112 protein-coding genes, 2 tRNA genes and 5 pseudogenes (2 of these 119 only partly in view) are annotated in these 115343 nt (G+C 65.9%); 59 read left to right on the top strand and 60 right to left on the bottom strand.

What is annotated here, in order from left to right; genetic code table 11:
- Positions 1-2731, bottom strand: the 5' portion of a protein-coding gene (locus G8760_RS15625) for a M14 family zinc carboxypeptidase (protein ID WP_166352715.1). Its footprint begins 182 nt before the window's first position; the window shows 2731 of its 2913 coding nt (coding positions 1-2731); its start codon is at positions 2729-2731; its stop codon lies beyond the left edge, outside the window.
- A 403-nt stretch (positions 2732-3134) separates the two neighbouring features.
- On the opposite strand from G8760_RS15625, the gene G8760_RS15620 reads away from it, so the two are divergent.
- The 5 genes from G8760_RS15620 to G8760_RS15600 all read left to right on the top strand — a co-directional run bounded on the left by G8760_RS15620 (position 3135) and on the right by G8760_RS15600 (position 9110).
- The gene (locus G8760_RS15620) at positions 3135-4955 is read left to right on the top strand and encodes an ABC transporter family substrate-binding protein (protein ID WP_207782394.1); all 1821 of its coding nucleotides are present in this window, start codon (positions 3135-3137) and stop codon (positions 4953-4955) included.
- Between the two features lie 116 nt (positions 4956-5071).
- Entirely contained in the window at positions 5072-6079 is a 1008-nt protein-coding gene (locus G8760_RS15615) for an ABC transporter permease (RefSeq protein WP_166352713.1), read from the top strand.
- Positions 6072-6995, top strand: a complete 924-nt coding sequence (locus tag G8760_RS15610) for an ABC transporter permease (RefSeq protein ID WP_166352711.1) — start codon at positions 6072-6074, stop codon at positions 6993-6995. The genes G8760_RS15615 and G8760_RS15610 overlap by 8 nt, the downstream gene beginning before the upstream one ends.
- 4 nt (positions 6996-6999) lie before the next feature.
- Positions 7000-8052, top strand: a complete 1053-nt coding sequence (locus tag G8760_RS15605) for an ABC transporter ATP-binding protein (protein WP_246222560.1) — start codon at positions 7000-7002, stop codon at positions 8050-8052.
- Entirely contained in the window at positions 8049-9110 is a 1062-nt protein-coding gene (locus G8760_RS15600) for an ABC transporter ATP-binding protein (protein ID WP_166352709.1), read from the top strand. Before G8760_RS15605 ends, G8760_RS15600 begins: the two co-directional genes overlap by 4 nt.
- 44 nt (positions 9111-9154) lie before the next feature.
- Here G8760_RS15600 and G8760_RS15595 read toward each other — a convergent pair whose 3' ends face one another.
- The 5 genes from G8760_RS15595 to G8760_RS15575 all read right to left on the bottom strand — a co-directional run bounded on the left by G8760_RS15595 (position 9155) and on the right by G8760_RS15575 (position 15878).
- Positions 9155-10114 carry a methyltransferase gene (locus G8760_RS15595; protein WP_166352707.1) on the bottom strand — a complete coding sequence of 320 codons (960 nt, stop codon included), beginning with the start codon at positions 10112-10114 and terminating at the stop codon, positions 9155-9157.
- 81 nt (positions 10115-10195) lie between these two features.
- A complete protein-coding gene (locus G8760_RS15590; protein ID WP_166352705.1) occupies positions 10196-12796 on the bottom strand; it encodes an ATP-binding protein in 2601 nt (866 codons plus the stop codon).
- Between the two features lie 10 nt (positions 12797-12806).
- Complete coding sequence (locus G8760_RS15585) at positions 12807-13094, bottom strand: hypothetical protein (RefSeq protein WP_166352703.1); 288 nt, start codon at positions 13092-13094, stop codon at positions 12807-12809.
- 118 nt (positions 13095-13212) lie between these two features.
- A complete protein-coding gene (locus G8760_RS15580) occupies positions 13213-14988 on the bottom strand; it encodes a thiamine pyrophosphate-requiring protein (RefSeq protein WP_166352701.1) in 1776 nt (591 codons plus the stop codon).
- 95 nt (positions 14989-15083) lie between these two features.
- Positions 15084-15878: an isocitrate lyase/PEP mutase family protein gene (locus tag G8760_RS15575; RefSeq protein ID WP_166352699.1), complete on the bottom strand. Its 795-nt coding sequence runs from the start codon at positions 15876-15878 to the stop codon at positions 15084-15086.
- 211 nt (positions 15879-16089) lie between these two features.
- On the opposite strand from G8760_RS15575, the gene G8760_RS15570 reads away from it, so the two are divergent.
- Together G8760_RS15570 and G8760_RS15565 are read left to right on the top strand one after the other, a co-directional pair.
- Positions 16090-16863: a VOC family protein gene (locus G8760_RS15570; RefSeq protein WP_166352697.1), complete on the top strand. Its 774-nt coding sequence runs from the start codon at positions 16090-16092 to the stop codon at positions 16861-16863.
- Positions 16864-17010: 147 nt separating this feature from the next.
- Positions 17011-17253: a hypothetical protein gene (locus G8760_RS15565; RefSeq protein WP_207782393.1), complete on the top strand. Its 243-nt coding sequence runs from the start codon at positions 17011-17013 to the stop codon at positions 17251-17253.
- A 16-nt stretch (positions 17254-17269) separates the two neighbouring features.
- Here the strand turns inward: G8760_RS15565 and G8760_RS15560 are convergent, their stop codons facing one another.
- Positions 17270-18130: an ABC transporter permease gene (locus G8760_RS15560; RefSeq protein WP_166352695.1), complete on the bottom strand. Its 861-nt coding sequence runs from the start codon at positions 18128-18130 to the stop codon at positions 17270-17272.
- Positions 18127-18852, bottom strand: coding sequence for an ABC transporter ATP-binding protein (locus G8760_RS15555; RefSeq protein ID WP_166352693.1), 726 nt, complete (start codon positions 18850-18852; stop codon positions 18127-18129). Before G8760_RS15555 ends, G8760_RS15560 begins: the two co-directional genes overlap by 4 nt.
- Before the next feature lie 131 nt (positions 18853-18983).
- On the opposite strand from G8760_RS15555, the gene G8760_RS15550 reads away from it, so the two are divergent.
- Positions 18984-20156 carry a sensor histidine kinase gene (locus G8760_RS15550; RefSeq protein WP_166352691.1) on the top strand — a complete coding sequence of 391 codons (1173 nt, stop codon included), beginning with the start codon at positions 18984-18986 and terminating at the stop codon, positions 20154-20156.
- Positions 20153-20809 (top strand): response regulator, encoded by a 657-nt coding sequence (locus G8760_RS15545; protein WP_166352689.1) that lies wholly within the window; start codon positions 20153-20155, stop codon positions 20807-20809. Before G8760_RS15550 ends, G8760_RS15545 begins: the two co-directional genes overlap by 4 nt.
- 173 nt (positions 20810-20982) lie before the next feature.
- On the opposite strand, the gene G8760_RS15540 is transcribed toward G8760_RS15545, so the two are convergent.
- Positions 20983-21843, bottom strand: coding sequence for an NmrA family NAD(P)-binding protein (locus G8760_RS15540; protein WP_166352687.1), 861 nt, complete (start codon positions 21841-21843; stop codon positions 20983-20985).
- Positions 21844-22095: 252 nt separating this feature from the next.
- Between G8760_RS15540 and G8760_RS15535 the strand changes: the two genes are divergently transcribed.
- Together G8760_RS15535 and G8760_RS15530 are read left to right on the top strand one after the other, a co-directional pair.
- A complete protein-coding gene (locus G8760_RS15535) occupies positions 22096-22683 on the top strand; it encodes a TetR/AcrR family transcriptional regulator (RefSeq protein WP_166352685.1) in 588 nt (195 codons plus the stop codon).
- A complete protein-coding gene (locus G8760_RS15530; protein ID WP_166352683.1) occupies positions 22680-24242 on the top strand; it encodes an MFS transporter in 1563 nt (520 codons plus the stop codon). The genes G8760_RS15535 and G8760_RS15530 overlap by 4 nt, the downstream gene beginning before the upstream one ends.
- Before the next feature lie 125 nt (positions 24243-24367).
- Here G8760_RS15530 and G8760_RS15525 read toward each other — a convergent pair.
- The 3 genes and pseudogenes from G8760_RS15525 to G8760_RS15515 all read right to left on the bottom strand — a co-directional run.
- A pseudogene (locus G8760_RS15525) lies at positions 24368-24844 on the bottom strand (class I tRNA ligase family protein); the annotation flags it as partial.
- Positions 24845-24893: 49 nt separating this feature from the next.
- Positions 24894-25331 (bottom strand): SAM-dependent methyltransferase, encoded by a 438-nt coding sequence (locus tag G8760_RS15520; protein WP_166352681.1) that lies wholly within the window; start codon positions 25329-25331, stop codon positions 24894-24896.
- 195 nt (positions 25332-25526) lie between these two features.
- A complete protein-coding gene (locus G8760_RS15515; RefSeq protein WP_166352679.1) occupies positions 25527-26987 on the bottom strand; it encodes an MFS transporter in 1461 nt (486 codons plus the stop codon).
- Between the two features lie 103 nt (positions 26988-27090).
- On the opposite strand from G8760_RS15515, the gene G8760_RS15510 reads away from it, so the two are divergent.
- Entirely contained in the window at positions 27091-27807 is a 717-nt protein-coding gene (locus G8760_RS15510; protein WP_166352677.1) for a TetR/AcrR family transcriptional regulator C-terminal domain-containing protein, read from the top strand.
- 65 nt (positions 27808-27872) lie between these two features.
- On the opposite strand, the gene G8760_RS15505 is transcribed toward G8760_RS15510, so the two are convergent.
- Positions 27873-28541, bottom strand: coding sequence for a DinB family protein (locus tag G8760_RS15505; protein ID WP_166352674.1), 669 nt, complete (start codon positions 28539-28541; stop codon positions 27873-27875).
- Between the two features lie 145 nt (positions 28542-28686).
- Between G8760_RS15505 and G8760_RS15500 the strand changes: the two genes are divergently transcribed.
- The 3 genes from G8760_RS15500 (at position 28687) to G8760_RS15490 (ending at position 30430) form a co-directional block, all read left to right on the top strand.
- Positions 28687-29130 carry a MarR family winged helix-turn-helix transcriptional regulator gene (locus tag G8760_RS15500; RefSeq protein ID WP_207782392.1) on the top strand — a complete coding sequence of 148 codons (444 nt, stop codon included), beginning with the start codon at positions 28687-28689 and terminating at the stop codon, positions 29128-29130.
- A gap of 331 nt (positions 29131-29461) precedes the next feature.
- Positions 29462-29785: a DMT family transporter gene (locus G8760_RS15495; protein ID WP_166352668.1), complete on the top strand. Its 324-nt coding sequence runs from the start codon at positions 29462-29464 to the stop codon at positions 29783-29785.
- 12 nt (positions 29786-29797) lie between these two features.
- Positions 29798-30430 carry a TetR/AcrR family transcriptional regulator gene (locus G8760_RS15490; protein WP_166352666.1) on the top strand — a complete coding sequence of 211 codons (633 nt, stop codon included), beginning with the start codon at positions 29798-29800 and terminating at the stop codon, positions 30428-30430.
- Positions 30431-30553: 123 nt separating this feature from the next.
- On the opposite strand, the pseudogene G8760_RS15485 reads toward G8760_RS15490, so the two are convergent.
- The 7 genes and pseudogenes from G8760_RS15485 to G8760_RS31130 all read right to left on the bottom strand — a co-directional run bounded on the left by G8760_RS15485 (position 30554) and on the right by G8760_RS31130 (position 36892).
- Positions 30554-31368: pseudogene (locus G8760_RS15485) on the bottom strand (ExeA family protein).
- A pseudogene (locus tag G8760_RS15480) lies at positions 31365-31805 on the bottom strand (Mu transposase C-terminal domain-containing protein); the annotation flags it as partial. The pseudogenes G8760_RS15485 and G8760_RS15480, both read right to left, overlap by 4 nt.
- Positions 31806-32272: 467 nt before the next feature.
- On the bottom strand, positions 32273-32602 hold the full coding sequence (locus G8760_RS15475) for a hypothetical protein (protein ID WP_166352662.1): 330 nt from the start codon (positions 32600-32602) through the stop codon (positions 32273-32275).
- A gap of 228 nt (positions 32603-32830) precedes the next feature.
- Complete coding sequence (locus tag G8760_RS15470; protein WP_166352659.1) at positions 32831-33715, bottom strand: LysR family transcriptional regulator; 885 nt, start codon at positions 33713-33715, stop codon at positions 32831-32833.
- 7 nt (positions 33716-33722) lie between these two features.
- On the bottom strand, positions 33723-34181 hold the full coding sequence (locus G8760_RS15465; protein ID WP_166352657.1) for a fibronectin type III-like domain-contianing protein: 459 nt from the start codon (positions 34179-34181) through the stop codon (positions 33723-33725).
- A 94-nt stretch (positions 34182-34275) separates the two neighbouring features.
- Entirely contained in the window at positions 34276-36291 is a 2016-nt protein-coding gene (locus tag G8760_RS15460; RefSeq protein ID WP_166352655.1) for a right-handed parallel beta-helix repeat-containing protein, read from the bottom strand.
- A 217-nt stretch (positions 36292-36508) separates the two neighbouring features.
- The gene (locus tag G8760_RS31130) at positions 36509-36892 is read right to left on the bottom strand and encodes an FAD-dependent oxidoreductase (RefSeq protein WP_166352653.1); all 384 of its coding nucleotides are present in this window, start codon (positions 36890-36892) and stop codon (positions 36509-36511) included.
- Between the two features lie 398 nt (positions 36893-37290).
- Between G8760_RS31130 and G8760_RS15450 the strand changes: the two genes are divergently transcribed.
- Entirely contained in the window at positions 37291-38022 is a 732-nt protein-coding gene (locus tag G8760_RS15450) for a FadR/GntR family transcriptional regulator (RefSeq protein WP_166352651.1), read from the top strand.
- 104 nt (positions 38023-38126) lie between these two features.
- Here the strand turns inward: G8760_RS15450 and G8760_RS15445 are convergent, their stop codons facing one another.
- Positions 38127-39212, bottom strand: coding sequence for an amidohydrolase family protein (locus G8760_RS15445; protein WP_166352649.1), 1086 nt, complete (start codon positions 39210-39212; stop codon positions 38127-38129).
- Positions 39213-39396: 184 nt separating this feature from the next.
- The gene (locus G8760_RS15440) at positions 39397-40224 is read right to left on the bottom strand and encodes an amidohydrolase family protein (RefSeq protein WP_166352647.1); all 828 of its coding nucleotides are present in this window, start codon (positions 40222-40224) and stop codon (positions 39397-39399) included.
- Positions 40225-40325: 101 nt separating this feature from the next.
- On the opposite strand from G8760_RS15440, the gene G8760_RS15435 reads away from it, so the two are divergent.
- Genes G8760_RS15435 through G8760_RS15420 form a run of 4 tightly spaced genes read left to right on the top strand, consistent with a single transcriptional unit; the run spans position 40326 to position 43952 of the window.
- A complete protein-coding gene (locus G8760_RS15435; protein WP_166352644.1) occupies positions 40326-41186 on the top strand; it encodes a creatininase family protein in 861 nt (286 codons plus the stop codon).
- Positions 41156-42139: a Gfo/Idh/MocA family protein gene (locus tag G8760_RS15430; protein ID WP_166352642.1), complete on the top strand. Its 984-nt coding sequence runs from the start codon at positions 41156-41158 to the stop codon at positions 42137-42139. The genes G8760_RS15435 and G8760_RS15430 overlap by 31 nt, the downstream gene beginning before the upstream one ends.
- A 19-nt stretch (positions 42140-42158) precedes the next feature.
- Positions 42159-43199, top strand: coding sequence for a pyridoxal-phosphate dependent enzyme (locus tag G8760_RS15425; RefSeq protein ID WP_166352640.1), 1041 nt, complete (start codon positions 42159-42161; stop codon positions 43197-43199).
- A 6-nt stretch (positions 43200-43205) separates the two neighbouring features.
- Positions 43206-43952, top strand: a complete 747-nt coding sequence (locus G8760_RS15420) for an NAD-dependent epimerase/dehydratase family protein (protein ID WP_166352638.1) — start codon at positions 43206-43208, stop codon at positions 43950-43952.
- A gap of 52 nt (positions 43953-44004) precedes the next feature.
- On the opposite strand, the gene G8760_RS15415 is transcribed toward G8760_RS15420, so the two are convergent.
- The 5 genes from G8760_RS15415 to G8760_RS15395 form a co-directional block, all read right to left on the bottom strand.
- Entirely contained in the window at positions 44005-44853 is an 849-nt protein-coding gene (locus G8760_RS15415; protein WP_343074412.1) for a carbon-nitrogen hydrolase family protein, read from the bottom strand.
- A 98-nt stretch (positions 44854-44951) separates the two neighbouring features.
- Positions 44952-46232, bottom strand: a complete 1281-nt coding sequence (locus tag G8760_RS15410) for a mandelate racemase/muconate lactonizing enzyme family protein (protein ID WP_207782391.1) — start codon at positions 46230-46232, stop codon at positions 44952-44954.
- Between the two features lie 200 nt (positions 46233-46432).
- Positions 46433-47338, bottom strand: a complete 906-nt coding sequence (gene kdgD, locus G8760_RS15405) for a 5-dehydro-4-deoxyglucarate dehydratase (RefSeq protein WP_166352782.1) — start codon at positions 47336-47338, stop codon at positions 46433-46435.
- A gap of 118 nt (positions 47339-47456) precedes the next feature.
- Complete coding sequence (locus G8760_RS15400) at positions 47457-47651, bottom strand: hypothetical protein (protein WP_166352633.1); 195 nt, start codon at positions 47649-47651, stop codon at positions 47457-47459.
- Between the two features lie 697 nt (positions 47652-48348).
- On the bottom strand, positions 48349-48996 hold the full coding sequence (locus G8760_RS15395; protein ID WP_166352631.1) for a TetR/AcrR family transcriptional regulator: 648 nt from the start codon (positions 48994-48996) through the stop codon (positions 48349-48351).
- A gap of 65 nt (positions 48997-49061) precedes the next feature.
- Here G8760_RS15395 and G8760_RS15390 point away from each other — a divergent pair, with 65 nt between their 5' ends.
- Entirely contained in the window at positions 49062-49688 is a 627-nt protein-coding gene (locus G8760_RS15390) for an FMN-dependent NADH-azoreductase (RefSeq protein WP_166352629.1), read from the top strand.
- Between the two features lie 63 nt (positions 49689-49751).
- Here G8760_RS15390 and G8760_RS15385 read toward each other — a convergent pair whose 3' ends face one another.
- Together G8760_RS15385 and G8760_RS15380 are read right to left on the bottom strand one after the other, a co-directional pair.
- Positions 49752-51074, bottom strand: a complete 1323-nt coding sequence (locus G8760_RS15385) for an ATP-grasp domain-containing protein (RefSeq protein ID WP_166352627.1) — start codon at positions 51072-51074, stop codon at positions 49752-49754.
- A 1-nt stretch (position 51075) separates the two neighbouring features.
- Positions 51076-51960, bottom strand: coding sequence for a nicotianamine synthase family protein (locus G8760_RS15380; protein WP_166352625.1), 885 nt, complete (start codon positions 51958-51960; stop codon positions 51076-51078).
- 274 nt (positions 51961-52234) lie between these two features.
- On the opposite strand from G8760_RS15380, the gene G8760_RS15375 reads away from it, so the two are divergent.
- The 6 genes from G8760_RS15375 to G8760_RS15350 are packed head-to-tail and all read left to right on the top strand — an operon-like array spanning position 52235 to position 60871.
- Entirely contained in the window at positions 52235-53677 is a 1443-nt protein-coding gene (locus tag G8760_RS15375; RefSeq protein WP_166352623.1) for a diaminobutyrate--2-oxoglutarate transaminase family protein, read from the top strand.
- Positions 53674-55128 (top strand): pyridoxal phosphate-dependent decarboxylase family protein, encoded by a 1455-nt coding sequence (locus tag G8760_RS15370; RefSeq protein ID WP_166352621.1) that lies wholly within the window; start codon positions 53674-53676, stop codon positions 55126-55128. Before G8760_RS15375 ends, G8760_RS15370 begins: the two co-directional genes overlap by 4 nt.
- Positions 55125-57008, top strand: a complete 1884-nt coding sequence (locus G8760_RS15365; protein ID WP_166352619.1) for an IucA/IucC family protein — start codon at positions 55125-55127, stop codon at positions 57006-57008. Before G8760_RS15370 ends, G8760_RS15365 begins: the two co-directional genes overlap by 4 nt.
- A complete protein-coding gene (locus G8760_RS15360; RefSeq protein WP_166352616.1) occupies positions 57005-57619 on the top strand; it encodes a GNAT family N-acetyltransferase in 615 nt (204 codons plus the stop codon). The genes G8760_RS15365 and G8760_RS15360 overlap by 4 nt, the downstream gene beginning before the upstream one ends.
- Positions 57619-58965 carry a lysine N(6)-hydroxylase/L-ornithine N(5)-oxygenase family protein gene (locus G8760_RS15355; protein WP_166352614.1) on the top strand — a complete coding sequence of 449 codons (1347 nt, stop codon included), beginning with the start codon at positions 57619-57621 and terminating at the stop codon, positions 58963-58965. Before G8760_RS15360 ends, G8760_RS15355 begins: the two co-directional genes overlap by 1 nt.
- A gap of 31 nt (positions 58966-58996) precedes the next feature.
- Positions 58997-60871 (top strand): IucA/IucC family protein, encoded by a 1875-nt coding sequence (locus G8760_RS15350; RefSeq protein WP_166352612.1) that lies wholly within the window; start codon positions 58997-58999, stop codon positions 60869-60871.
- 125 nt (positions 60872-60996) lie between these two features.
- Here the strand turns inward: G8760_RS15350 and G8760_RS15345 are convergent, their stop codons facing one another.
- On the bottom strand, positions 60997-61713 hold the full coding sequence (locus tag G8760_RS15345; protein WP_166352610.1) for a YcnI family copper-binding membrane protein: 717 nt from the start codon (positions 61711-61713) through the stop codon (positions 60997-60999).
- Between the two features lie 84 nt (positions 61714-61797).
- A complete protein-coding gene (locus G8760_RS15340; RefSeq protein WP_166352608.1) occupies positions 61798-62343 on the bottom strand; it encodes a hypothetical protein in 546 nt (181 codons plus the stop codon).
- Between the two features lie 47 nt (positions 62344-62390).
- On the opposite strand from G8760_RS15340, the gene G8760_RS15335 reads away from it, so the two are divergent.
- Positions 62391-63008, top strand: coding sequence for a cob(I)yrinic acid a,c-diamide adenosyltransferase (locus tag G8760_RS15335; RefSeq protein ID WP_166352606.1), 618 nt, complete (start codon positions 62391-62393; stop codon positions 63006-63008).
- Between the two features lie 69 nt (positions 63009-63077).
- Here the strand turns inward: G8760_RS15335 and G8760_RS15330 are convergent, their stop codons facing one another.
- Positions 63078-65282 carry a DUF6351 family protein gene (locus G8760_RS15330; RefSeq protein WP_166352604.1) on the bottom strand — a complete coding sequence of 735 codons (2205 nt, stop codon included), beginning with the start codon at positions 65280-65282 and terminating at the stop codon, positions 63078-63080.
- Between the two features lie 136 nt (positions 65283-65418).
- A complete protein-coding gene (locus tag G8760_RS15325; RefSeq protein ID WP_166352602.1) occupies positions 65419-66954 on the bottom strand; it encodes an SLC13 family permease in 1536 nt (511 codons plus the stop codon).
- A gap of 195 nt (positions 66955-67149) precedes the next feature.
- Between G8760_RS15325 and G8760_RS15320 the strand changes: the two genes are divergently transcribed.
- A complete protein-coding gene (locus tag G8760_RS15320) occupies positions 67150-68106 on the top strand; it encodes a TAXI family TRAP transporter solute-binding subunit (RefSeq protein WP_207782389.1) in 957 nt (318 codons plus the stop codon).
- Here G8760_RS15320 and G8760_RS15315 read toward each other — a convergent pair.
- Both G8760_RS15315 and G8760_RS15310 read right to left on the bottom strand, forming a co-directional pair.
- On the bottom strand, positions 68024-69514 hold the full coding sequence (locus tag G8760_RS15315; protein ID WP_166352600.1) for a HAMP domain-containing sensor histidine kinase: 1491 nt from the start codon (positions 69512-69514) through the stop codon (positions 68024-68026). The genes G8760_RS15320 and G8760_RS15315 overlap by 83 nt on opposite strands.
- Before the next feature lie 13 nt (positions 69515-69527).
- Positions 69528-70202, bottom strand: coding sequence for a response regulator transcription factor (locus G8760_RS15310; RefSeq protein WP_166352598.1), 675 nt, complete (start codon positions 70200-70202; stop codon positions 69528-69530).
- A 45-nt stretch (positions 70203-70247) separates the two neighbouring features.
- On the opposite strand from G8760_RS15310, the gene G8760_RS15305 reads away from it, so the two are divergent.
- Both G8760_RS15305 and G8760_RS15300 read left to right on the top strand, forming a co-directional pair.
- Positions 70248-70877, top strand: coding sequence for an MBL fold metallo-hydrolase (locus tag G8760_RS15305; RefSeq protein WP_166352596.1), 630 nt, complete (start codon positions 70248-70250; stop codon positions 70875-70877).
- Positions 70874-71503, top strand: coding sequence for a hypothetical protein (locus G8760_RS15300; protein ID WP_207782388.1), 630 nt, complete (start codon positions 70874-70876; stop codon positions 71501-71503). The genes G8760_RS15305 and G8760_RS15300 overlap by 4 nt, the downstream gene beginning before the upstream one ends.
- 228 nt (positions 71504-71731) lie before the next feature.
- On the opposite strand, the gene G8760_RS29885 is transcribed toward G8760_RS15300, so the two are convergent.
- The gene (locus G8760_RS29885; protein ID WP_207782387.1) at positions 71732-72082 is read right to left on the bottom strand and encodes a metallopeptidase family protein; all 351 of its coding nucleotides are present in this window, start codon (positions 72080-72082) and stop codon (positions 71732-71734) included.
- A gap of 115 nt (positions 72083-72197) precedes the next feature.
- Between G8760_RS29885 and G8760_RS15290 the strand changes: the two genes are divergently transcribed.
- The 7 genes from G8760_RS15290 (at position 72198) to G8760_RS15260 (ending at position 77297) form a co-directional block, all read left to right on the top strand.
- On the top strand, positions 72198-73748 hold the full coding sequence (locus G8760_RS15290) for a metallophosphoesterase family protein (protein ID WP_207782386.1): 1551 nt from the start codon (positions 72198-72200) through the stop codon (positions 73746-73748).
- Positions 73749-73818: 70 nt separating this feature from the next.
- A tRNA-Glu gene (locus tag G8760_RS15285) sits at positions 73819-73891 on the top strand.
- 54 nt (positions 73892-73945) lie between these two features.
- A tRNA-Asp gene (locus G8760_RS15280) sits at positions 73946-74023 on the top strand.
- A gap of 161 nt (positions 74024-74184) precedes the next feature.
- A complete protein-coding gene (locus tag G8760_RS15275; RefSeq protein ID WP_166352590.1) occupies positions 74185-75096 on the top strand; it encodes a DNA-processing protein DprA in 912 nt (303 codons plus the stop codon).
- Positions 75096-75470: a hypothetical protein gene (locus G8760_RS15270; protein WP_166352588.1), complete on the top strand. Its 375-nt coding sequence runs from the start codon at positions 75096-75098 to the stop codon at positions 75468-75470. Before G8760_RS15275 ends, G8760_RS15270 begins: the two co-directional genes overlap by 1 nt.
- Before the next feature lie 724 nt (positions 75471-76194).
- Positions 76195-76866, top strand: a complete 672-nt coding sequence (locus tag G8760_RS15265) for a helix-turn-helix domain-containing protein (RefSeq protein WP_166352586.1) — start codon at positions 76195-76197, stop codon at positions 76864-76866.
- A complete protein-coding gene (locus tag G8760_RS15260) occupies positions 76863-77297 on the top strand; it encodes a hypothetical protein (protein ID WP_166352584.1) in 435 nt (144 codons plus the stop codon). Before G8760_RS15265 ends, G8760_RS15260 begins: the two co-directional genes overlap by 4 nt.
- A gap of 217 nt (positions 77298-77514) precedes the next feature.
- On the opposite strand, the gene G8760_RS15255 is transcribed toward G8760_RS15260, so the two are convergent.
- Entirely contained in the window at positions 77515-78033 is a 519-nt protein-coding gene (locus tag G8760_RS15255; RefSeq protein ID WP_166352582.1) for an SRPBCC family protein, read from the bottom strand.
- On the bottom strand, positions 78030-78392 hold the full coding sequence (locus G8760_RS15250) for an ArsR/SmtB family transcription factor (RefSeq protein ID WP_166352580.1): 363 nt from the start codon (positions 78390-78392) through the stop codon (positions 78030-78032). Before G8760_RS15250 ends, G8760_RS15255 begins: the two co-directional genes overlap by 4 nt.
- Positions 78393-78503: 111 nt before the next feature.
- Here G8760_RS15250 and G8760_RS30870 point away from each other — a divergent pair.
- Positions 78504-79172 (top strand): annotated as a pseudogene (locus G8760_RS30870) (formylglycine-generating enzyme family protein).
- 142 nt (positions 79173-79314) lie between these two features.
- Here G8760_RS30870 and G8760_RS15240 read toward each other — a convergent pair.
- On the bottom strand, positions 79315-79782 hold the full coding sequence (locus G8760_RS15240; RefSeq protein ID WP_166352578.1) for a nuclear transport factor 2 family protein: 468 nt from the start codon (positions 79780-79782) through the stop codon (positions 79315-79317).
- A gap of 97 nt (positions 79783-79879) precedes the next feature.
- Here G8760_RS15240 and G8760_RS15235 point away from each other — a divergent pair, with 97 nt between their 5' ends.
- The 4 genes and pseudogenes from G8760_RS15235 (at position 79880) to G8760_RS15220 (ending at position 84725) form a co-directional block, all read left to right on the top strand.
- The gene (locus G8760_RS15235; protein WP_166352576.1) at positions 79880-83092 is read left to right on the top strand and encodes an ATP-binding protein; all 3213 of its coding nucleotides are present in this window, start codon (positions 79880-79882) and stop codon (positions 83090-83092) included.
- 57 nt (positions 83093-83149) lie between these two features.
- Positions 83150-83697, top strand: a pseudogene (locus G8760_RS30865) (phosphotransferase); the annotation flags it as partial.
- Between the two features lie 91 nt (positions 83698-83788).
- Positions 83789-84028 carry a hypothetical protein gene (locus G8760_RS30860; RefSeq protein WP_343074410.1) on the top strand — a complete coding sequence of 80 codons (240 nt, stop codon included), beginning with the start codon at positions 83789-83791 and terminating at the stop codon, positions 84026-84028.
- Positions 83997-84725, top strand: a complete 729-nt coding sequence (locus G8760_RS15220; RefSeq protein ID WP_166352574.1) for a DinB family protein — start codon at positions 83997-83999, stop codon at positions 84723-84725. Before G8760_RS30860 ends, G8760_RS15220 begins: the two co-directional genes overlap by 32 nt.
- Before the next feature lie 133 nt (positions 84726-84858).
- Here G8760_RS15220 and G8760_RS15215 read toward each other — a convergent pair whose 3' ends face one another.
- Positions 84859-85614: a class I SAM-dependent methyltransferase gene (locus tag G8760_RS15215; RefSeq protein WP_207782382.1), complete on the bottom strand. Its 756-nt coding sequence runs from the start codon at positions 85612-85614 to the stop codon at positions 84859-84861.
- A 440-nt stretch (positions 85615-86054) separates the two neighbouring features.
- Here G8760_RS15215 and G8760_RS15210 point away from each other — a divergent pair, with 440 nt between their 5' ends.
- The gene (locus G8760_RS15210) at positions 86055-86429 is read left to right on the top strand and encodes a DUF433 domain-containing protein (protein ID WP_166352572.1); all 375 of its coding nucleotides are present in this window, start codon (positions 86055-86057) and stop codon (positions 86427-86429) included.
- Between the two features lie 115 nt (positions 86430-86544).
- Here the strand turns inward: G8760_RS15210 and G8760_RS15205 are convergent, their stop codons facing one another.
- Both G8760_RS15205 and G8760_RS15200 read right to left on the bottom strand, forming a co-directional pair.
- Positions 86545-86859, bottom strand: a complete 315-nt coding sequence (locus tag G8760_RS15205; protein ID WP_166352570.1) for a hypothetical protein — start codon at positions 86857-86859, stop codon at positions 86545-86547.
- A 148-nt stretch (positions 86860-87007) separates the two neighbouring features.
- Positions 87008-87217 (bottom strand): hypothetical protein, encoded by a 210-nt coding sequence (locus tag G8760_RS15200; RefSeq protein WP_166352568.1) that lies wholly within the window; start codon positions 87215-87217, stop codon positions 87008-87010.
- Positions 87218-87843: 626 nt separating this feature from the next.
- On the opposite strand from G8760_RS15200, the gene G8760_RS15195 reads away from it, so the two are divergent.
- From G8760_RS15195 to G8760_RS15185, 3 genes are all read left to right on the top strand, one after another.
- On the top strand, positions 87844-88599 hold the full coding sequence (locus tag G8760_RS15195; protein ID WP_166352776.1) for a methyltransferase domain-containing protein: 756 nt from the start codon (positions 87844-87846) through the stop codon (positions 88597-88599).
- Between the two features lie 346 nt (positions 88600-88945).
- Positions 88946-89587: a DUF433 domain-containing protein gene (locus tag G8760_RS15190; RefSeq protein WP_166352566.1), complete on the top strand. Its 642-nt coding sequence runs from the start codon at positions 88946-88948 to the stop codon at positions 89585-89587.
- Entirely contained in the window at positions 89577-89957 is a 381-nt protein-coding gene (locus tag G8760_RS15185; RefSeq protein ID WP_166352564.1) for a PIN-like domain-containing protein, read from the top strand. The genes G8760_RS15190 and G8760_RS15185 overlap by 11 nt, the downstream gene beginning before the upstream one ends.
- Here the strand turns inward: G8760_RS15185 and G8760_RS30855 are convergent.
- The 8 genes from G8760_RS30855 to G8760_RS30280 all read right to left on the bottom strand — a co-directional run bounded on the left by G8760_RS30855 (position 89868) and on the right by G8760_RS30280 (position 95512).
- Complete coding sequence (locus tag G8760_RS30855; RefSeq protein WP_207782380.1) at positions 89868-90512, bottom strand: tyrosine-type recombinase/integrase; 645 nt, start codon at positions 90510-90512, stop codon at positions 89868-89870. The two genes, G8760_RS15185 and G8760_RS30855, sit on opposite strands and share 90 nt — an antisense overlap.
- A 40-nt stretch (positions 90513-90552) precedes the next feature.
- On the bottom strand, positions 90553-91575 hold the full coding sequence (locus tag G8760_RS15175) for an IS481 family transposase (RefSeq protein ID WP_166352562.1): 1023 nt from the start codon (positions 91573-91575) through the stop codon (positions 90553-90555).
- 23 nt (positions 91576-91598) lie between these two features.
- Entirely contained in the window at positions 91599-92480 is an 882-nt protein-coding gene (locus G8760_RS15170) for an alpha/beta fold hydrolase (protein WP_166352560.1), read from the bottom strand.
- Entirely contained in the window at positions 92480-93163 is a 684-nt protein-coding gene (locus tag G8760_RS15165) for a TetR/AcrR family transcriptional regulator (protein ID WP_281355154.1), read from the bottom strand. The genes G8760_RS15170 and G8760_RS15165 overlap by 1 nt, the downstream gene beginning before the upstream one ends.
- A 509-nt stretch (positions 93164-93672) precedes the next feature.
- Entirely contained in the window at positions 93673-93930 is a 258-nt protein-coding gene (locus G8760_RS31125) for a type II toxin-antitoxin system VapC family toxin (RefSeq protein ID WP_166352558.1), read from the bottom strand.
- Positions 93931-94072: 142 nt separating this feature from the next.
- Positions 94073-94237: a hypothetical protein gene (locus G8760_RS15155; protein ID WP_166352556.1), complete on the bottom strand. Its 165-nt coding sequence runs from the start codon at positions 94235-94237 to the stop codon at positions 94073-94075.
- A 25-nt stretch (positions 94238-94262) separates the two neighbouring features.
- Complete coding sequence (locus G8760_RS15150; RefSeq protein WP_246222570.1) at positions 94263-94919, bottom strand: tyrosine-type recombinase/integrase; 657 nt, start codon at positions 94917-94919, stop codon at positions 94263-94265.
- Positions 94814-95512, bottom strand: coding sequence for a hypothetical protein (locus G8760_RS30280; protein WP_246222575.1), 699 nt, complete (start codon positions 95510-95512; stop codon positions 94814-94816). Before G8760_RS30280 ends, G8760_RS15150 begins: the two co-directional genes overlap by 106 nt.
- 732 nt (positions 95513-96244) lie before the next feature.
- Between G8760_RS30280 and G8760_RS15145 the strand changes: the two genes are divergently transcribed.
- Genes G8760_RS15145 through G8760_RS15135 form a run of 3 tightly spaced genes read left to right on the top strand, consistent with a single transcriptional unit; the run spans position 96245 to position 97552 of the window.
- The gene (locus tag G8760_RS15145) at positions 96245-96499 is read left to right on the top strand and encodes a hypothetical protein (protein ID WP_166352552.1); all 255 of its coding nucleotides are present in this window, start codon (positions 96245-96247) and stop codon (positions 96497-96499) included.
- Positions 96500-96550: 51 nt separating this feature from the next.
- Positions 96551-97333 carry a hypothetical protein gene (locus G8760_RS15140; RefSeq protein ID WP_166352550.1) on the top strand — a complete coding sequence of 261 codons (783 nt, stop codon included), beginning with the start codon at positions 96551-96553 and terminating at the stop codon, positions 97331-97333.
- Positions 97334-97342: 9 nt separating this feature from the next.
- Complete coding sequence (locus G8760_RS15135) at positions 97343-97552, top strand: hypothetical protein (protein WP_207782378.1); 210 nt, start codon at positions 97343-97345, stop codon at positions 97550-97552.
- A gap of 273 nt (positions 97553-97825) precedes the next feature.
- On the opposite strand, the gene G8760_RS15130 is transcribed toward G8760_RS15135, so the two are convergent.
- Positions 97826-99238 carry an MFS transporter gene (locus G8760_RS15130; protein WP_166352548.1) on the bottom strand — a complete coding sequence of 471 codons (1413 nt, stop codon included), beginning with the start codon at positions 99236-99238 and terminating at the stop codon, positions 97826-97828.
- A 35-nt stretch (positions 99239-99273) separates the two neighbouring features.
- On the opposite strand from G8760_RS15130, the gene G8760_RS15125 reads away from it, so the two are divergent.
- Positions 99274-99864 (top strand): TetR/AcrR family transcriptional regulator, encoded by a 591-nt coding sequence (locus tag G8760_RS15125; RefSeq protein WP_166352546.1) that lies wholly within the window; start codon positions 99274-99276, stop codon positions 99862-99864.
- 184 nt (positions 99865-100048) lie between these two features.
- Positions 100049-100819, top strand: a complete 771-nt coding sequence (locus G8760_RS15120) for a thioesterase family protein (RefSeq protein WP_166352544.1) — start codon at positions 100049-100051, stop codon at positions 100817-100819.
- Positions 100820-100858: 39 nt separating this feature from the next.
- On the opposite strand, the gene G8760_RS15115 is transcribed toward G8760_RS15120, so the two are convergent.
- Positions 100859-103177 (bottom strand): SDR family NAD(P)-dependent oxidoreductase, encoded by a 2319-nt coding sequence (locus G8760_RS15115; RefSeq protein ID WP_166352542.1) that lies wholly within the window; start codon positions 103175-103177, stop codon positions 100859-100861.
- Positions 103178-103298: 121 nt separating this feature from the next.
- Between G8760_RS15115 and G8760_RS15110 the strand changes: the two genes are divergently transcribed.
- On the top strand, positions 103299-104273 hold the full coding sequence (locus G8760_RS15110) for an AraC family transcriptional regulator (protein WP_166352539.1): 975 nt from the start codon (positions 103299-103301) through the stop codon (positions 104271-104273).
- A 106-nt stretch (positions 104274-104379) separates the two neighbouring features.
- Here G8760_RS15110 and G8760_RS15105 read toward each other — a convergent pair whose 3' ends face one another.
- Positions 104380-105177 (bottom strand): AraC family transcriptional regulator, encoded by a 798-nt coding sequence (locus tag G8760_RS15105; protein ID WP_207782377.1) that lies wholly within the window; start codon positions 105175-105177, stop codon positions 104380-104382.
- A 120-nt stretch (positions 105178-105297) separates the two neighbouring features.
- Here G8760_RS15105 and G8760_RS15100 point away from each other — a divergent pair, with 120 nt between their 5' ends.
- Positions 105298-106161 (top strand): NAD(P)H-binding protein, encoded by an 864-nt coding sequence (locus G8760_RS15100; protein WP_207782376.1) that lies wholly within the window; start codon positions 105298-105300, stop codon positions 106159-106161.
- On the opposite strand, the gene G8760_RS15095 is transcribed toward G8760_RS15100, so the two are convergent.
- Complete coding sequence (locus tag G8760_RS15095; protein ID WP_166352536.1) at positions 106154-107092, bottom strand: class I SAM-dependent methyltransferase; 939 nt, start codon at positions 107090-107092, stop codon at positions 106154-106156. The two genes, G8760_RS15100 and G8760_RS15095, sit on opposite strands and share 8 nt — an antisense overlap.
- Positions 107093-107237: 145 nt before the next feature.
- Positions 107238-107561: a YciI family protein gene (locus G8760_RS15090; RefSeq protein ID WP_166352534.1), complete on the bottom strand. Its 324-nt coding sequence runs from the start codon at positions 107559-107561 to the stop codon at positions 107238-107240.
- A 234-nt stretch (positions 107562-107795) separates the two neighbouring features.
- On the opposite strand from G8760_RS15090, the gene G8760_RS15085 reads away from it, so the two are divergent.
- Entirely contained in the window at positions 107796-108182 is a 387-nt protein-coding gene (locus G8760_RS15085) for a VOC family protein (RefSeq protein ID WP_166352531.1), read from the top strand.
- Between the two features lie 107 nt (positions 108183-108289).
- Here the strand turns inward: G8760_RS15085 and G8760_RS15080 are convergent, their stop codons facing one another.
- Positions 108290-108853 carry an ABATE domain-containing protein gene (locus G8760_RS15080; RefSeq protein ID WP_166352766.1) on the bottom strand — a complete coding sequence of 188 codons (564 nt, stop codon included), beginning with the start codon at positions 108851-108853 and terminating at the stop codon, positions 108290-108292.
- Positions 108854-108937: 84 nt separating this feature from the next.
- Here G8760_RS15080 and G8760_RS15075 point away from each other — a divergent pair, with 84 nt between their 5' ends.
- Together G8760_RS15075 and G8760_RS15070 are read left to right on the top strand one after the other, a co-directional pair.
- Entirely contained in the window at positions 108938-109630 is a 693-nt protein-coding gene (locus tag G8760_RS15075) for a haloacid dehalogenase type II (protein WP_166352529.1), read from the top strand.
- A 66-nt stretch (positions 109631-109696) separates the two neighbouring features.
- On the top strand, positions 109697-110893 hold the full coding sequence (locus G8760_RS15070; RefSeq protein ID WP_246222555.1) for an MFS transporter: 1197 nt from the start codon (positions 109697-109699) through the stop codon (positions 110891-110893).
- On the opposite strand, the gene G8760_RS15065 is transcribed toward G8760_RS15070, so the two are convergent.
- Together G8760_RS15065 and G8760_RS15060 are read right to left on the bottom strand one after the other, a co-directional pair.
- Positions 110862-111512, bottom strand: a complete 651-nt coding sequence (locus tag G8760_RS15065) for an NAD(P)-dependent oxidoreductase (RefSeq protein WP_166352527.1) — start codon at positions 111510-111512, stop codon at positions 110862-110864. The genes G8760_RS15070 and G8760_RS15065 overlap by 32 nt on opposite strands.
- The gene (locus tag G8760_RS15060; RefSeq protein ID WP_166352525.1) at positions 111509-112444 is read right to left on the bottom strand and encodes an EamA family transporter; all 936 of its coding nucleotides are present in this window, start codon (positions 112442-112444) and stop codon (positions 111509-111511) included. The genes G8760_RS15065 and G8760_RS15060 overlap by 4 nt, the downstream gene beginning before the upstream one ends.
- A 79-nt stretch (positions 112445-112523) precedes the next feature.
- Between G8760_RS15060 and G8760_RS15055 the strand changes: the two genes are divergently transcribed.
- Positions 112524-113387 carry a LysR family transcriptional regulator gene (locus G8760_RS15055; protein ID WP_166352523.1) on the top strand — a complete coding sequence of 288 codons (864 nt, stop codon included), beginning with the start codon at positions 112524-112526 and terminating at the stop codon, positions 113385-113387.
- 48 nt (positions 113388-113435) lie between these two features.
- A complete protein-coding gene (locus G8760_RS15050; protein ID WP_166352521.1) occupies positions 113436-113750 on the top strand; it encodes an MFS transporter in 315 nt (104 codons plus the stop codon).
- On the opposite strand, the gene G8760_RS15045 is transcribed toward G8760_RS15050, so the two are convergent.
- A complete protein-coding gene (locus G8760_RS15045; protein WP_166352519.1) occupies positions 113745-114329 on the bottom strand; it encodes a hypothetical protein in 585 nt (194 codons plus the stop codon). The two genes, G8760_RS15050 and G8760_RS15045, sit on opposite strands and share 6 nt — an antisense overlap.
- Before the next feature lie 215 nt (positions 114330-114544).
- Positions 114545-115343 carry the 3' portion of an RNA polymerase sigma factor gene (locus G8760_RS15040; protein ID WP_246222554.1) on the bottom strand. 521 nt of this gene lie beyond the right edge of the window, so only the last 799 of its 1320 coding nucleotides appear in the window; the start codon falls outside the window, past its right edge; it ends in the stop codon at positions 114545-114547.

The following is a 115343-nucleotide window of genomic DNA, read 5'->3' as shown; positions in this document are numbered from 1 at the left end:
GACGGCTGCCGTCGAGTGTGTAGTACACATCCGCCGGCTCACTCAGATCGAACGTGAGGTCGACCGACCCGCTGTACCGGCCGGCACCAGGCTCCAACGTCGACCGCGGTGGGATGCGATCTCGGCTGTACATGTCGGCCACCTCGAGAATGCCGAGCCAGCCGTGCGAGAACTCCATCGCTTGCTCATGGCCTTCCTCGTACGGCGGAGTGAAGCCGACGCTGACCCATTGGCTACCGTTCCACAGCGGCGAACCGGCCTCGAAGCTCCACGCGAAGATGTCGCTCTCGTAGAAGTGGTCGTCACCGGAGTTTCCGGCCGCCGAGTACAACACGTCGCTGATCGGTCCAACCCGGCTGGACCACACGGACGTGCCGCGATGTTCCTTGACCCGGTTGAGGATCACGTCGGATGCCTCGTAGAAGTAGGACTCGATGCCATAGCTGGGCCGCTCCAACCCGTCCCGGCTGGGCAGCTGGTACGCGCCCGGCGACCACATGAAGTAACCGCCGTGGGTGTGGGTGTTCATCGCGAACCGGATATTCGGGTTCTCTTCCACCAGCCAGATCTCGTTCTTCGCCTCTGGCTCGGACAATGGTTCCGGACCGGCGAAGACATCGCTCGTGCACACCGACGACGCCCCGCTGAATCCTTGGTCGATGGTCCCGACCCGGAAGTTGCGGTTGAGATCGACGCCCCACGAGTTGCGGGCCAGCGGATCGACCGGACCGCCTGCTGGGCAGTGGTTGGTCATGCTGCGCCGCTGGAGCGCGAAATCGTGGATGGAGTAATGCGCACCGTCTGGGTTCACCGACGGGATGATGAAGATGTCGAGGTTGTCGACCAGTCTCCGAATGGTCGGATTGGACTGGTAGTTCCGCAGCAGCCGCTCGGTGGTCTCCAAGGCGACCAGCGGCGTCACCCATTCCCTGGCGTGTTCTTGCGAGTAGAGGAACACACCCACCTTCGAGCCGTCGCGATGTTTGCCGATCCGGATCGCCTTCGGGGTGAACGGGTCCCGGGAGACGTAGTCCGGAGCGGAGAGGAAATCGCTGAGCTCGGTGGTGCCGGGGTCGCCGTAGCATCGATCGGGCACACAGGGGTGCACGACGCCGTCGCCGGCGTTGCCACGGAAGGTGTACGCCTCGACCAGGTGACCAGCAGCGGCGTTCAGTTCGGCCACGACGTCGGCCGCCGTGCTGGTGAGCTTCCCGGCGGAGTTGGTGGCCAGACTGACTCGGATGTCATTCCCGGCGACCGTAACGGTGAGTGGCTGATCGGCGGCGCCCGGGTCGGCCATTTCGACCGTGATGTCGTTGCCGCCCTCGTGCCCCCAAGCCAGGGAGTCGACGACGACGCGATGCGGGTTGATGTTCGGACGGAACAGTGTGCCGCTGGCCGGCAGACCGTCCTTGATCGTGGCGCCGTCGTCCATGGAGATCATCGCCGACGGGATGGTGATGTCGGGAGCGTTACCCGTCATCGCGAACGGGGCGCCGGGCACATTGTTGGCGACGACGGCCGCGGCCGCACCCGCCGCTTGAGCGTTGCGGACCTTATCGACGAACGGGCATGTGCCGCGGTCGATCAGGGCGATGTCTCCGGGCTCGAAGTCCTGCAACGGCCCGCACCCTTCGGTTGGGTTGCCGCTGCCATCGCTGACCAGCACCACGTCGCCACCAACCCCGTCCAGCGAGGTGACGCCACCGAAATCGGAGGCGGCAGCCGCGTATTCACCCGCGGCGGCCGACGGCGCGTCGATGACGAACGAGGGGGGTGGTGGCTGGAACACGGCCTGGGCTTTGCGCCGATAGCCGTTGGTCTCATGGGGTAGTTCGATGATCTCGGCCAGATCGGGGAACTCGGCCGCCAACGACTCGATCTTCTCGGTCGCTTCGGTGGCGTCCACGTAGTGATCGATGAACCCGGTGGCGAGGTTGCCCCAGTCCTTGGGCGCGCCCGGACCACCCGGATATTCACCGTCGAGGAACTCGGTGAAGTCGGCCTCGACCTCACCGATCACCTCACCGGCGAGGGTGCTGGTCACCCGCATCCGTGATGGCACGGTGCTTTCGGGCCGCGGCACGTTGATGCGGTGGAACATGTAATGCCCGGCGTCGACGTTGCGCGACAGGTTGAACGTGGCGCCGTCACCGATGTCGGTTCCGGGTCCAGCGTCGAGGCTGACGGTCAGGATGACGCTGGCCGAACCGGAACCGGCGGCCGACCACACCTCTACCTCGATGAACGTCTCACCGTGGTTCTCGAACCACACGGCGCGCTGGACTCGGAGGTCGTCGCCTTGCTGCAGGGCTTGCGCCTCTGCTGCCTCGATGTCCTCGATCGCGGCGTCGCGTTGTTCCTGAAGGGCGACGAAGTCGTCCTCGGTGAGCAGCGGTTCTCCGACATCGAAGCCGAGCGTGGTGAGCCAGCGCTGCTCCGATGGGGTGATGATGGCCTCGACCCGTAGGCCGCCGCCGAGGTGATCAACGGTTTCGCCGAGGTCGACGCCGGTCTCGACCAGCTCGTCGAGTTCGGCTCGGTCGCCGACCATGATGGACACGATCTCGGGGTGTTCTAACTCGTCGGGTGGGGTGAATTCGGGCGCCGGTTCCGTGCTCGGCTCGGTGGCCGATCCTGGAACGGCGAGGGTGGCCATGAGCAACGTAGCGGGTAGGAGTACTGCTGTGAGGACGCCGGCGGTCCGGCGAGACAGGGACAGGCGAGCCATGCTCCCCTCCTGATGACATGGGCCTGGCCCCGAGGATCGCCCGCGGCTGGACCCGGTCGACATAACATGTCAGGCCTCCCCCGCGGGGCCTCCCACACTGTACTGGCCAGCACAAATACTGACAAGCCTCCCAAACTCCCCCATAGGTCGCAGTGGAACCGGTGATGCCCGGCGGCGCCGCGGCCCTAGCCAACCCCGCCGGGTTCCGGAACCAGCGCCCCGTTCTGGGGCCATAACACCGACCCGACCTGGGGACGCCGGCCCCGAACATAGGGTGACTAGCACTCCGAAATGGGGAGTTCATCCCGACGATGTCCCTGGTCCCGGGCCCGTAGCGTTCGATCGGTCCGAACACGCCGGCGGCGGTCAACGTCGCCCGCCGGCAGGCGACGAGGAGGACCAGATGCAAGCCCGAACGAAGCTGGCGCGGACCGCCGCCATGGTCCTGGTGCCCGTCATGGCTCTGGCCGCGTGTGCCGGATCCGATGACGACACCGAGGGCGCCGACGGCCCCGGCACCACCGACCCGGCCGACCCACCTGGCAACGGCGTCGAAGCCCAGCCCGGTTTCGAGACCTGCCCCGAAGACCCCTACAACTGCAACAGCGGGGAACGTGCCGACGGCGGATCGATCACCTGGCTGGTGGTCTCCGGCGTGCGCACCTGGAACACCTACTCGCCCGAAGGTGGGACCGTGTATGGCCTCCAGGTGCTCCACGGCATCTACCCGCACATCGGCATGTTCGGACCGGATCGCGAGACGTTCGAGTTCAATATGGACCTGTTGGCCGAGGAGCCACAACTCCTGTCCGAGGACCCGTATAGCTGGCAATACGTCATCCGCGACGAAGCCGTCTGGGACGACGGCACCCCGATCACGGCCGACGACTTCAGCGTCAGCTGGAAACTCGGCACCAGCGCCGAGGCAGGGCACTGCGAGGGCTGCCGTTCGCGGGCCACCACCAACTTCGACCAGATCGAGAGCGTCGAAGGCTCCGATGACGGCAAAACGGTCACCCTGACCCTCAAACCGGGTGAGGTCAATCTCGAATGGTTCACCATGTTCGGCGTCGACGACGTCGGCGGTGGTGTTATGCCGGCCCACGTCGCGGCCGAGAACGGCTTCGACGTCGACGATCCGGCGCAGCTCGGTGACTACTTCGAGTGGCTGCAAGAGACCATGCCCACGTTCTCGGGCGGGCCGTACCGCATCGTCGAAGGCAATCTCGAAGAGCGGGTGATCAAAGAGCCGAACGAGAACTGGTACGGCGAGACCCAGCCCACCCTGGACACCTACATCATGCGGATCATCCCGGATCAGGGCGCTTGGGTGCCTGCGTTGTCGAACAACGAGATCCACGGTGGCTCGCCGATCCAGCTCATCGAGGACATCCTGCGCAGCCTCGATCAGATGCCGAACGTCCACTACCACATCCAGCCCGGCCCCGCCTGGGAGCACATCGACTTCAACCTGGACGTCCCCGAACTCCAGGATGTCGCTCTCCGCCGGGCGATCTTCACCGCGATCGACGCCGACAACATCGCCGCCCGCATCTACGGCGAGATGTACCCGGAATACACCCGCCGCACCAACCACCTCTTCGCCGAGGATCACCCGAACCACGTCGACTTGGTGACGGAGACCGGCATGGGGAGCGGAGACACCGACGCCGCGCTGGCGATCCTCGCCGAGGCAGGCTACGAGTTCGACGGCCAGACCCTCACCCTCGACGGCGACCAGATCGGTCCGTTCCGGTTGCGAGCCACCTCCGACCTGGTGCGGTCGACGTCGATGGAGCTGATCCAGGCGGACCTCGCCCAAATCGGGGTCGAGACGAACATCGAACCCACCGACGACCTCGGCACGATGTTGTTCGAGGGGGACTACCACATCGCCCAGTTCGGCTGGAGCGGTGACCCGGCCTTCGTCGGCCTGACCAGCCAGTACTACACCACGGGAAGCCCCAGCAACTTCGGCGGCTTCACCAACGACGACGTCGACCGGCTCGCGCAGGAGGAGCTGACCCGGCTCGACATCGACGAAGCAGCCGACATCGCCAACGAGATCATGCGGATCGTGCTCGACGAGGCTTACGTACTGCCCCTGTGGGACGTCCCCGTGTTCACCTTCATCACCGACGACTACGTCAACGTCCGCGACAACACCGCGACCAGCCTGCGCGGCGTCTACAACAACCACGAGTGGGGAACGGCCGTCCAGTAGGCCACTACCCCTCCACAAACGTCCGGGCGGGTGACCCTCACTCTGCGCGGGGCCACCCGCCCGGGCATCTCCAACGAACCACTCGCGGTAGTAGTCGACGGAAAGGGCTGCCCCCCATGGCCGTGTACACCATGCGCCGGCTGCTGGCCGCGATCCCCGTGCTGCTCGCCGCATCTGTGCTGTGCTTCCTGCTCATCGACCTCTCCGGAGACCCGCTCGGCGACCTCCGAGTGGCGCAGCCGCCCGTCGATCCCGCCGTGATCGCCAGCGAAGAAGTACGCATGTACCTCGATCGGTCGGTGCCCCAGCGGTATCTGCTGTGGATGACCGGCATCGGCGGAAACGGCGACATCGGCCTGCTCCAAGGGAAGTTCGGGCCATCGGTCCGGGGACCGGCGTTCGACATCGGTGCCGAGATCGGCGCTCGGTTCCTGATCACCCTGCGGCTCGTCGTCATCGCGTTGATGATGGCCATCGGGCTGGCCATCGTGTCCGGCGTGATCAGCGCGGTTAAGCAATACTCCACCGTCGACTATCTGCTCACCTTCACCGGATTCCTCGCCTTGGCGATGCCGGCCTTCTGGATCGGCGCCCTGATCAAGGAGGGTGGTGTCTGGGCGAACCGCGAGCTGGGCACCGGGTTCGCCACGATCGGTGCCGCCTCGGCCGACACCCGCGGGTTCACCGCCTGGGAGTCGTTCACCGACGCCGCCGCTCACCTGTTCTTGCCCACGTTGGCGCTGATGCTGACCGGGTACGCGGCGTTGAGCCGATACCAGAGAGCGTCGATGTTGGAGGTGCTCAACAGCGACTACGTCCGGCTGGCCCGGGCCAAGGGGGTACGCAACCGGGTGGTCATCCGGCGGCACGCCCTCCGTACCGCACTCATCCCGCTCACGACGGTATCGGCGCTGGTGATCGCCGGCACGATCGACGGAGCCATCATCATCGAGCGGATCTTCCAATGGCGCGGGCTGGGTGACTTCTTCCTGGAGTCGGTCAGCACCAACGACTCCTATTCCGTGATGGGGTGGCTGATGCTCAGCGGGATCATTGTGGTCACGGCGAACCTCGTCGCCGACCTGCTCTACGGCGTTCTAGACCCGCGGATTCGTTATGGCTGACCTGCAACCCGGCCTGGCCGCCCCACCTCCCGTGGCCGCCGAAGCGATCACCACCCAACAGCGCAACCAGGCGCGGATGGCCGCCCGCCGCTTCCTGCGGCATCGGCTGGCCGTCACCAGCCTCGTCCTGTTCGTGTTGGTCGTCGCGTTCGCGTTTCTCGGTCCGCTGCTCTGGTCCTACGATCACACCGTCGACCGCGCCATCCCGGCCAGCACGCCGCCCAGCATGGCGCACCCTTTCGGCACCACGACCGCCGGGCAGGACGTGATGGGCCAGGTAATGCGCGGCACCCAGCAGTCGCTGAAGGTGGCACTCACGGTGGCGCTGATCAGTACCACGGTCGGCTCGTTGTGGGGCGCCGTGGCGGGCCTGTACGGCGGCTGGGTCGACAACCTGATGATGCGTTTCGTCGACGTGATCCTCGTGGTGCCGCTGCTCGTGTTGGTCACGGCCATGGCCGGCAATGTCCGCGGCGGCACCAGTTGGTGGGCGGTGGCCCTCGTCATCTCGGCGTTCATCTGGACCGGGACGTCACGTGTGGTGCGCGGCGTCGTCCTCTCGCTGCGCGAACAGGAGTTCATCGAGGCGTGCCGGGCGATGGGTGCGTCGAACTCGCGGATCGTGCTGCGTCATCTCATCCCGAACGCCGCCGGGCCGATCATCGTCGCCGGGACCTTGGCCGTCGCGTTCGCCATCCTCGCCGAAGCGGCGTTGTCGTTCCTAGGTTTCGGGATCCAGCCTCCTGATACGTCGCTCGGTCTACTGATCGAGAACGCCCGGGCCGCCCCCTTCACCCGCCCCTGGTTGTTCTACCCACCCGGCGTGTTCATCGTTCTGATCGCACTGACCATCAACTTCGTCGGGGACGGCATGCGCGACGCACTCGACCCCCGTCAGACCATGACCCGGAGGTGACGAGGTGGCTCAACCGTTGTCCATGACCGACGTCGTGCTCGAGGTCGACGACCTCAGCGTCACACTGCCAACCGACGATGGCCCCGTCACAGCCGTACGTGGCGTCACATTCCAGGTGCGCCGCGGTGAATCACTCGGCATCGTCGGCGAATCCGGGTCGGGCAAGTCGGTCACGTCGATGGCCATCATGGGTTTGCTGCCGGCGACGGCACGGGTGACGGGGTCGACACGGGTACTGGGCCAGCAACTCCTCGGCCTCGACGACGCCCGGATCAGCACCGTGCGGGGCCGGAACATCGCCATGATCTTCCAGGATCCGTTGACGTCGCTGAACCCCGTCCACCAGGTCGGCCGGCAACTGGTCGAGGCGATCCAGGTACATAACCCAGGGGCCAAACGCCATGCCTGGACGCGGGCGGCTGAACTGCTCGAGATCGTCGGAATCCCGGATCCCCAACAACGGGTGCACGCCTATCCACACGAACTCAGCGGCGGCATGCGCCAACGTGTGGTCATCGCCATCGCCATGGCCAACGATCCGGACGTGATCATCGCCGACGAACCCACCACCGCGTTGGACGTCACCGTCCAGGCGCAGGTTCTGAACGCTCTCGAGACCGCCCGTGCGGCCACCGGCGCGGCCCTCGTGCTCATCAGCCACGATCTAGGGGTCATCGCCGGACACGTGGACCGGGTGGGGGTGATGTATGCCGGCACCCTCGTGGAGTCCGGCACCGTCGACGAGATCTTCTACACCCCGTCCATGCCCTACACGTTGGGGCTGCTCGGCAGTCTGCCTCGGGTCGACGAGCGCCGGCAGCACCGTCTCACCCCGATCCTCGGCACCCCGCCGTCGCTGATCAACCTGCCGCCCGGCTGCCCGTTCGCGCCGCGCTGCCCCATGGCTCAGGACGTGTGCCGGGACACCGAACCCCCACTTCGGCCAGTGGGAGCGGGTACCCACGCCGCGGCCTGCCACTTCAGCGATCAACTGGTAGGAGTGGCACCGTCCGACCTGTTCCGGCCCACGTCGATCGATCTGGACGCCTTGTCATGACTCTCACCCCCGAGGCCACGCAGCCGGCCGCCCACTCCGCACCGCCCATCCTCGCGGCACGCGAGCTGGTGAAACATTTTCCGGTCCGCTCCGGCGGGATCCTCCGCCGCACCGTCGGACAGATCCACGCGGTGTGTGGTGTGTCGCTCGACGTCGCTCCACGCGAGACGCTGGCCTTGGTCGGTGAGTCTGGCTGTGGGAAGTCGACGACGGCACGCCTGATGCTCGACCTGATCCCCCCGACGTCGGGTTCGGTGTACTACGACGGGCAACCGATCACCGGCCGTTCGCGGGCGGCGATCCGTGTCCTGCGGCAGTCCCTACAAATCGTGTTCCAGGATCCGTTCGCCTCGCTGGACCCGCGGATGCCGGTCTCGGCGCTGCTCGCCGAACCGCTGCGGATCCACGGCCGATACAAACCCGGCGGCGAGGCGCGGGTCCGGGAGTTGCTGGAGCTGGTAGGTCTCAACCCTGAGCACGGCGCTCGGTACCCACACGAGTTCTCGGGTGGTCAGCGGCAGCGCATCGGGATCGCCCGGGCGCTCGCCCTCGAACCCCGGGTGTTGGTCCTCGACGAGCCGGTCTCCGCCCTCGACGTCTCCATCCAGGCCGGGGTGATCAACCTGTTGGAGGACCTCCAGGATCGGCTGGGGCTGTCGTACTTGTTCGTCTCGCATGACCTGTCCGTGGTCCGGCACATCGCCCAACGGGTGGCGGTGATGTACCTGGGCCGGATCGTCGAGTCCGGCCCCACCGACGACCTGTTCGCCGCCCCCGCCCACCCCTACACCCAGGCACTGGTCAGCGCCATCCCGGTGCCGGACCCCCACCGGGAACGGGCCCGGCGGCGCATCGTGCTGACCGGGGATGTCCCCAACCCCGCGGACCCGCCGTCCGGCTGCCGCTTCCGCACCCGCTGCCCGACGTTCGCCCAGCGGCTACGGCCGGACGAGCAGGCCCTGTGCATCGACTCGGCACCTGAGCTGGTCGACCGCGGCGACGGACATCCGGCCGCATGCCACTTCGCCGGCCCCTCCCCGCCCCGCCTCTCCCCATGATCATGAACACTTTGCCGTGCCATGGCACGGCAAAGTGTTCATGATCATGGGGAGAGGCGGGGCGGGGAGGGGCGGGGCTTGGAGGGTTTCCGGCCGACGACGGCGGTCCGGTCCAGGCCGGCGGGCCGTTCCTGGACGCCGCGGAACCCGGCACCGGCCAGGAAGTCCGCTACCTCGCCGACGGACCAGCATTGCCCTTCGGTGGCGTACAGCACCAGCGCGGAATAACGGGCCACCGATAGGGGTCCGGTTTTGTCGGCGTTGAGATGGGAGTCGACCACGACGACATGCCCACCTGGGGCCAACGCACCATAACAGCGCCCGACGATCTCCCGGGCGCGGCGCTCGCTCCACCGGTGAAGTGTGTCGGGCAGCACGTGGACGTCGTATCCCGAGGGTAAGGCGGTGAACATCTCCGGGCTCTGGGATACCCCTGCCGCCAGCTCGGGACGCCGCTCGCGCAGCGCCGCCACCGTCGTTCCACATCCGCCGACCTCCAGCACGGCCGTCGCGGGCAGCGTGTCGAGTACTTCCGCGAGGGCTGGGGCCAGTGCCCGCGCCCGCGGCGCCTTGATCCCGCCGAAGTGCTCACCGAAGGTGGGGTCGTGTGGCCACACGCTGGCTCGCCCGCCGGTCCACCGGGCCGGTAATCCCGTCCGCAACAGCTCGACCTGCTCCAGACAGGTGGGCCGCGACGCCGCGGAGGCCAGATATGGACGCAGATCGAACGGGGCGCCCCGCACCAGGCAGGATCTGGCCAGCGGACTAGGGCGCAGCACTGGCCCCGGCTCGAGCAGGCCCATCGCCCGAAGGAGCGTGCACAACACGTCGGCGGAGCGGAACGCGATACCGCTGCGCCGGCACAACGTCTCCAGGGTCACCACCTCCCGGTCGAGCACGGTGAGCAGATCGAGCCGGACGATGGCGGCCAGGACGAGGTCGTCGGCGTAGATGCCGTCGCGCACCCGCAGCAACGAGCCCATCCCGGCGAGGTCGATGTCCATGACCACACCGACGCTAACGTCGGCGGCGGGTGGCCGGCGTCGGGAGTGGGTCCCTACGTCTGGGTCTGGACCACCCCATCTTTACGTCGGCCCCGCGGCCTGCCCCTCGTCACCGGTGAGGATCCCGAGCCGCCGCCCGACGAGAACGGCATCGTCCCGGCTGGACACGTCCAGTTTCAGCCGGACCGCCGCGACGTGGTGGTCGACAGTCTTCGGAGACACCTGCAACCGTTCGGCGATCTCTTGATAGGTCAGCTGCTGGGCGAGCAAGACTAGAACCTCGGTCTGCCGGGGAGTGAGCCCGCCCGGGTTGTTCCTCGTCCGCGCTCGGGGACCTCGCGGAACCGACGTGACACCCATCCGAGCCAACGAAGACCTCACCATGGCGGCGCGGGGCACCGCGCCCAGCCGGTCGAAGATCTCCAGCGCCTCCAGCCGGGGGCGTGGATCGGGCGCGTCGCTGAGCGCGTCAGCACACTCGTAGGGCCGTCCCACCTCGTCCCACGCGCGGGCCGCCTCACGCCAATAACCCGACAGTTGCAGCCGGTACGGCTCCGGCACCCCGTCCGGTACACCCTCCGGCAGCCCAGCGCGGTACCGCCAATAGGCCGTCTCCCCCAGGTATCGCTGGGTGCCGACGTCCTTGGCTAGCTCCGCCAGGCCCACCACCGCGCGGGCGGCAGCGCCCGGGTCGCCCGCGAGCCAGGCCAGCTCGGCGCGTGAGGTTCCCGCGTTGATGAGGGCCGGCGCTTCGCCCAGCCCCGCGGCAAGGTCGCCGCAGGCCCCAACCGTCGCCGCGGCCTGCGGCGATCCACGCCGGGATTGGAGCATCGAGGTGACCTTCAGCGCCATCAGCCGCGCAGCGACCTCCGATGCACGCGAAGCCGTGTCCGCGTCCTGCTCGGCGAGCGACCATCGGCCCAGTTCCAGGTGGCCCCAGGACCGCACCGCGACGAGGAAGTCGGCGAGAGCTTGCAGCTCGCGGGCCTCACAGTAAGCCAGACCGGCGGTGACGTACCGGGCTGCTTCGTCGTACCGCATCTCCCGGATGTGTCCATGGGCGAGATTGATGTAGGCACGGCTGGCGGCGTACACGTCGTCCAGTTCCAACGCTCGGGTCAGCGCCGCGGCCAGGGGGCCGCCGTTGTTGGGGTCCCGCAGCATGTGGGCAACCCCGACGGTGACCTGCGCATGCACCGCTGCCCGGGCGTCTCCAACGCCATCGGCCAGGGCGATCGCCTTCTCCCCCCACGCCAGGGTTTCGGCCGTCTGATATCCGGTCATGGCCAGCCGGGCCGCCTGACCGTACGCGGCCACCAGCTCCGCACCCGGCGGCTGCGCCTCCAAGACGGCGACGGCTCGGCCGACCGTCCGCCGGGCCGCCACACCGTCACCGAGCGCCCATTCGAGGCTCGACAGCCGGCACAGGCCACGCCCGACGCCGAGGTGGTCGCCAAGGCCGGCGCGCAGTTCGATGGCGCGGCGCAGGGCGTCGCGAGCCTGGTCCTGCACCCGCGCCATCTCGCATTCGGCACCGTAGGCTTCCAACAGCTCGGCCAGCCGTTCGTCCGGGATGTGCTCGGCGTTGGCAATCGCGTGCTCCAGGTGTGCGATGGCCTCCCGGTGGCTGCTCACCCCGGCGGCCCGTTCCGCGGCCAGCGGCGCGTACCGGGCTAGCGCCGCACCGTCTCCGGCCTGATGTGCGTGATGCACCAACCGGGCCGGTTCGACGTCGCGGGTGGACAGCACCCGCAGAACCTGCGCGTTGAGCTCGCGGCGCCGTCGCTCGGACAGGTTCTGCTCGACCACCCGACGGCTGAGTTCGTGGGGAAACCGCAGCACCGGTCCGTCGGCCTGCAGGACGCCGAGCCGGACGGCTTCGTCCAGCCGCGCGGCGTCGGCACACCCATCCAGTACCCAGCGCTCGGCCCGGCCGGGGAGCACCGCCGCCGCCTCGACACTTGCATAAGTGGCGGGGTGGAGCCGCCGCACCCTGGCGAGCACTGCGTCCTGGACGGTGGGTGGTACCACTGACGGGTCCGGATGAGCCAGCATCTCTCGCACGTAGAACGGGTTGCCTCCGGTCAACTCGTACAACTCGTCGATGTCGTTGTGCCCGGCCAGTTGGGCGACCGCCTCCCTGGACAGTGGCTCCAAGTGGATCCGCCGGATGTCGCCGGCGGGGATGGAGCCGACGGCTAGTCGCAGCGGATGGTCGGCGGGCACTTCGTCGTCGCGGAACGTGACGACGAGCATGGTGTGGACCTGGCCGATCCGGCGGCCGAGGAAGCGGATGGCGTCCAACGTCGCCTCGTCGGCCCACTGGGCGTCTTCGACGACGACGATGCCGGGCCGCGCCGGTGCGATGAGTTCGTCGACAACTCGGTCGAAGAATCCGCTGATCCAGCGGGTGTCGCCGGCATTGGCGGCCGCTAGTTCAGCGCCCACGTGCGGGAACATGTCGCGGAACGGCCCGAGTGGGCGGGGCAGGAGTAGGTCGTCGCACATGCCGCGCAGCACGCGCGCCGATCTCGCCGAACCGGAAACGAACCGCTGTACCAGAGTGGTTTTTCCGGAACCGGCGTCTCCCGCGACGAGCACGACGCTGCCCCGTCCGAACTGGGCGTCCCGCCGCGCCGCATCCAACTCGGCAAGCTGCGTGTGCCTCTCCAGCAGCTGCACAAACCCGAGATTACTGGCGAATCACCGGCTGGCCGCTGGACGCGGCGCAATCGTGATCTACCTGTGAGCGCGCCATGATCGGGCACCGTCTCGTGTATTGCGCCACCACCCGGGCGAAGGCTCGCTCTCTGGCTACGGCCGGCTCATGATCGTCACACATCACCACAAGCAGCAACGGGTCAGCACCGGCCGAGGCGGCACACTCGGCCAACCGGTCCAGCTCGGCTGCCACCGCGCCGGGGCCGGAGGTGTCCCAACGTCCGGCGAGTTCGTCGAGTTCGCCCTGACTGAGCGGCATGATGGTCCTCCCGACATCTCAGTGTCGAGACCATCGTGACTCTCTCTGCTGGCCCAATAACAGAGCCAGTCAACAAGTAGTGGACTGGGCCAGCGGCAGTCCTGGCGGAACTGCACGGTCAGCGGCCCGGCACAGCCTCCTGCATCTTCGTCTTGATGCCCTGGACCAGCACCCGCCAGCGGTTGGCGTCGCCCTTGAGGAGGGCCTTCGTCGTGTCTCTCAGCTGGTCGAAGGTCGCCGACGGCGGGATCGGCGGGACCTCCGGGTCACAATGGACGTCGAGGACCATCGGCGCCTCAGCCGCCAGTGCACGCTCCCAGGCGGCGCCGAGTTCCTCGGGTTGGTCGACGGTGATCGCGTCCAGACCGGCACTTCGAGCCAACGCCGCATACGACACGTCCGGGATGACCTGTGACGGCTCGAACTTCGGCGCGCCTCCCATAGCGCGCAACTCCCACGTCACCTGGTTGAGGTCGTTGTTGTGGAACACGCATACCACCAGGCGGGGATCGTCCCAGAGCTCCCGGTACCGGGCGATGGTGATCAGCTCCGCCGAGCCGTTCATCTGCATCGCGCCGTCGCCGACCAATGCCACCACCGGCCGATCGGGGTGCGCGAATTTGGCGCCGACCGCGTAGGGAACGGCGGAGCCCATCGTGGCGAGGGTTCCTGACAGCGAGCCCCGCATCCGCAGGTTCCGGGCGTACCAGTTCGTGGACGACCCGGAGTCCGCCGTCACGATGGTGTCGTCCGGGATGCGGCTGGAAAGCTCATGCACCACGCGCATCGGGTTCACCGGCTTGGCGTCCAGCATCGCCTGCTGCTCCATGGTGGCCCACCATGACTCGACGTTGGACTCGATGGTCTCGCGCCACGAGCGGTCTTCCTGGTGATGCAGCATCGGCAGCATGCGCCGCAGGGTCGCCTTGGCCTCACCGACGAGGTTCACCTCGGTGGGATACCGCAGGCCGATCAGCGCGCCGTCGATGTCGATCTGCACCGCTCGGGCCTGTCCAAGATCGGGCAGAAACTGGGTGTAGGGCAGGTTGGAGCCGACGATCAGCAGGGTGTCGCAGTCTCGCATCAGCTCATAGCTGGGCCGGGTGCCGAGCAGGCCGATGGCGCCGGTGACATACGGCAGATCGTCCGGAAGCACGTCCTTGCCGAGCAGTGCCTTGGCGACACCGGCACCGGTGACCTCGGCCAGCAGCACGACCTCCTCAGCCGCATTGCGCGCTCCCTGGCCGATGAGCACGGCGACCTTACTACCCGCGTTCAGCACCTCGGCGGCGCGCGCGATCTCGTCGTCCGGCGGCACCATGACCGATCGAGACCCGCCCGGTGGACTGGACGGAACGTGTTTGAACTCATGTTCAGGCGCGACGTAACACTCTTCCTGGACATCCGCCGGGATGATCACCGCCGCCGGCGCCCGCCGCGCGGCCGCGGTACGGAAGGCGCGGTCGATGGCATTGGGCAACTGTTGCGGGACGCTCACCTCCACTACGTAGTCAGAGGCGACGTCCTTGAACAGCGCGCGTAGATCGACCTCCTGCATGTACTGACCGCCCAGGGCCGTACGTGCGGTCTGGCCGATGATCGCGACGACGGGCACGTGGTCCAGCTTCGCGTCATACAACCCGTTGAGCAGGTGGATGGCGCCCGGGCCCGACGTCGCCAGGCATACGCCGACCGTGCCGCTGAACTTGGCGTAGCCCACCGCCTGCAGCGCTGACATCTCCTCGTGCCGCGACTGGATGAACCGCGGCTGATTCATCGCTTCGCCGAATGCGGCCACGATGCCGTTGATGCCATCACCCGGGTAGCCGAACACGTGTGTGACGTCCCATTCACGGAGCCGCTGGAGTAGGTAGTCACCAACCGTTTGCGACATCGATCCTCCCTCGTTGCCGACCCTCCGCCCATACCCCGAGTCCGGGGTCTCAGACGTCGGGTGCCGACAACGACGAAAGCCGGGCGCCGGCGAGCTCAGCGGCGTGGGCCGAAGGCTGCCTTGGTGTCATCCGGCGACAACCCCGCGGACAGGTACGACGCGCTGCCGTCCTGGAGCAACTCCCGCCCGGCGGCCGCGAGCGCACCGTAAGCCGCCCACGCCAATGCTCCGCCGGTGGACACCCGGCGCACCCCGACGGCAGCGAGCCGGCTGGAATCCGGCACACCTGGCAACACCAGGACGTTGACCGGGCCACCGACCTCACGCACGACCCGCTCGATGTCGCCGACGTCGACCAGCCCCGGGGCGTAGACGACGTCCGCGCCGGCTTCTCGATACGCGACGAGCCTGCGCACGGTGTCGTCGAGGTCGCCGTGCCCGTAGAGCTGGTTCTCCGCTCGTGCGGTGAGCACTAGCCCGGACCGGCGCGCCACCTCCACCGCCTGGCCGACCCGCTCGACGGCCTCGGCTATCGGGAGGACACCCCGCTCAGGGTGGTAGTCCTCAAGAGACAACCCAGCGGCGCCGGTCTGGGCGATCAGCTCGACGGTGCGAGCGATACCCCCGGGGGCGTCGGGAAAACACCCTTCGGAGTCAACGCTGACCGGTACCTCCACGGCATCGGCGATGGTCTCGGCATGGGACAACATCTCGTCTCGGCTGACCTGTTGGTCGAGCCGGCCCAAGGAGGCAGCGTGTCCGGAGCTGGTGGTGGCCACGGCCGGGAAGCCAAGGCTCTCCAGGATCCGCGCCGACCCTGGGTCCCAGGCGTTCGGCATGACGAACAGGCCATCGGCGTGCAGCGCACGGAAAGCGTGAGCGGTGTTCATAGCGTCCTCACTGGCGAAACGGATGATATTCACCCATGACGGTATCGACCGGCACCGACATCATCCGGCGGTTTCCGGCCGCGACCGGGGGGCACCAGCGGTGCCGCCGGGTGGCCCTGGAAGAGAACCGGGCGCCCGGCTATCAATGATCGGTCGGCCATCGCCAGCGTTGACCGTCGCCGGTGTCGGCCGTCACCGATACGGTGAAGGCATGAGTGTGCGATGGCTGGTGGCCTTCATCGATCGCCCGGCGTCCTCATTCGAGGCCACGGCCCAGTTCTGGCTGGCAGTGACTGGCTCGACGTTGTCGCCGCGCCGGGGCGCATATGCCGAGTTCGCCACGATCCTGCCGGCTAGCGGCCACTCGTACCTGCGGGTCCAGCGGGTCGCCGCCGGTAGGGGCGGGAGCCATCTCGACCTCGCGGTGGACGACATGACCGGTACGGCCGGCCACGCGCGACGCCTCGGCGCTGAGGTGCTTCGGGAGCTCGACGACGTCGTCGTGATGCGCTCGCCTGCGGGCTTCGTCTTCTGCGTCGTGGGTCACGACGGATCCGCCCAGCGCCCGTTGCCCGTATCACTCGACGGCGGCGCCCGGGCCATCGTCGACCAGCTGTGCATCGACATCCCGCCGGCCGAGTATGAGAACGAGTGCACGTATTGGGCTCGCCTCACCGGGTGGACGCTGCACCCGGGCTCCCGCCCGGAGTTCTCGTATCTCGACCGGCCGGATGGCATTCCGCTACGGATACTGCTGCAACGGACCAACGATGCCGGCGACGGCCGGGCCCACGCCCACCTCGATCTGGCGTGTGACGATACGGCCGCCACCGCCATTGCCCACGAACGGCTGGGGGCGCGCAGGGAAGGCACGCATGAGCACTGGATCGCGATGCGCGACCCCGCGGGTGTGCCTTACTGCCTGACTCGACGCGACCCTGACACCGGACGGTTGCCTTCGGGTACGTCGCGCCCGACGGCCTGAACGTACCGCCGCAGGAGGCGCCCAATGAGGTCGACCGGCGCAGCGATGTCGGTTGTCGGCCTCCAACCCGCTTTTAAGGTTTGCGGTCGACATCAGCCGTGATTGCCTTCAAAGTTTCACAGGGTATTTGAACGATAAATTCAAGGCATGGATTCCTCGAACACAACCGCCGAACATCCGGAACACGTCGCTGGCACAAACATGGGGTCACGCACCTTCAGTCTCGAGGTCCAGCTCGACGCGCTAGCGGACGAACCCGGGACCGAACTCGGCCGGATCCTGCGTTACTGGGCCGGCAACCTCAAGCACTACAACCTCCAGCCGGGGATCGAGGAGACCGTGGTCGACTCCGCGTACTCGCCGGTGGGCAGCTGGCGGATCTCTGGCTGACCGTAAAGAGCGCTCCCTATACCTCCCGTCGGTGCGTGACGACGACGGCCGCGACCACCGCAACGAGCGGCCATACCGCCAGCACGAGCCACGACGCGCCCACGGGCCACGTAAATAGCTCGGCTGGCATCAGCTCCCGGATCGGGGTGTTACGCAACGTCATCCATGCACTCCACAGCGTCGAGTTGTTGAGGTCTACCACCCACGAGTAGGTGGTTCCCATGGTGAGCTGGGGCAAGATGACGATCACGGTGAATACGCCGAAGATCGCGCCGGCGGTGTGCCTGATCAACACACCGATACCCATGCCGACCAGCGCACACACCGGCACAACAACCGCTGAGGCCACGAGGGCCGTCGGGACGCCTTTGTTGCTGATCGCGAAGCCGGCATCCTGGCCCGAGAGGAGTACCTGGGTCAGGCCGACTGACGTCGTAGCGACGACGATGCCCACCGCGAGTGTCGCGCCCGAGATGACGGTGGCCTTGGCGATCACCACCGATCGGCGCGCCGGTACCGCGACAAAGGTCGTGCGGATCATCCCGGTGGCATATTCACCGGCCATGGACAACGCCCCGATGATGCCGGCGGCGATCAAGAGCAGGAGATACGGAGCCTGGCCGAGGGCGTCGTTCATGTAGTTGTAGCTCTCCCTGGCCTCGGCGGACCACTCCGGGAGGAGGCGACGGAGGGCGAGGGTGGAGTAGACGTTGATCCCGATGACGGCAACGACGCCAAGGCCAAGCGCCCAGTAGGTGGAGCGCAGCGACCACAGTTTGATCCACTCCGAGGCTACGAGGGCACCGAAACGAGCTGGTGGGCGAGTGCCGGCGGTGGGAGTGGAGACGGGGGTCGTCTCGGACGTGACGCGGGTCATCGGGATCCTCCAGCGGTGTACTCGATGCTGTCAGCGGTGAGCGTCATGAACGCTTCTTCCAAGGAATCGGCTCGGGCGACGAACGCGGCCAGGCTCTCTGCCGCCAACAGACGGCCGCGGCCGATGACGATGAGGTGATCCGCGGTGTTCTCCATCTCGCCCATCAGATGGCTGGAGACGAACACCGTCCGCCCCTCGGCCGCGAGCCGCCGGAACAGGGCACGTACCCATGTCACGCCTTCCGGGTCGAGACCGTTGAGCGGCTCGTCGAACATCAGCACCGGCGGATCACCGAGCAGGGCAGCGGCGATACCGAGCCGCTGTTTCATCCCCAGTGAGAACTCACCTATCCGGCGCCGCGCGGCATCGGCCAAGCCCACTTCCTGCAGGACTGTGTCGACCCGCTGTCGCGATATCCCATTGCTCCGAGCCAGGGCGGCCAAGTGTGCCTTGGCGCTGCGACCGCCGTGGACATCGTCCGCGTCGAGCAGGGCACCGACGTGGCGGAGACCGCGGGAGCGATCCCGAAACACCTGCCCGTCGACGGTCACGCTGCCGCGTGTGGGGCGGTTCAGGCCGAGGATCATCCGTAGCGTCGTCGTTTTCCCAGCGCCGTTCGGACCGAGGAAACCGGTGACCTGACCCGGGCGGACCGTGAACGTCAGGTCGTCGATCGCCGTTGTCCGGCCGAACCGTTTGGTTAGTCCATTGGCTTCGATCATGCCCTCACGGTGCGCGGGAGCGTACCGTCAGCACATCCCGCCCTGGGCCACTTCGAGATCGACCGAGGTATCCGAGAGGCGTACGCCCCGAAGGCGATGGCACGGCGGGGCTGCGAGCCTACGATCCCGGTATGGACGACGCTACCCACCGCGTGCCGCTGGCGAGACTCTGGCGACGCGGGCGCTCGGCCGGCCCCAAGGTGCTGGCCTGGTGCGGCGCCGTGGCCTACCCGCTCCTCCTGATCGTTGCGGTGTTGACGTGGCCCCCCGGCTCGGGTGGTGTCGACCTGCTGTTGCCGGCCGTGCTCACGGCCCTACCGATCGGGCTGCTGTGGTTGAACCCGCTACCCGCCCTGGCGCTTATGCTGATCGGCTCGTTCACCGTGATCGTCAGCGAGCCGGCGTGGCAACTCGGAACCTTGCTGGCGCTCGCGCAGCACCTAGCGGTTGGGCTCATCGCCGCCACTCGATCGCGCTGGATATCGGTGGGCAGCGCCGTCGTCGTGCTCAGCGTGCAGCTTGCGGCGGCGACCTACTACACCTCCGGATCCGACGACTACACCAGCACTGCGGTATTTCTCACGCTGGCCACTGTCGTCGCCTGGCTGGCCGGCCGCGCCATTCGAGATCGACACGAGCGTAGCCAGCTACTCCGGGCGCACGCGACCACCGAGGCGGTGCAGGCTGAACGGATCCAGATCGCCCGCGAGCTCCATGACATGGTCGCTCACAGCATCGGCGTCATCGCCATCCAGGCCGGTATGGGGCGCCGGGTGATCGACACCCAGCCCGGAGAGGCTCGGGCGGCCCTCGCCGTCATCGAGTCCACCAGCCGGGATACCCTCGCCGGCCTGCGCCGGCTGGTCGGCGCGCTGCGGCAGGCGGATGCTGATTCGGGTGGAGCACCGCTGGGTCCAGCGCCAACACTGGCCGACCTCGACCCGTTGGTTGCGACGACGATGGACGCCGGGGTACGGGTCCACGTGGAGTGGCGGGGGCGACGCCGTCCACTTCCAGCCGACATCGAGATGTCCGCGTTCCGCATCGTTCAGGAGGCCATCACCAACGTGGTGCGGCATGCTGGAGTGCACGAGTGCCATGTTGTCATCGACTGCCAGGAGGACGAGCTGTCCATCGAGATCGTCGACGACGGAGCTGGCGGGCCAGTAGCGGAGACCGGTTACGGCATCGCCGGGATGCGCGAACGAGCCGGTCTGCTGAGCGGACGGTTCGACGCCGGCCCACAACCTGCCGGTGGCTTCCGGGTCGCGGTTTCACTGCCGGTCCCACCGGAGGCCCCGTGACCGTCCGCGTCATACTCGCTGACGACCAGCCGCTGGTACGCGCAGGGCTACGCGTGCTCATCGCCGACGATCCCGGCCTCGACGTCGTCGGCGAAGCCGGTACCGGCGCCAAAGCCGTCCAACTGGTTCACGATGCCCAGCCCGACGTCGCCGTGATGGACATCCGGATGCCAGGTATGGACGGCATCGAAGCAACCCAGATCATCACCGAAGGTCCAGGGACAACACGGGTGCTGGTCCTCACCACGTTCGACGACGACGAGTACGTCTACGGCGCGCTGCGGGCCGGCGCCAGCGGGTTCCTCGTCAAGGACATGCCTCTCGACGACATCTTGGCCGCTATCCGCGTCGTCGCCAACGGCGACTCCCTCATCGCACCGAGTGTGACGCGCCGGCTGATCGAGGAGTTCGTCGCCCGACCTGAACCAGGCCCGACGCGCCGCCCCATCGACGGCATCACCGAGCGGGAACGCGAGGTCCTCACCCTCGTGGGCCGCGGCTTGTCGAATGGTGAGATCGCCGCAACGCTGTTCATCAGCCCGGCCACGGCCAAGTCACATGTGGCACACCTACTCACCAAACTCGACGCCCGCGACCGAGTGCAGCTCGTCATCATCGCCTACGAGATGGGCCTCGTCGCTCCACCGCGGTAACCACCCTTGCTGGCCCACCTGTCAGGCCGGACAACTCTGTGAGCAGGGCCGACACTCGTGTCAGGCCGGACAGCGCGGAGTTCCGGCACCGAGCGTCAGGCCTGACAACTACGTGTGCAGCAGCGACGCTCCTGTCAGGCCTGACAGGTCGGAGGCAACTAGGGCGGAGGCTATCAGCCGAGGTGGGTCGCCGCCCAGGCCGCGAGCGTCGTCGGCGTCGTCGTTTGGTAGCCGCGCGGATCCTCCGGGGTGAAATCGTCCCTGATCCCTGCCGTCATCTGCACCAACGCCTCGATCTGAGGCGCAGGCAGACCGAGATCGCCGAGGGCGGTCCGAACGTCCTGGTCGGTGAGCTGCTGGGGCACCACCGAATGGCCCAGCGAGGCCGACAGTTGCTCGGCTACCTGGCGGAACGACAGATCCTCGGGACCATGCACGGCTTGGACGTGCCGCCCGGTCCAGGCGGACGAAAGTAGCCGGCCAGCAGCCACCGCGGCGATGTCCTGGGGCGCCACCCATGGCAGGCGCCGGTCCAGATCCATCGCCGTGGCAAACACGCCGCCGCGGATCGACTCGATCTCCATCAGCAGGTTGGTGAAGAAGTAGCCGCACCGGAGGTGGGTGACCGAGGCACCGGTCGAGTCGAGCTCCACCTCGGTCGCAGCGAGGCCGTCGATCTCACCCACGCCATGCCGTTTCTCCGCTCCGACGCTGGACTGGAACACGACCCGGTCGATCCGGTTCTGCTCAACGGCGGCCCGGACATGACGCGCGGCCATGGCGTGGGCCGCCAGCGGGTCGCGGTCCATCGCAGTAGGACTGACCCAATACAAGGCGCTGACCCCGCTCGTCGCTTCGATCACGGAACCCGCATCCCACGCGTCGAACTTCACCGCCTCCACCTGGTCGGCGACGTCCGGGCCCAGCTTCGACGGGTCACGAAGTAGGGCTCGCGGGCGGACCCCAGCCTGCACCAGTAGGCGAAGCAGATGTGCGCCGACGTTCCCGGTGGGCGTCGTCACGGCAATGGTCATAGCGGTACTCCTCATGTGCGAACGTGCGGGCCACCGCCCTGGATGGGCGGGATCGACCTCTGATCTGGCTCGTCGCCACCACAGGGCGGCGCGACTCTGACAGCTATGACGGTAGTGGCAATTGTGGCCGACTGTTGACCACAATTCTCGAGGTTGCGACGGCTTTCTGTCATGATGTACAAAAGTACATGTACAAATGTTCCCTACCGGTCGAGGGTCATCCCCAGAACGGTGGACGTTGAGGAGGTCGACATGTCGACTGCGAATCCGGCACCTCGCCGTCGTGACCCTGAGGGGCGCCGGCGTGCCATGCTGATCGCCGCGGGCGAGATCATCACCGAAGCGGGCACAGCCGCCTTGACCCACCGTGCGGTAGCGGCCCGCGCGGAGGTATCCCTCGGCTCCACGACGAAGTACTTCAGTTCGATCGATGACCTCCGCGAAGCCGCCCTCCAGTACCTCGCACAAGAGATCGATCAGGAGCTGGCGACGATCGACTTCGCCGGCATTGCGACGAACCCGGAGCACGCGGCGGCGGAGTTGCACCGGTTTCTGTGCGACCGGCACGCAGTGCACGCGACGATCGCATTGCTGGCCTCGGGAGCAACCGATCCGCAGCTACGCAGCCTGGCACGGCGTTGGGACGACCGCTTCATCGAACTCCTCACCCCGCACATCGGCCACGCCCAGGCAACCGCGATCGCCGTCTATTTCAACGGTGCAACCCTGCATGCCGGCCTCGACGAAGAACCGCTGAGCCGCGACGCGCTGACCGCGGTGATCCGCGCGCTCGTCGCCATGCCCGGCCCAGTCACAACCACGCAGGAAACGAACCCATGACCACCACACCACCACCCCACACCGCACCAACGTCCCTGCATGCTCCGCTGAGTCGGGCCCGCCGCTGGGCCGCCCTCGCCGTCCTCACCGCGAGCCTCTTCGTGATCACGATGGACATGACGATCCTGCACATCGCGATCCCCGAGATGTCAGCCGAGCTGCAACCCAGTTCCGATCAGCAGCTCTGGATCATCGACATCTACTCGCTCCTTCTGGCTGGCCTGCTCGTCTCTTTCTCGGCGATCGCCGACCGCTGGGGGCGCAAGAAGATGCTGCTGATCGGCTACGTCATCTTCGGTGCCGTCTCGATCCTCGTCCTCCTCGCCAACAGCGCCGAAGCCGTCATCGCTATCCGCGCCCTGCTCGGCATCGGCGGAGCCATGATCATGCCGATCACGCTCTCCTTGATCCGGGTGATCTTCACCGACCCCAAGGAACGCGCCGCCGCGCTGAGCATCTGGGCCGCGGTCTCCATGCTCGGCGCCGCAGGCGGGCCACTCATCGGTGGCCTGCTCCTGGAGCACTTCTCCTGGCACGCGGCTTTCCTCGTACACGTGCCGCTGATGGTCGTCGCCATCGTCGCGGGCGCCTTCCTCATCCCGGAGTCTCGGGTTCCGAACCCTGGACGTTGGGACGCCTTCGCCGTAGTGCTCTCGTTCGCCGGCATGACGCTGTTGGTGTGGGCGATCAAGATCTTCGGCAAGGAAGCCAGCCTCCTGGTCCCCCAAGCAATCACCGCGTTTGCCGTGGGGGCGATTCTGCTGGCCTGGTTCGTCGTGCGCTGCCTCCGCAGCGACGCTCCCCTGCTCGACCTGAGCCTCTTCCGCAGCCGCATCTTCTCCGCCGGGATCATCGCCGCCCTGGGCTCGATCTTCGCCATGATCGCCATCCAGATGCTGATCGCCCAATGGCTGCAACTCGTCAACGGCGCGTCCCCCATCGAAGCGGGCGTGCGCATGCTGCCGGCCGCGCTCGGTGCCGCGGCCTCCGCGCTGCTCGCGCCGTTGGTGGCCCGCGCCATCGGAGCACGCGCCGTCCTCGCGGGCGGCATCTTCGTGGCAGCCGTCGGCTTGCTCCTCATCGGCGTGCAGTACGGCACACTCACCGTCATCACCGTGCTCGTCGCACTCGCCCTCGTCGGCGCCGGGACCGGGTCGCTCGCGATCGGGTCGGCCATGATCATGATGGGCACGCCAGAAGCCAAAGCTGGGAACGCGGGAGCCTTGGAAGAGACCTCTTACGAACTCGGCGCCGTACTCGGCATCGCGGTCATCGGCACCATCGCCGCCATGTATTACCGTTCCGGCCTCGCCGGAACGGATGTGGTGGCCGGTCTGGATCCAGTGCTCGCCGACCAAGCCAAGGACTCCCTCGGTGCCGCAAACGCCATCGCTGGCGAACTCCAGCTCCCCGACCTCGCCCACGAAGCCGGCACCGTCTTCACCGACGCCCTCCAGACAACCGGGCTCGTTGGCGGCTGCATCATGATCGGCGTCGCCGCGCTCGTCTTCTTCGTCACACCCAAGGGAACCAACGTCACCGGAAGCTCACACACATAGCCGGATGCTGGCCACATCGCTATCGGCGGCGGCAGCCGCGGCGGGTCAGCCTTCGAGACGTGCGATCTCATTGGCGACAACAGATGGATCGAGCTTGGCGAAGATCGGCGTGGGCTTGGTGACCGGCGAGCTGTCACATTGGTCGCCCCGAGCCTCTGTGTAGCTACATATTGGGCAGGTTCCTTCGATATATCGGTCTGGAAGTGTTCGACCGTTGGACGGACTGACCGCGCCCTGCGTGGCCCGCTCGACAACGTATCCGTTGCGTCGGCAGGTCCGAAACAGTTCTTGGACTACACGGTAGTGATTTCCCGTCGTTGTCCTGTGAACAGGTCATAGGACATGCCAAGATCCACGAGATCCCGGACGATGGCAGCGTTGTTGGTGTCAGCTAGCTGACGGGGCGATATACCCTCTGCGTCAGCAGTCACAAGGATGGGGGTGCCGTGCTCATCAGTCCCGGACACCATGAGGACGTCGTGCCCGGCCATTCGCATGTACCTACTGAACACGTCGGAGGGAACGCCGAATCCGGCTACATGGCCGATGTGACGGGGGCCGTTGGCATACGGCCACGCGACAGCCGACAGGACGCGAGCCATGCCGAGAAGCTCTAGTGTGTCGGCGGAGATCCGTGCACGACGCTATGCGTCAGTCGTGGAGTGGCGGGAGCCGCAGATCGCGTAACGGGTTCCCGCCGTCGATCAACAACCGCCCGTTCGGGGTGAGCGCGTTGGCGATCCGTTGCAGGACGATCTCGCCAGCCTTCGGGCGCCTCCCGTCAAGGGCGCCGACCCGGACGGCGAAGGCCAGGTCGAATGGCTGCTCGTTCGCGAGAAGTTGGAAGTCCTCGGCGGCAACCTGACGGACACTCATGACGCCGGCGCGGATTTCCTTGGCGGCGTTCCTCTGGGCCAGGGCGATGCTCTTAGCGGAGCGGTCGATCATGAGAATGTGGCCACCACCGACGCGCTCGGCGACGGCCTTTGCCGCGACCCCCGGACCTCCGCCGATCTCCAACACCCGCATCCCCGGCTCGAGCGGTAGCGCGTCGACGATCGCCGCCAAGCGGGGAGACAACGTGTTCATGTCTGAGCCTCCAGGGCCGCCGGGCCAGCGACCAGGCCGAATCGGCATTGGTGGCCGCCCGCGGAAAGCCTAAGAACCCTGGCCAGGTCCTGAGAGTCGCGTGGTCACGCTGGTCGCGCCGAGCTTACCAACGTTCGACAGGACGGCCGGAGCCTTGATCCACTGTCGTGGTGTAGCGGAGCCGAAGGCCGGAGGTCAGTAGCCCTCGCCTCGGCGCACCTCGTGATCGTCGGTGGCGGCGATGTGGCTTGCACGCAGCAAGAGGCCTGCGATCGCGGCGGCGGCGAGGAGGCTACCGGTGCCGACGGTGAGGGCGGTGGAGTAACCGTTGATGGTGGCTTCGGCGCTCGAAGCATCGGCCGTGTGGGCCCTTGCGGCCATGACGGCCACGGTGTTGAGCAGGGCGACGCCGATGGCAGCGCCGAGTTGCTGAGAGGCGTTGAACGTGGCCGAGGCGGCGCCGATCTCGTGGCCGCGTACTCCGTGGGTGGCGGTGCTGGCCGTGGAGGCGATGACCAGTCCCATGCCGATCCCGGTCAACACCATGGCCGGAACCAGATAGAAGGTCAGAACGTGGGCCGAGTCGACCTCGATCCACCTCGCGATGAACAGTCCGGCCGCGGCCGACAACAGACCGCTCAATATCAGAGGCGTGGGCGAGACGCGACCGAGTAGCCGCCCGGCGATGAGCATCGAGCCCGCCAGGGCGGCGATCGCGTGGATGAGCAGCACCATACCGGCCTGAACAGGTGAGTAGCCGAGTTCGGACTGGGTGTAGTAGCTCATGAACAGGTAGAACCCGAACATCGCCAGGAACATCAACGCGACCGCGATGAATGAACCCGCGCGGGCTCGGCTGGCCAGCACCGACAGCGGCAGCAGCGGATTCGATGCGCTGCGTTCGACCCGGATGAACAGCGCGAGCAGCACGATCCCGCCCGCCAGCAGCGCGATCACGGTCGGCGAGAGGCCGGCGTGGGCTTCGATCTGGCTGACCCCCACCACGATCGCCGCTAAGCCCGCGGCACTGAGCGCCGCCCCGAGCACGTCGACGCGCCCGGTGCGGGGCAGCGGCGCCACCCTAGGAATCAGGACCGCTCCGGCCGCAGCCAGCAATGCGATGGGCACGTTGACGTAAAGGCACCACCGCCAACTCGCGAATTCGGTCAGCAACCCACCCAGAACCAGCCCGATCGCCGACCCGGTAGCGCCGACGGCCGCGAAGACACCGAAAGCTCGCCCACGTTCGGCCGGGTCGCTGAACGACACCGACAACAGGGACAGCGCGGCCGGCGCCAGCAGCGCAGCGAACACACCTTGCAACGCCCGGGCGCCGATGAGCACCGCCGGGCTCCAGGCAAGTCCACCGATGAAGGAGGCGCCGGCGAACCCCAAAAGGCCAACGACGAACGCGCGACGATGGCCGATCGCGCCACTGACCCGACCACCGATCAGCAACAGACCGCCGAATGCCAGCAGATAGGCGCTGATGACCCAGTGTCGCGTTTCATCGCCCAGCCCCAAGTCCGCATGGGCCGACGGCAACGCGATATTCACGATGGTCCCGTCCAACACGACCAGCAACTGTGCCGCTGCGACCAGCGGCAAGACCCACCACCGGGTGGCCTGGCCAGCATGTGTCGACAATTCCCGCATTAGCATCCCCTATCAATGTTCGCTTATCCCTAACATCGTTAGTTTCATCTACGATAGTACTACGCTGGCCCTGCGGGGATCACGACTGGACGGAGGACAGCCAATGCCCACACGACGCGCCGAGGCCGACGCGCCCGCCCTGTCCAGCGTGTGGCTCCGCCCGGCACGCCAGGATCGCGGCGAGCCTCCGCTCACCCGGGAACGCATCGTCGAGGCAGCGATCGACATCCTCGACCGCGACGGTGCCAGCGCACTGACCATGCGGCGGGTCGCCGAACGGCTCCACGTCGCGGCGCCGTCGTTGTACTGGCATGTCAAGACCAAAGACGACATCCTCGACCTGGCTGTGGACCACGTCTTCGCCGAGATCGACACCGGAACCCCCACCGCCGAAAAGCCCTGGCGTCACCGGATCGAAGATCTCGCCCTGGCCTGGCGCTCGACCCTCATCCGACACCCGTGGGTCGCACCGGTTGCGGCAGCCCGGCCCAGCCTGGGGCCGAATTTCCTCGACCGGATGGAGACGCTCCAAGCGACCCTCCACCAGGCCGGATTCACTGGCGCCGATCTGTCGGCGGCCACCTGGCTGCTGTACAACCAGATCGTCGGATCGGCCTCCACCGAGTCGACCCTCGACATCAGCGACCACGACCGCGAACTAGGCCAACAACTCCTCCAAGACCAAGCAGACCGCTACCCGACACTGGCTCAACAGCGGTACCTCGACCATGAGGACTGGCACGCCGACTTCACCACCGGCCTGCGCTACCTGCTCGACGGCCTCCAAGCCCAACTCCGACACAGTGCCCATAACTCCTGACCGAAGCGCGGCATCCAACAGGCGGTCGACATTCCACGCAGGTCCGGAACTGAACGGCAGACCAGTCACCTCGGCGACAGGGCGGCGTGATGGGACTCCCTCTGGCGACTATCAGCCTTGATCGCTACGCCGGCATTTCTGCCCGACAGCTTGAGAATGGACTCGAAGATGTCCGCGTCATCGGTTACTGCCGTCGACGACGCGGCATTGCCTGGCAACGTCCCCGGCAGTGGCTCGGCCAGCCACGGGACGACGGCGCGCAGAACCCTCTGACTGATGTGAGGGTCGGGTCGATAGGGCAAGCCCAGGGCCTGGGCGACGTCCCAGGTGTGGATGATGGCGTTGCTGATCTGCACCTCGTAGAGGGTTGTCAACTCGACGGCGTCGGGGAAACCCTTTGGTTGGTAGAGCAGGCCGCTGTCGGCAGTAGAGGCGAACGAGTTCTCCATGAGGTGTGCCGTCTGCCGATATCCTGCTTCGAGCCCGCAGTCCCCGTAGTAGTCCACGGAAGCGCCGAGAGACGCCCTGTCCATCGGGTGGTGCCGCGTGCCGCGCAGGATTGCTTGGCCCGTGATGGCGGTCGCCACACTGACGTTCTGGTCGATGACGTGCAGGTATAGATCACCCACGTCGCCGGTTGTGCTCGGCACTGGTCGCCGGAGATCGCCCTGAGTCACCTCGGACAGGAACGCCGCGAGATCCTCCGTCAGGGTGTGCAGAATGGATACGTCCACGGCGCACCCTCGCTTCCTACGTCAGCGGTCTCGGCATCGCGACCGAGTCCCGGTGAAGTCTTCAGATGACGGTCATTCGTGGACGGCGACTGAACGCGGTGCACGATGAAAATACTCTACCACGGTAGATGATTTGAGAGCGACGGTGTCTGTGTCCGACGAAAAAGACCGGTCAGCAGAGGAGCCGGACCTGGCCGCGCTGCTGGCTCGCCTGTTCCCGAAGCTGGTGGCACTGGAGGAACCGATTCTGCGTGAGGCCGGGTTATCGATGTGGGAGTACGCGATCGTCACAAAGTTGGCGTCGACGGAGGCCATCCCCCAGGTCGAGTTGTCGCGCCGGACGAACCGCGACCCCACCCGCCTCGGCCGGCACCTCGACGACCTAGCCGCCCGCGGACTCATCGTCCGCGCCCGCGGGAACGACCAACGTCAGCGGACCGTTCGCCTGACCAGCAGCGGGCACTCCGTGTACACGAAGGCCAAGCGGGCTATTCGAGCAGTCGAGGACGAGCTACTACATTCCACCCTCTCCACGAGTGATGCCGCGCAACTGCGGCACCTGCTCGCCCAGCTCACGGCTGAGCGGTGAGCCGGGGACGTCTAACTGAACGCACGCCGGAAGCACCGACGACGCGAACGTGCCACCAGAAGACCAGGGGAACGACAACGAGTTCGAGCACCAACGTGGCAACGAACACGGACTGAGGCCACCCGGCACGAAGGCGGGGCCGAGGACGATACCCGCCAGCCCCGAGGCGATCGCCACCGCGCTCCGGGATGGCGCGGGCGAGTGCCGACCGTCCCATCCGAACCGGGCACACACGAGACAAGGAGGTGACTGGCCTGGACGGCATCGCGTAACTGACCGGATGGTATAGTTACTAAGGAGGTTGATGCCGAGAGATCGAGGAGCGTGCGGCATGAAGAGGTGGGCATTGCTGGGATCGGCGATCGTGATGGAGGTGATCGCCACGTTGTCGCTGCGGGCCTCGCAGGACAGTTGGCTGTGGCTGATCACGGTGGTCCTGGGTTATCTCAGCGCCTTCGTGCTCTTGGCCCTGACGTTGCGCGAGGGCATGCCGGTCGGAGTGGCCTACGGGATCTGGGCCGCCTGCGGCATCGCGGCAGTGGCGATCCTGGCCAAGTTCATCTTCAACGATGCTCTGACCTGGATGATGGGTGCCGGTATCGCTCTGATTATCGGTGGCGTGTTGATCATCGAGTTCGCCGGCGGGACACATTGAGATGGTGGGGTCATGAGACCGAGCAAACGCACCAAGCTCCTACAGGCGGCCCTGAGGCTAGCAGGTGACGTTGGGATTCGTGGCTTGACCATCGACGCTGTCGCCACGGAAGCCGGGGTGACCAAAGCCGGGGTTCTGTATCACTTCCGCCATCGTGATGACCTCATCACCGCGGTCCTCGATCACATCGCTGATGCCTGGGAGGAGCAGGTCACCGAGGTGCTCGGCACCGACCCCGAGGATGCCACCGTGACTGAACGCGTGGTCGCCTTCATCACCACCGCCGCCACGGTCCCGCCACCAGCGGCGGAACTGGCAGTGCTCATCGACGCAATGCGCTACCCAGAAAGCCAGCGCCGCTGGCGCGCCCTCGTACGCCGATGGACCCACGACCCGGACCAGCCACTGTCGACCGACCAGCGTCTCGCACTGCTGGCCGCCGACGGGCTCTGGCTCAACAACACCACCGCCAGCACCGACCTGACCGCCGAAGAACGGCACGCCGTCCTAGCTCGCATTCGTGAACTTGCTGCCTCAACAGCGCACGAGCACGGCCCGGCGCCGGACCGACCGGCACTCAAGGGCAAGCAGAGCACTCAAGCTCAGAACGCCGAGCACAACGAGGAATGTGTTGAGCGGCACTGAGGTTTCTGATGACGGCGTCAGCGTGGGTTCTGAAGTGGGGTGACGATCAAGGCCCCACTCCGGGGTTCGGGGTGGGGCCTTGATCAGGGTCGTGCCGGGATGGTCAGATTCGGGACGGCGTGGTCATTCTCCGGTGTTCTCGGTGACGGCGGCGCGGGCGGCTTTCTCGTCGACGAGGGCTTGTTTGCGGGCGAACGCCGCGGTGAGGGCGAGGACGGCGAGGTTGTTCACCGCTCGTGGGTAGCCGCGCGAGGCGTTATGGATGACGGTGATCGCGTCGTCGGAGAACAGGGTGTCGTCCCGTCCGGCCAGGCGCAGGTGGTGGGTGATGTAGTTGCCGGTGTCCTCGCGTGGCATCCCGGCCAGGGTGCAGCGCATCCCGATCCGCTGGTCGAGCGCGGCGAGCACGCCGAGTTTGAGGCGTTGGCGCAGGGTGGGCTGCCCGACGAGCAGGGTCGCGAACGGTGACCCGGAGTCCATGTCGTGGTTGGTGAGCATCCGGACTGCTTCGAGTTGGGCGGTGTCGAGCAGGTGCGCCTCGTCGATGATCACGATCGGGGTGCGGCCCCTCTCGGCGTGTTCGGCGGCGAGTGCCTCGGCGGCCTGTGGCGCCAGGGTGGCGGTGTAGAAGCTGGGTGTGCGTCCCAACGACGAGACGATGTGGTGCAGCATGCCCCGCACCCCGACCGAGGGGTTGGGCAGGTAGGTCGCCAGATGCCTCGAGGTATCCAGGGACGTGGTGGCCGCGCGGATCGCGACGGTCTTGCCGGCGCCGACTTCTCCGGTGATGACTCCGATGGCGTGTTGTTCGACGCACCAGCAGTCCGCACGACGGCCTCGGTGTGGCCGGGATAGCTGTGCAGCATCCCGGGTGCCAGGTTCCGCCCGAACGGCATCCGAGTGAACCCGTAGTGCGCCTGCAACCGCTCAACACTCACCGCATGCTCCCCTCGGAGCCCTCGGAGCCCTGGTCGTGGAGGGCGTCGTGGATGCTCAGCTGTCCCGGCAGTTGGGCGGCGGGACCGGCGTTGACGAGGTCGGTGTAGTTGATCCGCTCTGCCTCTGCGATTTGGCGGTGGTGGATCTCGGCGGTGAGCTCGGCGTAGTTGATGCCTGTGGGCTCCGGCGTTGGCGTGGCTGGCGTCTCCGGGCGGGCCTTGGGGTGAGCGTGACGGCCAACGGTGTGCCGCACCGCGGGTCCGTAGCTTCGCCCGTCGTATCGGGCCTCGATGCGGGTCAGATCGAACGGATCGAACACCAACTCGACCTTATGCCCGACCAATGTGGCGTCGACCTCGTAGACGTTGTTGTGCAATGACACGGTCGCGGTCTTGGTCACCCGGCGCTGCGCCGACCAGAGGAACGCCTCGGTCAGGAGGTCCCCCACGGAGTCCAGTTCTTCGTCCGTATTGGACTCGTGGCCAGCGGCGATCCAGCCGAGTTTGCCGCAGCAAGCGACAAGGTTGCGGTCTTCGAGATCAACTCCCCGGCCGCGAGATGATGCAGCCTCACTACAGGACCACCGGTCACCCATCGTCGCATCAGCCTTTGACGTCTTGCTCAGGCACCCATCTGGCTGGTCATTCTGGCGTAACTGGTTGTGAGCAGGTCGTCACCGATGGCCGACACGATGAAGGGTCCGAATCTGATGGCCAGACAGTCCAACTCCGGGGCGCGCCACGCCGAGCGTGACGCGAAGCTGGAAGCGCTGCACGAGCGCCTGGCCGCCGCGGTGGACGGGTTGGTATCGGGCGAGGACTGGCAGCGGACGGTGGAGTTCGCAGCGCGGTTCCGGACGCGGTCAGCTGGCAGGACGGGCGTATTCGAAGTCCGTGAAATGCTCTACTCTCGGCTCAGTGCTGACGGTCGGCGGCGTAGTTCGCGCACTGGCCTTTCGCGGTGGTGGTGTGGCGGTTGATGCCCGCGATTCTGAGTCCGAGAACCCCGGCGAGCATGGCTGGCGCGTCGGCGGTGGAGCAGCTGCCGGACGATCATGGCGAACGTCTCGGGCAGTTCGAGGGCGTCGGCTCCGACCTTCAGCCTCGTGCCTGCGTCGGTGACGATCACGTCGTCGGTGGTCAGAGCGATGATGCGCACCAGCGGCTGGGCGTAGAGCAAGATCAAGGTGCTGGCGATGCGGTCGACGGGATCGAGGTTGTCGTCGCGGACCAAGCGCTGGTCGATCCGCCAACGTTCTTCGGCGTCGGTGGGCGCCTCAGGCGTGCCCCTCTAACCGACAAGCAGGACAATCGACCTGGGTAGGTGCCGGCGCTGGCGCGCCCAGGTCAGGAACGGGCCGACCTGCCAACGGACAGCACCGGGGCCGGCGAACCGTAGAGACCCGAAATTCGCAGGTTCACCCTTATGCGCAGCTCCCAATGCGATGGGCAACACGAGACCCTAGATGACAACGTCGTGAAGCAAATCAAGAACCGACGCAAGCACTGCGTTACGCGATTCGCGCAGCCACAGCAGACATAGTTCGACAGAGTCGTCCGGCAAGCCGCCCAACTCAAGGTACTCAACTCCATCTATGCCTAGCTGAGTCACCGACGCCGGAACGAAAGCCACTCCACGTCCACCGGCAACGAGCCAGACCATCGTCAAGGCCTGGCTTACTGAGTGGATGACATTCTGGTGCGAGATGGGCACCAACCGCACCACGAGATCGTAAAAATAGTGCGCTTCCGTGGAAGACGGCATGATGAGCGGTTCGTTGGCGATGTCGGAGGCGAGAACCCGGCGCCCGAGGTAAGCGAGCCGGTGCCCGCTCGGTACCGCAAGCAAGAGCCTCTCACGGGCAAGGGGCCGAGAAGCGAAGACCCTCTCGTCGAACGGCGGCCTCGCGAGACCGAGCTCGATCTCACCGGCGGCGAGTGCATCAATCTGCTGGCGGGTCACGAGTTCGAAAAGGTCGATACCCACGTCCGGCAGCGCCTGTTCGATCACATTCAGAACCGTGGTGAGAGGCCCTAAAGCTGACGTAGCCGTAAACCCGATCCGGATGATGCCCGCAGCACCGTCCGCGATCCGGCGCGCGAGGTTGGGAGCGGACTCCGCCAGCGTGAGTAGACGACGGGCCTCCGTCAGGAACGCGATACCGGCCGGTGTGAGCACAACCTTGCGGTTGTCGCGGTCGAGCAAGCGCACCCCAACCACACGCTCGAGTTTCTGGATCGTCCGGCTAAGCGGTGGTTGCGTCATCTGCAAACGATCAGCGGCCCGACCGAAGTGCAACTCTTCGGCGACCGCAACGAACCCGCGCAACTGCTGAAAGCTGAACACGGCACCGCTATCGGAGGTGGATGTGGGTTTGGTGGGGTAGGTGGTTGATGTGGGTGCCGAGGTGGATGGTGTAGGTGCCGGGTTCGGTGTGCCAGCCGTTGTTCCAGTGCGCGAACGTCCGCGCGGGTACCGCGATCGTGGCCGACTCCTCGGTCCCGGCATCTGCTCGTATGACGGCGTGTCCGGCCAACCATCTTCGTGGGCGGTCGATCGTGGTGTCCTCACGGGACAAATAGAGCTGAGCGACGTACTTGCCGTCCCGGTGCCCGGTACTGCGTACCGTGATGGCCACTTCCAAGTCCTGCCCAACGCTAGCCGTCTGCGGCACCTTCAGGTCCGTCACCTCCCAGGTGGTGTAGCCCAGGCCGTAGCCGAAGGGGTAGGCGGGTTTGGTGCCGGTTTTCAGCCAGGCGCGGTAGCCGATGTGGATGCCGGCGGTGTTGTAGTGCCGGGCAGCGCACCTCATTCATGAGAACCGTCCTCCCAGTCAGCCGGTGGGGTATCGATTTTCGCATGGCCAAGCTGTCCCCGCGGTAATCCGCATTACCGCGGGGACATACTCACAGGGATCTCAGAAACGCAGCACGACCGAGACCAGACATCAATGCCAGTGAAACATTGTCGAATTTGTCGAAGCGCGCACCGACCTCAGCCAGCACAGGTTTGGCAATCTGAAGGTTGGAACTAGACCCACCGCTGATAGCACCGATACCAAACTCCACTGTTCCACTGGTTGGCAATTTGTCGACATAGGACAACACTCGCCATTGTGTGTCGCCTGGCGGGTCCTCGACCTGAGCGCCAAGTTGACTGGTCCACAACACCGCGCCGGTGTCAGTGTCCGACGGTTTGGCGTAACAGGCCAGATACACATACTTTCCGGCCAACTCCGGATGTTCATCGACGTCCAGGACGAACCCGAAGATGTCGCTCGGGCCGGCGTCCGCAGTAATCTCCCACGTCGGGAACATGCGATACCGCTGAGCCGATCCGCTTAGCGTGCCGCCGCCCTGCGTATGCACAACGCTGAACTCGGAAGGTGGCGGACAATAGTTCACCTGCTCCACACCTTCGATCGACGTCTCATGGAACGAGTTCACCAAACCCTCGAGTTGATCAATCTCAAGCACCTCGAAGTCAGCGTCCGGACGCTGCACACTCGTAGAACGGATTGACACGTTGCGTACCAGGTACGACGGCGTTGCGCTCGGGCCGAGCCGAACCAGGCGTCGAGTTCGGGGAGCTGGTGGATTCTCCACGCGGGTGTCGACTATTTCCAATCCGCCACTAGCCGAATGACAGACGACGAAGTATCCGTTGTCATTGGGAAGCCCGATATTCTGGTTCACCAGGTTGTTGGAGATCCGGATCGGTCCGGCCTCTTGTAAGTGGGTGCCGATCACGATGTCGGCGTGAACTGACTCATCCCGGTCCTTCAGCTGGTGGGGTTCGGTGCAGTTGACTTCGAAATAGCAGTCAGACACGTCCAGGCCACGTAGCGAGCCTTCGACGAGAATCGCGGGTCCCCAGTTGCCTTCGATCGTGCAGCCACGGATGTGCACCAAGAGCCCGCCCATACTCTGCGGGAAATAGATGGCTGGTCCTCGGCTCTGCCGCAGCAAGCAGTTCACGATATTGACGCTGTTAAGGTTGTTGTCCAAGGACCGAATCGCGCTACGGCAGTGGAGGATAGAGCAGGTCTCAATGGTATTGGACCACCCGTATCCGAAGTAGATGCCCGCTCCGTCTTCTCGTGAGAAGCTCTGAATCACCAGGTCCCGGAAGACCGACCGGGTGAGGTGGCCACGGATTCCGTACGTCACATTGGTGCCACCGCTGGGACGTATGCCCGCCACTAGGTACAGGTCATGGAAACGCCATCCATTGGCGATCCGATTCCTGGTTGTATCGAACCAGAAGATGGCGTCGATGACGTCATCGCCGTCCATCCCCTGGATGCAGCTGTGACGACCGTCGCCGAACACTCGCAGAGGTCGTTTCGTGGGGTCGAGGATGATCGGCTCTGCAATGGTGTAGAGCCCGGCCGGGAAATAGACAGACAAACCGAGCGCGCCACCATTCCGCACGGGCTCGCCGGTAACCTGCGCGTAGTCCACGGCGCTCTGGATTGCAGGAGCGTCGTCGACTGAGCCGTCACCCTTGGCACCAAACCAACGAACACTGACTGGCCCGGTGAACTGGCGAATGAATCGCGTGCCGTGCGTGGACACCACGATGGTCCCGGTGTTGTCTTGTGACGTCGTATCTGAGGCATCGACGACGAACAGGCCTTCTTGTCCCGGGTCGGTGACAGCGTACATCTCGAACGCCGGTTCACTGTCCATGGCCCGCAACTCGGCGATAGTGATGGGCTGAACCTCTCCGCCTGCACTATCTGTTGCGCTGGCCGTTGAAGGATTGGCCAGACTCAATGCCGCAGCGACACCCGTTGATGCGCCGGCCGCAGTGAGAAAACGCCTACGAGCTAGCTGCCGCTTGCCGTCGCCCTCAAGACGGTCGCTTCCGTCATCGACGCGCATCGGCGCACTTGTCGTGGTTTTCCGACTCTTTGCCATAATGGACACTCCGTTCGAGATTCCCGGCCAGCCCTGGCTCGCGGGAAGTTCGCTCACATGTCATGACGTCTCTCGGATCGTGAAGACTCTAAACGCGACCTCATTTAGCCATTTGTGTCGTTTTCATGTCTTTCTGCCTGCCTAGCGGAACACCGAGTTGCAGTGTCAAGCCGTTCTTGTGACTTCTTATCGCGTGTCGGCTGCGTCGCTGTTGTTGTCACCTCCTCGACGTAGAGTTCTTTGCCCCCTGGCGACGAGCGCTGTCGCAACGCCTGGACGTCGATGTCCTGGACAGAGCACCGATGGCGGGCGGCATGCGCGGCGGCAACGTCGGCGGACTCTCCCAGGACGCAAAGGTCGATTCCATGCGGGTAACCGCGTAGGCGATGTGGGTGGCGGACAACGCGACGGCCACACCCATCTGTCCGGTGCTCGCGTCTCGGCACGCGTAGCGGCGGACGGGATAGGTGTCTACACCGTAGAGCGCGAGTCCGATACCGTCGTCGACAGTGGTCTGATTCAACACATCAACGTGAGTCAATCTGTACCGCCCACGCATCCGCCGAGCCACCCGGACGTACAGCTGGTGTGGCCGAAACACCCGCCTGCTGAAGAAACCGACGACGCCCTAACATGGGCCGATCATTCATGGATTGGCTCCGTTCGCTCGTCGTTCTCGCACTTGCCTTGCCAGAGGCCAACGTTCCTGGCATTCGACACAGACACCGATCTAGCCCGGATCTCGACCTTCACACCGGCGAAGGTCGAACGTGAGACTCACCCAGTGACAGCACTCACCCAAGCCACGGCTGGCGCAACAGAGACACGCCTCCCGCACGAGTCAGGCCGAGGACGACCACATCCGGCTTGAGGTAGACGTAGCGGCCATGAACTTGTGTGGTCGAACATAGGGCCTAGGCGTTAGGATGTCAAGAGTCGGAGAGCTTGTAGCCTGATGGCGAGACGGTCGGACCTGGATGGTCAGTGGGAGGAAGTGTCGTGCCTGACGTTGACCTGCAGCACTTGCGGAGCGACCGCCCTCCCCTTGGCGCTCGGCTATCTCAGCTCATCATCGAGTGGATCCGAGAGGAGCAGCTCACCGACGGCGACCCCCTGCCGTCGGAAAAGGAGTTGGCCGAGAAGTTCGGCGCCAGCATGCGTGTCGTCCGTGACGCGTTGCGCCTCCTCAGTCAGCACGGAGTGATCCGCACCAGCCAGGGCCGACGGGCAGAAGTTAGTGAGCTGCGGCCCGTGGCCGTAGGAAGCTACTTCCGGCTCATGCTCGACTCGCACGACGGAGCGCTTCGCGATTTCGTCGAATTCCGCACGGTCCTGGAGGTCACCGCGGCCGGGCTTGCGGCGGAGCGCGCGTCCGACGCCAACATCGACGCGCTCACGGATGTGCTCGATCAACTGGAGAAGCTAGGAAACAACCGCATCCCTGAGCGCGCCGAGCTTGACCTGGCATTCCACGTCGGGATCGTTAACAGCACTGACAACCAATTCTTGAAGGCCACGATGGAGGCGCTCGCAGAGGTGCTCACCACCGAGCGGCAACGCAACCTCTCTACCACCGAATCTATGGGCATGACTCACGATGAAAGCGACCGCGAGCATCGCGAGATCCTCGCCGCACTTCGCACCCGAGACTCCGAAGAGGCAGAACGGCTCATGCGGTCGCACCTTGATCGGGTACGTCGCAACATCCTCACCTGGCTTTCGCGCGGCTGACGCGCTGCTGAGATAGATCGATCCCCAAGTACCCATCGGCGAGGTGCCATACCACCGCGGCAGCGGACCAATTCATCGTGCGACGACGTTAGCGACGGGAGTTGTCAAATGATCAACTCGCCGTCTTGAACAACCAGGCACCCGCCCTGCCAGACCTGCCTGATCGGCCCGAGGTGCGTTGTGCTGTCATCAATCACTCCCGCCAACGCAACCAGGTCAGCAACCTTCCCCAACTCCACGCTGCCGACGGCAGTTTCCACCCCGAGTGCCTCCGCAGCCCCGAGCGTGGCCAGTCCGATCGCCTGACTAGCAGTCAGGTCGAGAGCTTCCATACCGCATCTTATGGTCAGGCGAAAAAGATCAAACGGAGTCAACCGCACCCCAGCGTCACTGGCCAGCACCAGCCGAGCACCCGCGGCCAGCATGTCTCTGGCCCAGGAGAAGTCATCGCGAAGATTGCCGGTGTCCGAGTTCTTCCGCGCTACGAGTTGTAACGCGTCGGTATGATCCGCCCCGTCAGACAACAACCCTCGCTGAATGCCGGCCATTGTCAGCACAACGTGTATCCCTCGCTCAACGATCTCTACGACCGATCCGTGCGCGACCTTCAGAGTCCCGTCTGGCGCCCGCCACGAGCAATGCTCGATGGTGTCGACCCCGGCCGCCGTCGCAGCACGGATCGCTTCAGTGCTGTGCGCGTGCGCAGCTACCTGACACCCAGCCGCGTGCGCCGCACCCACCACGGCCCGCAACTCGTCATCGGTGAACTGAGGAGTCAGAGGGTCCGAACCACTGGTCATGTTGCCACCACTGGCCATAATCTTGATCAGATCCACACCCCGAGCGCGTCGCCGTTGCACCGCAACGGCGATCTCGGCAGCCGACGCGACGGCGCCACCACACCAGTACAAGTGACCGCCCGGTGTGGTGATTGGGGGGCCCGCCGCCAAAATCCGTGGACCCGGCCGACGGCCAGCGGCAACCTCATCTCGCAGCCACAACGTCACGAATCCCTTGTCACCACAGTCTCGAACAGTGGTGACCCCTCCACGGAGACACTCGATCGCGTGCCGAGCTGCCACCTCCCCCAGCGTGTCAAGGCCTGCGTTCTCCACGACACTTCGCGTAGAGCCATGGTCGTCACCGTTTCCGAAGACCAGATGTACGTGTGCGTCCACGAATCCGGGCATCACTGTTGAATCGGTCAGATCTACTACGCTTCCGGAATCACTAAACCCGTCTTGCCATGGCGAAATCTCCACGATGGCGCCGTCCGCGACCCTGACCGCCATATCTCGCTGCGGAGCTTCTCCGTGGCCGGTAATAAGCGCGCCACACCTCAGCCACCGACCAGACCGCTCGACGCGCATTCCCTCAGCCATGAACGTACAGCCGTTCAAAATTGCCACCCATCACTGCGTGCTGCTCATCCCGGCTCCCCTGCCCCACTATGGTCATCGTGGGCTCAAGTGAATCCGAGTATCTGAACGACGTGGCGCACAGCGGCCAATCAGAACCCCAGAGCACACGATCAGCGCCGAAGGCCTCAATCCCAGCGGAAATGAAGGCCGACAAATCGTCAAATGGCGGGCCAAGCTCGGAGAAGAAGGCGGCATTCGGGGTTTTGACCCACACGTTGTCGCACGCAGCCACCGCCAATACGGATTGGAACTCCGGGCTGGAGACTCCAGCCGCAACGTCAGGAAGCCCGAGGTGGTCAAGCAGGAATGTAGTACCCGGGTACACCGCAGCCAGGCGTGGAACCGTGGACAGCTGGCCCGGCGCTACGTGTAACGCGACAGAAACACCTGCGCGGGCAACCACTTCCCAGACTTGCCTCGCAGCGCGCTCGAACAACAGCTCTGCGTCTCGGCGCCCACCGATATTAAAGCGAATGCCACGCAGCCCGGACGCAATCTCTTTCTCCAATCGCCGAGCTGCCTGCTCGTCGGAGATATCCACCCGGCCAACCGCGATCAACCGCTCAGGATGGTTACCGGCGGCACGCAGCGACGCTGTGTTATCCCAACCCATTGCACCCGGTGTGATAACTGCGGCTCGGCCGACGCCAGCACTATCCATGGCGTCGAGCAGATCAGAAGCCTTGCCGGACGCCGATGGGGCGACGAGAAGGTCCGGATGGTTCGGGGGATCAGACCATACGTGGACGTGTGCGTCGTTGACCGCTCTGACCTGTGCCATGCCTACCCGGCCACTCCTATAAGATCGATTCGATGCATTAAACTTAGGTCCTAGGCTTTAGGATGTCAAAATAATGCAGAACCCCCAGAACGGAGAACGAGATGGGCACCGCCACCGCCGCCGTCCGGCTGGCCGATCTCACCACCGAAGATGCCGCAGCGGCGCAACAGGTCGCCAAAGTCGCCATCCTCCCGGTCGGCGCCATCGAGCAGCACGGACCGCATCTGAGCGTCCTGACCGATGCACGGATCGCAGAGGCATTCGCTCACCGACTCGGAACCGAACTCGGCACAGACGCGATCATCTGCCCACTCATGCCGTATGGCCTCTCCGAGCACCATGAACGGTTCGCCGGAACACTCACCCTCACCCCGTCAACCTTCATCGGCGTGGTACTCGACCTCGTCGCCAGCCTCAAAACGCAAGGCCTGGCCAAGGTCATCGTCGTCAACGGTCATGGCGGCAACGTCGAAGCACTCACGCTCGTTGCTCGCCGCGCACGCAGCGAGTTCGATGTCCTCGTGGCTTCGATGATGTGGGCGAAACTGGCTAAAGACGTCTGCGCAGAAGAAGCTGTCGGCCCCGCATATGGTCACGCCTGCGAGTTGGAGACCTCCCTGGCCATGGTCCTGGCACCCGAACTCCTGAAAGTCGACCGAGTCACCTCGGCGGGGGTCCGTTCCGACATATATTCCGACTCAGCCCCACACGGCTACGTGGACGTCGCCGTCCGATTCGACGAGCTCACCTCGGACGGCGTCTACGGTGATCCGACTCAGGCGAGCCCTGAAATCGGAGAACGCATCCTCGACACCGCAGTGGCACGAGCGTTGACGTTTAGCCGGCACTTCATCCGCACTGGCGTCACCGGCTCAGATTTGGCTGCGCCGACAGCGGCTTCGCCTGAACAGAGTAGGGATTCGGAGGGGTCATGCGCCGAACAAAGGCGGCTATCGCACTAGCAGTGGGCATCATCGGCCCGGGCGCCATCGCCGAGCACCATGTCGCCGCCATCCGTGCGGCAGGTGCCGACGTCGTATGCGTTGCTGGTCCCGATCCGACGGACTTCGCCGCGCGGCACAACATCCGCTCCGCCTATCGTGACGTAGACGACTTGCTTTTGCACCCCGGCCTGGACGCGGTTGTGGTCGCCTCACCCAACGATCTCCACGCTCGGCACACGATAGCTGCGCTACAAGCAGGTTTTCATGTCCTATGCGAGGTACCCGCCGCCACGACGATGACCGAGGCCCAAGACGTCGATCGGACCGCGCGCCTGGTGGGCAAGCATGTCTCAGTGGCCCAGACTCTGCGCTTCTGTTCCCCTTTCCGTGCTGTACGAGACCGTATCGATGCGGGCACGCTCCGGGTCCGGCACCTCATCCTTCACCAACTGCTCGACCGGCGCACAAACACTGGCGTCGACGGTCGGGCGCGAGACTGGACCGACAACGTGGTCTGGCATCACGGCAGCCATCTGGTCGACGTTGGGTTGTGGCTGCTGGGCACCGACGAAGCCACTGTCCACGGCACCGCTGGACGAGCCGCTGCGGCAAGTCCACCTCCGCTTGACGCAGCTGCCGTGCTCGCCACGCCCGCAGGTGACCTGGCCACCATCGCCATTTCCTACCGCAGCCGCGTGCCGTGCCGTGAAGCCCACGTCATCGGTGACGAGGCGACGCTGCGTATCCGGCACGGCTCCCTATTCGATGGCGAGCGCGAGCTTATCGTTGGCAGCGGTGACTCGGAGATGGAGCGCCGTGCCCTGCAATTACAAGATCGTGAGTTCCTGTCGGCGTTAGCCGACGGCCGTCGTCCTCCGTGCAGCATTTCCGAACTACTAGCGACCTACCGCCTCCTGGACAAGATTCAAGCCGCCGACAACGACCCTCATCCATCACGGGAAGAAACGTGACGCGAACTCGGAGAATGCCGTGACAGAAGTAGCACTCGAACGCGTCGACGAGCTCCGCGTGCGACTGGGTGCGCTACCAAGAGTCAAGCTCGCCCACCTGCCCACCCCGCTCACTGCGTGCCCCCGCCTGTACGAGGCGACGGGGGCGAGGGTGAGCATCAAGCGGGACGACTGCACCGGACTCGCATTTGGCGGCAACAAGGTGCGCCAGCTTGAATTCGTTCTTGGCGACGCGATCGCCTCCGGAGCCGACTGTCTCATCCAGGGTTCGGCATCCCAATCCAACCATTCACGCCAGCTCGCTGCGGCCGGCGCTAGGCTTGGACTCGACGTATTTCTTCTGCCCAAGCAGGACGAACGTAGCACGCCCGTCCAAGGCAACCAGCTCGTCAGCCACCTGCTAGGCGCCACGATTCTCCCCATCGGTGCTAGTGAAAGCAGCACTGAGCGCAAGCGCCAACTCGCAGACAGCCTTCGTGCCCATGGCCGAACTCCCTATGTCGTCGGCATGGGTGAAGACCGCGCGCTCGCGCTCGCCGCGCTGGCCTACGTCGAGGCGCTTCTCGAGATAGTCGAGGCGTCGAACGACACACCGCCGGACGTCATCGTCACCACCTCGCAAGGCAGTACCCAGGCAGGACTCCAGCTGGGCTGTCATCTGCTGAATCTGCCCACCAAGGTCATCGGCATCAACCCAATGCCACCGGATCACGAGGCTTACATCTCGCCCGCGGGAATCGCCGATCTGACCAGGTCCGCGGGCGCGCTGCTTGGCCTGCCCTGCACACTGACCGAGACCGACATCGTCAACTCCACCGAATATGTCGGCCAGGGCTACGGGATCCCCACAACTGCCGGTCTCGCCGCCATCAAGCTCCTAGCGTCCACCGAAGGCATCCTCCTTGACCCTGTGTACAGCGGAAAAGGCTTCGCTGGTCTGCTCGATCACCACCGCACCCACGCGACGTCGCCGGACGCTCGCCTTGTGTTCGTGCACACCGGCGGACTCCCCGCCATATTCAGCTACGCGTCCGATCTGATCAACGACGAACAGGGGTAGCGGCCGATGAACGACCACCCAGTGAACGGAGAGCATCGGCGCAAGCGCGTCCTCATCGTCGGTGGATCAGGGCGGGTCGGGCAGCTGGTGACGCCTGCGCTCGCGGAGCACCATGATCTCCGGCTTCTCGATCTGACGGTGCCGCCGGAGCCTGCGCTTGGCGAGTTCATCCGCGGCAGCGTCACCGACTTCCCCACCGTCCGTGGCGCAGCACAGGGGCACGACGCGCTCGTCTACCTCGCGATGGGACGCCACGACGGATGGAACGCCAGCGCCGAATGGGAAGTCAGCCACTTTGACGTCAACGTCACCGGCCTCCATCTGACGCTGCAGGCTGCGGCGGAAGCCGGCGTCCGCCACGTGGTCTACAGCAGCAGCGGCAGCGTCTTCGCAGACTACAAGAACGTCGATCACCCAACACATCCAGAGCCGGACGCCTACGAGGTTTATGGATTGACGAAGCGGCTCGGCGAGGAAGTATGTGCCGCAGCCGCGCGCCGCCACGGCATCTCGGTCATCGCACTGCGTCTCGTCGGTCCTATGTCTGACGACGAATGGCGCGCAAGCGACGGTCCACATCGCGACGTGGTCACCTCCGGCAGCGACGTGGCGAACGCGTACCTGGCTGCCTTGAAACATCCCCGACCAGGCTTTCGCGCCTACGTCGTCTCCGGCGACGTTGATCGCCGAATCATCGACTGGAGCGTCACACACCGAGACCTTGGCTGGCGCCCACTCGCCCGCAGGCATTAGGAATACAGGCAGGCGGACGCACGGATTGATCTGTTCGCCATGAGTTCGCGTGTCAGCCTTCTACGTGCGTTGACCGGTGCACCAACGCGCGGCCAAGATAGGCAGCGGCCGACTCCAGCTCGAACTCCTCCACCAGGTCAGCGACGGTTCGCTGGTCAGACTCACTGGTCAACAGGACGGAACCGAGTAGGCCAGGATCATGGATGTACACCTCAGGCCCGTACTTCCGCTTCATATCGCGGAGCTTCTTCCCGTGATAGTCAAGGTGAATGACGATGCGATCCAGGTTGATCCGAGCGGTGATCTCGTCATGGTAGTTCGTGGTATTAGCAATCGTGTGCCCGACAGGCGAAATGATAGCCGAAGGGGCGGGTGGATAAACTGCGGCAGGCAAGTAGGCCCCGGTTGAGTACGCCCACTGCTGCTGCCGGAAGCTGCCGTGATATGCCGAGGAGAAGAGCAGCAGGTCAGGCTCGGCAGCCACATATGTGGCCAGAAGCCCGTCGAAATTGAGATCGAAACAGATGACGCAGGCAACCTGACCGAAATCGAGCTCGAACACCTGGGCCTCAGTGCCGTAGAGAGTTCCGCGCTTCTCGTACTCGTCTATGGTCAGATGATTCTTGTCATAGGTACCCAAGATCGTTCCGTCACGGCCGATCAGCTGGAGCGAGTTTCGCCACCTGCTGTCAGCGTCGAGGCGTTGCGCGGGATAGGTCAGGTAACACACGTGCGCTGCGGCCAGCTCAGCAAGGGCATCCCGAACTCTGTTTCCACGGGCCAAGTAGTACTCCGGTTCATCGTCTCGGCCAGCAAGCCGATCGCATAGCTCCGGCAACACAATCAGATCCGGCCGATCCGGCAGCACCCTCGAGATCCGATCCCGCCAATGGCGGATCACCCGGTCCACCGCCTTTCCGTGCGGCACGGATGTCTCGACGGCCAATGGTCACGCCGTCACACAACTCACGTTCACTACACGCACGGTGGATCCCTTTCCTAGAATCCCGGGTCGAGCCGCGGCCCCCACTCAGGGTTGGAGCGTAGGCGCTGATGCAACTCGGCGAAACCGGCAGAGCCGTCATCATCGTGGAGATTTAGCCGAGTCTGGCTAGCCTGAACCGGCACGTTTCGGTTCTCGCGACAATCACGCCACAGCTGTTGCATGTTCGCGTAGTGCCGATACCGACCATCCCCCAGATCGAAGGTCAGAATCCGCCTGGGGATCGGCACTTCGTCAAGCGCCCCAAGGCGATACTTCTCCATCGCCGCCTCATCAACTGTGACACCTAATCCGGGTGCCTCTGGCACCCGCGCTAGCCCTTTGGCGATTTCGATAGGAACTGCGATCAGATCGTCCTCAAGAGTGTTCATGCCCGTCACCATCGGCCACGTTGCGTGACTGAGCACAGCTCCAAGGTGCAGGGCGAACGCCGTGGTTAAACCGCTGCCTACTACCTGCAGCCAGAACCCCTTGTTGAAGCTGGCGGCTAGGTTCCCTTGCCGCATCAGCCCAGTAACGCCCTTACCGAACACCACGAACACATCGACCGAATCATCTCGCATCCAGACCGGAAACAGGTCCGCTCGAAAGTGCTCCGCGAGCGGCCGCGGTAACTGCCCTCGCAGGTGTGCATGCCCAAGCACGTCGTTCTGCTGAATAGGGCTTTCAAATAGGCCCACACGGGGCCACCTGTCAAGCTCGCGCAGTACCGGCAAGGCTTCCGCGGGAGTGCGAAGCATGCCGTTCCAATCCAGGTCGATCAGGTAAGACTCCGGGGTGACATCACTAATCGCCTCTACCTGTTCCCGCACGTCGAACCAGGGGCGCACCTTGATTTTGTGCGCCATGTACCCTTCAACCAACGCATCCCGTGCCTCCTCGGCAAGCAGCTCAGGCGGCATTTTTGTGTTCCACCAGGAAATCGGGCACCAGTCACGGACCTTCGGATTGTTGAGCAGCCGATACATGGGCACCTCGAGCGCCTGCCCGACGACGTCATAGAGGGCCATCTGCAAGCCAGCGCCCAGAGAGTCGTTGCCGAGGTGCGCCGCCGGGTTCGTGCCAACTACTTGGGCCATCGCATCATCGGACACACGCTGCCAGGTGTAGTGCACAAGGGTCTCTCCATAGCCGACGATAGACGGCGAGTTGGTCGACACTTTGATTATCTCGATAACGCCCCATTGGCCGACGAGCAACTCGTTCCACGGTTTGACTCTGTCCCTAAACGGAACATTGATCATAATCCGTTCAACGTCGGTAACCTTCAACGACACGTCGCCGCCTCCTCAGATAGCAACACACTCATAATACTCACGAGGCCAAGTGCTCCTTAACTGCTACCTGGAGCACTCTCCAGAGAGAGTGTGCCACATTCCTCAAATATCCGAGGAACATCTACCGGAGTCCACCTTGGTCAGGAAAGTGACCGGACCGACGCCATACGGCCTGACCGGAAAATTCCACGGAATGACCTCTAAGCCAGCCTGCTGACGAGATTCCTCAGCTCAGCCAGCTCAGTGCCATCAAGATCCGTCAACGGCGGTCGCACCGGCCCGGCGGCGCGACCAATGACCTTCATTCCCGCCTTGATTATACTGACGGCATACCCTGGGAAGCGACCCCGTAGCTCGCAGTAGGGAATAAAGAAACTCTCTAAAGCATCAAATACCGAGGCGTCGTCTCGACGTCGCACCGCAGCGTAGAAGTCCAGGGCATACTTGGGAAGAAAGTTGAAGATCGCCGATGAATACGTAGTTAGGCCTAGGCTCAAGTAGGGCAACGCGAACATCTCAGCAGTGGGCAGCCCTCCGATGTACATTAGGCGGTCCCCGAGCCGGGCATATATGCGCGACATTTGTTCGATGTCTCCGACTCCATCTTTGAAGCCAACGAAATTGGGACAGGCGTCGGCCAGCCGCGCCACGACGTGGTCTGAGTATCGGGCATTGGCACGGTTATAGAGAATGACACCTAGCTCTGTTGCCTCACATACCTCGCACACATACCGCTCAAGCCCATCTGGTCCGCACTCCGTTAGGTACGGAGGAAACAGCAACACGCCGTCAGCTCCGACCTGTTCAGCCCGACGTGCCATCTCCGCCGCCGTTGCACTGCTATACCCGGCCGGCGCGACAACTGGCAAGCCATCAGGGGTTTCCTGAACCGCAGCCGCAACAACCCTCTCGACCTCGTCGAGTGTCAAAGAAAAGAACTCACCCGTCCCGCCCGCAGCGAACAGGCCTGCCGCACCATGCTCGGCTAACCAGCCAGTGTTCTCCCGATACGCCCTCTCGTCGAACGAGAGGTCTGCAGCGAAATGAGTGACCGGAAACGACAACAAGCCCTTTCCCAGCAGATCGGCGAGAACAGGCGGCGGCATGGCGGGCAAAAGGATCTCCTCGTGGGTTCATGGACGATCAGTCCCTTCTCCCGCACCGTAGAAGGAAGTTAGACCCACGTCCAACACCACTTATGGATGAATTGATACCTCCTGAGCATCAAAGCCTGTCTTGGTTCGACGTCCGCGAACACACCAGTATCAACATCGTGCCGGGTGGGAAGCCGCCGTCGCCCACATCAGGGTCTCCACCAAGGAACAGGCCGAACGCGGCGGGTTCGAGGAGGGCTTCTCCATCCCCGCCCAGCGCGACGCGAGCCGCCGCCGAGGCCGGCGTGACGCTGGCGTCGGTCACCGAGAACCTCGACGTGCGCTCCGAGTTCGCCTGCGTCTACGACACATCCTGAGCCCCACCAACCGGCTCCACGCCGAGTTCTGGCAGCGCACCCGGCCAACGCCTCCCCGACATCAACCTGGACCACCACGAAGAAACCCTGCCCACCGATCACGGGGGCAGGGTTGGAACCTCGACCAAATGGTGGGCCCTGTGGGACTCGAACCCACAACCCGCGGATTAACTTGCCACTTCGGCTTTCGCCGCCACCCTGGCGGGTGTTCGTGGTCTGGACTGTCCCTTCACCATGGCTGACGCTGTAGGTGCCACCCGTCCAGTCTCTACACCTTCCGAGGTTGCCCTCGGCTTGGCTCGGGATTGCCATCTGGTACTCCAGGAAGGGTTCCCCGACTTTGAGTGGTGTCATCCACGGGGTTTCCCCCGTGGCGCTCCTATTGTGTTGAAGTCCGCTGCTCTGCCAATTGAGCTAAAGGCCCGTGTGTGTACTGCGAACGCCGGTGCGCTCCTCCTCGTTCTCCTGTGCCCTATCGGTATCACCCTGCATGAACCGAGCACCAACACTACAACCAATGGATCCAGCAACAGTGCACGGCAGGCCGCAGCACTGCGCGAGCGCAGCCAACGGCCACGAACAAGGCTACCTGAGCGCCATCGGGGCCCGGCACCTTGACCGTCGCCCCGGCAGCACCACGAACGATCAACACCAGGAGCGGAGAACGTCCTTCGTCGCCGAACGGACCCGTTGCGTACCCAGCTCCGCCACCGTCGCATGTAGATGCTCGCCGGCCAGCGCGGCCAGCACGACGTGGGCGTGCGCCTCCGCGTCTCGCTTCGGACGAATCCCGGCCAGGAGGATCGCGACGTGCCGGTGCCAGAACCGGTAGGCGCCGATCCGGTAGCGGGCCCCAGCGGAGGCCGTCTCGGACATCCGGAGCAGGTCGAGATGGTCCAGCGCGTAGTCGAGGTAGGCGTCGACGAACGCCATTAGCCGGTCGACCGGCGTCGGTGGCGCTTGAGCCGGCCCCGGCCCCAGCGGCTCGGGCCCGAACAGTATCCGTTCCTGCAAGTCACGTTCTCGCTCGTCGAGCAGGGCGACCGCGAGCCCAGACTTGTCCGTGAACCGGCGGAACAGCGTGCCCTTACCCACCCCGGCCGCCGCCGCGATCGCGTCCATCGACACCGCGTCGACACCTTCGGCCGCGAACAGCCGGGCGGCGGCATCCAGCACCGCCGCCCGATTACGGGCGGCGTCGGCCCGCTCCTTGGGTGGCGTCGTGCGCAACCCAAGCAGCTCTGTCATCGGACTGGCATAACCGGACCGCGGTCCGGTAATCTCATCGGACATAACCGGACTGTAGTCCAGATCAACCACGCGGCACCACCAGATCCGCCCTGACGAAAGGACCACACATGTCCACCTTGCTGCACATCTCCGCCTCCCCACGCGGCGCCGCTTCGGAGTCCCGCACGTTAGCCGACACCTTCGTTGGCGCGTATCGCGACGCTAACCCGGACCGGACGATCACCCACTGGGACCTGTGGGACGGCTCGCTGCCAACATTCGGCCCGGAAGCTGCGGGCGCGAAGATGGCCATTTTCGGCGGAGAGACGTTCACCGCAGCCCAGACAGCGGTGTGGCAGGCCATCGACGCGACGTTCAACCGGTTCAACGGCGCCGATCGATACCTGTTCAGCGTCCCGATGTGGAACGCCGGCGTGCCCTACATCCTCAAACAGTTCATCGACGTCGTCAGCCAGCCTGGTCTGGTATTCGGGTTCGATCCCAACGAGGGCTACCGCGGGCTGCTGCACGGCAAGAAGGCCGCGGTGGTCTACACCAGCTCCGTCTATGGCGAAGGGCGCGGTCCGGCCTTTGGCACCGATTTCCAGAAGCCGTACTTCGAGGACTGGTTGACGTGGGCCGGCATCACCGACATCACCTCCGTGGAGTTCCGGCCCAATCTGGCCACCGCGGACCCAGACGAGGGGCGCCGCAACGCCCACGCCCAGGCCCGGGAGATCGCCAAGACCTTCTGACCCCGCACCCCACCCATGATCATTGGCTTTTGACTACCGGATCCGGTAGTCAAAAGCCAATGATCATGGGGAGAGGGGGGAGAGGAGGGGGGTGGTCACGTCGCCGTCGCGGAAGTGGAGGCGTAGCCCGCCCACGAGCCGCTCCACATGGCGTCGCGCACCGAGGCCGTCCGGGTCGACGACGACGAGGTGACCGATGTACGCGTCGTTGTCCCGCGGCCGCCGCACCGGTCCCGGCGCATCGAGCTCCCACCGGTACACGAACGGATCCGCGCCGATCTGCTCCACGCCGGTGATCCGATCGACGACGCCATCCCGCGGCGACATGACGAAATAGACGGCCGCGCTCAACGGCCGCCCCACCCCTGGCACCGGGCGCCCAAGTGCGACGACGCCGCCGCCATCGAGGTCCGGCATCCGGCCTAGCGCCAGCTCCACGAGCATCTCCAACGGATGTGTGCCGGTAACCAGATGCACGAGGTCGAAGATGTAACCACCGGCCTGCCGCGGGTTGATCTCCACCACCCGCGGACCGTCGGGCGTGAGCATCACCTCGACATGGCTCAGGCCGTGGGTGAACCCGATCGCGGCCAGCGCCTCCGCGGCGAAACCGGCGGCTTCTCGCGCGACCGCAGGATCGAGAGCGGCGGGGAACATATGCCCGGACTCCACACAGGCCGGGGGCGCGGTGAGGCTCTTGTCCGTGATGCCGACCACGGTGGTGCGACCGTCGACGGTGACCGCCTCGACGCTCACCTCAACACCGGTCATCCGCTGCTCCATCAGCAGCAGACGGCTCCGCGGCTGGCCACGCGTGTTGCGCCGGGCTTCGGTGACACTCCAGAAGGCGTCCTTGAGCGCAGCGTCGTTGTCGATCCGCTCCACCGACGTCCCCGCGTTGAGATCCACCGGTTTGGTGATCAACGGGGTACCGATCCGCGCCGCCGCGGCCTGGGCCGTCGGCCAGTCAGCGGCAACGGCATACGCCGGGTTCGGCAGCCCGGCGTCGTCGAGCGCGGCTCGCACCAGGTGTTTCTGGGTAGCCCGCCGCATCACGTCCGGGTCTGCCCCGGGCAGGCCGAGCGCCCGCGCCACGGTGGCGACCGTACCCAGGTAGTAGTCACAGGTGGTTAATACCCCGTCGATGCGCTGCCGACGGGCCAGCTCGGTCGCGGCGGCAGCCACGACGGCATCGTCGTTCGTGTCGACGACGACGATCTCTCGGGCTCCGGCGACCACAGGATGCGGGCGCCCGTCATGGTCTGGTGGATACAGCGCGGGATCTCGAGTGAAGAGGATGTACTCGTGCCCCAAAGCCTCGACGACGGGCGGCAGCCCGCGGCCGGTTGAGTGCAGCCAGCTCTCCACCATCAGCAGTGTCGACATCTCAGCCGTCCGATCCGCGTCGAGCACCCGGCAGTGCGGGGCGGCCGGGCGACCGCTCGATGGCCCGCCCGACGATGGCCGAATTGATGACCTCGCCGGAGGGGTGGACGGCGCGGACGACGTCGAACCCACTAAGCGCGTGTGGGCTCACCTCCGGGTAGAGGAGGGTCCGTAGGCCGCGGGCGCTACGCACCAGCAAGAGCGCACCCGGAGCCATCGCCGTGGCGATGTGGTCCAGTAGAGCCGCTTTCTCCTCGACGGTGGACCCAACGAGAGCGGCCATGACCACGAGGTCGTAACCCTCGAGGTCGACGTCGCCGGCTTCCCCCAGATGGAAGGTCAGGTGGTCGAGCCGGAGCCGGGCACTGACCTGCCTCGCTACGGCCACGGCGCGGGAGTCGTGGTCGATGTTGTGGACCTCGGCCCTGAATCCCTGCGCCAGGAGGACCGAGCTGAGGGGCAACGGGCCGGATCCGAGAAAGGCCACCCTGCGGATCGGCCGCTCGGCGACCGCGGCCACGGTATCCATTTCCATCCGGCCCAACGCCCGATAGTTGTCGATGTACGGGAAACGGGCAAGGGCGGCGTCCGGTTGGGTGCTACCCGCGATCTGCCGTGCCCAGAGCAGCTCCAGCTCGTACTCCCCGCGGCCACACAGCTCGCGCAACCGCGGCGCGATGCCACGGACGATGGGGTCGGCGAGGACCTGGCTGGCTGCCCCTTCGGGAGCGGCGATCACGAGCCTGACGAGGTCACTGAACAGGGCGTTCACCTGCGGGCCGGGCCGCAGGTCTGGCATGGCGTCGAGCTGCCGGTACAGCTCGCAGAGCGAGGTGGTCACGTCGCCGGCCACGTTCGGGCTGACGACGGTGTCGAGCACGGTCACGCGATCGCCCCGCCCCTCAGGTACGGGCAAACCGGAAAATCCGGCACGTTCTTGGTTATGAGATTCATGTTCATCGGCGATATGTTGTCACAAGATCGCCAGCCCGTCGCCCGAAACGCGGAATCGGCCTCCACGCGATCATCACAATGTCGCCGAAGTTCTCCGAACGGGTTGCACATGAGCGGAACTTAGGTAACCCTTGGCTCGGATTAGTTAGGACTGCCTAGCCTAACCATCTAGCTCATGCACAAGACCAATCGAAGGGACCGCCCCGGTGACGCAGCTCGAGGGCATCACGCTGACCGGAGACCAACCACCATCCGAAACCTTCGGCGCCGACCGTACCCCGGTACCTACCGGAGCCACCACGGATTCGCCGGAACATCCGGTGCCGTTGCCTCGTCGCCGCGAGTCGGCCGCCCGTTCCTATCCTCGCCGGCTCCCCGTCAGCCTGGCCTGGGGCCGAGGCGCCGTGGTAGCCGACACCTCGGGCCGTGAATACATCGACTGCCTCGCCGGCGCCGGCGCCCTCGCCCTAGGGCACCACCATCCGGTGGTCGACGAGGCCATTCGGGCCGCCCTCGACTCCGGCGCGCCCCTGTCCACTCTCGACCTGTCGACACCGTTCCGGCAGCGGTTCATCGACGAACTATTCGCCGTCCTGCCCGGATCACTCGCCGACGGCCGGATCCTCTTCTGCGGTCCCAGCGGTGCCGACGCGGTCGAGGCCGCGGTCAAGCTGGCCCGCACCACAACGGGGCGCAGCGGCGTCATCGCCTTCGGGGGCGCCTACCACGGCATGACCCAAGGCACCCTCGCACTCACCGGTCGTCGTTCGGCGAAAGAACCCCTGGGAGCTCTCCAGCCCGAGGTCCACCACCTGCCTTTCCCCATGGAGTACCGCTCACCACTCGGCCCACACGACGCCGCCGACTCGGCCGGACGCCTCGTCACCTGGGCCCTCACCGACGACCACAGCGGAATCGCCGCACCCGCCGCGTTGGTCGTCGAACCGGTTCAAGGTGAAGGCGGCGTACACCCGATGCCGGCCCCGTTCGCCCACACCGTCCGCCGGACCACCCGAGCCGCCGGCACCGTCGTCATCGCCGATGAAGTCCAGACCGGGCTCGGCCGTACCGGCGTTCTCTGGGCTAGTGAGCCACTCGGTCTCGACCCGGACGTCCTGGTGCTGTCCAAGGCGGTCGGTGGCGGGTTGCCCCTGGCGGTCATGGTCTACCGCGGTGAGCTGGACAGCTGGCAGCCGGGCGCTCATGCCGGGACCTTCCGCGGCTCCACCCTCTCCCTCGCCGCCGGCGCCGCGACCATCCGCGAAGTCGTCCGCGGCGGGCTCACCCAACGGGCGGCGGAGCTCGGCCGCCGCCTCTGCGCCGGGCTGGCCGAGGTAGCCGGCGACGATCCCCGCGTCGGAGACATCCGCGGCCCCGGCCTCATGGTGGGTGTCGAACTCGTCGACGACGGCAACCACGACGCCGACGGCTGGCCGGTTCCCGACGGACGGCTCGCCCACGCGGTACAACGCGAGATGCTGCGCCGCGGAGTGATCGTGGAGGTGGGGGGCACCGCCGACGCCGTCGTCCGGTTCCTGCCGCCGCTGATCATCTCCGAGGAGCAGATCGATCGAGTAGTCGACGCGTTCGGGGCAGCCCTCCATACGGTCACGCCAGCCACAACACCGCGGTCGGCGGCGTTGCCGTGACGGTCCACTTCCTCCACGGCCGTCCCGGCGCCGAGGCGTTGCGTTCGGCCGTCGACGTCGTCCTCGACGCGCTGACCACGGACCCGCCATCGACGCCGTTCCCGGCCATGACACCCGATCAGTTCCGCCCCGACATCGAAGCCATCGACCCGCTCCCGGCCGACGGCGTCCCATTCGAGACGGTGATAGGCGAGGTCCGCGAGGCTCTCCTGACCCGCGGAGCCGACGTGACCCATCCGTGGTGCGCGGCTCACCTGCACGCACCTACGCTGCTCGCCGCCGTTGCCGCGGAACTCGCCATCGCCGCCACCAACCAGTCGATGGACTCCTTCGACCAAGCACCGGCGGCCACCTATGCCGAGGACCACCTCGTCCAACACCTCGCCAGGGTGCTTGGCTTACCTCCCGGAGCCAGCGGTGTCCTCACCGCCGGCGGCACGTCGTCGAACCTGCTCGGCCTCACTCTGGCCCGCGATCATGCCGCCGGTGGGGCCAACGTGACTGGTCTGCCCGCCGAGGCGGGTCGCTGGCGGGTTTTCGCCTCCGCTGCCGCCCACGTCAGCATCCGCCAAGCCTGCGCGGTGCTCGGGCTTGGGCGAACCGCGGTTGTCCCGGTCGCCACCGACGACGCCGGCCGGATGCGGGTCGACGCACTCGACGATGCCCTGGCCGGAGCCGACCACCGCGGCGAGATTCCGGTTGCCATCGTCGGTACGGCCGGGACCACCGACGCAGGTGCTATCGACCCCCTGGAGCACCTCGCGGAGCGGGCCGCCCGCTACGGCGCCTGGTTCCACGTCGACGCCGCTGTGGGCGCCGCTCTTGCACTCAGCGACCGGCTACGACCGCTGCTGGCCGGGCTTGAGCGCGCCGACTCCGTCACCGCCGACCTGCACAAACTGTGGTGGCAACCGATCGGCGCCAGTGCGCTGCTAGTCCGCCAGGCCGCGTCCTGGCGCGACCTCCGTGAGCCGGCGGCCTATCTCAACCGGGTCGACGACACCGAGGTGCTCAACCTGGCCGACCGTTCACTCGACACCTCGCGCCGGTTCGACGCGTTCAAGATCCTCGTTTCGCTGCGGGCCACCGGCCGCCGCCAGCTGGCCCGCTACGTGGAGCACATCGTCGACCTCACCGCCGCGGTCGGGGAGCTCGTGGCGCAGCGGCCCGACCTAGAGCTCATGGCAGCGCCACAGACGGTCACCGTGCTCTTCCGATGCCGGCCGGTCGAAACACCCGAGACCAGTCTCGACGCGCTCAACGTCGCCGTCCAGCGCGAGTTGCTCACCAGCGGCCGCGCCGTCGTCGGGCGGACCCAGCTCGACGGGCGCGCCGTCCTCAAGCTCACCTTGATCAATCCGCTGGCCACCGGGAACGACATCGCCGCCTTACTCGACACCGTCGTCACCACCGCGGCATCACTAACCAGACACAGGACGCCACAGCCATGACAAGTACGACGTTCCACTACCTGGACCGGACCGCGCCGCCGGGCACGGGTAGACCTACCGATCGCGACCCCGAACGCGCGGCTGCCGAAGCCACCATTCGTGCGCTGTTGAGCTGCTGGGTGCGCGAGACGTCTGCCTGGACTCTCGAGCCGGCCACGGGCGCCGCGGCGCAAGACGACTGGCCCGGCGCGATGGCCGTGCTGGCCATCCCCCTCACCCGGTGGGACGGTCGGCTGGTGGCCGGCGTCGCCCGGGTGTCGCATACCTACCGGCACGAGTTGATGCTCCCGGCGCGGATCGGCGTCGGTGCGGCACAAGCGCGGCCGATCGACCTGGCCACCCTGGCGGCGGTTCTTCTCGACGAGCTCGGCTCGGCGGCACCGTCCCGCGGTGGCACCGGCACAACCAGTTCTCCGCTGCGGGCGCCCGACCTGCTCGGCCGGGTCCTCGACAGCGCGGCCGCCGTCGCCAGTCATCTTGACAGTCGAGCCGGGGACATCGACCGGCTCTGGGCACCCCGCCCGCTGCGGTTCGGCGAGTCGGAACAGGCCCTTCTCCTCGGACACCTCACCCATCCGACGCCGAAGAGCCGCGGCGAGATGACCGAGTACCAGCGCCGGGTGTACTCACCCGAACTCGGCGGCCGGTTCCCGCTGCGCTGGCTGGCGGTCCGCCCAGAACTCGTCCGCCACGCCAGCGCACTCGATCAACCCGCTCCTGAGCTGGCCGAACGCCTGCTGCGCGACGATCCGCGGACCGATCTGGCCACTCTCGACGCGATGCTCGACGCGGTCGGCCCCCGCACCCTGCTCCCAGCCCATCCGTTCGAGGCGGACCGGCTGGCCACCGACCCCGCGACCAGTGCTCTGTTCGACAACGGCGATGTAGTCGACCTTGGTGCCCTGGGGTCGCCCTACCTGCCGACCACCTCGGTTCGCACCGTGTACCGCCCCGATGCGGCCTGGCAGTTGAAGTTCTCGCTGCACGTTCGGGTGACCAACTCGATGCGGGTGACGCTGCCCAAAGAGCTGGATCGCGCCGTCGAGTCGGCCCGGCTGGCCCGAACCGAGGTAGGCCGCACAACCGCGACCGTGGCGCCCCATTTCACCCTGCTGCAAGATCCCGCCTACCTCACCGTCGCCGACGGAAATCACATCAACAACGGATTCTCCGTGCTGCTTCGGGAGAATCGCTGGCCGGCGGGCGGCCACGGTGACGTCAGCGCACTCACCACACTCTGCCAGGACCATCCCTACGGTGGGCGCAGCCGACTGGCCGGTATCGTCCACGCGATCGCCCGCCGGGAGCTGCGCCGCGCCGACGACGTCGCCCGTGAGTGGTTCCAACGCTTCTGCGACGTTGTGGTGCGCTCCCTGATCCGCTTGTACCTCGACGTGGGGTTGTGCTTCGAGGCGCACCAGCAGAACACCCTGGTCGAGCTGGCCGGCGGCTGGCCGGTGCACGGCGTCTACCGCGACAGCCAGGGGTACTTCCACCGGGAGCGTGCCCACGCCGACCTCACCACGGTGATCCCGGGGCTGGGCGAAGCGTCGGAGTCGATCTTCCCGGAGGAGTTGGCCGACGAGCGGCTGGTGTACTACCTGTTCGTCAACCTCACGCTCGGGGTGGTGAACGCGTTGGGCGGCGCCGGTGGTGACGAGCCGACGCTGCTCGCCGATCTGCGTCGGGTCCTGGAGGAGGAGCGCTCGCGTGGCGGGCGGTACCCGGCATCGCTGCTGGACCGGCTGCTCGACGACGAACGCTGGCCGGGTAAAGCCAACCTCCTCACCCGCGCGTATGACATGGACGAGCTAGTGGGCGACATCGCCGACCAATCGGTGTACGGGACGGTGCCCAACCCGCTGCGAGCACACCCATGAGCAGCGCCCCAGCCGAATGGTCGGCGACACTACCGGGCTCCGCCGTGCGGCTGGACATCGAACCCGTCGACCCCGATCGGCACGCCCAGCTGGTGCACGGGTGGATGCATCGCCCACACGTGATCCCGTGGTGGCAGTTGGACCGGCCGCTCGACGAAATCCACCACTACCTCGCCGGACTCACCCACCTGCGGGCCTGGATCGTGTCCGCCGACGGCGTCCCGTTCGGGTACGTCGAGACATATCGGGCCGTGGACGACCCACTGGCCGGGTATTACCTGGCACGCACCAGCGACGTTGGCTGGCACCTGCTGGTCGGACCGGAACGGTTCCTCGGCTCGGGCCTCCCCCGGCTGCTTGGCTACACGTTCGTGGCGGATCTGCTCGGCCTGGCCGGACCGTCGGGAGTCCACCACGGCGACCGAGTGGTGTGTGAGCCGGACGTCCGCAACACCCGGATGCACACCTTCTGCCGTCGGCTCGGTTTCCACCCCATCGGCACCATCGATCTACCCGAGAAACGCGCCTTGCTGATGGCGTGCACCACTGAAGAGTTCCGCTCCGCCCGCCGCACCGGCACGGGCTCGTCCTATACCGAGGTGAGTTCCTGATGGAGTCCGTCGACGTCGTCGGGGTCGGTATCGGGCCGTTCAACCTCGGGCTCGCCGCCCTGCTAGAACCGGTCGGCGACGTCCGGGCAGTGTTCCTGGAGGCCCGGCCCAGCTTCGCCTGGCACCCCGGGCTGATGCTGCCGGGCGCAACCCTGCAGGTGCCGTTCCTGGCCGATCTCGTCACCCTGGCCGACCCGACCAGCCGCTTCTCTTTCCTGAACTACCTGCATCAACGGAACCGGCTCTACCGGTTCTACTTCTACGAACACTTCCACGTCCCGCGTCAGGAGTACGACGCCTACGCCCGATGGGTCGCCGAATCCTTGCCGTCGTGCCGGTTCGGACACCACGTGACGAACGTCGAGCCGGCTGGCGACGGCACGTGTATCGTACGGACCGCGTCGGGTTTGGGGAACGAACCAGCCGTGGAGTACCGGGCCCGATCGGTGGTGTTCGGGGTCGGCAGCCGACCGGCCGTTCCGGCGGTGGCCCAGCCACACCTCGGCGACGAGATGTTCCACGCCGCCGACTATCTGTCGCTGCGCGAGAAGGTCGCCGGTGCCGCAGCGGTGACCGTCGTTGGTTCCGGTCAAAGCGCTGGCGAGGTGATCGTAGACCTGCTGGAAACCGGCCTCCGCACCGGCCAGCAGGTCGACTGGTTCACTCGGGGGCCCGGGTTCCTACCCATGGAGTACTCCAAGCTGGGTCTGGAGCACTTCACCCCGGACTACATCGACCACTTCCGCGGCCTCCCAGCTGACGTACGCGATGGGGTCCGAGCCGGGCAAGACCTGCTCTACAAAGGGCTATCAGCGGAGACCAGCGAGCGGATCTACGACCTGCTCTACACCACGACGATCGACAGCGACGACGATCCACCCGTGACGTACGCGGCCCGCAGCGAACTGGTGGCCGTCGAACCCGCACCGGTCGCTGGGCGCCGCTGGCGGTTGACCTGGCGGCACCGCGATGAGCACACCGTCTTCACCCGCGACACCGACATCGTTGTACTAGCTACCGGGTACGAACCCACGCCGCTGCCGGTACCGGACGGCGTCGTATCCACCGACGAGCGTGGTCGTCCCGCCGTCGGCGCCGATTACCGGCTACAACTCGGCGACGGGCGGCCGTCGACGCTGTTCGCGCAGAACGCGGAGTTGCACACCCACGGCGTCGGGGCACCCGACCTCGGGCTCGGCGCCCACCGCAACACCGTCATCGTCAACGCGCTGGCCGGCCGTGAGGTTTACCCGGTCCGCCGCCGCACCACCTTTCAGCGGTTTGGCACCGCCGGGCTGGACGCCGGGCCAGTTGCCCCGCCGGGCGGCACCACGGCCCGCCCGTAGTCCCCTTCCGCACCGATCAGACAGGACGCCCATGGACACGCGCGCGATCGACACCATAGCTACCTCGGCTATCGCCACCGCGGATACCTCTGCCATCGACCCGCCCCGGCTCTCGGCGTGGACCCGTGCCAACCAAAACCTCCTGGCCAAGGCGCTGACGGAGTTCATGTACGAAGAAATCATCAGCCCGCGGATCAACCTCCACGACGGTGGGGCCGCCGGCGAGTTAGCGGTCACAGTGCCGGGTGGCACCGTCATCGCCCGCGCGATCCGCCGCACCCTCGGCTGGTGGCGGGTGGACCCGGCATCGCTGCGCTGGGTCCCCGATGGCGACCACCAGGCACCGGACCTCCCCGACGCGGCGCAGGTGATCGCGCACATCCTGACCAGCTGTGGTGTCGCCCCGGCCACCACGGCCGGGCTGGTCGCCGAGGTCATGTCGAGTCTGCGGTCCGACGCCTGGCAGCTGGCGACGGCCCGCCCGGTCGGTGACCTGCCAGACCTGGCAGCGGTGCTCGTCGAACGCGAACTGGGCGGGCATCCGTGGATCGTCGCCAACCGGGGCCGGGTCGGGTTCAGCGCCGACGACGTCCTGGCCTACTCCCCCGAGTCCGGCGCCGACGTCCGCCTGCTGTGGCTCGCCGCCGACCCGTCGTTGGCCACCGCCCGCTGTGTCACGGGCCTTGACCACCAGGCGATCATCCGCGACCAGGTCGGCGCCGCCGAATTCTCCCGGATGCGGGCGCTCGCTCAGCTGGCCGGGCTGGATCCGCACACGTGTGTCTACCTTCCCGTGCACCCGTGGCAGTGGGCACATCGGATCCGGCCGCTGCACGCCGGCGACCTCGCGCGCGGCAGGCTAGTACTGCTCGGCGAGAGCCCCGCACGGTATCGACCGCAACTGGCCGTCCGCACCCTGACCGACGTCGACCATCCTGAACGGCGCTACCTCAAACTACCGGTGTCCATCCTGAACACCTCGGTCTACCGAGGATTACCGCGGGAGCGGACCCTGGCCGCCCCCGCGCTGACGGAATGGCTGTGCGGGATCGCCCGCACCGACCCGTTCCTTCAGGAAACCGGGGTGATCCTGCTCGGCGAGGTCGCCTCGGTCAGCGTCGCCCACCCGGTCTATGAGTCGATCCCCGGGGTTCCGTATCAGCACACGGAGATGCTCGGCGCCATCTGGCGCGATTCGGTGGAGCCGTTCCTGGAGGACGGCGAGCAGGCGGTATCGCTGGCCGCACTGCTCCACGTGGGCGCCGACGGTACGCCGTTCACCTCAGCCTTGGTGGAACGCAGTGGGTTGGACACCGCGGAATGGTTCCGGCGGCTACACCACGCCGTATTGCCGCCGTTGCTGCACGTCTTGTACAAGTACGGCACCATGTTCTCCCCGCACGGGCAGAACTGCATGATCGTGCACCACGACGGGGTGCCGACCCGGCTGGTGGTCAAAGACTTCGTCGATGACGTCGCGATCTGTTCCGAACCACTCCCCGAACACAACAACCTGGCGGCACCGGCGCGCGCCGCGCTGGCTGACGTCACCCTCGATGCGAAGACTTTGGTCAAGTACCTGCAGAACGGGCTGCTGATCTGCGTGTACCGGTACCTTGCGGAGATCGCCGGAGACCGGCTGGGTCTACCGGAACCCGACTTCTGGGCGATGGCCCGCCAGGAACTGGTGGACTACCAACGCCGCTTCGACAGCGAGTTGTCGGACCGGTTCGTGCTGCTGGATCTGGAGACACCCACCTTCCCCAAACTGTGCCTGAACCGGTTGCGGCTGTTCGACCGCGGGTACGCCGACGACGCCGAACGGCCGGTGATCTCGGCTACCGGTGTCGTCGCCAACCCCCTCGCCCCCCGTTTTGCCGAGTTGTCCGGCCGGACAAGTCTGTGACCTGCGGTGTTGCCCCCGCTCACCCTGACAACTCCGAAGGCGTCGTGACGTGTCAGGGGTGAGCGAGAGCGTCCACCGTGGTCACGCACGTGTCCGGCCTGACAACCGCGGAACCCCTGGTGTGGCTAGCGGCGCCGGGCGTACAGAAGGGCGACCAGTGCGAGGATCACACCCACGATGCCGGCACCGAACCCGGCCACACTCATGGCGTTGATGTCGGACCCGTCGTCGCTCGCAGCGTCGCTCGCAGCGTCGTTCGCGGCGCCCTCGTCAGCCTCGGCCCCGTCGTCAGGCCCGGCCCCGTCGTCAGGCCCATGCCCATCACCAACGGCCGACAACACTTCGACCAGCGGCGCTGGGTAGTCGAGATCGTGCGGGTCTTGCCCCTCATCGGCCAACTCGACCCAGCCGGCCTCGCCCTCCTCGCAGGTTTGTGTCACCGGAAACGCAAGTACCTCGCCGGGCTCGTCGGGCATCCGCACCGACAGTTCGAAGGCATCCCGTAGGTCGCTCGGCAGCGGCTGGTGAGCGGTGTAGACGACGGTAGCCACTCGCTCCCCGACGGCCGGTGAGCCATCCTCGGCCAGCTGTTCGACGTCCCAGTTCGGGTTGACGGTGGGTGTCACGGCCATGATCGACTCGGGGATGTCGATGGCGACCTCGGTGGTGGCGGATCCGTCACAGCCGTGTGGGACCGACGCGGTGAGTACGGCGTAGGACCCGGCCTCGGCGCCATCGGGGCTCAACGTGACGTGGGCACCGGCGGCTATCGGCACGGCGACGGCCAGGATGGCCGCGACACCGGTGGCGGCGCAGGCGCGGACGATACGTGTACTGAACATGCTGAACTCCTGGTGTTTGGTGGGTTCGACGAAAAACGCGGACCACTCCGCCGGCTCGTCGAACAACAGGAGTCAGCGGCGCGGTCAGGCCGGCGACGGTGGCCCGCGGGTTGCCGGCGCGTCGACGAACGGCTCCCGGCACACCCGCCAGCCCGGCGTGAAGACGCGGCGCACCGTCGGCGCCTCCGCCACCCGCACCGGCCCGGCCACCCCCGGCCGGCGCCAGGGCCGAGCGAGGTCGAACAGGGCCCAGAGCAGACGTTCGCCCCATGCGAGCAGCGCACTGACGACTAAGCCCGCGACAGCGTGGAAGACGATCATCTGCGGAGTCCAGCCGTAAGCCGGAGTCTCAACCTGGTGCCCACTAGCGCCGGCGAACAAATGCAACGCCACCTGCGAGACGGCGACCACCGACAGGATGCCGCCGAACGTGCGACGGGTGTCGGCGGCGGCAACACAGATCACCGACAACGCGGCGCCACCAAGCAACAGTCCTGGCGACACGTGGACGTCGCCACCGGCGGCCGCGTGGGCCGCCAGCGACATCACCAGACAGATGGTGGCCAGGCTCAGACCGCGCGCGATGCGCGCCATGCCTCGGCCCGGGTGAGGGGACGTACCCCTGGTCACGTGCGGGGAGCCTAGCAACGACGCGGACGGGCCATAGGGTGGGGGGTGTGGTCAACCTGACGAAGATCTACACCCGCACCGGCGACGACGGCACTACCGGCTTGGGTGACTTCAGCCGCACCCGCAAAACCGACCCCCGCCTCGTCGCCTACGCCGATGTCAACGAGGCCAACGCCACGATCGGCGTGGTGATCGCGGCCGAACGTAGCGGCGCCGGAGGGGGAAACCTCGGCGACGACGCGCTGGCCGCGCTCACCCGCGTTCAGAACGACATGTTCGACGTCGGCGCCGACCTCTGTATGCCGCTGAAAGCCAGCTACGAGCACCCACCACTGCGAGTCAAGGCCGAGTGGATCGACGAACTCGAGGCCGACTGCGACACGTTCAACGCCGACCTGCCGAAGCTTCGCTCGTTTATTCTGCCCGGCGGCACTCTCACGTCCGCTCATCTGCATGTGGCGACCACGACGGTGCGCCGGGCCGAGCGCTCGGCGTGGCAAGCGCTGGAGATGTACGGCGACGGCGATGACGACGGCGTGAACCCGCTGACCGCCAAGTACTTGAACCGGCTGTCTGACCTGCTGTTCATCATGGCGCGCTACGCGAACCGCGAAGCCGGCGACGTGTTGTGGCAGCCGGGTGGTGGCCGCGCCGCCCCCGAGTGACGTTGCGTCCTGCGGGGTGTGCGCGGCAGCACACGCCCCGCAGGACGCAAGGGAGCGGGAGGGAAAGGGTTAGTGGCGCAGCCAGGTGCCGGTGAGGCCCTGTTGTTCATAGCCGGGCTGGGTGTAGTCGCAGACACCCTCGGCGAAGATCTCGCCTAGCCGGTCCCACTGCTCGGCGCTGAAGTCCACCGAGTAGTCCGCCGGGTCCGGGTCCTTACGCCGGCACTTGATCACGTCGGCGGCGACACTCTCCCCAGCCACCTCCCGCGGGAACGACGCCGACGGGTAGAGCTGTTCACATTCACCGGCCGGGTCACGGTCCAGCTCCTCAGCGATGAACGTCGAGTCGGCATCGCGGGAGTAACACCCCTCGACCAGCTCATCAGGCCGGGCGGCCGCGATCTTGTCGATCTGGGCCGCGTCGGTGTCATCGGCGGCGAGGTTACGCAGCCAGGCATCCATCTGGGTAATGGCGTGGCGCAACAGCGGGCTGTTGGTGCTGAAGTTGCCATGCCGGGTGTCTTCCAGGACGCTGACGTGGTTCACCGAGGTGCCGTTGGCTTTCTCCAGCCGTTCCCGCATGGAGAAGGTGTGGTAGCGGACGTGGATGTCGCCATTCGGCCGGTCGTCCAGGTAGGCCCGGTAGTCGATGATCGGGGTCTCGGCGAGTCCCCCGCCGCCGTTGGTCAACCGGCCGGTCTGATACGCCGCGCGGGCCGCGTCCAGATCCGCCACCGTCCGCTCAGCACGGATGTTCGCATCCTGGTCGAACCCGCCCACACCCTCGTTGAGGTCGAGGAACTGCTCCACACTGATGGCTCCGTCGTTCAGCGCGGCCAGCCCGTACTGAATCCCGACGTTGTCCAACGGACGACGGGCGAACCCGGTGTCCGGATCCGTGCCGTACACGTTCACCGTGTGGTCATACACCCCGCACCGCACCCCGGTCGGGTTGGTGTCCGGGTGATACCGCAGCCCGGCCGGCACGATCGTGCAGAACGACGTCGGCGAGATCCGCCGCGCCCCGTTCGCCACGTTCGGCGCGGTGGCGTAGGTGGCGAACCCGGTCACCGCCCGCTGCTGCTCCAGAGTCCACTCCACGGTGGAGGATTCGGTGAAGTAGGTGTCCAGCAGCCACGCGTCGGTTATGAAGTTGACCGTGCCGAAGCCAACCTCGGGGAAGGACGCCCCGGCGATGATCCCGTCGAAGATCCCCGGGTAGTTGTCCGAGATCTGGTGCCCCTGATACGCCCCACCGGACGAGCCGAAGCCGATCACATGGTCAACCGGGCCGTACACCTCGATGAACCGTTCCTTGACCATCATCGCCGACTCCGCCGCCGTCAGGTCCGAGCAGTTCACCCCGAACACATTCAACGATGACGACATCACCGCGTACCCCTCACCCAGCATGAACGCGTTGGTCACGCCGCCAGTCCGATTGCCCTGCCGGTACCACCCGTTGGTGCAGCCGCCGCCCAGCGTGTAGATCGCGGCGCCGTTCCATCCGGCCGGGCGGGTGGTGAAGTCCGGCTCCGGTTCCCCCAGCGGGTCGTGCAGCACGCTGGTCTGGTAGATCGCCCGGTTCACCGTGCCGGTCTCCATCCGCACGATGAACGGCACCTCCACACCATCCGAGGTGACGGTCGTACCAACATTGTCCGGATACGACGACGCCCCATCCGGCCACGCCGCATACCCACCAGCCGTCGTCCGGTAGAAATAGTCGACCCGGGTCTCGACCGAACAGTTCTCGTCGATCGGCGCACCCAGATTCCCGCCGACCACCGGCATGGTGAATGCCGTGGTCTCACACGCGAACGGCTGCTGATGTGGCCCGGAGAACACCGGCCCCTCAGCCGGGTGATTCACGAGCGTCAGCTCCGCGGTGGGCTTGCCGGGGCCGGCCGCGGAGACCCGCAGCTGATTCGGCCCATCGGACAGATCAGTCACGAGCCCGGTGAGGGTGCGTTCGATGCGGTCGACGGTGAACTCGTCGGTGACGTCCACAGCACCGACGGAGACCCGCACGCTCTGGATGGGCACCTGGCGCGGCAACGTCACCTGCACCAGGGCGTCTCCACCGGTGACCATGTCGGGCCGGCCGGACAGCGTGTCCACGGCTATCTGTGCGCCGCTAACGCCAGGGGGTTCGGCCGGTGGACCGGCCGAGCCGGCCGCGCCGGCCGAAACCGCGCCTAACACGAGGGGCGCTGCCAACAGCGCCACGGCGGTGGTACGGGTGCGTTGTCGTGCGGATCGAGGGTGGACCATCACGTCTCCTCTCCGTTACGGGCAACTACCGACGACGGCCGAGCTCAGGACGTTCACCCTCCGGCGACGCTGGCGGTGGGTCCCGGCCGTCGGCATTCCCCTGGGCACCGGCCGTTCTACAGCGCCCCGGGGCAGCTCAGAAACTCAACCCGAAGACCCAGGCGGCGAAGGTGTACATCACGACGAGGATCAGGATCAGGCCGATCATGTTCAGCCACACTCCGGCGCGCACCATCTGGCCGATCTTGACGTAACCGGAGCCGAAGGCGATGGCATTCGGCGGAGTCGCCACCGGCAGCATGAACGCCAGCGTCGCCGCCAGGGCAGTGGGAATAACCAGCATCATCACGTCGGCGTTCAACCCGACCGCTACGCCACCCATGATGGGCAGGAACGCCGCGGCGGTCGCCGTGTTGCTGGTCAGTTCGGTCAGCAGCAACACCACCAGGGTGACGACGAGAATCAGCACCCAGATCGGCACGCCGTCCAGGACTCCGACCCGTTCACCGATCCAGGCCGACAGCCCGGTCTCGCCGAACTGGCGGGACAGGCTGAGCCCGCCGCCGAACAGCAGCAAGATCCCCCACGGCAGTTTTGAGGCGTAGTCCCAGTTCAGCGTCCGCACGCCGCGGCGGGCATCCACCGGGATGAGGAACAGCGCAACCGCCATCGCAATGGCGATTCCAGCATCGGAGATGTTGTCCAGCCACGGCAACGCGTCGATGACAGCGTCGTTGTCCGCTAGCAGAGGAATGAACACCCAGGCCAGCGCGGCCGACGCGAACACGACCAAGACGGTCCACTCACCGCGAGACATCGGCCCGAGGTTGCGCAGTTCGCTGCGGATCAGCTCCCGGCCGCCAGCCAACTCCTTGATCTTCGGCGGGTAGATCACCCGGGTGAGAACCAGCCAGGTGATCACCAGGAAGACCACCGCCAGTGGGACGCCCACCGCCATCCACTGACCAAAGCCGAGGGTGATCCCGTGGTTCTCGGACAGGTAACCCCGCATCAACGCATTGGGCGGGGTACCGATCAGCGTCGACACCGAGCCGATCGACGCGGCGTAGGCGATCCCGAGCATCAACGCGGTGGAGAAGTTCGCGTCGGTACGGCCGTCGCGCATCTGCGCCACCAAGGTCAAGACGGACAGCCCGATCGGCAGCATCATGATCGTCGTCGCGGTGTTCGACACCCACATGGTGATGAACCCGGTGGCGAGCATAAAACCGGCGATGAGCATCACTGGACTCGTACCGACCGCGGCTACCACCACCAGCGCGATCCGCGTGTGCAGGTTCCACCGCTGCATGGCCAGGCCGAGCATGAACCCGCCCATGAACAGGAAGATGATGTCGTTGGCATACGGCGCGGCGGCGTTGGCGATCTCAGTGATACCCAAGAACGGGAAGAGCACCAGCGGAAGGAGCGCGGTGGCGGGAATGGGGATCGCCTCGGTCATCCACCAGATGGCCATCAGGGCGGCGATGGCAGCGGTGGCCTTACCCTCTGAGGCCAACGTGTCCGGCAGGAACAGGTACATGCCCAGCGCGGCAAGTACGCCGGCGGCCAGTCCGATCCATTTGCGCCGGCTCATGGTCTCCTCGGCCGAGGTGTCCGGCCCAGCCGCCGTCGGTGGGCTGTGGTGGTTCTCGTCCGTTGTTGTTGTCATCGGACCCTCCTCGCGTCGGGATGAACGTCGGGGCGGGCCGGTTCCAGTAACGTGACCGCCCGGTTTCGAGACCATTTCTCGTGCGGTGTGATCCTGGCCACTAGATGGACACCGGGACAAGATCGACGCCGGAAACTTCGGATTCCTCTGACATTCACCAGCGACGGCCGGGCGGGAGTTCCGTATGCTGCCGACGTGTCTACCCAGCGAGTTCCGCGGCGCACCGTGCTCGCCGGACTGGGTGCCGCCCTGTTCGCCCCCACCAGCGCGCTGGCGCTCACCGGCTGTGCCGCCGATGGTGAACTCGACCTGCCCGAATTGCTGCTGGCCACGGGCCCGGAAGGCGCGGTCTACCGTCGTATCGGCGGACTACTCGCGGAGATTCTCGACCGCCAGCTCGACGGCACGACGGTGACCGCTTTGCCTAGCCGTGCCTCGACGGACAACATCCGGATGTTACGCAGCGGCCAGGCACATCTTGGCCTGGCCAACCTCGACGCCGCCCTCGGGCTCGATGGCGAGCCGCCGGCCGACGTGGTGGCGCTCTGCCGGATCTTCGATAGCCACTTACATCTCGTCGTACTGGCGGAGTCACCAATTCGCAGTGTCGCCGATCTCAACGGCCGCCGGGTTTCCTACGGCGCCCCCGATTCCGGCACCGACTTCACCGCACGGCGGCTGATCGAGCTGGCCGAGGTCGACGTCGAACCGGCGTGGCTGTCCCAGGCCGAGTCGGCCACGGCCCTCGACGCCGAGGAGATCGACGCGGCGTTCTCGCTCACCGGTGTCCCCACCCCGGCGATCAGTGAGCTGGCCGAACGGCGGCCGATCCGGCTGGTCCCGATGCCACATCAGGCGGCCGCATTGGCCGATGCTTACCCGGGTCCGTACTTTCCGGCGACGATTCCGGCCACCGCGTACCGCGGGGTGCCGGCCTGCCCCACCCTGGCCATCCCCAATCTGTTGCTCGCCCGCGCCGACATCCCGGAAGCCGTCGCACACGTCGTCACCGCGACGATCCTCACCGACGTGCCGACCGCCGCATCGGACGTGCCGGAAGCCACCCAGATCAACGTCCGGACGGCGATCGCGACCGGTCCGGTTCCCCTGCACCCGGGCGCGGTGACGTGGTATCGGGAAGAGAAGCTCTGACCTGCGCCGACGACGCGTCCGGTAGCCGGATCAGCACGGCCAGCCCCACACCAGGGCCGTCGTCGCCGGTCGACCGGGGCAAGCCTGGCTCCAGACGCAGCTCGCCACCTGCGGCTTCGACAAGTTCCGCACCGATGGCCAGGCCCAGCCCAGTGCCGACGATGTTCTGATGTTTCGGTGCCCGCCAGAATCTGCGCCGGGCTGCTGCCCGCTCGTCGGCGTCCAGGCCAGTGCCGTCGTCGGCCACCCGGATCTCCACCACGTCGCCGGGTGTCGCGCTCAGCACCACCCGCGTCCCTCCGGACAGCCGCAACGCGTTGCTGACCAGCTCGTCGAGGATGCTGCCCAGCCCGCCTGGAGGTTCGAGGAGGACCAGCCCGGACGGTACCTCGACCCGTATGTCCAACCCCGCCTGCTCGGCCAGCGCCTGCCAGCGCCCGGCCCGGGTGGCCAGCACCGTGTCCAGCTCTACCGGCTCGGCCCTTCGGAAGCTCTCCAACCGGGTCGCCGCCAGCAGCGAGTTCAGCATCCGGTGCATCGACTTGGCCTCGTCGATAGCCAGTTCGTGGGCCTGTCGCGCGTCGTCCCCGCGCAGGAACGGGGCAAGGTTCTCGACGGCCAGCCGAAGGCTGGTCAGCGGGTTGCGCAGCTGGTGCGACGCGTCGGAGACGAAGGCCCGCTGCCGTCGGATCGAATGCTCCACCGCCTCCACCATGGCGTTGAACGAGCCGGCCAGCCGGCGCAGCTCCGGCGGGCCTTCGGAGGCGTTGGTACGTACCGACAGGTCGCCGTCGGCGATGGCCGCTGTCGCCTCGTCGAGTTCCCGCACCGGCCGCAGCACCCATCGTGACACCGGCCAGGCCACGGCCAGCAACAGCACCGTCGGGACGACGCCGAGTAACGCGAGCCAGCCCCACCGGCCCACGACGGTGGACCGCAACCCGTCGATCGACGAGACCGACACGATGACGCCGACCACCTCACTGTCGCGGCCTACTGGCTCGGCCAGCACGAGTGGTCCGTCCGACCACGGCCACAACACAGTGGGCGGCTCCGGTCGGTATCCGGCCAGCGCTTGGCTCAGGACCGCCTGGATCTCCGGGGCATAGGCCCAGCCGGATGCCTGCGCGGACGTTGATCCGAGCACGACGCTGCCACTGGGGTCGACCAGCGCCACCGGAATGTCGTAGAGCTCGTCGTAACGTTCCAACTCCATCCGCAGCGCCTCGGTGCGCCCGGTGGCCAGGGCCGTCTCGGCCAACGAGGCGAAGCGCCCGACGTCGTTGAGCCGGTCGACGTAGACGTCCTGGGTTTCGCCCTGGGCAACCGTCGTCGCCAACGGCACCCCCAGGGCTGCCGCCAGCAGGATCGCCAACGGGATCAGGACGACGAGCAGGCGCCGCAGCATCGTGACCGCCGCCTTACGCCGGCTGATCCAGCAGCTGGTATCCGACTCCGCGGACGGTGCCGATCCGCACTCCCTCGCCGAGTTTGCCGCGCAACGCCGCGATGTGTGTGTCCAAAGTCCGCGACGACGACTCCCAGCTCGCCTCCCACACCTGGTCGAGAATTTTCTCCCGCGTGACGACCGCGGGCGCATGGGTGGCGAGCAACACCAACACGTCGAACTCCTTGCGGGTCAGCACCAGCTCCGCCGACCCGAGGTGGGCGGTTCGCGCGGCCACGTCGATGGACAACTCCCCGACCCGCATCGGCGGCTGCTCGGCTCCGGCCGCAGACCGGGCCGCGCGCGTGCGCCGGAGCACCGCGTCGATCCTGGCCAGCAACTCCGCGATGCCGAACGGTTTGACGACGTAGTCGTCTGCGCCAGTGCGTAGCCCGCGGACCCGTTCGCGTTCCTCAGCCCGGGCGGTCACGGCGATCACCGCCGTCTCGCGGCGTTCCCGGAGTTTGCGCAGCACGTCGATGCCGTCGCCGTCGGGCAGGCCAAGATCGAGCAACACCAGATCCGCTGGTGAGGCGTCCAGGGCAGCCGCTGCGGTGGCCACCCGCGACACGTCGTACGACGCGTTCCGCAGCGCCGTCACCAGGCCACGCGCGACGCGGTCGTCGTCCTCCACCACCAGGATCCGCATGACGAGACATCGTACGGGCGGCGCGACCCCATACACTCGAAACCCATGAGACTGACGAAGTACGAGCACTCCTGCGTGCTCGTCGAGGACGGCCACGGGCGGGTCCTGGTCGACCCGGGCAACTTCTCGTCGGGGTTCGAGGACCTCACCGGGTTGACGGCGGTGCTGATCACCCATCAGCATCCTGACCACGTCGACCTCGACCGGCTCCCGGCGCTGCTGGAGAAGAACCCCGACGCCCAGGTCCACGCCGACACGGGCACTGTCGAGGCACTCGCCGGCGCCGGAATCGACGCCCGGACCGTACAGGCTGGTGACCATCTCGATGTCGGGATCGGCGTCGACGTCCACGGCGAGCAGCACGCCGTCATCCACCCTGACCTCCCCGTCGTGCCGAACGTCGGCTACCTGTTCGGCGGGCGGTTCTTCCACCCCGGCGACTCGTTCAGCCCACCCGAGCCCGACGTCGAGATCCTCGGGATGCCGACCGCCGCGCCATGGCAGAAACTGTCCGAGGCGATCGACTACCTGCGCGCCGTCCGCCCCGCCGTTGCCGTGCCGATCCACCAAGCCATCCTGGCTAAACCCGAGATGTACTACGGGCATTTCCAGCGGCTCGGCCCGGACCACACCGAACTGCGCGCCGTCGATCCAGGGGACACGATCGAGCTTTGACCGCCGACGACCACCCAGCCCGCCCACGCCGCCCGATGCTCAGCGGGGGCCTGCCCGACGTGCTGGGCGACCCGGACCCGGCGGACCGGATCGCGCTCGCCCACGCCACCGCCGCGGCCGTACTCAGCGTTGGGCGGGCCGACGACGCCGGGGCGGCTACCACACAGCGGCTGGTTCACCTGGCCGACCGGATCGGGCTGGACGAACTGGCCGAACTGTGGCGAGAGTCCGGGCCGGGCACGCTACCGGGCACCCTGTGGTCGCTGTATCTGCTGCGCAGCTGGGTGCACCGCAACGGCGAGGAGGTGTCACGGCTGTTCACAGCCGGGCACCACCACGCCGAGGTGTCCTCCGCCGTGGCGGGGCTTCCACAACCGCCCGGGCCGAAGGAGGTCGCGGACCTTGGCGACACCATCTTGAGCCGAGCCTTCGACGGCGACTTCGCGATCGCCCTGGAACGCGCCGCCGCCTTCTGCCGGGTGATCGCGACCGGCCGGGCGCACGTCGCCGACGACGGATCCGACGACGAAGGCGACCGTCAGACCCGGCTGGCCCGTGGCAACCTACGGATGGCCGAAGAACTCGAGCAGGCCGCCCACCTGTGGCGCCGGAACGAGCTTCACTGAAGCGGACCGCGCAGCGACCCTCACCTGTCCAATTTCGGAATAGCCCGGCCTCTCAGGTAGTTTCGACTATGGCGACAGCCTTCGGGCCCTCGCCGGGCGTCGGGCCGCGGTAACCCCGGGTCCCACTTAATAGCCGCTACGAGCGGCCTTTGCGCCGAGAGGCGTTCCCGGCCCGACGTCCGTTCCACCCCTCCTCCACCAGCCGGTGATCGGCATACCCGAGTCCGGTCACGCCCAGCCAAGTTCGTGCAGGCGGTCGTCGTCGATGCCGAAGTGGTGAGCGATCTCGTGCACCACCGTGATCAGCACCTCGTCCACAACGTCGTCGTACGTCTCGCAGATCCGTAAGATCGGCAGCCGGAACAGCCGGATGGTGTCCGGAAGCACCCCGCCGTAGTCGCCACCACGTTCGGTCAGCGGGGTGCCCTCGTAAAGGCCAAGCAGCTCCGGTGCGTCGTCCGGCGGTTCGTCCTCGACCAGGATGACCACGTTGTCCATCACCTGGGCCAATTCGGGCGGAATGCCGTCAAGCGCATCCGCCACCAACGCCTCGAACTGCTCCTCACTCAGCTCAAGCACGCGGCCTGACTCCCCTCCAACGGCGTCGGTGACGACGCCTGAGAATCCACCGAGACAGATGTGGTCGACCTGCTCTGATGTGAGAAGCGACGCGTCATGTGCTACCAACGGTACCGTGGGAGTGTCCACCGAAGAGCACGCGCAGACGCGTCCTGAGCGTCGTTCCTGGACGCGTCGCCTCAGCGACACATGGTCCAGGCTCGAACCGCATTGGACACCGCCGGTCAACCCGCGGCTGCGCCGTGTCCTGCTCGTCTTCGCCACCCTCGGGTTGGCGTTCACCGGTGCCTGGCTCGCCCTGGCCATCGCCGGCACCTCGCAGGGCCTGGTCGGGCCGCTCGTCGTCGACGCATCCATCCAGCCGTCCCTGGAAGGTGAATCCGTCATTCGGGTCGACCCACTCGGCACCCTCGTCGTCGACTCCCATCGGGCGCCGATCTCGATGCATGTCAGCGTGCGCGCCGTCGACGAGGCCGGCATCCAGAACATCGTCGACGACCCCTCGTCTCTGGTGGAACTGGACGATCGCCTCGTAGCCGACCTGCGGGCCGTCATCGTCGACGCGGGCATCCGGGGCGCCGTCGTCGGAGTGCTCGGCGCCGCACTAGCCGCCGGGCTGGTGCTGCGCTCGGTGCGCCGCGCCCTCCTCGCCGGTGCCGTGGCGCTGGTCAGCATCGGCGGCTCCTACGGGCTGGCCGCGGTGACGTTCGACGCCGAAGCCGTCCGTAGCCCCACCTACACCGGCCTGTTCGAAGCAGCGCCACAACTGGTCGGCAGCGTGGAAGACATCGCCGCCAACTTCGACGCCTACGCGGAACAGCTGGCCGGTATCGTCACCAACGTCGGCGCCCTCTACGACACCACCGTGTCGTTGCCCACCTTCCGGCCCGACGACGACACCATCCGCCTACTGCACGTGGCCGATCTCCACCTCAACCCGGCCGCGTGGAACATCATCGACTCGGTGGCCCGCCAGTACGACGTCGATGTGATCGTCGACGCCGGAGACATCGCCGACCACGGCACCCCCCTGGAGAACAACTACGTCCGCCCCATTAGCACCCTGGGCCGCCCCTACGTGTTCGTCAAAGGCAACCACGACTCCGTCGCCACCGTGGCCGCCATCGCCGCCCAACCCAACACGATCGTGCTCGACAACGAACCCGTCGAGGTAGCGGGGCTGCGGTTCTTCGGCGCCCCTGACCCACGCTTCACCCCCGACCAGAGCCTCCGCGGCACCGCCAGCGAAGACATCCTCCGCGCCAGCGAGGAACTCGGAGAGGCCGCACGCGCACTCGACCCAGCCGCCGACGTCCTCGTCTTCCACGACCCCTCACACGCCCAGTTGCTCGATGGCGGAGCGCCCCTGGTTCTAGCCGGTCACGGACACCGCCGGGACACCTACGTCCTCGACGAGGGCACCCGGGTGATGATGCAAGGCTCCACCGGCGGAGCCGGGCTACGGGCACTGCAAGGCGAGGAGCCTACCCCCGTCATGCTCAGCGTGCTCTACCTCGACGCCGAAACGAAACGTCTGGTCGCATGGGACGACATCACCCTCGGTGGCCTAGGTCTCACCACCGCCCAAATCGAACGCCACCAAGCCGGTGAAGCTCCAGGTGACGCAGCCGGAACCCCGGCGCCAACACCCGGTTTGGAGAACTGAGGCAACACGTCCTATGCTTTTCAAGTCCCCGACGGCGGTGAGCCAAGGGCCATCACGTCAATGGGGTCTAGTCCCCATCGTCTAGCGGCCTAGGACTCCGCCCTTTCAAGGCGGCAACGCGGGTTCGAATCCCGTTGGGGATGCTGTAAGAACGGTGCAGTGTGCATATACTGTGTCGGGCAGTCGCAACAAAGCAAGGTCCTGTGGAGCAGTTCGGAGTGCTCGCCGCCCTGTCAAGGCGGAGGTCGCGGGTTCAAGTCCCGTCAGGACCGCCAGCATCATCGCAGGTCACGGCCGGTTCGGCCGTGACCTTCTTTATCTCCGGACGCTGTTTGCCCTTACGCGCCGGACTCGCCTCGCTGGCTCGTCCAAGGCCGGCCGCATCACGGCCTTCGATATGGCCGGGCTGTCGGTGGCTACGCCTTAGTCTTGTGCCATGCTTGCCACACATCGCGACGAGCACGCCGCCCTAGTCGCCATGCTGCGGAGCACAACCGCGAAGTGGCACGAGCTGACCCTCGAACTGCTGGAGCGAGGCAGCGCTCTGGCTCTTTGGGAGGAACGCGACCGCGGCGCACTCATCGCCGACCCGACTGATGCGTCGCAACTCGACAGCGCCGCTCGCGACATCGATGAGTGGCAGCAGCGAGGCTGGTGCTTCGTCAGCATTCTCGACGACGTCTACCCGGCCCAGCTACGCGACATCCACCAGGCACCGCCCTTCCTGTTCACTCGCGGCACGCTGGTACCGGACGACACCGCGATCTCCGTCGTCGGGTCGCGCAAAGTGTCTCCCCAAGGGCTGAGGATGGCATCCTCGATCGCGACGGCCCTAGCCGAGCGCGGCATCACCGTGGTCGCTGGACTAGCCGAGGGTGTGGACGGCGCGGCACACCGTGCTGCCCTACAGGCCGACAAACGCACGGTGGCGTTCATCGGTACCGGAATCGCTCAGTCCTACCCCGCCTCCCATCGAGATTTGCAAGAGCAAATTGCGTGTGACGGGCTCGTCCTCTCTCAGTTCTGGCCCGACGCCCCGCCGAAGCCGCCTCACTTCATCATGCGCAACGCATCGATGTCGGGTTACAGCCGAGCGACCATTGTCGTGGAAGCCGGCGAGAACAGCGGAACCCGAGCACAAGCTCGCATGGCCGTCGAGCACGGCCGGCCGGTCATCCTGACCGACCGCGTCGCCGAGTCCACAGAGTGGGGCAAGAGCCTGGTCAACCGACCGGGAGTCAGCGTCGCATCCAGCCTGGACGCCGTGATGCGTCATGTCGACGACGCCGTCAACCAGGACAAGGAGATCGACACGCTCCTGCACGATCTTGCTCACACCGCACTGTGATGTCCGACGCGCGCATTCACGATCTTCAGCGCCAGGTCGCGGCAACGGCGGGTGGCTTCCTTCGTAATCTCGTCACGGAAGGAACGTGTCAGCGCTGTTATACGCCGCTCAACAGCGGCGAACTCTGTGGCGCCTGCCGGGCGCACGACGGTTACGTTGGCCTCCCGGATGCTCGTGGCTTCATGACCTATGCGAGTTGGGCCGATCCCATCCGCCAGTCCGGACGCGTGATGCGCGGCTACAAGGCGGACATTCCTGTTCCCAGCGCTGAGCGGACGGTAAACCTCCTGACAGCCCTGGCCGTGCAGGGGCACCGCGCCTGCCCCAGCCACCTCGTGGGCACATGTCCCGTCGCTCCCACCGAAAGAGACTGAAACCCACCCGTTGGCCCATATCTTGCGAGCACTCGCCCGACCGGGCAGCAGCGAGATCATCCTCCGTGGCATCGATGACCCCGAGAACCCGCGCGCAGTGAGCGCCAGCAACTTCACCGTCCAGTCACCCATACGCCCCGGCGCCCACGTACTTCTCATCGACGACACGTGGACAACCGGCGGCCATGCGAACTCCGCCACTCTCGCACTCCGTGCCGCTGCAGCAGCGCACGTGTCGCTGCTTGTTCTCGCCCGATGGCTGTCGCCAGAATGGGGCGACACGACGCAAACGTGGATACGAAGCCACTTGGACCGCGTCGACTACGACCCCACCATCTGCCCCTGGACACAAGCTGCCTGCCCGTCGTAGTAGTACCTGACGTCAACCTTGGCACTCGTACCGTCGGATCAGCCAGCTGCTGATGTGCCACAGAGGCAACTCACCCCGGGCACCACCCGGTATCAGGACCCTGGCTTCGGTGAAGAGCCAGCCAGGAGACCACCGTGTAACGTTCATCCCACATTGAACAGCAAGCCAGCTGGCGACTATCGGACGTTCGATTGTCCCTGCGCCCGATGGGCAGACCCATTCACTCTGCGCGACGTACTCGCCCGGATCGCCCATGGCGGAGGAGGCGTGAGAGAAGCCGGTGCCATAGGCCTCCTCATGCCCGTCCAGCTACAACATGGAGTCGTCCCCTGAAGAGACACGATTGTCCTTGATATGAGGACAATCGTGTCTATACTGAGGACAGGATGCCAAGAGGTGACGATGGACTGGAGCGAGCCAGCAACGGCGGTGATGTCGGCCGGAACGGCTGCCGTTCTCAGGGCACTGGCAGGCTCCGATGGCTCTTTCGCCATCCGAGAGGTTGCTCGCCTCGCGGGCATATCCTCCTCCCGGGCACACCAGGTCGTCACCAACCTGGCAGCACACGGGATAGTCATTGTCGATTCCAGGCGAGGTTCCCGGCTCGTCCGTCTCAATGACGACCATGTCGCGACGGAGCACGCTGTTGCTCTTGCCACGCTGCGGACTCGGGTCATCGAGCAGATCCGCAAAGAACTCTCAGGCTGGAAGCTACCAGCTGTGCACGCCTCCCTCTATGGATCAGCCGCCAGGGGGGACGGAAGCACGGACTCCGACCTCGACATCCTCGTCATACATGAGCCACTCTCATCAGCGACAGAGCAAGAAGAATGGGACGATCAGCTTGCCCAGTCCGCAGAGATGATTCACACATGGACCGGGAACTGGGCCAGCTGGTTCCAAGTCACCGAAGCGGAACTCAGCCAGATGGCAACATCAAACCACTCACTCATTGCGGAATGGCGACGCGACGCGATCACGCTGGTCGGCCCGTCGCTCGCTGCCCTGCTGCGGAAACGCTCATGAGCACGCGCGAGAGGCCCGGTAATCGCGCTCTGGCGGCCGCACGTGCCGCCGTCGCACGTGAATACCAACAGCTTGCCGAGCTCGTGGCCACCGAAGATCGCCAATTTGCACACAACGCGGCTGCCGGCAACGCCGTGCTCGCGGCCATCGCCGCGTCCGACGCGATCTGCTGCCTGAAGCTAGGCCGTTATCACACTGGCGAGGATCACCGAGCCGCCACAAAGCTGCTAGGACAAGTGCGGCCCGACGGCCCACAGCTCGCCAGAGACCTCGCCAAAGTCCTGGCAATCAAGGACCAGGTGCACTACTCCGGCGTTCCTCTTCCAGACCATCGCCTACGAAGCATCCTGCGCAGCACCGACCGTCTCGTCGACCTGGCCGAACGAACACTTACCGAAAGCTCAAACAAGCACGATGGCAGCGACACATAGGTCATCCGTGGCTGGAGACCTGCCATAATTTGCCCTTGCGAGGGCAACAGACAGCCGCCACGAGCCACCCTTCGTTGACGGTGAACGTGCAGGTCAGAGCCAATTCGATGCCCTTCAACGGGTATCATGATCGCCCTGTCAAGGCGGAGGTCGCGGGTTCAAGTCCCGTCAGGACCGCCAGCATCATCGCAGGTCACGACCAGTTTGACTGTGACCTTCAGACCTCCAGCTCGGCGGGGCTGAGTTCGCTGTAAGCCGCCTGCAGTCCGATGAATGCGTCGTTATCCCAAGCGACCGGCCGCCCCGAGAGGGCTGGTATGAGGCGGTCCAGGGAGTAGTGCAACCCCACGAGGTCGCCGCGCTCGATGGCCATGTCGAGGTCGGGAATGGAGTAGGTAGCCCGCAGGCGGGTGCCCTCGTCAGTGGCCTGCAGTTCCCAGCGCATGTACGAGCCTGGGCTGGTGTGGGTGTGCTCCAGCAGCGTCGGCGGTTCCAACCGCACGATGGTGAACTTCATGGTCGGGAAGTCGACGTCTGGCCATTCGAAGATGATCGAACCGCCCTCGCGGAGGTCGACTGTGATATTCGCAGCCATCGGTGGCCACCAATCACCCAGGCGCTCGGGCTCAGTGAGAGCCGCCCAGACCTCCTCGATGGCGAAGGCGAGGTGACGCTCGAAGCGCACACGACCGCCCTCAGGGGTGCGTTCGATGGTTCCAGTGCGGCTGGGACTCATGGTTGCTCCTTTGTTGTGCGCCTGTTCTGGATCGGAGTCGCCGTGCGTTCGACGTGGCGCTCCAGGGCGTCGAGGCGGCTGGACCATTCCGCCCGGTACGGTTCGAGCCAGGCGTCCAGCTCTTTCAAAGGCTCTGAGCGGAGACGGTAGAGCCTCTTCTGCGCGTCGGGCCGGGCTTCAACCAGTCCTGCATCGCGTAGCACCTTGAGATGCCGTGAGACGCCGGGCTGGTGCATACCCACGATTTCGACGAGGTCACCAACCGACCGCTCGCCTTCGCGGACGGCATCGAGAATGCGCCGCCGAGTGGGCTCGGCGATGGCTTCCAGTACGGCGTTCGATGTCACGGACCCTAACATACGCCTCCACGTATATATGCGCAACCGCATGTACAGGTGGACAGACCGGCGGTCCGAGGTCCTATGAGCCGATAGGATGGCCAACTCGTGAGTACGACTGCAGCGGGTGTGATGGTTGCCATTCCGCCAGGGCGGGTGCCCCTCTCCGACCGGCGCACGCAACGCAGCTGGTCTGTCGACGTCATGCCTTACCTATTGGCGGCGTTTCCGACCACCCAGTCGCAGTACGCACAGATCACCGCCGAGCGGCCGAGTACCGCTCAAGGCGAACGACAGCCCGTTGAGAGCGTCTCGTGGTGGGACGCAGTGCAGTTCTGCAATGCCCTATCGCGACACGAAGGGCTCACGCCGCGTACCGAATCCAGGTAGCCGCCGAGAGTGTTGAGTGGGATACCTCAGCTGACGGACATCGGCTGCCGGCCGAGGCCGAATGGGAACACGCGCGTCGTGCCGGAACCGCAGGCCCCCGGTATGGGGAGCTCGACGAAATCGCTTGGTACCGCGGCAACTCCGACGGACGGATTCACGACGTCGGCGGGTAAACAGCCAAACCCTTGGGGCCTGTACGACATGCTCGGTACGCCTGGGATTGGTGTTGGGACATCTACGACGCCCAGGCATACGGTACGCACAGGGTGCTCCGGGGCGGCGGATGGTTCGACGAAACAATGGAGCTGCCGGGCGTCAGTCCGACGTCGTAGCTATCCGACATTCCGGGTCGACGACGTGGGGTTCCGCGTCGCGCGTTCGCAAAGTGAAGATCACTCAGTCCACAGCTAGCCCGCGAGACATCAACGCTCATTGTGGCGAACCCGATGACGGCACCCTGACGCGCGCCTTCCTCGACAGGGTGCACCACTCCAGATGGATTACGTAGGTGCAGGACGTTGTGCTGCGTCCTGCACCGCGTGGCCTCAGGCGCTCAGGGCGCAGGACGCAAGGCAACGTCCTGCAGACCATCGCGGGGATTCGCCGGTACCCGATCCCGCTCGACCTTGGGCGCCTCTGCTTCGATCTTGCGCACCGTCGCTTCGTCCCACTCACCGCAGCAGTAGTAGCGGTGCTCGGCGATCCGGCCGTCGCGGAGCACGAAGATGTTCGCGAGCCGGTCCACGTGCCACCCGTGCGGCGAATCCTGGGTCGCCTGGAGCTCGACCACCACCGTGTCGCCTGCGACCGTCGCCGTCTGCTCCTCGATGCTGAAGGTGGAGCCCACCGTCCAGCTCCGCATCTCCTGGGCGACGCGGTCGACGCCCTGGAACTGCATACGCCACCCCGGCACCGACGCGTCGTGGAACACGTCGGGGGTGAGGTGCCGTTCGATTCCCTCCCAGTTGCCAGTGGTCATGCCGTCCAGGACCCGCTGCACAGCCGTCGGTAGCTTTGTCATGACTGCCTCCTCACGTTTGGCCGGCCGCCCCGGCCATTCACTTGACACTGCGGGAAAATGGGATTCACATCGTGACGGCCACAGGAACGGCACGCGGATGGATCAAGGGCTCGTCGGCAGGCGGCGCGAGCTGACCGATGCTCGCACCGCACTCGATGACGCTCTGGCCGGAGCCGGCAGCCTGGTGCTCGTGACCGGAGAAGCCGGCATCGGCAAGAGCCGGCTCATCGCGACCTTGGCTGCTCGGATCACCGGGCCGACGCTCTGGGGTACCTGCTGGAATGACCCCGGAACACCGGCGTTCTGGCCGTGGGCTGCCGTGTTGCGCAGCTGCGCCACGTCAGTCGGCCTCACCCCAGCGGATGACCTCGCTCCGGTACTCGGTACGGCCGAAATCGTCGCCGGCCCCGCGGAACAGCTACGGATCCACCTTTTCGAAAGCGTGGCGTCATACCTCGCCTCGGCAGGACGGATCCAGCCGCTAGTGATCTTGCTCGAAGACCTTCACTTCGCCGACCAAGCCTCCCTCGACCTGTTGCGCTACCTTGCCGCCGCGCTGCAGGCAGAGCCCGTGGCGATCCTCGGCACGCATCGCTACCCAGATCTGGAGCCAGGAACCCCGCTGATGGAGACGCTGGCCGACCTTGGCCGAGGCGCACGGACCATCGCCCTCTACGGGTTGACGGAGACCGAGGTAGGGCAGCTGATCGAGGAGACGACGGGTCACGCGCCCAGCGCCCAGGCCACGGCCCGGATACGCGACCGCACGGGCGGGAATCCGCTGTTCGTGATCGAGGTCGTACGCCTGCTCGCCACCCAGCAAGCGGACAGTCATGACCTGGACACACCGCGCCTGCCGTTGCCGCTGAGCGTCCAGCAGGTGATCGGCCAACGGCTCGGCTATTTGACCAGTGAGACGTTGAGAGTGCTGGCTCAGGCGTCGGTCGTGGGGCACGCGTTCGCGGTGCCCGTGTTGGCACAGATCACCGACAGGCCGGAGAGCGGCGTCGTCGACGCGCTGGATGCCGCGGTCGATGCCGGGCTGATACGGCCGCTGGACACGATCGGATGGTTCGAGTTCACCCATGCCCTGGTCCACGACGTGCTCTACGCCGGGCTCCCCGCCGCCCGACGACGTGCCGTGCATCTCCAGATCGCTGTCGCGCTCGAGGCCCTGCACGCAGCCCGACTCGACAACCACCTCGACCAGCTGGCTGATCACTACGTGCTTGCGCTGCCCGACGCCGACGCGACTAAGGCACTCGACTACACCAGGCGAGCCGGCGAGCGCGCGCTGGGCAGGCTGGCCCATGAGGAGGCTGCCCGGCAGTTCGGCCGCGCCGTCGACCTGGCCGCTCGCGTTGACGTCGATGAGTCCGACCGGGTCGAGTTGCTACTTACCCTGGGTGATGCCCGCCTCCGGGCCGGTGACTGGCCAGCCGCGGCCTCGGCATACGAAGAGGTCGCAGCGTCGGCGCGGAGACGGAATCGACCCGCCGAGCTGGCGCGTGCCGCGCTCGGCTTCGGCGCCGGGCTGAGCGGGTTCGAGGTCCGACTGTTCGATCAACATCAGCTGGATCTGCTCCGCGAAGCGCTCGACGTGCTCGGCGACGACGAGCCAGAGCTTCGGGCGTGGGTCCTCGCGCGTCTGTCGGTGGCCGAATCCTTCGTGGTAGCCGACCAGCTCCGCGTCGACCACAGCAAGGAGGCGCTCGAGCTGGCCCGCGAGATTGGCGACTCGAAGCTCCTTGCCTACGCGCTCAGCAGCTACTGCGATGCCATTCCAGGCCCCGAACATACTGTCCAGCGGCGACAACTGGCGGACGAGATGGTGCAGCTGGGACTCGACGCCCGCGACGCCGAAAGTGAACTTCTCGGGCGACGATTCCGGCTGGTTGCTCTGCTCGAGTCGGGCGATATCCCTGGCGTCGACGCGGAGATCGACGCTTTCGCGCGGACCGCGAGCCGGCTGCGCTGGCCACTGGTGGAGTGGTATCCGCTGATATGGCGCGGCATGCGGGCATTCATCGAGGGCCGATTGGACGACGCTGAGGCACTCACCGCGCAGGCGAAAGACGTCGGTGTACGCGGAGGAAGTGTGAACGCCGAGCTGACGGCCGACTACTCACTCGGCCCTTACCTGCTGCTAGAGCGCAATCACCTCGACCAGCTCTACGCATTGGTGGAGAGCTTTCTCGATGAGCCCGAAGCTGGGCCGGACACTGAGACCTGGGCAACGCTCCCACTGGCCAGGATGGGAAGGGTCGGACAGGCCCGCGGCATACTCGACCGCTACGCCGCGTCCGGTTTCCCGCTCCAGGAGGATGGGTCCTGGCTCGACAAGGTCGCCGCATTGTCGGAGGCCTGCGCGGAAACCGGGCACGCTGAGGCCGCCCGGCGTTTGCTGACAGTCGCCGAGCCGTTTGCCGAACGGTTCCACACCGGCGGCACTGGCACGTGTTGTGGTGGTTCGATGAACCGGTACCTCGGATTGCTGGCGACCTGCACCGGGGACTGGCACGACGCGGACGGGTACTTCCAGCGCGCCTTGGACGCCAACCGCGCCGCCGGAGCCACCTTGCTCGTCGCCCACACGCTACGGCAACACGCCGGCATGCTCATGGCGCGAAACGAGCCGGGCGACGACGATCGGGCGGCTGCGATGTTCTCTGAGGCCAACGAGATCTACCAGCAGCTCGGCCTCGAGCACTGGATCACCGAGGTTGCGCCACCCGTGCGCGACGCTCCGCCGCCACCGGTGGGCGAACCCAACGTCTTCCGCCGCGACGGAGACATCTGGGTTCTCCGCTACGGCGATCACACAACACACGTCCGGCACACCAAGGGACTCAGCACGCTCGCCCGCCTATTGACCCAGCCCGGACACGAGGTGCACGTTTTCGATCTGATCGGAGGGGGCACTCGCCAGGACCGCGTGGGCCTGTCCGGCGATACCGGCGAGGTGATCGATACGCAGGCTCGTCAGACGTACAAACGACGCCTGGAGGAGCTGGATTCCGAGCTCGACGCACTCACCCTGGCGCGAGACATCGGCCGAGCCGAACAGGTCCAGCGTGAGCGTGATGCCCTGGTCGACCAACTCGCTGCCGCTTATGGCCTGGGCGGACGGGCCCGGCACGGCAACGACCCCGCCGAACGTGCTCGGTCAACCGTGGCGAAGCGGGTCCACAGTGCCATCGCCCGCATCGGGGAGCAACATCCCGCCCTGGCTCGGCATCTGACGAACTCCGTTCGCACCGGTCTGTACTGCTCCTACACACCCGAGCAGTCGACAGGTTGGCAGCTGTGACGGTGATCGGAAACTGGTTTGCGACGATTCGCGACGCAACCGTACGGTCGGCTTCCGATGGACGACGAACCCGAACTTCTGCCGTTGCCGGACCGGAACCCATCCGACGCCGCCGTGGCGCGGAGGTTGATTGCCGTGCAGTTCCCGCAGTCGTCCCACTTGAGGTCCGGCCGGTCGATGCACAGGGGTGGAACAATCGCCCCTTTCGCCTCGGCGACGACATGCTGGCGCGGCTGCCGACTGCCGCGGAGTACGCACTGGCGGTGGAGAAGGAGCACCGGTGGCTCCCAGTTCTCGCACCCGCGTTGCCGTTGGAGATCCCGGTGCCACTGGCCGAGGCGGACCATTAACTACGTATGACGGGTGGGCCGGCGCCTCGCTGAGGACCCTGGCTGGCGTGGTCCAGACCGAGGCCGCAGAAAAGGTGTGGGAACGGGCGTTGCCGCGCCGCGTGGGACAACCGGCCGGTCTGGTTCCATGGCGACATCGCCTCGGGAAACCTCCTGGTGAAAGACGGCAAACTCGACGCCATCATCGACTTTGGCACCTGCGGAGTCGGAGATCCGGCCTGCGACCGGGCGATCGCCTGGACGATGCTCACCGGCAAGGACGTTGCGCTGCGTCCTGCACCGCGTGGCCTCAAGCGCTCGGGGCGCAGGACGCAAGGCAACGCCCTGCAGGCGGTAGTGGTCAGCCATCCACCGGGATAGGCGGGTACGCCGTCGCCTGGCCGCTGCGAGGCGTCATTCGGTCGCCCTTCGTCAGAACGGCACAGTGGTGGCCGTCGGCGACAACAGGGCCGGTGAGTGCACCGTTGACCACTGGGTTGGTCCGGAGGATGGTGGTCGCCTGGACAGCGGTCATGCCACCCAGGACTGTCCCCGACAGCTGTCATGCTGGAGCGATGACGACCTATTCCGGCACGAACGAGTTTGAAGACGCGACCTTCGTCAAGGCCAGTTTCAGGGGCGCCACCCTGCGATTCTCCGACGTCAGCGGTGTGACGATGCGCAGCGTCGATGTGGACGGACTCGACATCGACAGCCATGACCTGTTCTTCGGCAGCCTCTTCGTCAACGGGGTCGACGTGGTACCGCTCGTGGACGCCGAGCTCAACCGGCAGTTCCCGGGCCGCGAGCTGCAGAAAGCGCAGACGCCCGAAGGACTGCGCGAGGGCTGGGCAGCTGTGCAGTCCGCGTGGCAGGACACGGTGGCGGGCACGCCGCCGAACCTAGCGGACGCTCACGTAGAGGACGAGTGGTCCTTGGCCCAGACCCTGCGGCACCTCATTCTGGTGACCGACGCCTGGCTCCGCGGCGGGATCCTGCGGATGCAGCAGCCGTTCCACGAGATCGGCCAGATCTTCACCGGTGCCGCCGAGATGGGCTTCGACATGTCGATCTTCCGCGTGGACCCTCCGGCGTACGAGGAGATCCTCGCGGTGCGGGCCGAGCGACAACGGCAGGTGACCAACTTCCTGGCCATGGCCACGGCAGAGTTGCTCGCCGAGGAACGCGATAACCCGTGGGGCGGCGACTGGCATCCCAGCGTCGGCGACTGCATTCGCGTGATACTGGAGGAGGAGTGGGCACACCTGCGCTACATCCGACGGGATCTCGCTCGTATGCCTTGAGCCAGATGCAACCAGCTAGGACGGCGGCACGGGCAGCGGCTTTAAGCCGGATCGCGCGGTGGTAGCCGCCGGTGTGTGGATGCGTGTCGTTAGCCAGGGCAAACTTTGCTTGACCGAGACTGTGCTCTCGCCTTCAATTACGCGGACTCGCAGATGCAGAGTTGAAGCGGAGTATCCGTGCCAAATGGCTGACCGGACCAGTCACCGGACCGCTCGACGAGCCGCAGGCCGCCGAGCGAGACGAGCAGCGGCAGCTCCTGCGGGAAGATGCTCCTGATTTCCAGCGGTGCGGCGACGAAGTCAGGCTCGGAGTTGGTCGAGAGGTGCCATTCCCGCGTGTCACTTGCGCGGGCGCGTCATAGATCTCAGCAACATCGACGCTAACGTCGCCACGGTCAGGATCCGTGAACGACAACGACTCCCGGGTACGCCGCACGCCATCGGCCTCGGCAAGTAGGCGCACGTTCGGGTTGAATACATCGAACATGAACCGTCCTCCAGGTGCCAGGTGTCTTCGAACCGACCGGAAGCAGCTCACCAGATCCTCGGCCTCATGCAGATGCAGTAGCGAATTGGCTGTGATGAACACGAAATCGAATGTGCGATCCAGATCGAAGGCCCGCATGTCGCCCTGCACCCATTCCACCGCTACACCGTGCTCGCTCGCCTTACGCTGAGCCTCAGCCAGCATGTCTGCCGAGAAGTCCAGGCCGACACACGGATGCCCGTCGGAGGCGATGGGGATCAGCTTATGTCCGGTGCCGCACCCGAGTTCCAACACGCACCCGCCTCGCCGATTGACGGCCGCCCGGTAGAACTCGACTGCGGGCCCGGCCGCCGGGAACATGAGGTCGTACAGCCTCGCATGCGAGTAGAACGCTTCACTCATGAACCGCCTGCTCCCCTTATGCGACTCATCCGCTTTAGCCGTAGTCGCCTGCTGATCGAAGTACGCGCCGCCAGAGTGTATGCCGGTGACTGTGTGGTTCACCAACCACACCAGGAGCCGGTGATCCACGCTGGACCGTGTGTGCGCGGGAAGGCGGTCACCACATCATCCTCGGGCTGGGACTATCCGACTCGGTGCTGTCCGCAGCGCACGAGGTGTGCAGGCGGGGTCGCACGTGGCGGCGGGTAAATCGGTCGCTTCATGCCGACGTGCTGCGGTGCTTGAACTCCGTGATGCGGGCTGGTCCTATGGGCAGATCAGCAACGCTCTCGGGTTGCACCGCAACCGGGTCCAGCAGATCGCCGAAGGCCGTTCACGCTAACCCCTCGAGTCACACGGAATTAGGTGTCAAGGCCAACTTGACGCCTACCGTCTTGTCCATGACCCCTCGGACTCGGGAGTTGCTTCAGGCAGCGTTGGCCCTGCCAGCCGGTGAGCGGGCTGACATTGCTGCGGTACTTCTGGCAAGTCTGGATGAGCCAGCCGAATCGGATCCCCGCGCGGTTGAGCAGCTAGACCACGTGCCGGGCTACGGCCGGATCGCGATCAGGCCGGGCGTGTTGGCTGGCAAACCCTGCCTCCGGGGCCACCGGATCGGTGTCGACATGCTGGTTCGTCTGGTGGCGTACGGGTGGAGCACCGAGGACATCGTCGACGCCTACCCGCAGCTGGAACCCGACGATGTGCGCCAAGCACTGCTTTACGCCGCTGATCTCACCGCCGAGTGGATCTACCCGCGGCCTGAACAGGCCTGATCCGACCAAATCAGTGAACGCACACCACATGGTTTCGAATACCGGATCCCGCGCATTGGAACAACATCCGCAGAGGCGAGCATGCCAGCGTCGTCGGTGGTGCTCGGACTTCTGATTATGCGCCCGTGCTCAGTTCGGGGATACGTTCTGCCCAGGGTGTCCGCACTTCGGGTGGCAGGGTCAGGCTTGGCCATAGCCGCACCAGGCTGTGGCCGTTGACGAAGGAGCGGAGGTCGTTGATGTCGCGGGCTTCGTTGAGCACGGTCTCGTACATGATGACTAGGTGGCGTTCGTTGCTCAGGTCGAACGGGCGGGCTGGTCCCCAGTCCAGGCGTCGAGGCAGCGTGAACTCACCGTTCGTCGGCCCGCGTAGCTCGTCGAGTGAGTCCGCGGCGACGTAGGGGCGCGTGAACGGCCTCGCCGGTGTCATGGTTGCAGTCTGCCTACTAGCGAGTCCGCTCACCAGCGCAAACCACCGACCGCTCGGCTGCACCCGCAGGTGCGAGGTCCACAGCGATGAGTCTTTGCGATGTCTTCCTGCCTTGATGACGGCGTGGCACGCAGCGTGACCATCGCGCCTACAGGCTGCGTTCGATCGTGGGCCGGCCGGGTGTATCTCGGTCAGCGGCCTGCCACGCAGCATTCGTGGTGCTGAGTCGGCGGGCGTGGTCGAGGGCGGCTCGTGCATAGCTGGCGTCGGCGCGGTCTGCCGTCGTGTCTGCCGGTGAGCCGAGTGGTTGGGTGCCGGTGATGTCGTAGCGGTCGCGGTAGGCGGCGATGGTGACCACTGCGCGGAACCATGCCGTCGCTGGGATGGATCGGTTGGTGGTGGGCCAACGGCGCGTGTCCAGGGTTCGCGGTCGCAGATGGCGCTGTGGCTTCCAGCGCACCGACAGCCATCGCCGCCATCGCATGTGGGGGCTTTTGTCGGCGTCCGGGCCAGGAGCGACGCTAGAGTGTTGTCGTCGCTGGTGGGTTCGAGCCCGAGCAGGGTGCATACCAGCTGGTGGCCGTACTGGCAGGCTTTCGTCATGGCTCTGGTTTCGGTGGCGAAGGTCGTGGCGGCGAACGCCAACGCGTCGGCGGGGAAGCGCTTGCGACCGAGTAGCTGGCCAAGCCATTCCGGCGTACCGTTTCGGCTTCTCTGCACCTGTTAAGGGGTCGTGGCCGATGCGAGTGGGCAACTCGCTTCCTTCACAGTCCCGATACGGGATTCCCCTGTGGGAGCGCGGATCGCGGTCGGCGCCCGGCGCCGAGCGCCGTCGCCCCCAGGCCAAGTCGAGTTGAGGACATCGGCAGCCGGCAACGGCGTGAGCGGACGGGTTGCCCCTCGCTAAAGCATTGGCGAATCGACTTGCTCCGCTGATGTACTGATGTGCCAGCATGAGTCTGCCGTGTGACGGAGGTAGTCGTTGTGACGGGCTATGACGTGCTTGCCGAGGTGTACGAGTGGCTTATCTCGGACGCGAAGTTGACGCCCCCCGAGTTCGCCGCGGCGTTCGCTGACGTCACCTGTCTCCTTCCGTCAAACGCTCACGTCCTCGATTGTTCGTGCGGTACCGGGCAACTCGCGGTTGGCCTCGCTGGTCTTGGCATGCAGGTTGTCGCGACTGACGCCAGCGAAGCGATGGTTCGTCGGACTGCGGAGTTGTCTGAGGAGTTCAGGGCATCTGTCCGGACAGTGCGGGCGGACTGGCAAGAGCTGCCTGACCATTTCAATGACGCCACCTTCGACATGGTGTTCTGTGTGGGCAACTCGCTGCACCATGCCGTGGGCGCGAGAGGCAGGCTTGCTGCCCTGGAGTCGATGTCACGGCTTCTGCGCCGTGGCGGACGCTTGGTACTCACCTCCCGCACTTGGGAACTCGTGAGGGCCAGAGGTTCCCGGCTAGACATCAGTGATCGACTCGTCCGCCGGAACGGTCGCGATGCCGTCGTCGTCTACCGCTGGGAGATTGCGCCGCATTGGGAGCAGGAGCACCACATCGAGATCGCGGTCGCGCACGTTGATACGGCCGGGTCGGTTCGTGTCCGCTCGGAACTGCTGTCGTGCTGGCCCTACCGACACGACGAACTCAAAGTCGAGTTGCGCCGGGTCGGACTCCGCGCGGAAAGGAGCACGTTCAACCCGGAGGCCGAGAACTACATGGTGGTGGCGAGCAAGATATAGACAACGGGCTCAACAGCCCCTGGGTCGGGCCGCATGGTTGCTCGCAGCAGGCTTCTTGCTCGCGGACCGGGACACCAAGCGCAGTCCCTGCGCGAAGATCGGCTCACTGGTTCGCCCTGTCAAGGCGGAGGTCGCGGGTTCAAGTCCCGTCAGGACCGCCAGCATCATCGCAGGTCAGAGGCTCACCGGTTCCGGTGGGCCTCTTCTCTTATCCGGCGTAGTCCGCACGGAGTCCGCAGGAGTTCTGGGCGATCTGCTTCACTCACGAACTGACCCGCGTCGGTCGGTGCCTCGTGTCATGCTTGGAGTGTCTAGGATCAGGCGTCGTAAGGGAGGAGGCCCTGACATGGTCGACAAGTTCGCAGATCCCTTGCTCACGGCGGCTGAGGCATCCAGACATCTGGGCATCCCCCGCACGACGCTGCAATCGTGGCTTAAGGACGACGCTCCGGGTGGCCCACTGGTGCACGAGGTTCCGGCCCGCAAGCGTGGGTACCCGACCATGCCGTTCGTCGCGGTGATCGAGGCATACGTCCTGCGCTCGCTCCGTGATCTCCGCTTGTCAAAGAACACGATCAGACAGGCCGCACTTGAGGTTCGCGACGCGTTCGGCACACCCTACGCGCTGGCTTCCAAACGGGTCGTGACTGACGGGGTGGATCTGTTCATCCGTCATTCCCCAGACGAGTACACGCGGGTGGGTGACAAGCAGGTACCGATCCGAGAAGTGCTTGAAGACTATCTGCGCGACATCTCCTTTGATCACGACGGATTCCCGGGTCGGCTGAAGCTCCGCCGGTATTCGGACGAAGCCGAGGTGATCATCGATCCGCGCTTCGCCTGGGGGGCCCCGGTCGTGGCGGATGAGAAGGTTCCCGTGCAGGCTGTCGTGGATCTGTGGCGGGCCGGTGAACCGATGACGGTCGTGGCCGAGGAATTTGACCTGTCGCCTGAGACTGTCGAATCGATCTGCCGCGTTGCCGCCTGAGTTCTTCCTCGACCGAAGCCTCGGCAAACTCGTAGCGCAACAGCTACGAGACCGGGGCTGGATCATCCACCGCATAGCCGACCACTACGCGGACGACGCCCAAGACGTTCCCGACGAGGAGTGGATCGAAGAGGGCATCTCGCGTGGCTGGTCGCTACTGACCAAGGACCGCCGCATCAGATATCGGGCGTGGGAACGCTCTGCGCTCACGCATGGTGTGATGTTCCGTCTGAGCAACGGCAACCTCAGCATCACTCAGATGGTGCGGTGGTTCGAGAACTCACGGACCAGGATCTGGGACGTCACGAGCCATCCGGGGCCGGAAATCTGGGTCGTCTACGAGAGCGAGATCATCAAACGTTGGCCTTGACGAATGACCTCGCGGATCAGCGCTCACAGTGCCGATCGACGTCGCGGCGGACCGTCGAGCGATCGAGTCGAGCCGCTCGGCCAAAGCTTCGAGATCTTCGTCGAAGAGATCGGCGTAGACATCCAGCGTCATTGACGCCTTCGCGTGGCCGAGCATCCGCTGGAGCGCCTTCACGTTGGCTCCGGCGGAGCCGGCCAGAGATGCCGATGTGTGGCGAAGCTCGTGCGGATGGAAGCCATGGGGCGCGCGGGACTCGGCAACTGCGCGGTTGAACCAGGCACGACGGGCTCCACCGACTCGCAGGACGGCACCCTCGGTGGAGGTGAATACGAGATCCTTCGGACCTTTGCCGTCGAGTTGCTGGGTGATGAGTGGCACTAAGAATCGAGGGATCGGCACCCAGCGGCGCTCATTGCCCTTAGGCAGCTTCCAGTCGAGCCGTCCCCCTTCGACCTCAACGACGTTCTCGGCAACGTGGAGGCGACGCCGAGCCAGGTCCACGCGGGACACCTTCAGGGCCGCCAGTTCGCCCCAACGCAGGCCGCAGTAGGCCAAGACATAGATGATCGCTGCCCGGCCACGCCGTACCGATGGATCAACAACCCGGTGTCCTTCCGAACGTGTATAAGGTCAGGACGTTGTTGACAGCAGAGGGCGTCGCTGACGCCGGCGGTTGTCCACCGTGCGCGCCGTGCGGTCGGTGATAGTTGTAGTGGAGATTCCAGAGCGCGAGGCTGTCTGTGCGTTCCTGCTCTGAATGCCAAGTACGGGCGTAGAGGAACTCCTCGGCGAGGATCCGGTTGTAGCGCTCGATCTTCCCGTTGTGTCGCGGTGTGTATGGGGTGATCCGCTGATGCCGGCTCTCGCCCATTGTCTCGGCAAACGCACGTGCTCGGTAGCACGAGCCGTTGTCCGTCACGATCCGCTCGAGCTGCGTGATGCCATGCGCAGCGAACCAAGCTCTTGCCCGATCGAGGAACGCAACGGTGGTCACGGCTCGCTCGTCGGGCAGCGCCTCGGTGTATGCCAGCCTCGAATAGCCGTCGATCGCGGAGTGCAGGTAGACGTAGCCGGTCTTCGCGCCACGCCTTTTCGTGCGAGCAATCGCCTTGGCTTCGGCGCTGTTCTTGCCATGCACGCGCCAGCCGCCACCGTCGCGGATACGCCCGGTCTTCTTCACGTCGATGTGCACCATGTGGCCGGGTCGTTCGGCGATGATTTTCTGGGGCTCCCGGTTGGTTTCGCCATTTGAGTCGATAAACTTCCGCCGGTTCAGTCCAAGCTGAGCGAGCAGCCGGGTGATGGTCCGGCGGCTGACGGAGGTGCCGTCCTCGTGCAACTCGAAGGCGATCCGGGAGGCAGACCATTTGTGTTCGCGACGCATCGCCTCGATCCGCTTCACGAGCTGACCAGGCGTAGCCGTCGGCTGGCGTGCGGGCGCTGAAGAGTGATCGATCAGCCCGAGCTCGCCGAACTGCTTGGAGCGGTTCACCCACTTCGATGCCGCGGCGCGGGAGATACCCATCTCGGCTGCCACATGCGCAATAGGGCGAGTCCGACAGCGCTCGACCAGCCGCCTTCGCCCTTCGGGTGTGAGAGGGCTGTTGCGATGAGTCACTTCGCCTCCGACCTCACTCTGGCCTACCGTGCCAGCAGCTTCCGGGCGAGGAGCGCGATAGCGTCAGGGCGCTCCTCAGCCATGAAGTGTCCCGCGTTGATGGGTTCGTATGTGAAGTCCGGTGCCCATGCGCTCCAGATCTGCGTCGGGTCGAATCCGAGTTGGCTACCCCAGTCCTGAGAGATCGCCGCGACGGGCATTGTGAGTGTCCGGCCCGCGTCGCGGTCGGTGCGGTCCATGTCGAGGTCGATGCTGGCGGTGGCCCTGTAGTCGGCGACGATCGAGGGCACTGCGGCGGCAGAGGCCTTGATGTAGTGATCACGCAGTTCGGGTGAGAATGTCGTCCCGGTGGGGTCCCAGGCGTCGAGGAACGATGCGAAGAACTCTTCGGCGACCGCCTCAATCATCTGCTCCGGAAGCCCCTTGGGCTGCGCCATGAGGTAGAGATGCCAAGCGACCTTCGCGTCGACGCCGCGCAGCACATCCCAGGTGTCCAGTGTGGGGAGGACATCGAGGATCCCGATGTGGGAGACCTGGTCGGGATGGTCGAGTCCTGCGCGGACGGCGACGAGCGCGCCCCGGTCATGACCGATGACAGCGAACCGATCGTGTCCCAGCTGAGAGGCGACCGCGACGACGTCGGCGGCCATCGTCCGCTTCGAATACAGGTCGGGGCCGTCGGCGTCGGGCTTGTCGCTCTCGCCGTATCCGCGGAGGTCTGGTGCGATCACGGTGTAGTCGCGAGCGAGGTCGCGCGCGACGGCATTCCACATCAGGTGTGTCTCAGGGAAGCCATGGAGCAGCACCACAGCGGGCCCGATGCCAGCGTGCGCAACGTTGAGTGCGACTCCGTCCGGACCTTGGATGCGATCGTAGGTGAACTCGGGGATGGTGAATTCGCTCATCAGTTGTTCCTGCTCTCAGAGGGTCGGTGCGTGGAGGGTGTGGGTTTCCCGGAGAAGATGCCGTGCTGTCCGGCAGGCACGCCGCTGCGCAGGGCGGGGATGAGGACCGCGTCGACGAGTGCGGCACGATAGGTGGCGTCGGTCGACAAACCGTTGAGCTTGCGGATGATCAAGGTGCCTGCCGCGATCTCTTCGTAGGCGAACGGATCCGCTGACTCGGGGAGCTCACCGCGAGCGATCGCCGCCTGCAGCACCGCCTCTGTCAACCGTGCTCCGGTCGGTCCGGCGGATGCTTCAATGAACTCGCAGAGCTCCGGATCCCGCAACCCCGCCTGCATGATCGTCAGGCTGATTGGTTCACCGGCGTCCATTGTGGATTCCAGCCGAGCAAGGAGAGCGAGCAGATCCCCGCGCAGCGACCCTGTGTCGATGGGCTCGGGCTTGTTCCGCGCCGCCGGCCCCGCTTTGATGGCCGCCACGACCATCTCCTGTTTCGTCGCCCAGCGTCGATAAAGCGTTCTCTTGGATGCCTGTGCGCGGCGCGCAACCTCCTCAAAGGTCACCCCATCGACACCAAGGTCGCCCATGACGTCGAGGACGGCCTGGAGGATCTCGGCCTCACGGCCTGGATCGCGTGGTCGACCCGGCGGGCGCGTTGTCGAATCTGCTTTAGGATACGTCACGTGTCGTATCCTAACAGGAATCGAACACCAACGTGATCGGCCGCTCGCTCGAGATGGAGGACTGTCAACAACCTCATGGCCAGCAACAACTAGACGTGCCCCACATCGACGCGTTACGACGGCTCTCTGACGAATGGGTATCAACTGCCGCTTCCGGCGGCTCGGGGTGGGGCACTAGTGAAGTCTGGCGATCAGTATCTGGGCCAGTACGCGCGGCGCTAATTCGGACAGGCACGGCTATGGCTCCCACCAATGCGTTCTATGCACGATCAGAACCCAATCGTCAGGAGGGGATAACCGACTTCGGAATCAAGCTTGTGACCCCTCTTCGTGAAGAAGGGTTAGCAGAACAGGAAGCCGGCCAGGAGTCGGGAGAGGCGACCTAAGCTACCGCTAGGATTCGTAGTGCGATACGTGCAGCGCCCAGCCAGATGCGTCAGAGAGCCTTCACACCATCGGTGCGCATCTGGCGACTCCGGAAGCGGACGCCGTCGGGCCAGGCGGACTCGTCAAACGTCCACAACTGTGACGTTCAATCCAGGTGCCTTGGCGAGACGAGTGTCCCCGGTCAGCAGGGTGGCGTTGAGGTGGCGGGCAAGCGCAACGTACAAGGCGTCGTGAATGGAGATGTTGTTCCGCAACGTCCATGCCTCGGACAACAGCGGCGCAACCCTCGTCACGTTTAGTGGCCATCTCACAAGGCCGTCGATGAGTGTGCCGGCATGCTCGTCGGTGATCTGGCCTCGCAACGTGTCCCGACGAATCACCTTGGCAACTTCCAGGTGGAAGTGCTCAACAGTCCATTCTTCGACTTGCGACTCAACGTCAGCTTGGCCAACGCCAAGCCGGTCGGCGTGCGGTTCAGGATCTCGACACCCGCCGAGGCGTCGAGGACGTATCGGACCGGCACTACTCTTCGTGCCGGATCTCGGCGAGAACATCAGCAGCCGGGCGATCGCGTTCAACACTCGGCAGCGACATCCACCATTCTCGCCAAGTCGCACGCTCGCGCCCGGCGTCCGCAGGCGTAGCTGCCACTTCGATCGCCGGATCACCGAACGCGGGCACTGTCATGCTCACAGTCTATCGACCTTCCCGCTCATCCAGAGCCTATTGACCGGGCTTGTCCCCGGCCGTCTGCCATATGGCTGTCGTATGTGCTCGCGGGACCAACCCAGCGAGCTTCGGAACGCTCCATACCCAACGGTGGCGCCTGCCGGTCGCGCCATCGGACTGGAGCAGTGGTGTGGGAGCGTCGCGCGAGGGTGTCGAGGTGGTCGGCGAGGGCTTCGAGGTCGTCGTCGAACAGATCAGCGTAGGTGTCCAGGGTCATGGACGCCTTTGAGTGGCCAAGCATCCGCTGAACGGCATTGACGTTCGCACCTGCGCTGACGGCGAGACTGGCCGCCGTGTGGCGCAGTTCGTGCGGATGAAACCCCGCCGGTAAGCCCGCATCGCGGACGGAGCGGTCGAACCAAGATCGCCGCGCCCCACCGACCCCCAGTACCGCGCCTTGTGGCGAGGCGAAGACCAGGTCGTCCGGGCCCTTGTCCACGATATGTGCTGCTAGCCCCCGAGCGAAGAACCGCGGGATCGGCACCCAGCGACGCTCGTGATCCTTCGGCAAACCCCAGTCAAGCCGGCCACCGTTCACCTCGGCCACGGACTCTTCGATGAACATCCGGCGGCGATCTGTGTCGACGTTCCGGACTCGAATGGCGGCGAGTTCACCCCAACGGAGCCCGCAGTAGGCCAAGACGTAGACGACCAGCCCACCACGGAGCGGTCGGCTGCCTGGTGACCACCGACCATTCCGGTGACGCGGCGTTGGCAAGCTCGGCCACCTGCCCAGCACTCAGGTCCCGCTTTCAGGGCGGGCGCGACCGTGGGAAGCGTGACTCCTTCGCACGGATTGGCGATCAGCCGGCGGGACCGTACGGCGTAGCTCATGATCTGCGACATCACACCGTGGATCTTCACGACGGACCCCGCCGACAGACCGGCCCCGGAGAGACCAGCGATCCATTCCTGATACCCGTCATGCACCACATCCGCGATCGCCACACCGTGCCACGCTGACGTGATGCGCGACCGGACGATGCCTTCGTAGCGATTCCTGGTGGACGCCTTACGCGAGAGCTTCGTCGCCAGCCACTTCTCCGCCCACTCCGGTACGGTGATCTTGCCCAGCGTCGGCTCGACGAACGTCCCAGTGACATGCTGTGTGGTTTGCTCGTCCAGCCACTGCTGCGCGTCGACCTTCCTGGCGAACCGCTTCTCACGTTGCCTACCGGCAGGATCGAAATAGCGTGCGCGCCACTTCTTCCCGTCGTACCTGACGCTGGCCACGCTCACCTCACCGGCCGCTCATCGGCGTTCATGCCTGGCAGGTGCGCAAACTCTCCCCAACCAGCCGCCGTCATCGACGCTCGTCCGACTCCGCTGACACGACAGGGTCATGGAGCAACTGGTGGACGCGTTGGTGAGAGACGCCAAGGACGGTGCCGATGTCACGAAGCGAAAGCCCTAGCTCGGCAAGTTCTCGGGCTGCGAGACGGGCTTCGATCGCGGCGGCGTGGTTGGCCCAGGACGCGGTGTGACGTAGCTCCTTCACACGTGACAAGTGCTGGCGGGCGACGTCGGGCAGCACAGGACGTACGGTCACAATGACCTGATCTGGTGGAAGATCGAGATGGGCAGCAATCCTGGCGCGCTGATGCCCCACAGCTCGGGCCAGCAGTGGCACGTGGGAGCGTAGGTGTGGGTGTTGGTCGCAGTGGACTATCCACCGATTCCCTTCACGGACAGCCGTGCTATCAAGGCGGAGGTCGCGGGTTCAAGTCCCGTCAGGACCGCCAGCATCATCGCAGGTCACGGCCGGTTCGGCCGTGACCTTCTTTCATCTCTGGGCGTTACTTGCCCCTATTTCGCCCTTGCGAGACCCAGCGGCGATGGCGTCGAGCAATCAGCCAGCGACGAAGAGCTGCCACCTACACCGTTCATCGTCTTCCTGTCCTTGCGAAGTAGATGATGGTACTTTGGTACTTGTTCCTGACACGACGCGTGAGGGGAGTACGGGTCATGGCTACCGCACCCATCAAGGTTGACGTCGCCACCGATGAGCTCGTCTCCCACGCTGCTCATTTCTTGTCGCGCTCAAAGAAAGACATCGTTGACGCCGCAGTGCGCGAGTACATCGACGCTCACCGCGACGAGATCAACACAGGAATCAGCGCCGCCCTCGGCCAGCTCAACGGGTCCGATACCGCCGCTGTCTCGCTGATGACCGGGCTCAGCGCCGACGAGCTTGATGAGCTCGGAGGCCTACCCGAGTAAGTCCGTGTTTGGCGGTCAATCCTGTCGCCGCCAGCATCTAGCCTTCTCGGTATGACTCAGGTCTCCAACGGCGTACGCCCCACTAAACGATGCCTGACCGATCTTGACGTGCCGTTGCCGGACCTCGGCCATCCACTGGACGAGATCACTCATCGCGTCGTGGCAGACGCCCAGGCCATTCCGGAGCAGCGTGACGCTGGCGGAGCCGAGCGAATCTCGTCACTGCGCGATCGGGTGTGGTTCAAAGTCAAGTCCGGCGACTATCGCGGCGCAGTGACCAACCTACGCGGCCACGAACTACCGAACGAGACACCGACCGGTGTGGGCGAGTGGTGGATCGGCGCAGCCGGCCACCGCCAGGCTGACAGCCCTCAACGCGACTTCTACGAGACGATCAAGCGTGAGTGCACAGTCGGCAAGACCATCTCAACCACCCGCCTCCTGCCCGTTGACTGGGACTGGAAGCGCCTCGCTGCCGAACATGCCGTCGCCTGGCGACGAGAAATGAAACATCTAGTGATTCGGCTCATCGCCATGTCGCTCACCACGGGCGATCTCGCTGTGGCCGAGTTCCGGCAGCACCGATTGAAAGCTCTCGCCCGTGCAGGCAACGGCCATGAGGCATACCTCGCAATCATCGCTGAGGGTATCCCTGACCCGGAGGTCTTCGCCCTACTGCTCGATTGCGTTCCCGGCATCTCAGTCGACGATTGGCAACCCGAACCATCGCCGCTCGCAGACATGAAACCATCACCAGGTGAGATCATCTGGTCGACGTTGCTCCCCTCGGCGGTCGCCCATACGATCCTGGAACTAGCCGACGCAATCGAGTGACCTTGGCAGTTGCGGCGAATCATCATCTCGATCGACAACTTCGCCTCTGAGCCTGACTTCGTCGTGGCACCGCTGGAAGTCAGGAGCATCTTCCCGCAGGAGTTGCCGCTGCTCGTCTCGCTCGGCGGCCTTCGGCTCGTCGAACGCTTCGGCGATTGGTCCGGTCGACCATTTGCCGTGGACACGCCGCTTCAACTCTGCATCTGCGAGTCCGCGTAATCAGCAGGCCATCACAGTCTTTCGACCCTCACGCTCACCCAGAGCCTATTGACCAGCCTCGTCCAAGGTTGTCAACCACGCCGTTGCTGTATGCGGTCGCCAACCAACCACGCGAGAGGTCTCGTAACGTGCCATACCTAGCAGGCGACGTCCGGGACATCCGCCCAGGCGGGTCCTCGATGTCGCGCACGACCGGACGCATCTCGGACGGCGCGGTCGAACCAAGATCGCCGCGCTCCACCGACCCGCAATGGTCGCAGTGGCGTTCATCGTTCATCGCGGCACGTTGGAGCCGCCCGCTGCACCAAGCGGGCGATCATCGTCGGTGTTGCGGGGTGCCGGTCGTGGGATGAGGAATCCGAGGAGCCCCGCTCCGGCGATCAGCGCCGCCATGATCACGAACGGGTCTTGATAGCCGGAGGCGCTCGGCAGGGTGGTGAGTGCTGCGAGTCCGATGGCGCCACCAAACTGTTTGCCGGTGTTCATCAATCCGGAGGCTGCGCCCGCATCACGGTCCTGGACACCCTGCGTGACAGCCGCAGCCAGCGGCATGTTCAGCAGGCCACCGCCGATCCCGATGATCACCGAAGGCAGCAGGATCGTGACCGGGTAGTTCACCACCGGCACAAGCCACTGAACCAAGAATCCGAGCGCTGCGACCGCCGAACCTGTCACGACGAGGCCGCGCACCGAGTGGCGTTCCAACAGCCACGGTGCGCCCCAGGTGCTCACGACGAGCATCACGACGGTCAACGGGAGGAACCCGAGCCCGGTGGCCGCCGCCGAGTAGCCCATCTCCTGCTGGATGAGGAAGGTCAGGAAGTACCAGAGCGCGACTTGGAAGCAGGCACCTGCCAGCAGAATGGCCCCATTGCCTATGAGGACGGCACGATTGCGCCACAGCCGCGACGGCACGAGCGGCAGTCGAGAGGTTCGCTGCTGAATGGCGAGAAGGATGAACAAGACAACGCTGGCAACCGCCGACACGAGGGTCAGCCGGGAAGTGTCGCCTTCGCTGATGGTCGAGACCGCATAGGCTGCCGTCGCGAATGCGCCGGTAACCAGCACCGAACCGGACACATCGACGCGGCCCCGGGGTGCCCGACCGCTGGCGCGGATGAGCCCGTAGGCTCCGGCGGCGACGGCGAGCCCGATGGGGAGATTGATCAACAAAACTGACCGCCAGGAGACGTACTCGGTCAGTAGGCCACTGAGAACATTCCCGAGGCCGCCGCCTGCGAGGCTGGCGCCTGTCCAGATCGCGACCGCCCGCACTCGTTGCCGCCCCTCTGGGAACCACAGTGTCAGCAGGGAGAAGGTTGCCGGAGCCAGCACCGCAGCTGACACGCCCTGCGCCGCTCGGGCCGCGATCAGCACTCCACCACCTGGCGCGAGCCCGCCGACCACACTGGCGGCGGTGAAGACGAGCACGCCCCATAACAACACCCGGGGGGCACCGAAAGAGTCGGCCAGCCTGGCACCGGCGAGGATCAGCCCGGCGAATCCGAGCGTGTACGCCAGCACCACCCATGAGGTGCCCACCGTGGATAGTTCCAGGTCAGCGCGCACCGAGGGCAGCGCGACGTTCATCACCGAGGCGTCCAGCACCACCAGCAGCTGCGCCACGCAACTGACCCACAGCACAAGCCGTCGCGCCCGTACATCCCGTTGATACAGTCGTATCATGATACGACTGTATCAAGCGGAAGGGGCGAAGGGCGATGGACGAGCAGGATCGACGCACCACGATCATCGGGGCCGCCGAGCGGCTGCTATCTCGTGGCGGCGTAGAGGCCGTGTCGATGCGCAACGTGGCCGCCGAAGCAGGCGTCTCCCTGCGCCTCGTGCAGTACTACGGCAAGTCCAAGAACGAATTGCTCACCACCGTCCTGCGAGCCATGTCCGAACGCAGCGTGCAGCACTGGCAGCAAGCACTCGCGTCCACCCAGGGGGAAGCGGGCGCCCCGCTACGAACGTTCTTCGAGGCGGCATTACCGCTTGACGAGCAGAGCAGAGCCTTCCATCGCCTCGGGGTCTCGCTAGAGCAACTGTCGGTCTCCGACCCGGATGGGATGGGAGCTGTCTATCGCGATCATCTGCGGCGGCTCGCCGACAGCCTCGCCCCCCACACAATGGCAACAGGCACCGCCGCCACGGAACGAGCCTACGAGATCATGTCGCTCTCACACGGCCTCGGCAGCCTCATATCCACTGGCGCCATCACCCCGCAGCAAGCCCGCACCATCGCTTCGGACTACCTCGACCGCTACACCACCATTGCGGCACCAGGCGCCGACCCGACACCACACTGACCGTCCATGACACACGCCTCGAGTCGGGCCATCGGTAACGTCCGATCAAGGCGCGGAGGGAGAGACGAAGGTGCGGTCAGAGCGTGGCCAGCGCCTCCCGGAGCAGTCTCTGCGGGTCGTCCGAAGTTGCTACAGATAACCTCTGACGACGTAGCACCGAAAACGAGGCGGAAGAGTCGAGACGATGGCCTATTTCAAGCGGACTGGAGAGTCGAGCTTCCAGGCGACCGACCACGTCGGCGGAGCGTGGGACCCCGAATTCCAGCACATCGCACCCGCCTTCGGCCTGCTGGCCCATGCCATGGAACTCGACCGCGACCACCGCCGGGGCGATGACCTCGTGATCGGCCGGCTTTCCTACGACATCCTCGGCACCATCCCGATCGATGTCGTCGACATCACGGTCAAGGTCGTCCGGCCAGGCCGCACCATTGAACTCGTCGAGGCCGCTCTCGCACATGACGGGCGCGACGCCGTCCTGCTGCGCGCCTGGCTTATGCGACCGGGAGACACCGCCGGAATCGAGGGGTCGGCGTTTCCAGCGATCCCACCGCCGGACGCCATGCCGGTGTGGGATCCGTTGACAGTGTGGCAAGGCGGCTTCATCGCCTCCACAGACGTGCGTCGCGTCGAGTCCGGCCCAGGGCGTGCCGCGTACTGGGTACGGACCCCGCTCGCGCTCATCCACGGCGAGGACGTCAGCCCGCTGGCCAGCGCCGCCGGACTATTCGACGCCGCCAACGGCATGGCCGTGCGAGTCTCGCCGAACGACGTGGCCTTCCCCAACCTCGACCTGACGGCGCACCTGTTCACCCAGCCGCGTGGGGAGTGGATCGGCTTCGACACCACCGTCTCCTTCGGACCTCACGGCCTGGGTTTGACCAGCAGCGTCATCTACGACATCCAGGGGCCAGTCGGAACCGTTTCGCAGATCCTTACCGTCCGCCCGAATTGACAACGCCGCGAGTCGGTCCCGTCACCACGGATGTGCTCATCATCCTGAGTTGACCCCGGCTTGTCCCTGCCGGGTCAATGGGTTACCACTGACCTGGTCGGGTGCCGTTTGCCTGCCCCGCTGCCGCATTCGTGCACGGTAGCGTTCGAGACCGGGGCGCCCGAGCCGATCCGCGAACCGGGTCAGCCCGGGAAGCATGTTCGGGGCAAGCATCGCCACCCGGGCGAGCAAGCCGTCGAGACGTTGCGGGTACGTCTCGGGGCGAGGCGAGATCAGTGCGCGGATCACCGTACCGGCGACGTCGTCCGGGGTCTGCGGAGCGGTGATGAATTGCGACGGCTCCGCTCCGATTGCTGCCTCACGTTCGAGCATCGGCGTGTCGATGGCTGACGGTTGCACGATGGACACGGCGATTCCTTCCCGGCGCAACGCGAGGTGTAGCGAGAGAGCCGCGCCTCGGAGGCCGAACTTACTTGCCGCGTAGATCGGATCGGTTCCCATCGCTATCACGCCGCCCAGCGAGCCGGTAAAGACGATCCGTGGCCGCTGAGAAGCGCGCAGTCGCGGCAGCACCGAGCGGGTCAGTTGCAGCGGCGCGACGAGGTTGACGCGGATCTCTCGGTTCAGATCTTCATCGGTGCGGTCGTCTATCTCGCCCCCGATGGCCATCCCTGCGTTGCTGACGAGAGCATCCAGCTTCGGCAGGGCGATGAGTTCCTGTGCAAGTTGTTCAACCGCCACCGGATCCGCGAGGTCGGCACACACGATGGCGCGATGTTTCTGGCCATCCTCGGCCGGAAGGGTACGGACGAGATGTTCCAGCCTGTGGAGGTCGACGTCGATCGCGATGATCGTGGCACCGCGTGCCGCGGCCCGCAGGGCAACGTGGGCGCCGAGCCCGCCGGTTGCGCCGGTCAGGGCGATGACCTCACCCCGGAGATCGCCGCGTTCCCGCACCGGGCCGCCGCCCTCGGTGGATCGATTGGGTTCCTGGTCAGCTCCTACCCACCCCATGTCTCCGAGGGTCTTTCGGATAGCCCGGACGAAGGCACCGGAGTCGACATAACCCTGGTGCCTTGGCGAGGAGGACAGGTGAAGTCCGCCGAGCAGGTCGGGGTGGTGGTGCGCGATCCGTTCGTCGAATCGGGCGGCGCGGGACGGATCGCGATCCTGACTGACGACGTACTGCGCCACGATGGATGCCGCCTCGTCGAACAGCATGAACCCCCCGGAGTTGCTCTCATTGAGGCCAAGGACGAAGAGGTTGCGATGTCGGCGCGAGAACGTTCCTAGGTACAGTTCGTCCTCGTCGATGCTGGTAATGAGACCTTTGGCGTAGGGCACCCGGGGCTCGTATCCGGTGGCGGCGATGATCCGATCGAATTCCTCTCTCCTGCCGTCGACGAACTCCACGGTTCGGCCCTCCACCCGCCGGATGTCTGGCCGCGCCACGACGTCTCCGTGAGCAAGCGAGTCAAGGATGCGTGTGCCCACGGTCGGGTGTGAGTCGAGTAGCCGATGGTCCGGTTTGGGTAAGCCGAATCTGCGCAGATCTCCCACGACGAGCCGGAGCGTGAGCTCGGAGAGGAACCGGCGCAGGCGCCGAGGGATCCACTCCAACCCGTCGTCGAGAGTGTCACTTGGCACGCCTGAGATGTGCTTCGGGATGAACCAATATCCGCGCCGGAGACTCAGGGCGCAGCGGTTCGCCACCCGCCCAATGTCGACGGCGATGTCGCACCCGGAGTTTCCAGCCCCGATCACCAGAGTGCTGGTTCCGATGAACGGGTCGGGATTGCGGTAATCCCGACCCGGGATGAGTTCACCGGTAAACCCGTCTAGGGAGTCCGGGATGCGGGGAAACCACTGCGCGCCACTTGCGCAGATCACCGCTCGGTAGTGGCGGACAGTCGGTGGCTCGGAACCGTCGACGGGGGAGGTTTCAACAAGCCAGCCGTCCGCGGAGGACGTGATCCGTTGGACCTCGACGCCGAATGAGACCGCGTCGAGAAGCCCAAAAGAGTGGGCGAAGTCCTCGACGTAGGTCAACACCTGGCGGTGGCTCGGATAGTCCGGATAGTCGTCGGGCATCGGGAAGTGGTGGAAACCTGAACGTGTCCTGCTGGAGATGAAGTGCGCCGAGTCATACATCGGCCCGCCGGGCCGTTCGACGTCCCAAATGCCTCCCACCCGGTCGTGCCGCTCGAAGTGCTCATACGGCACACCGTGTGCACGTAACGCCCTGGCCGCCGCCAGTCCTGCCGGGCCCGCGCCCACGATGCACACGCCGACCGTCCGGGCTTCAGCGGCCACGCCCTGTGGAACGACGGCCTCTGTGTCACAAGATTGTCTCTTCATTGAAGATGCTCCTTATCCCCAGTTACCTAGCAATTTAGGTAGACGAGGGTGCACAAGAGGAGGACCACAACGGACAGGAACCGGACACTTGCGGCCACGCCTTAGAGGTAGAATGAGCACCATGGAGCCGGCGACCGCAGATGCCGAGCTTGTGCGAATCACAGATCGCCTCGCCGCCGCGTCGGGGTGGGATCTGGCCGACGCCCTCAGCGCCGCGGGCATAACCCGTCCATCGCTCGATGTGCCTGAGCTGCGGGTCACCGTGCGACAGGCGCGGGTCTTCCTGCGGTGCGCGCTGGCTTCCACCGCACGCCCCGATCTGGGCCTGCTGATCGGTGCCGGACAGACGCTGACGACGTGGGGGGTGCTGGGCCTGGCCATGGTAGCCGCGGACGATGTTGAGCAGGCTGTCAGCGTCGGTCTCCGCTACCGTTCGCTCGCCGGGCCACTCGCCGAACTCCACACACACGACGATCAGGGCGCTCTCGTTCTCACCACCGAGCCGCTACCTGGACTCGAAGACGTCAGCCGCTTCGTGGTCGAAGAGATGTTCGCCAGCATCGCCGGGATGCTGAGCCTCGGCCTTGGCCTCCCTCCCGGCGTGCCCGCCCCGATCGAGGCAGAGTTCGCTTTCCCGCCACCCGACGACAGTGCGGTTCTCCTCGACCTCTTCGGAGCGGCGGCGACGTACGAGAGTGCTGCCTCCCGGCTCGTCATCCCCGCCGACGTCCTGCGTACCCCGCTGCCCACCGCTGACCGGTTCTGTCATCGGAAGATGCGCAGGCTCCTTGATGACGAGGTAGCAGCGCGGCATGAGATACACGGCTTCGTCGCACAGGTGGAGCGGTCGATCTCCCTACATCTCGACGAAGCGCCGACCATGCCGGCCATCGCGAGCAGGTTCCATGTCAGCGAACGCACGCTGCGCCGCCGTCTCGCGGAGGCGGGAACCACGTTCCAGGCTCTGGTCGACGCGCTGCGCCGCGATCGCGCTCACGAGATGCTGTCAACGGGGGCCACATATACCGAGGTCGCGCGCGTATGCGGGCTGAGCGACGAACGTAGTCTCCGGCGCGCCCTCGCCCGTTGGAAGTGACGACGACCAAGTCTGCGGATCGCGACCGACATCTCGCGGCGCCCGCTACGAGATCACGACTCTGGCCGGCGCACAAGGGGAGGACGCGGGCGAATGGCGCGACAGCTCACGAGCCACACGTGGCCGCGGCGGGCAGCCGGCCCGCGAGGTACGCGGCGGGAGTCACCCCCATGACGCGGCGGAACTCCGCCGTCATATGAGACTGGTCGTAATATCCCGCTTCCACGGCCAGATGTGCCAAGTCTTTCTCGCCGATGTGCCGCAACACCCGGCGGACGCGATCTATGCGGGAGAACCGCTTCGGCGACATGCCCACGACGTCGGCGAAGACGGTGCGCAGATGGCGTTCACTGGTATTGAGTCGGACAGCGGTGTTCTGAATGGACTCGGCGTCGGCGCCGCCAAGGATCTTCGCCGCCCGGACGACGAGATCGTGTCGAGCCGCGTCGTCGTCTGACTCGGTCGCCATACGGCCCTTGAGTACTTCGCCCAGCTGCTGAATCAGCGCCGGGGCGACGGCCATGCCGTCGTGCCCGCGTAACCGCCGCAGCCAGCCAGCTTGAGGGTCATCAAGCGCACCCGGGCCCCCGTTCCAGGGCACCAGTCCGTCGACGATTCCGTGCAGCGGCCCGTTCACCAAACTCTTGGCGCGGCCATGCCTGATCCGCATCTTGATGCACCGCGGCCCGGGCCGGCCAAAGTGGTAAAGCGCCTGCGTACGCGGCCCCATGAGCACCAGCTCGGATCGTCCGTCCTCGTCCACCCGGACGGTCAGCGTGGTGGCCGGATCCGGCTCGTCGACCACGAGCTGTTCGCCCTGGGACTCACCGATGGCGGCCAGGCTCATCGTCGAGATCCACGGCCGAAGGGCCCGAGGCACCACCATCTCGTTTTCCAGTTGCACAGCCCAACCCTACGGCGAACATTCCGACCGTGCCGCCGAGCCCGCGGCGGCGCCGCCGTTGCTGACGATCGAGACGGAGCGCCGAAATTTCCTATCTGGTGGGTAGCCGCGGAGAGCACGATGACCAACATGATCCTTGTCACCGGTGCAACGGGCACCATTGGCCGACACGTTGTCCGCCTGCTCGCCGCCCAGAACGAACCCGTCCGAGCCATGATGCGCGACATCTCTCGAGCGCCGCGCCTACCGGGTGTCGAGTCCGTGACTGCCGACTTCGACGATCCAGCATCGCTCGCCCGAGCCGCCGACGGCGTCGACAGCGTGTTCTTGCTGACCGTACCGGCATCACCAACGCCCACGCAGGACCTGGCCATGCTCGATGCCGCGAGGAAAGCGGGCGTGACCAGGCTCGTGAGGCTGTCGGCCATCGGGACCGGCGAGCGAGACGACACCGGTGCGACCGTCGGTGTCTGGCATGGGCAGGCCGACGACGCGGTACGTGACAGCGGCATGCCATGGACCGTGCTACGACCGTCGGTCTTCGCGTCCAACGTGCTGTGGTGGACCGATGCCATCAGCAATGGCCAGCCAGTCCCCAACGTGACCGGCACCGCCACGCAGGGCATCGTCGACCCCCGCGACGTAGCGGCGGTCGCCGTTGCGGCGCTGACGTCACCGGGGCACAACGAGCGCACCTACACGCTGACCGGTCCGGAACTGCTGAGCGTGGCGGACCAGGCGGCGGTACTAGAACGGGTGCTCGGGCGGAGCATTCCAACCGTTGATCTGTCCCTCGAATCGGCAAAGGAACAGATGCTGTCGCACGGCCAGAGCCCCGCCGTCGTCGACGCCTCACTCATCGGGATGGGCTGGGCCCGAGCTGGACACAACGCGATCCTGACCGACGACGTAGCCCGCGTTCTCGGCCGGCCCCCGGGCAGCTTCGAGTCGTGGGCACAGGATCACCGGGACCTGCTTAGCTAGCTGACCCTTCGCTGTTCCCACCTGCCCCCAACTGGAAATGCCAGATGATCGTCGCCGACGTTCCGGCCCGGGCCGCGGTGGCCGCCTCAGGAGCTAGGCGGGTGAGGCTCCATGGCCAGTGGTGCCACGGTTCAACGGACACGGCAGACCAGGGTTCAGGCTCACCATCTCCCCTGTCGACGGATACCTGGCTGGGTTCGAGGCGTGGTTCCTCGCAGCGTCGCACCTGCAGTCCATGCGGGAGTGCGGCACGCAGATAGTCACCAGGCTGGTGCCGATAGGCGGGCAGCCGCCCGGGTTCGCCGTTCGGACCGAGCACAGGTGGGATCGACCCGAAGAACACGGAGTCGTGGTGAACGTCCGACAGTACGAGGTGACCACCTGGGCGCAGGACCCTGGCGAACTCGGCTAACACCGGGGTTAGGTCGCGAACATGGGTCAGCGCCAACGCGCAGACCACGATGTCGGCCTCGCCATCGGCCAGCGGCAGCCGATGGAGGTCACCGAGCCGGAACTCGGCGGCGGACACTCGCCGCCGAGCGTGTTCGAGCATGTCCGGTGAGCTATCGACGCCGAGCACCCGATGTCCCAGCTCAACGGCGTACTCGGCGTACCTGCCCGTGCCACATGCCGCATCCAGGACAGTGCCGGTCGGCAGCGTGTCCAGGATCTCCCGGACGGTGGGCTCCTCGAAATCGAACATCGCGTTACGCGGCTCGTCATACGACGACGACCACACCCGGTAACCGTCGACGGTGTCGACGCGGCTGACGGCCACACCCGCGGCCTTCAGCGACTCGTCGTCGAGCAGGCGACGTATCTCGGCGATACGCGCTTCGACGAACTCCCGGTCGTGTTCGCCGGTGTAGGCACGCAGTAGTGCGACGCCGTGGAGTCCGAGCACGTAGGCCAGCGGGTGTTCGTAGATCATGTCGCAAGAACGTAGCGCCCCTATCTCGCGGAAGCGAACGATTTCTGCCTACGTTCGACGACGGTGGCAGGTTCTCCTCGTTATAGCGAGCACAACCCTCCACCGTCACACCGAAAACCCTCCACCGTCGCCCACCTGGTCACGATCACCGGAACGGCCGCACCTCGACCTTCCGATGGCACGCCTTCGACCCATCGGCGGCCAGTGCGAGCGCGACGTCGAGATCTGGGGCCTCTAGGATCCAGAACCCGGCCAGATACTCTTTCGCCTCCACGAACGGGCCGTCGGTAAATATCGCCGTCGCACCGCGGTTGTCGATGACAGTGGCCGACGTGGGCTCGGCGAGGCCACCGGCGAAGACCCAATAACCCTCCGACCGGAGGCGGTCGTTGAACACGTCGATCGCCGCCATCTCGTCCGTGGTTGCCAGGCCTGCCGTGTCGTCGATCACGGAAACCAGATACTGCATCGTTGATCATCTCCTACGGTTCGAGGCCACCTCCATGGCGGCCACCTACCTCTGCGACGAACACCCTGCCCCCGATCCGACACCCGCTGCCGGATTTCTTTCGCGACATTCTTTACCGCACCGGGTAACTGATCCGAGGTGCCGCCTGGGCAAGGAAATTCAGATGCGGGTCTCCGGCGCGGCGACACTAGTCTGTGGGTCTGACGGACCGCTACGTGACTGGGAGTTACCACTATGGCCAGTAAGTTCACCGAGCTTGCGATCGATTGCGCCGATCCCCGCAGCCTTGCTGGGTTCTGGTGCTCGGTTCTGGGCTACGAGGTGCAGGAAGAAGCCGACGACATTGTCTTTATCGGCTCCCCCACGGTGCCTGAAGGCAAGAACCGCCCCGGTCCCGTACCACCAACGTTGACCTTTGCTCGTGTCCCCGAGGGCAAGATCGTCAAGAACAGGCTGCACATCGACGTCAATCCCACCGACCGGGAGCAAGACGACGAGGTCCGTCGGCTGATCGATCTCGGAGCACGACGTGTCGACGTCGGCCAACGCGATGAGAGCTGGGTTGTCCTCGCCGACCCGGAGGGGAACGAGTTCTGCGTGCTGGCGACCCGCTGCCCCTAGCCGGGCAACAAGCCCACCACTTGCTGGCTTTGTATGACGGATGACGCTCATTTCGAGGCTGCCATCCGTCGAAGAAGACCAGGAAGAGCCCCGATGGAGCCCCCTTCTCACGTCCCTCGAGACCCGTCGGTGGTGGTCGAGGCTCGCCGACGAGTTCGATAAGCCGCGGCTTTGACGCGGTTGCCGCACTCTTCCATCCCGCACCAGTTACGCCGGGCGCCGCGCGAGCGGTCGAGATAGATACGCGTACAGCCTGCGCGACCGCACTCTTTGAAGACCGCGCCTCGATCAGCCAGCACGGCGATACCACTTCGGGCCAGGTGCGAGAGCACCATGTGCAGATCACCCGAGGTATGTAGCCCCGTGTCGCTGAGTTCAACCGTCAGCATCGGTCCGGACGCCCTACCGTTGATGATCTCAAGACTGGCCGGATCGAAGGGCCGGTCGAGGACTCGATCGAGGGCCAGCGTATAAATCGCCTCCCGCAGCGATAACGCGGACTCGAACGTCGATGCGTCGGCGGCGACACGGTCTGGAAGCCCGTCGCACTCGGCCACCCATTGCTCAAGGTCTGCGGGTATGGCCAGGAGATCGACCGGCCTGTCTCGACGAGTCCCGACGGTGCTGGCCAGATCGAGGGCTGGATTCCCACTGACGAAGACGAATACCACGTCACCATCTTGACCGGTGACGGCCTGCGATGGCAAGGTAGTCACCAGTTAAACTGGTGACGCGAACCGAGCCTGGAGCATGAAATGTCGAGGGTCATCGATATCGAGGTTGTTGTCTTCGACGTTCTCGGCACTCTGGTGGACGAGCCGAGGGGGCTACGAACGGCGATCGCCGACGCGGTACCAGCGTCAACGGGGGCATCGGTCGACGAGTTACTCATCACCTGGCAGCGGCACGTCGAACTCGAACAGCAACGCATCGGGCAAGGCGAGCGCACGTACGCCAACACCGAGATCATCGACCGGGAGGCCGCGGAGCGAGTGTCCGACCTCGCCGGGCTCGGCGATCCGGTGGTCATCGCCCGGCTGGCCACCGCGGCCGAGCGGCTACCTGCCTGGCCGGACTCCGTCGCCGGCCTCAACCGGCTCGCGCAGCAGTTTGCCGTCATCGGGCTCTCGAACGCCAGCCGCAGCACTCTGCTCCGACTCAACACGACGGCCGGCCTTCGCTGGCACCAGATCTTGTCGGCCGAGACCGTCGAGGCATACAAACCGGCGCCGGAGGTCTACCAGCTCGCTATCGACACCGCCGGCTACCCACCCGAACGTGTACTCATGGTGGCCGCCCACGCGTGGGACCTCCGCGGAGCACAGGCGAGCGGGATGCGCACCGCGTACGTCCAGCGGCCGGTCGGAGACCCACCGACGGGCTCGGATGCCTTCGACTGGCAGTTCGACGGACTCGACGAACTCGTCGACGCATTCACAACAAGGTAGTCAACACCGACGGTGACGTCTCGAACCCGCCAGCGGAGGAGGCCGGCGGCTTCTAGTTTCGGTCGGGTGAGTACCAGTCTGGTTACCGAAGGACCCACCGCGGCACACCTCCGCCGCCCAGTGGTGCTGTTCATGTCACTCGCGGCTGCGGTAGGGACGTCGACGATCTATCCGCTCCAGCCGGCTATGGCGGACGTGGCGGACTCGTTGGGTTCGCAGATCGCGGTCATTGGCGTCGCGCTGGCGTTCGGGCCGATCGGGTACATGGTGGGACTTGGTCTCCTTGTCCCGCTCGTCGATCGGTTCTCCCCTGGCCGAGTTCTCGCAGCGCAGTTCGGGGTTCTTGCGGCCGCGTTGACGTTGGCCGCTGCCGCGGGCAACGTCGCGGGGCTGGTTTCGGTTATCGGCGTGGTCGGTGCGTGCTCGGCGGTTGGTGCCGGTCTTAGCTCAATCGCTGGACGGCTGGCACCCCCGCAGCAGCGGTCGACCATCGTGGGAGTGGTCACCGCTGGGATCTCGGCCGGGATCCTCGCCGGCCGGATCGTTGGAGGCTGGCTGGCTGACGGGATCGGCTGGCGCGGAATGCTACTGGTGTTCGCCGCCGCGTGTGCGCTCCTTGCTGTCGGCTGCCTATCGATCATCCGGGCCGGACCCAGCGGAGCCGGACGCGGCTACCTCTCCACTATGCGTTCTCTTCCCGGCCTGTTCGTTCACTACTCGACACTGCGGGTCGCCGCCATCCGCGGGGCGTTGTGGTTCTTCGCTTTCTGCGCGGTGTGGGCCGGGCTTGCAGTGGCTCTCTCGGAGCCCCCGTTTTCGTACTCGCCTGAGCGGATCGGCATGTACGCCCTGGCTGGCCTCTCGGGCATCCTGGCGACGCCGGCAGCGGGTATGTGGACCGACCGGATAGGTGCTCGGCGCGTCATTCTGGCGGGTTTGGCGCTAGCCGGGCTCGCGGCGGCAATCTCGGGCTTCGCGCTGACGAACACTGCACTGACCCTCATCTGTCTGGCCCTATTCGACGCTGGCCTATTCGCTGCGCAAGTAGCCAACCAGAGCACGGTTCTGTCCATCGATCCCGCCGCCCCGGCACGGTTCAATAGCGCATACATGCTGGTGTATTTCGTTGGCGGGAGCCTCGGGACCGCTTTCGGGGCGGCCGCGGTCGGCTGGTTCGGCTGGTCGACCACCGCCGTGATCACGGCGGTGACGATCGGAGTGGCGGGCATGATCACCGTCGGTACACCTGTTCCGCCACGGTGAAGTGGTGCTCGCCACTTGGCGTTTCGATCTCGTCGCTGACCGCGATAGCGAGGTCGGCCGCGGTGATCTGGGATTGCCCGTCGGCATCGGTCAGAAGTCGCGTCGTGCCACGGCGATACGCACCTGTGCGTGGCCCGGGTTCTAGAACGGCGGGCGGGCTCAGGTAGACCCATCCGCGGTACTGATGCTGCATGCAAGCCTGGAGCTGAGCGATACTTGCCCCGGCGACGGCCCGCCACGCGGCCGGCACGTAGGCCGGATCATCAACGACGAGAAGACCTGGATGGCGGGGCGACCGGAGCGGACCCGCACCACCGATCACGAGCACCCGGGTTTCCGTCCGCTCAGCGGCATCGAGGAACCTGGTGGTCGTGGGAGCTAGGAGGTCTTCCTCTCCGGCGGCCAGCCGGATCGTCACGACTGCCACATCGGACTCCGCGAGCACCGGATCGAGAGCGTCGGGGCCGGTTACGTCGAGCCCCAGAACGCTGAGCCGCTCATGGGCAGCGTCGCCGGGTGGTTTGCGAGAGATGGCGGTGACGTCGTGGCCGCGGCTCAGCGCCTCCGCGACGACCGCGCTGCCAGCCATTCCGGTTGCACCGAAGACGGAGATTCTCATCGGTTTTGGTGTCCTTTCTTGGAGTGCGGGGTCATTTGGCCGGCGAGCATGGCCGCGAGAGCCAGGACGAATCCGCCGAGCTGGATGGCGGTGAGAGTCTCACCGAGGAACAAAGCGCCGAGGGTGGCGGCGACGAGCGGGGACAGCAGCCCGAGGAGCGCGGTGGCGGTCACCTGAAGGCGGCGGATACCAGCGAACCAGAGGGTGTAAGCGATGAGCCCTCCGGTTAACCCGAGCCATACGTAACCGCCGACGGCGGCCCCGTCGATGCCGGCCGGGATTCCCTCGAAGTACAGGGTGGGGATGAGCAGAACCAGGCCTCCCGCCGTGAGTTGCCAGCCGGCGAGGGTAAGCGCGCTGACACCTTCGGGCCGCCCCCACCGTTTGGTGAGGACAACACCCGTGCCCATCGACGCGGCACCGGCGAGCCCAGCGAGTACGCCGATCGGGTCGAGCGCCGCGCCCGGGCCGAGCACCACCATACCGACACCGATCACACCGACGACGCCCCAGCTCACCCGCCATTTGGAGAGCCGTTCACCGAGGACCATGACGACGAGGAAGGCGACGAGGATCGGCTGGGTCGCGCCCAAGGTCGCGGCCGCGCCGCCGGGCAGCCGCTCCGCGGCGAGGAACAGGAGGGGGAAGAACAGCCCGATGTTCAGCGTGCCCAACACCGCGATCTTCCACCACCAATCGCCACGCGGCAGGGCCCGCGTGATGAGCAGCGCCAGGATGCCGGCGGGAAGCGCCCGCATCAACCCGGCGAACATCGGGTGTCCGGCGGGCAGCAGTTCGGTCGTCACGATGTATGTGGTGCCCCACACCGCCGGAGCGATGGCGGTCAGTGCGATCAACCCGGACTGCCTGGGGGCGCTGCCGGAAGGAGTTGTCTGGAGAGGTGCCGGAGGTGGCGCCGTCGCGATCGTCATGGATCAATCGTGCAATCAACAGCATTGATGAGTCCAACACATACTTGTCATACTAACTATCTACAGACAAGATAGCTGTATGGAGCTACGACAGTTGCGGTACGTCGTCGCCGTAGCGGAGGAAGCCAACTTCACCCGCGCGGCGGCTCGATCCTTCGTTGTACAGTCGGCGCTCAGCCACCAGATCAAGGCACTGGAGACGGAACTGGGTGTGGCACTGTTCGCACGATCCAGCCGCCGAGTGGAGCTGACGCCGGCCGGCGAGGCGTTCCTGCCCGCAGCGCGGGCGAGTATCGAGGCCGCGGAGCGCGCGGCGGCAGACGCCGCAGCCGTCACCGGCCAGGTGCGGGGCCGGCTGAGAGTAGGAGTGATCCCCACAACAACCGCGATTGATGTGCCCAGTGCGCTCGGCGCGTTCCGGCGGCTGCACCCCGCCGTCCGGATAGCACTGCGCGTCGCCGGCAGCGACACGATAGAAGCCGCCATCTCCGACGGAGACCTCGATGTCGGCATGCTCGGCCTTCCAGAGAATCGTCAGCCGCGCGGAGTCGCCTGGCGGCTCCTGGCCACCGACCGGCATGTCGCCGTGATGAGCCGTGAGCACCCGCTTGCCGAGCGGAGTGAGGTGCAGCTCGTCGACCTCGCGCAGGAGACCTTCGCCGACTTTCCCGCCGGAAGCCCGGGCCGCACCCAAAGCGATCTCGCCTTCGCGGCAGCAGGTATCCATCGCGACGTGGAGTTCGAGGCGATGGCCGTCGATCTCATGATCGGGCTGGTCCGGCAGAACCTCGCCGTCACTCTCCTGCCATCCAGATACGCGCCGGCCGAACCCGCACTCGTCACCATCCCGATCACCGACGGTCCGTCCCGCGCCGAATACCTCGCCTGGAGCGACTTCAACCCCAGCGCAGCCGCACGTGCCTTCCTCGACACCATCGAATAGATCGCGCGAACGGATGAAACGTCTCCGGGCGCCACCTTCGGATCGGCGTTGTCGATCATCGATGGGTCTCGTCGGAGACCCCGTGTCGTCGCCTGTGCCTTCATCGCAGGGATCAGCTCGGCCCTGTTCAACACCCTCGTCATCACCACGATCCAGCGTCGTGTACCACCCGAATCGCTCTCCCGCGTCATGTCCTACGTCACCTTCGGCGCCTACAGCGTCGGCCCCATCGGATTGGCTATCGCCGGCCCTATCGCGGAAGCAACAAGCATCGCCGTTGTCCTCGGCGCCGGAGTGACGTGCCAGCTCATCGTCAACTCGATCGTCCTCGCCGTCCGCTCGGTGCGTACCTTCCGCTCATGAAGGCCCGCGCAACGCATCCAACGCCGTCAGTGCTGGATAGGTCCCCCTCAGCGGCAACCGGTACCGGTAGTAACACGCCCAGTAGCTGACCGCCCGGCATTCGGTCAGCTCGAGGAACGACGGGTTGTCCGCCAGGAAGGTCGCGATGTTCCGGCGCAACACAGGGCGTCCGGGCAGCACGTCCAGGACGAAGGTCTCGACGTCACGACAGATCTCGATGACGTACTCCCCGAGCAGCTGAACGACGAACGGAACCACCCACGCTTCATCCGAGGAAAACACGTGAGCCAACCACCGCTGACGTACGAAGCCGTTGTGCTGCCGGGTGTACAGGCACGCCAGCACGGTGCGTTCGGCATCGTTCAATCCCGCGAGGAACTCCTCGGGAGGTTCCGGATGGTAGATCCGGATGGGAATGACGACGGGTTCACCCATCACCCTGAGCTGGGGCCACTGCCCGGCCTGGCTCGTCGCCACCGAGCCGACGGGTTCCAGTCGAGCCGGGGGCAGCCCGGCGGCGACCCGAGCCGCCACGCTGGCCAGGTGCTTCGGGAACGCCCGAACAAGCGTGTCACTCACAACCCGATGATCTCGCGGCGCAGGTCGGCGGTGCCAGCCTATTGATCCAGAGCGTCAGTTGTCCGCCGAGTGGATCGTCGCCGCCACAAGGACCACCTACGTCGACGCGGTGGATTAGTGGAATCAACAGGTGCGACATTGGCCTTGACGGAACTGAGCAGTCCGCCGTGGCTTGACGCCACCCGGCTATTCCCGTCTGCGGCGGCCGACGAGGGTCAACCCAAGGCGGCGATCTTTCGCGCCAGCAGGTTCCGCTCACGTTCGTTCCCGCAGAGGTCGATAGCGCGGTCGAACTCGCGCCGCGCGTCGTCCGGTCGCCCCAGACGGGACAGCAACTCGCCACGGACGCTTGGCAACAGGTGTGAGCCGGTCAGGCTACCGCTGTCGGCCAGCTCATCGACGCGCTGCAGCGCGGCGGCCGGGCCCTGCGACATCGAGATCGCCACGGCCTGGTTCAGCCTGATGATCGGAGCAGGGGTCAGCTGGCACAACATCTCGTAGAGCCGGACGATCCGCTCCCAGTCGGTGGCCTCCACCGAGGGTGCCACCGCATGACACTCGGCGATCAACGCTTGCAGGCCGTACGCTCCGATCCCGTTGCCCACGCGTTGGGCTTGCGCCAGAGCGGCACGCCCGCGTCGGATCCCCCCGTGGTCCCAGCGCCGTCGATCTTGATCTTCCAAGAGCACAGGTTCACCGTCGTCGCCAGTACGTGCGGGGAACCGGGCCGCGGTGAGTTCGAGCAGCGCGAGCAGGCCATACGTCTCCGGCTGTTCAGGCACCAACCTCGCCAGAATCCGCGCCAGGCGGACCGCCTCACGGGCCAGATCCGGACGTATCCAGTCATCTCCCGACGTGGCAGTCGACCCCTCGGTGAAGATCACGTAGAGAACGCTCAGCACCGAGCCAAGCCGGCGTCGACGCTCGTCGGCCGGCGGGATATCGAACGGCACCTTGGCCGCGGCGAGAGTCTTCTTCGCCCGGGTGATGCGCGCTTGCACCGTGGCTGTTGGA

Origin of the sequence: Phytoactinopolyspora limicola (genome assembly GCF_011320225.1) — a bacterium.
Classification (GTDB): Bacteria; Actinomycetota; Actinomycetes; order Jiangellales; family Jiangellaceae; genus Phytoactinopolyspora; species Phytoactinopolyspora limicola.
This window is presented reverse-complemented; position numbering and strand designations above follow the sequence as displayed.

Excerpts from the sequence above, each read along its gene's own strand:
- G8760_RS15620 (WP_207782394.1), top strand. The coding sequence starts at position 3,135 with ATGCAAGCCCGAACGAAGCTGGCGCGGACCGCCGCCATGGTCCTGGTG.
- G8760_RS15615 (WP_166352713.1), top strand. The coding sequence starts at position 5,072 with ATGGCCGTGTACACCATGCGCCGGCTGCTGGCCGCGATCCCCGTGCTG.
- G8760_RS15610 (WP_166352711.1), top strand. The coding sequence starts at position 6,072 with ATGGCTGACCTGCAACCCGGCCTGGCCGCCCCACCTCCCGTGGCCGCC.
- G8760_RS15600 (WP_166352709.1), top strand. The coding sequence starts at position 8,049 with ATGACTCTCACCCCCGAGGCCACGCAGCCGGCCGCCCACTCCGCACCG.
- G8760_RS15595 (WP_166352707.1), bottom strand. The coding sequence starts at position 10,114 with ATGGACATCGACCTCGCCGGGATGGGCTCGTTGCTGCGGGTGCGCGAC.
- G8760_RS15585 (WP_166352703.1), bottom strand. The coding sequence starts at position 13,094 with ATGCCGCTCAGTCAGGGCGAACTCGACGAACTCGCCGGACGTTGGGAC.
- G8760_RS15580 (WP_166352701.1), bottom strand. The coding sequence starts at position 14,988 with ATGTCGCAAACGGTTGGTGACTACCTACTCCAGCGGCTCCGTGAATGG.
- G8760_RS15575 (WP_166352699.1), bottom strand. The coding sequence starts at position 15,878 with ATGAACACCGCTCACGCTTTCCGTGCGCTGCACGCCGATGGCCTGTTC.
- G8760_RS15570 (WP_166352697.1), top strand. The coding sequence starts at position 16,090 with ATGAGTGTGCGATGGCTGGTGGCCTTCATCGATCGCCCGGCGTCCTCA.
- G8760_RS15565 (WP_207782393.1), top strand. The coding sequence starts at position 17,011 with ATGGATTCCTCGAACACAACCGCCGAACATCCGGAACACGTCGCTGGC.
- G8760_RS15560 (WP_166352695.1), bottom strand. The coding sequence starts at position 18,130 with ATGACCCGCGTCACGTCCGAGACGACCCCCGTCTCCACTCCCACCGCC.
- G8760_RS15555 (WP_166352693.1), bottom strand. The coding sequence starts at position 18,852 with ATGATCGAAGCCAATGGACTAACCAAACGGTTCGGCCGGACAACGGCG.
- G8760_RS15550 (WP_166352691.1), top strand. The coding sequence starts at position 18,984 with ATGGACGACGCTACCCACCGCGTGCCGCTGGCGAGACTCTGGCGACGC.
- G8760_RS15540 (WP_166352687.1), bottom strand. The coding sequence starts at position 21,843 with ATGACCATTGCCGTGACGACGCCCACCGGGAACGTCGGCGCACATCTG.
- G8760_RS15535 (WP_166352685.1), top strand. The coding sequence starts at position 22,096 with ATGTCGACTGCGAATCCGGCACCTCGCCGTCGTGACCCTGAGGGGCGC.
- G8760_RS15530 (WP_166352683.1), top strand. The coding sequence starts at position 22,680 with ATGACCACCACACCACCACCCCACACCGCACCAACGTCCCTGCATGCT.
- G8760_RS15520 (WP_166352681.1), bottom strand. The coding sequence starts at position 25,331 with ATGAACACGTTGTCTCCCCGCTTGGCGGCGATCGTCGACGCGCTACCG.
- G8760_RS15515 (WP_166352679.1), bottom strand. The coding sequence starts at position 26,987 with ATGCGGGAATTGTCGACACATGCTGGCCAGGCCACCCGGTGGTGGGTC.
- G8760_RS15510 (WP_166352677.1), top strand. The coding sequence starts at position 27,091 with ATGCCCACACGACGCGCCGAGGCCGACGCGCCCGCCCTGTCCAGCGTG.
- G8760_RS15495 (WP_166352668.1), top strand. The coding sequence starts at position 29,462 with ATGAAGAGGTGGGCATTGCTGGGATCGGCGATCGTGATGGAGGTGATC.
- G8760_RS15490 (WP_166352666.1), top strand. The coding sequence starts at position 29,798 with ATGAGACCGAGCAAACGCACCAAGCTCCTACAGGCGGCCCTGAGGCTA.
- G8760_RS15465 (WP_166352657.1), bottom strand. The coding sequence starts at position 34,181 with ATGAGGTGCGCTGCCCGGCACTACAACACCGCCGGCATCCACATCGGC.
- G8760_RS15460 (WP_166352655.1), bottom strand. The coding sequence starts at position 36,291 with ATGGCAAAGAGTCGGAAAACCACGACAAGTGCGCCGATGCGCGTCGAT.
- G8760_RS15445 (WP_166352649.1), bottom strand. The coding sequence starts at position 39,212 with ATGCCCGGATTCGTGGACGCACACGTACATCTGGTCTTCGGAAACGGT.
- G8760_RS15440 (WP_166352647.1), bottom strand. The coding sequence starts at position 40,224 with ATGGCACAGGTCAGAGCGGTCAACGACGCACACGTCCACGTATGGTCT.
- G8760_RS15435 (WP_166352644.1), top strand. The coding sequence starts at position 40,326 with ATGGGCACCGCCACCGCCGCCGTCCGGCTGGCCGATCTCACCACCGAA.
- G8760_RS15430 (WP_166352642.1), top strand. The coding sequence starts at position 41,156 with ATGCGCCGAACAAAGGCGGCTATCGCACTAGCAGTGGGCATCATCGGC.
- G8760_RS15420 (WP_166352638.1), top strand. The coding sequence starts at position 43,206 with ATGAACGACCACCCAGTGAACGGAGAGCATCGGCGCAAGCGCGTCCTC.
- kdgD (WP_166352782.1), bottom strand. The coding sequence starts at position 47,338 with ATGCCGCCGCCTGTTCTCGCCGATCTGCTGGGAAAGGGCTTGTTGTCG.
- G8760_RS15395 (WP_166352631.1), bottom strand. The coding sequence starts at position 48,996 with ATGTCCGATGAGATTACCGGACCGCGGTCCGGTTATGCCAGTCCGATG.
- G8760_RS15390 (WP_166352629.1), top strand. The coding sequence starts at position 49,062 with ATGTCCACCTTGCTGCACATCTCCGCCTCCCCACGCGGCGCCGCTTCG.
- G8760_RS15385 (WP_166352627.1), bottom strand. The coding sequence starts at position 51,074 with ATGTCGACACTGCTGATGGTGGAGAGCTGGCTGCACTCAACCGGCCGC.
- G8760_RS15365 (WP_166352619.1), top strand. The coding sequence starts at position 55,125 with ATGACAAGTACGACGTTCCACTACCTGGACCGGACCGCGCCGCCGGGC.
- G8760_RS15360 (WP_166352616.1), top strand. The coding sequence starts at position 57,005 with ATGAGCAGCGCCCCAGCCGAATGGTCGGCGACACTACCGGGCTCCGCC.
- G8760_RS15355 (WP_166352614.1), top strand. The coding sequence starts at position 57,619 with ATGGAGTCCGTCGACGTCGTCGGGGTCGGTATCGGGCCGTTCAACCTC.
- G8760_RS15350 (WP_166352612.1), top strand. The coding sequence starts at position 58,997 with ATGGACACGCGCGCGATCGACACCATAGCTACCTCGGCTATCGCCACC.
- G8760_RS15345 (WP_166352610.1), bottom strand. The coding sequence starts at position 61,713 with ATGTTCAGTACACGTATCGTCCGCGCCTGCGCCGCCACCGGTGTCGCG.
- G8760_RS15330 (WP_166352604.1), bottom strand. The coding sequence starts at position 65,282 with ATGGTCCACCCTCGATCCGCACGACAACGCACCCGTACCACCGCCGTG.
- G8760_RS15325 (WP_166352602.1), bottom strand. The coding sequence starts at position 66,954 with ATGACAACAACAACGGACGAGAACCACCACAGCCCACCGACGGCGGCT.
- G8760_RS15315 (WP_166352600.1), bottom strand. The coding sequence starts at position 69,514 with ATGCTGCGGCGCCTGCTCGTCGTCCTGATCCCGTTGGCGATCCTGCTG.
- G8760_RS15310 (WP_166352598.1), bottom strand. The coding sequence starts at position 70,202 with ATGCGGATCCTGGTGGTGGAGGACGACGACCGCGTCGCGCGTGGCCTG.
- G8760_RS15305 (WP_166352596.1), top strand. The coding sequence starts at position 70,248 with ATGAGACTGACGAAGTACGAGCACTCCTGCGTGCTCGTCGAGGACGGC.
- G8760_RS15275 (WP_166352590.1), top strand. The coding sequence starts at position 74,185 with ATGCTTGCCACACATCGCGACGAGCACGCCGCCCTAGTCGCCATGCTG.
- G8760_RS15270 (WP_166352588.1), top strand. The coding sequence starts at position 75,096 with ATGTCCGACGCGCGCATTCACGATCTTCAGCGCCAGGTCGCGGCAACG.
- G8760_RS15265 (WP_166352586.1), top strand. The coding sequence starts at position 76,195 with ATGAGGACAATCGTGTCTATACTGAGGACAGGATGCCAAGAGGTGACG.
- G8760_RS15260 (WP_166352584.1), top strand. The coding sequence starts at position 76,863 with ATGAGCACGCGCGAGAGGCCCGGTAATCGCGCTCTGGCGGCCGCACGT.
- G8760_RS15255 (WP_166352582.1), bottom strand. The coding sequence starts at position 78,033 with ATGAGTCCCAGCCGCACTGGAACCATCGAACGCACCCCTGAGGGCGGT.
- G8760_RS15250 (WP_166352580.1), bottom strand. The coding sequence starts at position 78,392 with ATGTTAGGGTCCGTGACATCGAACGCCGTACTGGAAGCCATCGCCGAG.
- G8760_RS15240 (WP_166352578.1), bottom strand. The coding sequence starts at position 79,782 with ATGACAAAGCTACCGACGGCTGTGCAGCGGGTCCTGGACGGCATGACC.
- G8760_RS15235 (WP_166352576.1), top strand. The coding sequence starts at position 79,880 with ATGGATCAAGGGCTCGTCGGCAGGCGGCGCGAGCTGACCGATGCTCGC.
- G8760_RS15220 (WP_166352574.1), top strand. The coding sequence starts at position 83,997 with ATGACGACCTATTCCGGCACGAACGAGTTTGAAGACGCGACCTTCGTC.
- G8760_RS15215 (WP_207782382.1), bottom strand. The coding sequence starts at position 85,614 with ATGAGTGAAGCGTTCTACTCGCATGCGAGGCTGTACGACCTCATGTTC.
- G8760_RS15210 (WP_166352572.1), top strand. The coding sequence starts at position 86,055 with ATGACCCCTCGGACTCGGGAGTTGCTTCAGGCAGCGTTGGCCCTGCCA.
- G8760_RS15205 (WP_166352570.1), bottom strand. The coding sequence starts at position 86,859 with ATGACACCGGCGAGGCCGTTCACGCGCCCCTACGTCGCCGCGGACTCA.
- G8760_RS15190 (WP_166352566.1), top strand. The coding sequence starts at position 88,946 with ATGGTCGACAAGTTCGCAGATCCCTTGCTCACGGCGGCTGAGGCATCC.
- G8760_RS15170 (WP_166352560.1), bottom strand. The coding sequence starts at position 92,480 with ATGAGCGAATTCACCATCCCCGAGTTCACCTACGATCGCATCCAAGGT.
- G8760_RS15155 (WP_166352556.1), bottom strand. The coding sequence starts at position 94,237 with ATGACAGTGCCCGCGTTCGGTGATCCGGCGATCGAAGTGGCAGCTACG.
- G8760_RS15145 (WP_166352552.1), top strand. The coding sequence starts at position 96,245 with ATGGCTACCGCACCCATCAAGGTTGACGTCGCCACCGATGAGCTCGTC.
- G8760_RS15140 (WP_166352550.1), top strand. The coding sequence starts at position 96,551 with ATGACTCAGGTCTCCAACGGCGTACGCCCCACTAAACGATGCCTGACC.
- G8760_RS15130 (WP_166352548.1), bottom strand. The coding sequence starts at position 99,238 with ATGATACGACTGTATCAACGGGATGTACGGGCGCGACGGCTTGTGCTG.
- G8760_RS15125 (WP_166352546.1), top strand. The coding sequence starts at position 99,274 with ATGGACGAGCAGGATCGACGCACCACGATCATCGGGGCCGCCGAGCGG.
- G8760_RS15120 (WP_166352544.1), top strand. The coding sequence starts at position 100,049 with ATGGCCTATTTCAAGCGGACTGGAGAGTCGAGCTTCCAGGCGACCGAC.
- G8760_RS15115 (WP_166352542.1), bottom strand. The coding sequence starts at position 103,177 with ATGAAGAGACAATCTTGTGACACAGAGGCCGTCGTTCCACAGGGCGTG.
- G8760_RS15110 (WP_166352539.1), top strand. The coding sequence starts at position 103,299 with ATGGAGCCGGCGACCGCAGATGCCGAGCTTGTGCGAATCACAGATCGC.
- G8760_RS15100 (WP_207782376.1), top strand. The coding sequence starts at position 105,298 with ATGACCAACATGATCCTTGTCACCGGTGCAACGGGCACCATTGGCCGA.
- G8760_RS15095 (WP_166352536.1), bottom strand. The coding sequence starts at position 107,092 with ATGATCTACGAACACCCGCTGGCCTACGTGCTCGGACTCCACGGCGTC.
- G8760_RS15090 (WP_166352534.1), bottom strand. The coding sequence starts at position 107,561 with ATGCAGTATCTGGTTTCCGTGATCGACGACACGGCAGGCCTGGCAACC.
- G8760_RS15085 (WP_166352531.1), top strand. The coding sequence starts at position 107,796 with ATGGCCAGTAAGTTCACCGAGCTTGCGATCGATTGCGCCGATCCCCGC.
- G8760_RS15075 (WP_166352529.1), top strand. The coding sequence starts at position 108,938 with ATGTCGAGGGTCATCGATATCGAGGTTGTTGTCTTCGACGTTCTCGGC.
- G8760_RS15065 (WP_166352527.1), bottom strand. The coding sequence starts at position 111,512 with ATGAGAATCTCCGTCTTCGGTGCAACCGGAATGGCTGGCAGCGCGGTC.
- G8760_RS15060 (WP_166352525.1), bottom strand. The coding sequence starts at position 112,444 with ATGACGATCGCGACGGCGCCACCTCCGGCACCTCTCCAGACAACTCCT.
- G8760_RS15055 (WP_166352523.1), top strand. The coding sequence starts at position 112,524 with ATGGAGCTACGACAGTTGCGGTACGTCGTCGCCGTAGCGGAGGAAGCC.